Source organism: Pseudomonas azerbaijanoccidentalis (assembly GCF_019145495.1).
Classification (GTDB): domain Bacteria; phylum Pseudomonadota; class Gammaproteobacteria; order Pseudomonadales; family Pseudomonadaceae; genus Aquipseudomonas; species Aquipseudomonas azerbaijanoccidentalis.
The window spans coordinates 115344-229162 of sequence record NZ_JAHSTU010000011.1 but is presented as its reverse complement, the minus strand read 5'-3'; the positions used below and the strand labels follow the sequence as shown (position 1 = coordinate 229162).

105 protein-coding genes and 1 pseudogene (2 of these 106 cut by a window edge) are annotated in these 113819 nt (G+C 59.7%); 59 read left to right on the top strand and 47 right to left on the bottom strand.

Features of this window, described 5'->3' with window-relative positions:
* Positions 1-272, bottom strand: the start of a protein-coding gene (locus KVG88_RS28415) for a LysE family translocator (RefSeq protein WP_150703718.1). It extends 343 nt beyond the left edge of the window; only the first 272 of its 615 coding nucleotides appear in the window; the start codon lies at positions 270-272; the stop codon falls past the left edge of the window.
* 101 nt (positions 273-373) lie between these two features.
* Entirely contained in the window at positions 374-643 is a 270-nt protein-coding gene (locus KVG88_RS28410) for a hypothetical protein (RefSeq protein ID WP_150703719.1), read from the bottom strand.
* Between the two features lie 398 nt (positions 644-1041).
* Here KVG88_RS28410 and msuE point away from each other — a divergent pair, with 398 nt between their 5' ends.
* From msuE to KVG88_RS28390, 4 genes are all read left to right on the top strand, one after another.
* Positions 1042-1605 (top strand): FMN reductase, encoded by a 564-nt coding sequence (gene msuE, locus KVG88_RS28405; protein WP_150703720.1) that lies wholly within the window; start codon positions 1042-1044, stop codon positions 1603-1605.
* Between the two features lie 10 nt (positions 1606-1615).
* Positions 1616-2761 carry an FMNH2-dependent alkanesulfonate monooxygenase gene (gene ssuD, locus KVG88_RS28400; protein ID WP_217873359.1) on the top strand — a complete coding sequence of 382 codons (1146 nt, stop codon included), beginning with the start codon at positions 1616-1618 and terminating at the stop codon, positions 2759-2761.
* Positions 2762-2880: 119 nt separating this feature from the next.
* Positions 2881-4068, top strand: coding sequence for an acyl-CoA dehydrogenase family protein (locus tag KVG88_RS28395; protein WP_150703722.1), 1188 nt, complete (start codon positions 2881-2883; stop codon positions 4066-4068).
* A gap of 24 nt (positions 4069-4092) precedes the next feature.
* Positions 4093-5196, top strand: a complete 1104-nt coding sequence (locus KVG88_RS28390; RefSeq protein ID WP_217873358.1) for a sigma-54 interaction domain-containing protein — start codon at positions 4093-4095, stop codon at positions 5194-5196.
* Positions 5197-5336: 140 nt separating this feature from the next.
* On the opposite strand, the gene KVG88_RS28385 is transcribed toward KVG88_RS28390, so the two are convergent.
* The 3 genes from KVG88_RS28385 to KVG88_RS28375 all read right to left on the bottom strand — a co-directional run bounded on the left by KVG88_RS28385 (position 5337) and on the right by KVG88_RS28375 (position 8077).
* The gene (locus KVG88_RS28385) at positions 5337-6107 is read right to left on the bottom strand and encodes a MetQ/NlpA family ABC transporter substrate-binding protein (protein ID WP_217873357.1); all 771 of its coding nucleotides are present in this window, start codon (positions 6105-6107) and stop codon (positions 5337-5339) included.
* A 78-nt stretch (positions 6108-6185) separates the two neighbouring features.
* The gene (locus tag KVG88_RS28380) at positions 6186-6851 is read right to left on the bottom strand and encodes a methionine ABC transporter permease (RefSeq protein ID WP_150703725.1); all 666 of its coding nucleotides are present in this window, start codon (positions 6849-6851) and stop codon (positions 6186-6188) included.
* A 2-nt stretch (positions 6852-6853) separates the two neighbouring features.
* Positions 6854-8077, bottom strand: coding sequence for an SfnB family sulfur acquisition oxidoreductase (locus KVG88_RS28375; protein WP_217873356.1), 1224 nt, complete (start codon positions 8075-8077; stop codon positions 6854-6856).
* Between the two features lie 319 nt (positions 8078-8396).
* On the opposite strand from KVG88_RS28375, the gene KVG88_RS28370 reads away from it, so the two are divergent.
* The 10 genes and pseudogenes from KVG88_RS28370 (at position 8397) to KVG88_RS28325 (ending at position 16391) form a co-directional block, all read left to right on the top strand.
* The gene (locus tag KVG88_RS28370; RefSeq protein WP_217873355.1) at positions 8397-8855 is read left to right on the top strand and encodes a VOC family protein; all 459 of its coding nucleotides are present in this window, start codon (positions 8397-8399) and stop codon (positions 8853-8855) included.
* 159 nt (positions 8856-9014) lie between these two features.
* Positions 9015-9890: an alpha/beta fold hydrolase gene (locus KVG88_RS28365; protein WP_217873354.1), complete on the top strand. Its 876-nt coding sequence runs from the start codon at positions 9015-9017 to the stop codon at positions 9888-9890.
* Positions 9891-10151: 261 nt separating this feature from the next.
* On the top strand, positions 10152-11351 hold the full coding sequence (locus KVG88_RS28360) for a PepSY-associated TM helix domain-containing protein (RefSeq protein ID WP_150703729.1): 1200 nt from the start codon (positions 10152-10154) through the stop codon (positions 11349-11351).
* Positions 11348-11890, top strand: a complete 543-nt coding sequence (locus KVG88_RS28355; protein ID WP_150703730.1) for a PA2404 family protein — start codon at positions 11348-11350, stop codon at positions 11888-11890. Before KVG88_RS28360 ends, KVG88_RS28355 begins: the two co-directional genes overlap by 4 nt.
* Positions 11887-12216 carry a hypothetical protein gene (locus KVG88_RS28350; RefSeq protein WP_150703731.1) on the top strand — a complete coding sequence of 110 codons (330 nt, stop codon included), beginning with the start codon at positions 11887-11889 and terminating at the stop codon, positions 12214-12216. The genes KVG88_RS28355 and KVG88_RS28350 overlap by 4 nt, the downstream gene beginning before the upstream one ends.
* Positions 12213-12785, top strand: coding sequence for a DUF6162 family protein (locus KVG88_RS28345; protein ID WP_217873353.1), 573 nt, complete (start codon positions 12213-12215; stop codon positions 12783-12785). The genes KVG88_RS28350 and KVG88_RS28345 overlap by 4 nt, the downstream gene beginning before the upstream one ends.
* Positions 12786-12820: 35 nt before the next feature.
* On the top strand, positions 12821-13747 hold the full coding sequence (locus KVG88_RS28340; protein WP_150703733.1) for a metal ABC transporter substrate-binding protein: 927 nt from the start codon (positions 12821-12823) through the stop codon (positions 13745-13747).
* 106 nt (positions 13748-13853) lie between these two features.
* A pseudogene (locus KVG88_RS28335) lies at positions 13854-14592 on the top strand (metal ABC transporter ATP-binding protein).
* Positions 14592-15491 (top strand): metal ABC transporter permease, encoded by a 900-nt coding sequence (locus KVG88_RS28330; RefSeq protein WP_033041974.1) that lies wholly within the window; start codon positions 14592-14594, stop codon positions 15489-15491. Before KVG88_RS28335 ends, KVG88_RS28330 begins: the two are co-directional and overlap by 1 nt.
* Positions 15492-16391: a metal ABC transporter substrate-binding protein gene (locus KVG88_RS28325; protein ID WP_150703735.1), complete on the top strand. Its 900-nt coding sequence runs from the start codon at positions 15492-15494 to the stop codon at positions 16389-16391. It begins immediately after the preceding gene.
* Between the two features lie 258 nt (positions 16392-16649).
* Here the strand turns inward: KVG88_RS28325 and KVG88_RS28320 are convergent, their stop codons facing one another.
* From KVG88_RS28320 to KVG88_RS28300, 5 genes are all read right to left on the bottom strand, one after another.
* Positions 16650-16874 (bottom strand): MbtH family protein, encoded by a 225-nt coding sequence (locus tag KVG88_RS28320; protein WP_150703736.1) that lies wholly within the window; start codon positions 16872-16874, stop codon positions 16650-16652.
* Between the two features lie 81 nt (positions 16875-16955).
* Positions 16956-18362, bottom strand: coding sequence for an aspartate aminotransferase family protein (locus KVG88_RS28315; protein ID WP_217873352.1), 1407 nt, complete (start codon positions 18360-18362; stop codon positions 16956-16958).
* Between the two features lie 57 nt (positions 18363-18419).
* The gene (locus tag KVG88_RS28310; RefSeq protein ID WP_217873351.1) at positions 18420-18902 is read right to left on the bottom strand and encodes a GNAT family N-acetyltransferase; all 483 of its coding nucleotides are present in this window, start codon (positions 18900-18902) and stop codon (positions 18420-18422) included.
* Between the two features lie 192 nt (positions 18903-19094).
* The gene (locus tag KVG88_RS28305; protein ID WP_217873350.1) at positions 19095-20420 is read right to left on the bottom strand and encodes an ATP-binding protein; all 1326 of its coding nucleotides are present in this window, start codon (positions 20418-20420) and stop codon (positions 19095-19097) included.
* A complete protein-coding gene (locus KVG88_RS28300) occupies positions 20417-21097 on the bottom strand; it encodes a response regulator (protein ID WP_217873349.1) in 681 nt (226 codons plus the stop codon). Before KVG88_RS28300 ends, KVG88_RS28305 begins: the two co-directional genes overlap by 4 nt.
* Positions 21098-21390: 293 nt before the next feature.
* Here KVG88_RS28300 and KVG88_RS28295 point away from each other — a divergent pair, with 293 nt between their 5' ends.
* The 4 genes from KVG88_RS28295 (at position 21391) to dsbG (ending at position 25641) form a co-directional block, all read left to right on the top strand.
* Complete coding sequence (locus tag KVG88_RS28295; protein ID WP_217873348.1) at positions 21391-22131, top strand: hypothetical protein; 741 nt, start codon at positions 21391-21393, stop codon at positions 22129-22131.
* Between the two features lie 176 nt (positions 22132-22307).
* Entirely contained in the window at positions 22308-24044 is a 1737-nt protein-coding gene (gene dsbD, locus KVG88_RS28290; protein WP_217873347.1) for a protein-disulfide reductase DsbD, read from the top strand.
* Positions 24044-24898, top strand: a complete 855-nt coding sequence (locus tag KVG88_RS28285; RefSeq protein WP_217873346.1) for a TlpA disulfide reductase family protein — start codon at positions 24044-24046, stop codon at positions 24896-24898. The genes dsbD and KVG88_RS28285 overlap by 1 nt, the downstream gene beginning before the upstream one ends.
* Positions 24874-25641 carry a thiol:disulfide interchange protein DsbG gene (dsbG, locus tag KVG88_RS28280; protein WP_150703743.1) on the top strand — a complete coding sequence of 256 codons (768 nt, stop codon included), beginning with the start codon at positions 24874-24876 and terminating at the stop codon, positions 25639-25641. Before KVG88_RS28285 ends, dsbG begins: the two co-directional genes overlap by 25 nt.
* A gap of 93 nt (positions 25642-25734) precedes the next feature.
* Here the strand turns inward: dsbG and KVG88_RS28275 are convergent, their stop codons facing one another.
* Positions 25735-26553, bottom strand: a complete 819-nt coding sequence (locus tag KVG88_RS28275; RefSeq protein WP_150703744.1) for an alpha/beta fold hydrolase — start codon at positions 26551-26553, stop codon at positions 25735-25737.
* 207 nt (positions 26554-26760) lie between these two features.
* Entirely contained in the window at positions 26761-39759 is a 12999-nt protein-coding gene (locus tag KVG88_RS28270; RefSeq protein ID WP_217873345.1) for a non-ribosomal peptide synthetase, read from the bottom strand.
* Between the two features lie 386 nt (positions 39760-40145).
* On the opposite strand from KVG88_RS28270, the gene KVG88_RS28265 reads away from it, so the two are divergent.
* A complete protein-coding gene (locus tag KVG88_RS28265; RefSeq protein WP_150703746.1) occupies positions 40146-40694 on the top strand; it encodes an RNA polymerase factor sigma-70 in 549 nt (182 codons plus the stop codon).
* Positions 40695-40803: 109 nt separating this feature from the next.
* On the opposite strand, the gene KVG88_RS28260 is transcribed toward KVG88_RS28265, so the two are convergent.
* From KVG88_RS28260 to KVG88_RS28250, 3 genes are all read right to left on the bottom strand, one after another.
* Positions 40804-41814: a GNAT family N-acetyltransferase gene (locus KVG88_RS28260; protein ID WP_217873344.1), complete on the bottom strand. Its 1011-nt coding sequence runs from the start codon at positions 41812-41814 to the stop codon at positions 40804-40806.
* 75 nt (positions 41815-41889) lie between these two features.
* Positions 41890-42699 carry a substrate-binding periplasmic protein gene (locus KVG88_RS28255; protein WP_217873343.1) on the bottom strand — a complete coding sequence of 270 codons (810 nt, stop codon included), beginning with the start codon at positions 42697-42699 and terminating at the stop codon, positions 41890-41892.
* A gap of 93 nt (positions 42700-42792) precedes the next feature.
* Positions 42793-43416 carry a TetR/AcrR family transcriptional regulator gene (locus KVG88_RS28250; RefSeq protein WP_217873342.1) on the bottom strand — a complete coding sequence of 208 codons (624 nt, stop codon included), beginning with the start codon at positions 43414-43416 and terminating at the stop codon, positions 42793-42795.
* A gap of 163 nt (positions 43417-43579) precedes the next feature.
* Here KVG88_RS28250 and KVG88_RS28245 point away from each other — a divergent pair, with 163 nt between their 5' ends.
* From KVG88_RS28245 to ppnP, 8 genes are all read left to right on the top strand, one after another.
* Complete coding sequence (locus KVG88_RS28245) at positions 43580-45382, top strand: acyclic terpene utilization AtuA family protein (RefSeq protein WP_217873341.1); 1803 nt, start codon at positions 43580-43582, stop codon at positions 45380-45382.
* Between the two features lie 12 nt (positions 45383-45394).
* Positions 45395-46264: an SDR family oxidoreductase gene (locus KVG88_RS28240; protein ID WP_217873340.1), complete on the top strand. Its 870-nt coding sequence runs from the start codon at positions 45395-45397 to the stop codon at positions 46262-46264.
* A gap of 3 nt (positions 46265-46267) precedes the next feature.
* Complete coding sequence (gene atuC, locus KVG88_RS28235) at positions 46268-47884, top strand: geranyl-CoA carboxylase subunit beta (RefSeq protein WP_217873339.1); 1617 nt, start codon at positions 46268-46270, stop codon at positions 47882-47884.
* Between the two features lie 25 nt (positions 47885-47909).
* The gene (atuD, locus tag KVG88_RS28230; protein ID WP_217873338.1) at positions 47910-49067 is read left to right on the top strand and encodes a citronellyl-CoA dehydrogenase; all 1158 of its coding nucleotides are present in this window, start codon (positions 47910-47912) and stop codon (positions 49065-49067) included.
* Positions 49064-49861: an enoyl-CoA hydratase/isomerase family protein gene (locus tag KVG88_RS28225; protein ID WP_150703754.1), complete on the top strand. Its 798-nt coding sequence runs from the start codon at positions 49064-49066 to the stop codon at positions 49859-49861. The genes atuD and KVG88_RS28225 overlap by 4 nt, the downstream gene beginning before the upstream one ends.
* A gap of 108 nt (positions 49862-49969) precedes the next feature.
* Positions 49970-51931, top strand: a complete 1962-nt coding sequence (locus KVG88_RS28220; RefSeq protein ID WP_217873337.1) for an acetyl/propionyl/methylcrotonyl-CoA carboxylase subunit alpha — start codon at positions 49970-49972, stop codon at positions 51929-51931.
* A gap of 71 nt (positions 51932-52002) precedes the next feature.
* A complete protein-coding gene (locus KVG88_RS28215) occupies positions 52003-52545 on the top strand; it encodes a 3'-5' exonuclease (protein ID WP_217873336.1) in 543 nt (180 codons plus the stop codon).
* 69 nt (positions 52546-52614) lie between these two features.
* Positions 52615-52899, top strand: coding sequence for a pyrimidine/purine nucleoside phosphorylase (gene ppnP, locus KVG88_RS28210; protein WP_003183665.1), 285 nt, complete (start codon positions 52615-52617; stop codon positions 52897-52899).
* Between the two features lie 72 nt (positions 52900-52971).
* On the opposite strand, the gene KVG88_RS28205 is transcribed toward ppnP, so the two are convergent.
* On the bottom strand, positions 52972-53778 hold the full coding sequence (locus KVG88_RS28205) for an MOSC domain-containing protein (RefSeq protein WP_217873335.1): 807 nt from the start codon (positions 53776-53778) through the stop codon (positions 52972-52974).
* Between the two features lie 158 nt (positions 53779-53936).
* Positions 53937-54872 carry a chemotaxis protein CheV gene (locus KVG88_RS28200; protein WP_150703758.1) on the bottom strand — a complete coding sequence of 312 codons (936 nt, stop codon included), beginning with the start codon at positions 54870-54872 and terminating at the stop codon, positions 53937-53939.
* A 461-nt stretch (positions 54873-55333) separates the two neighbouring features.
* Between KVG88_RS28200 and KVG88_RS28195 the strand changes: the two genes are divergently transcribed.
* The 3 genes from KVG88_RS28195 (at position 55334) to KVG88_RS28185 (ending at position 57858) form a co-directional block, all read left to right on the top strand.
* The gene (locus tag KVG88_RS28195) at positions 55334-55804 is read left to right on the top strand and encodes a hypothetical protein (RefSeq protein WP_150703759.1); all 471 of its coding nucleotides are present in this window, start codon (positions 55334-55336) and stop codon (positions 55802-55804) included.
* Between the two features lie 507 nt (positions 55805-56311).
* Complete coding sequence (locus tag KVG88_RS28190; RefSeq protein ID WP_217873370.1) at positions 56312-57205, top strand: sensor histidine kinase; 894 nt, start codon at positions 56312-56314, stop codon at positions 57203-57205.
* Positions 57202-57858, top strand: coding sequence for a response regulator (locus KVG88_RS28185; RefSeq protein ID WP_150703760.1), 657 nt, complete (start codon positions 57202-57204; stop codon positions 57856-57858). The genes KVG88_RS28190 and KVG88_RS28185 overlap by 4 nt, the downstream gene beginning before the upstream one ends.
* Here the strand turns inward: KVG88_RS28185 and yegS are convergent.
* The gene (gene yegS, locus KVG88_RS28180) at positions 57842-58759 is read right to left on the bottom strand and encodes a lipid kinase YegS (protein WP_150703761.1); all 918 of its coding nucleotides are present in this window, start codon (positions 58757-58759) and stop codon (positions 57842-57844) included. The two genes, KVG88_RS28185 and yegS, sit on opposite strands and share 17 nt — an antisense overlap.
* Positions 58760-58983: 224 nt before the next feature.
* On the opposite strand from yegS, the gene KVG88_RS28175 reads away from it, so the two are divergent.
* Positions 58984-59295 carry a hypothetical protein gene (locus tag KVG88_RS28175; RefSeq protein ID WP_150703806.1) on the top strand — a complete coding sequence of 104 codons (312 nt, stop codon included), beginning with the start codon at positions 58984-58986 and terminating at the stop codon, positions 59293-59295.
* A 68-nt stretch (positions 59296-59363) separates the two neighbouring features.
* Here KVG88_RS28175 and KVG88_RS28170 read toward each other — a convergent pair whose 3' ends face one another.
* Positions 59364-60590, bottom strand: a complete 1227-nt coding sequence (locus KVG88_RS28170) for a molybdopterin molybdotransferase MoeA (protein WP_217873334.1) — start codon at positions 60588-60590, stop codon at positions 59364-59366.
* Positions 60574-61113 carry a molybdenum cofactor biosynthesis protein B gene (gene moaB, locus KVG88_RS28165; RefSeq protein WP_217873333.1) on the bottom strand — a complete coding sequence of 180 codons (540 nt, stop codon included), beginning with the start codon at positions 61111-61113 and terminating at the stop codon, positions 60574-60576. Before moaB ends, KVG88_RS28170 begins: the two co-directional genes overlap by 17 nt.
* Positions 61114-61194: 81 nt before the next feature.
* On the opposite strand from moaB, the gene mobA reads away from it, so the two are divergent.
* Together mobA and KVG88_RS28155 are read left to right on the top strand one after the other, a co-directional pair.
* Positions 61195-61797 carry a molybdenum cofactor guanylyltransferase MobA gene (mobA, locus tag KVG88_RS28160; protein ID WP_217873332.1) on the top strand — a complete coding sequence of 201 codons (603 nt, stop codon included), beginning with the start codon at positions 61195-61197 and terminating at the stop codon, positions 61795-61797.
* A 78-nt stretch (positions 61798-61875) separates the two neighbouring features.
* On the top strand, positions 61876-62097 hold the full coding sequence (locus KVG88_RS28155) for a YgdI/YgdR family lipoprotein (RefSeq protein ID WP_046816110.1): 222 nt from the start codon (positions 61876-61878) through the stop codon (positions 62095-62097).
* A gap of 78 nt (positions 62098-62175) precedes the next feature.
* Here the strand turns inward: KVG88_RS28155 and KVG88_RS28150 are convergent, their stop codons facing one another.
* From KVG88_RS28150 to KVG88_RS28135, 4 genes are all read right to left on the bottom strand, one after another.
* On the bottom strand, positions 62176-62454 hold the full coding sequence (locus KVG88_RS28150) for a PA2433 domain-containing protein (RefSeq protein WP_075948089.1): 279 nt from the start codon (positions 62452-62454) through the stop codon (positions 62176-62178).
* Between the two features lie 139 nt (positions 62455-62593).
* Positions 62594-63484: a pseudouridine synthase gene (locus tag KVG88_RS28145; RefSeq protein ID WP_217873331.1), complete on the bottom strand. Its 891-nt coding sequence runs from the start codon at positions 63482-63484 to the stop codon at positions 62594-62596.
* 71 nt (positions 63485-63555) lie between these two features.
* On the bottom strand, positions 63556-63873 hold the full coding sequence (locus tag KVG88_RS28140) for a transcriptional regulator (protein ID WP_150703766.1): 318 nt from the start codon (positions 63871-63873) through the stop codon (positions 63556-63558).
* Positions 63874-64042: 169 nt separating this feature from the next.
* A complete protein-coding gene (locus KVG88_RS28135) occupies positions 64043-64279 on the bottom strand; it encodes a glutaredoxin family protein (RefSeq protein ID WP_034151325.1) in 237 nt (78 codons plus the stop codon).
* A gap of 207 nt (positions 64280-64486) precedes the next feature.
* Here KVG88_RS28135 and KVG88_RS28130 point away from each other — a divergent pair, with 207 nt between their 5' ends.
* A complete protein-coding gene (locus tag KVG88_RS28130) occupies positions 64487-66199 on the top strand; it encodes a cation:proton antiporter (protein ID WP_217873330.1) in 1713 nt (570 codons plus the stop codon).
* 1 nt (position 66200) lies between these two features.
* Here KVG88_RS28130 and KVG88_RS28125 read toward each other — a convergent pair whose 3' ends face one another.
* Positions 66201-67409, bottom strand: a complete 1209-nt coding sequence (locus tag KVG88_RS28125; protein WP_217873329.1) for an ammonium transporter — start codon at positions 67407-67409, stop codon at positions 66201-66203.
* A gap of 325 nt (positions 67410-67734) precedes the next feature.
* Between KVG88_RS28125 and KVG88_RS28120 the strand changes: the two genes are divergently transcribed.
* From KVG88_RS28120 to KVG88_RS28080, 9 genes are all read left to right on the top strand, one after another.
* Entirely contained in the window at positions 67735-68049 is a 315-nt protein-coding gene (locus KVG88_RS28120; RefSeq protein ID WP_008055105.1) for an ElaB/YgaM/YqjD family protein, read from the top strand.
* A gap of 1 nt (position 68050) precedes the next feature.
* On the top strand, positions 68051-68440 hold the full coding sequence (locus KVG88_RS28115; RefSeq protein ID WP_150703769.1) for a phage holin family protein: 390 nt from the start codon (positions 68051-68053) through the stop codon (positions 68438-68440).
* Entirely contained in the window at positions 68437-68781 is a 345-nt protein-coding gene (locus tag KVG88_RS28110; RefSeq protein ID WP_150703770.1) for a hypothetical protein, read from the top strand. The genes KVG88_RS28115 and KVG88_RS28110 overlap by 4 nt, the downstream gene beginning before the upstream one ends.
* A gap of 126 nt (positions 68782-68907) precedes the next feature.
* Complete coding sequence (locus tag KVG88_RS28105) at positions 68908-70071, top strand: EAL domain-containing protein (protein ID WP_150703771.1); 1164 nt, start codon at positions 68908-68910, stop codon at positions 70069-70071.
* Between the two features lie 77 nt (positions 70072-70148).
* Positions 70149-71477, top strand: coding sequence for a deoxyguanosinetriphosphate triphosphohydrolase (locus KVG88_RS28100; RefSeq protein WP_150703772.1), 1329 nt, complete (start codon positions 70149-70151; stop codon positions 71475-71477).
* 179 nt (positions 71478-71656) lie between these two features.
* A complete protein-coding gene (locus KVG88_RS28095) occupies positions 71657-72055 on the top strand; it encodes a response regulator (protein WP_217873328.1) in 399 nt (132 codons plus the stop codon).
* Between the two features lie 228 nt (positions 72056-72283).
* Positions 72284-72910: a response regulator transcription factor gene (locus KVG88_RS28090; protein WP_217873369.1), complete on the top strand. Its 627-nt coding sequence runs from the start codon at positions 72284-72286 to the stop codon at positions 72908-72910.
* Positions 72911-72918: 8 nt separating this feature from the next.
* Positions 72919-76560, top strand: a complete 3642-nt coding sequence (locus KVG88_RS28085) for a transporter substrate-binding domain-containing protein (protein WP_217873327.1) — start codon at positions 72919-72921, stop codon at positions 76558-76560.
* Between the two features lie 48 nt (positions 76561-76608).
* On the top strand, positions 76609-79554 hold the full coding sequence (locus tag KVG88_RS28080) for an HD domain-containing phosphohydrolase (protein ID WP_217873326.1): 2946 nt from the start codon (positions 76609-76611) through the stop codon (positions 79552-79554).
* On the opposite strand, the gene KVG88_RS28075 is transcribed toward KVG88_RS28080, so the two are convergent.
* Together KVG88_RS28075 and KVG88_RS28070 are read right to left on the bottom strand one after the other, a co-directional pair.
* Positions 79555-80037, bottom strand: coding sequence for a GAF domain-containing protein (locus KVG88_RS28075; protein WP_150703776.1), 483 nt, complete (start codon positions 80035-80037; stop codon positions 79555-79557).
* Positions 80034-80924 (bottom strand): ATP-binding protein, encoded by an 891-nt coding sequence (locus KVG88_RS28070; protein WP_150703777.1) that lies wholly within the window; start codon positions 80922-80924, stop codon positions 80034-80036. Before KVG88_RS28070 ends, KVG88_RS28075 begins: the two co-directional genes overlap by 4 nt.
* Before the next feature lie 123 nt (positions 80925-81047).
* On the opposite strand from KVG88_RS28070, the gene KVG88_RS28065 reads away from it, so the two are divergent.
* The gene (locus KVG88_RS28065; protein ID WP_217873325.1) at positions 81048-83411 is read left to right on the top strand and encodes a hybrid sensor histidine kinase/response regulator; all 2364 of its coding nucleotides are present in this window, start codon (positions 81048-81050) and stop codon (positions 83409-83411) included.
* Here KVG88_RS28065 and KVG88_RS28060 read toward each other — a convergent pair.
* The 3 genes from KVG88_RS28060 to msrB form a co-directional block, all read right to left on the bottom strand.
* Entirely contained in the window at positions 83395-83856 is a 462-nt protein-coding gene (locus KVG88_RS28060) for a MarR family winged helix-turn-helix transcriptional regulator (protein WP_217873324.1), read from the bottom strand. The two genes, KVG88_RS28065 and KVG88_RS28060, sit on opposite strands and share 17 nt — an antisense overlap.
* A complete protein-coding gene (locus KVG88_RS28055; protein WP_150703780.1) occupies positions 83853-84338 on the bottom strand; it encodes a glutathione peroxidase in 486 nt (161 codons plus the stop codon). Before KVG88_RS28055 ends, KVG88_RS28060 begins: the two co-directional genes overlap by 4 nt.
* 177 nt (positions 84339-84515) lie before the next feature.
* The gene (gene msrB / locus KVG88_RS28050; protein ID WP_150703781.1) at positions 84516-84911 is read right to left on the bottom strand and encodes a peptide-methionine (R)-S-oxide reductase MsrB; all 396 of its coding nucleotides are present in this window, start codon (positions 84909-84911) and stop codon (positions 84516-84518) included.
* Between the two features lie 226 nt (positions 84912-85137).
* Here msrB and KVG88_RS28045 point away from each other — a divergent pair, with 226 nt between their 5' ends.
* On the top strand, positions 85138-86349 hold the full coding sequence (locus tag KVG88_RS28045) for a pyridoxal phosphate-dependent aminotransferase (protein WP_007983502.1): 1212 nt from the start codon (positions 85138-85140) through the stop codon (positions 86347-86349).
* A 319-nt stretch (positions 86350-86668) separates the two neighbouring features.
* Positions 86669-87559, top strand: a complete 891-nt coding sequence (gene htpX, locus KVG88_RS28040) for a protease HtpX (RefSeq protein ID WP_095061105.1) — start codon at positions 86669-86671, stop codon at positions 87557-87559.
* 70 nt (positions 87560-87629) lie between these two features.
* Here htpX and KVG88_RS28035 read toward each other — a convergent pair whose 3' ends face one another.
* Complete coding sequence (locus KVG88_RS28035) at positions 87630-88286, bottom strand: thiopurine S-methyltransferase (RefSeq protein WP_150703782.1); 657 nt, start codon at positions 88284-88286, stop codon at positions 87630-87632.
* Positions 88287-88389: 103 nt separating this feature from the next.
* On the opposite strand from KVG88_RS28035, the gene KVG88_RS28030 reads away from it, so the two are divergent.
* A complete protein-coding gene (locus tag KVG88_RS28030) occupies positions 88390-89157 on the top strand; it encodes a DODA-type extradiol aromatic ring-opening family dioxygenase (protein ID WP_217873323.1) in 768 nt (255 codons plus the stop codon).
* Between the two features lie 157 nt (positions 89158-89314).
* Here the strand turns inward: KVG88_RS28030 and KVG88_RS28025 are convergent, their stop codons facing one another.
* On the bottom strand, positions 89315-90988 hold the full coding sequence (locus KVG88_RS28025) for a DEAD/DEAH box helicase (protein ID WP_075948176.1): 1674 nt from the start codon (positions 90986-90988) through the stop codon (positions 89315-89317).
* A 420-nt stretch (positions 90989-91408) separates the two neighbouring features.
* Between KVG88_RS28025 and KVG88_RS28020 the strand changes: the two genes are divergently transcribed.
* Positions 91409-92200 carry a crotonase/enoyl-CoA hydratase family protein gene (locus KVG88_RS28020; RefSeq protein ID WP_150703784.1) on the top strand — a complete coding sequence of 264 codons (792 nt, stop codon included), beginning with the start codon at positions 91409-91411 and terminating at the stop codon, positions 92198-92200.
* A gap of 96 nt (positions 92201-92296) precedes the next feature.
* Here KVG88_RS28020 and KVG88_RS28015 read toward each other — a convergent pair whose 3' ends face one another.
* Entirely contained in the window at positions 92297-93052 is a 756-nt protein-coding gene (locus tag KVG88_RS28015) for a spermidine synthase (RefSeq protein ID WP_150703785.1), read from the bottom strand.
* Positions 93053-93216: 164 nt separating this feature from the next.
* Between KVG88_RS28015 and KVG88_RS28010 the strand changes: the two genes are divergently transcribed.
* Positions 93217-94563: a class II 3-deoxy-7-phosphoheptulonate synthase gene (locus KVG88_RS28010; protein ID WP_217873322.1), complete on the top strand. Its 1347-nt coding sequence runs from the start codon at positions 93217-93219 to the stop codon at positions 94561-94563.
* Positions 94564-94652: 89 nt separating this feature from the next.
* On the opposite strand, the gene KVG88_RS28005 is transcribed toward KVG88_RS28010, so the two are convergent.
* Together KVG88_RS28005 and KVG88_RS28000 are read right to left on the bottom strand one after the other, a co-directional pair.
* Positions 94653-95882: a winged helix-turn-helix domain-containing protein gene (locus tag KVG88_RS28005; RefSeq protein ID WP_217873321.1), complete on the bottom strand. Its 1230-nt coding sequence runs from the start codon at positions 95880-95882 to the stop codon at positions 94653-94655.
* A 64-nt stretch (positions 95883-95946) separates the two neighbouring features.
* On the bottom strand, positions 95947-96162 hold the full coding sequence (locus KVG88_RS28000) for a DUF1127 domain-containing protein (protein ID WP_150703788.1): 216 nt from the start codon (positions 96160-96162) through the stop codon (positions 95947-95949).
* A 95-nt stretch (positions 96163-96257) separates the two neighbouring features.
* On the opposite strand from KVG88_RS28000, the gene KVG88_RS27995 reads away from it, so the two are divergent.
* Positions 96258-97112, top strand: a complete 855-nt coding sequence (locus KVG88_RS27995) for a LysR substrate-binding domain-containing protein (protein ID WP_056856392.1) — start codon at positions 96258-96260, stop codon at positions 97110-97112.
* On the opposite strand, the gene KVG88_RS27990 is transcribed toward KVG88_RS27995, so the two are convergent.
* A complete protein-coding gene (locus KVG88_RS27990) occupies positions 97102-97851 on the bottom strand; it encodes a sulfite exporter TauE/SafE family protein (protein WP_217873320.1) in 750 nt (249 codons plus the stop codon). The two genes, KVG88_RS27995 and KVG88_RS27990, sit on opposite strands and share 11 nt — an antisense overlap.
* A 111-nt stretch (positions 97852-97962) precedes the next feature.
* On the opposite strand from KVG88_RS27990, the gene KVG88_RS27985 reads away from it, so the two are divergent.
* The 4 genes from KVG88_RS27985 to KVG88_RS27970 all read left to right on the top strand — a co-directional run bounded on the left by KVG88_RS27985 (position 97963) and on the right by KVG88_RS27970 (position 101207).
* Positions 97963-98919, top strand: a complete 957-nt coding sequence (locus tag KVG88_RS27985) for a LysR family transcriptional regulator (RefSeq protein ID WP_217873319.1) — start codon at positions 97963-97965, stop codon at positions 98917-98919.
* 70 nt (positions 98920-98989) lie between these two features.
* A complete protein-coding gene (locus tag KVG88_RS27980; RefSeq protein WP_217873318.1) occupies positions 98990-99454 on the top strand; it encodes a MarR family winged helix-turn-helix transcriptional regulator in 465 nt (154 codons plus the stop codon).
* 287 nt (positions 99455-99741) lie between these two features.
* Entirely contained in the window at positions 99742-100161 is a 420-nt protein-coding gene (locus KVG88_RS27975; RefSeq protein ID WP_150703792.1) for an organic hydroperoxide resistance protein, read from the top strand.
* 35 nt (positions 100162-100196) lie between these two features.
* Positions 100197-101207 carry an alpha/beta hydrolase gene (locus tag KVG88_RS27970; protein WP_217873317.1) on the top strand — a complete coding sequence of 337 codons (1011 nt, stop codon included), beginning with the start codon at positions 100197-100199 and terminating at the stop codon, positions 101205-101207.
* A 165-nt stretch (positions 101208-101372) separates the two neighbouring features.
* On the opposite strand, the gene KVG88_RS27965 is transcribed toward KVG88_RS27970, so the two are convergent.
* Positions 101373-101942, bottom strand: a complete 570-nt coding sequence (locus KVG88_RS27965; RefSeq protein ID WP_007943632.1) for an elongation factor P — start codon at positions 101940-101942, stop codon at positions 101373-101375.
* Between the two features lie 48 nt (positions 101943-101990).
* The gene (gene earP / locus KVG88_RS27960; RefSeq protein ID WP_217873316.1) at positions 101991-103148 is read right to left on the bottom strand and encodes an elongation factor P maturation arginine rhamnosyltransferase EarP; all 1158 of its coding nucleotides are present in this window, start codon (positions 103146-103148) and stop codon (positions 101991-101993) included.
* Positions 103149-103271: 123 nt separating this feature from the next.
* On the opposite strand from earP, the gene KVG88_RS27955 reads away from it, so the two are divergent.
* Positions 103272-103682 (top strand): hypothetical protein, encoded by a 411-nt coding sequence (locus KVG88_RS27955; protein ID WP_217873315.1) that lies wholly within the window; start codon positions 103272-103274, stop codon positions 103680-103682.
* Between the two features lie 2 nt (positions 103683-103684).
* Complete coding sequence (locus KVG88_RS27950; protein ID WP_150703796.1) at positions 103685-104167, top strand: GreA/GreB family elongation factor; 483 nt, start codon at positions 103685-103687, stop codon at positions 104165-104167.
* A 6-nt stretch (positions 104168-104173) separates the two neighbouring features.
* On the opposite strand, the gene cysB is transcribed toward KVG88_RS27950, so the two are convergent.
* The 5 genes from cysB to KVG88_RS27925 all read right to left on the bottom strand — a co-directional run bounded on the left by cysB (position 104174) and on the right by KVG88_RS27925 (position 108128).
* The gene (gene cysB / locus KVG88_RS27945; RefSeq protein ID WP_008049066.1) at positions 104174-105148 is read right to left on the bottom strand and encodes an HTH-type transcriptional regulator CysB; all 975 of its coding nucleotides are present in this window, start codon (positions 105146-105148) and stop codon (positions 104174-104176) included.
* 113 nt (positions 105149-105261) lie between these two features.
* Positions 105262-105765, bottom strand: a complete 504-nt coding sequence (locus KVG88_RS27940; RefSeq protein WP_150703797.1) for a universal stress protein — start codon at positions 105763-105765, stop codon at positions 105262-105264.
* 94 nt (positions 105766-105859) lie between these two features.
* On the bottom strand, positions 105860-106765 hold the full coding sequence (locus KVG88_RS27935) for a 5'-nucleotidase (protein WP_217873314.1): 906 nt from the start codon (positions 106763-106765) through the stop codon (positions 105860-105862).
* 26 nt (positions 106766-106791) lie between these two features.
* Positions 106792-107745, bottom strand: a complete 954-nt coding sequence (locus tag KVG88_RS27930; protein ID WP_217873313.1) for a putative 2-dehydropantoate 2-reductase — start codon at positions 107743-107745, stop codon at positions 106792-106794.
* Complete coding sequence (locus KVG88_RS27925; RefSeq protein WP_217873312.1) at positions 107742-108128, bottom strand: thioredoxin family protein; 387 nt, start codon at positions 108126-108128, stop codon at positions 107742-107744. Before KVG88_RS27925 ends, KVG88_RS27930 begins: the two co-directional genes overlap by 4 nt.
* Between KVG88_RS27925 and KVG88_RS27920 the strand changes: the two genes are divergently transcribed.
* Both KVG88_RS27920 and KVG88_RS27915 read left to right on the top strand, forming a co-directional pair.
* Positions 108127-108570 carry a PilZ domain-containing protein gene (locus tag KVG88_RS27920; protein WP_150703801.1) on the top strand — a complete coding sequence of 148 codons (444 nt, stop codon included), beginning with the start codon at positions 108127-108129 and terminating at the stop codon, positions 108568-108570. The two genes, KVG88_RS27925 and KVG88_RS27920, sit on opposite strands and share 2 nt — an antisense overlap.
* 128 nt (positions 108571-108698) lie before the next feature.
* Entirely contained in the window at positions 108699-109775 is a 1077-nt protein-coding gene (locus KVG88_RS27915) for a 3-deoxy-7-phosphoheptulonate synthase (RefSeq protein ID WP_150703802.1), read from the top strand.
* Between the two features lie 73 nt (positions 109776-109848).
* Here KVG88_RS27915 and KVG88_RS27910 read toward each other — a convergent pair whose 3' ends face one another.
* Positions 109849-110136 carry a GNAT family N-acetyltransferase gene (locus KVG88_RS27910; RefSeq protein WP_150703803.1) on the bottom strand — a complete coding sequence of 96 codons (288 nt, stop codon included), beginning with the start codon at positions 110134-110136 and terminating at the stop codon, positions 109849-109851.
* A gap of 638 nt (positions 110137-110774) precedes the next feature.
* Here KVG88_RS27910 and oprI point away from each other — a divergent pair.
* Positions 110775-111026: an outer membrane lipoprotei OprI gene (gene oprI, locus KVG88_RS27905; protein ID WP_003183784.1), complete on the top strand. Its 252-nt coding sequence runs from the start codon at positions 110775-110777 to the stop codon at positions 111024-111026.
* A 123-nt stretch (positions 111027-111149) separates the two neighbouring features.
* Here the strand turns inward: oprI and KVG88_RS27900 are convergent, their stop codons facing one another.
* From KVG88_RS27900 to KVG88_RS27890, 3 genes are all read right to left on the bottom strand, one after another.
* Positions 111150-112121 carry a L,D-transpeptidase family protein gene (locus KVG88_RS27900; RefSeq protein WP_150703804.1) on the bottom strand — a complete coding sequence of 324 codons (972 nt, stop codon included), beginning with the start codon at positions 112119-112121 and terminating at the stop codon, positions 111150-111152.
* 1012 nt (positions 112122-113133) lie between these two features.
* Positions 113134-113427 carry a hypothetical protein gene (locus tag KVG88_RS27895; RefSeq protein WP_003226812.1) on the bottom strand — a complete coding sequence of 98 codons (294 nt, stop codon included), beginning with the start codon at positions 113425-113427 and terminating at the stop codon, positions 113134-113136.
* A gap of 56 nt (positions 113428-113483) precedes the next feature.
* Positions 113484-113819, bottom strand: partial view of an arylesterase gene (locus KVG88_RS27890; RefSeq protein WP_217873311.1) — the 3' portion only. 270 nt of this gene lie beyond the right edge of the window; only the last 336 of its 606 coding nucleotides appear in the window; its start codon lies beyond the right edge, outside the window; it ends in the stop codon at positions 113484-113486.

Genomic DNA, 113819 nt, shown 5'->3' with positions numbered 1-113819 from the left:
TTCCACGCCAGGTACAACAAGTACGCCGCTCCGACGTAACGCAGCACGGTGTAGAGCACAGGGTAAGTCTGGAATACCGCGCCCAGCCCAAAACCGACCGCCACCACCAGCACGAAGAAGCCGCAGGTAATGCCAAGCATATGAGGGATGGTGCGGTTAAAGCCGAAGTTCACCCCCGATGCCAACAACATGGTGTTGTTCGGGCCGGGCGTGATCGAGGTAACGAGCGCAAACAGGGCGAAGCCCAGCAGCAGATCTAAAGAGAGTGTCATGGGTGGCAGTCCATCAGGGTCAGTCAGGTAATGACCCTATCGCACACCCTCAGCGAAACCCATGGACAGTTACGCGAAAGTTGGACCCGTACAGTTTCTGCTCAGCTCTGACGACCGTGCAGCTGTACAGCTCGCTCGGCGTTCATTTCGCCCTGTTTGTCGAAACCAAACGTCTTTTGCGGCTGGCCGAGCAATTCAGCTTTTTTCGCGTGGTACTCGTCGAAAGACAAGCCACGACGGTTCAACGCTTCCATCGCCAGTTCGCGAGTTTCTTCGGCGGTATAGGGCCGCAATTCAGGGGAAACGTGGCTGGCACATCCGGCAAGTACGGAGACCGCGAGCAGCAAGAAAGTGGCGAGTAGAGGTTTCATGTTCGGCGTCCTGGCATCTGGGTTCGGGGCAATGAACACAGGCTACTCGCGCCATTGGATCAGCAGAAATCAACACTCTCGATAGTCGCTATCGAGTTTTCCTAATGCCTGACTTATCTGCCACACATATTCGATAAAGATATATTAATATTAAATTAATGTCTTTTACGGAATAACAAACAGCCTTTATAACTCCTGCATCGCCTCAGGCACTGTTGCCCACGCAACTGTTCGCCAAGCAACAGACGATCAACAAACACCCCCTGAAAATCAACAGCGCGGATCGATCAATACGCTGCAAGCCCCGTAATCCAAGGCTTCGAGGGATTGGTACAGCTCTTGCTCAACCGGGTGACTACTCACTGCTCGCTGAGCAACTGTTTAAAAAGGAACTGATCATGACGCGTCCATTGAAAGTCGTTGCCGTTTCCGGCGGTACCTGGCGGCCATCCCGCACACTGGTACTGACCCAAGCGATTTTGGCGCAGCTGGCTGAGCAACTGCCCATCGAAAGCAAGCTGATCGAACTGGGCGATATTGCCCGGCCACTGGGCGCGGCGCTGTCCCGTCAAGAATTGAGCGCGGATATCGAAGCCGAACTGCAAGCCATCGAGAACGCCGACTTGCTAATCGTGGCCGCGCCGGTTTATCGCGGTTCCTATCCGGGCCTGCTCAAGCATTTGTTCGACCTGATCGATTTGAACGCGCTGATCAACACGCCAGTGCTGCTGGCCGCCACCGGTGGCAGCGAGCGTCATGCGTTGGTGCTCGATCACCAATTGCGGCCGCTGTTCAGTTTCTTCCAGGCCCTGACCTTGCCGATTGGGGTCTACGCCACCGAAGCCGATTTTTCCAATTACCAAATAACCAGTGAACTTCTAAAGGCCCGCATTCAACTGGCTGCAGAACGCGCCGCGCCGTTGTTCGGCGTGCACCCCAACAATCTGCTGAAAATCGCTTAAGGATTTGTTCATGGATGTTTTCTGGTTTCTGCCAACCCACGGCGACGGTCATTACCTGGGCACTACACAGGGCGCACGCCCGGTGACGCTCAATTACCTGAAACAGGTAGCCCAGGCCGCCGACAGCCTGGGTTATCACGGCGTGTTGATTCCTACCGGGCGTTCCTGCGAAGACTCGTGGGTGATCGCTTCGGCACTGGTGCCGTTGACCGAGCGCTTGCGTTATCTGGTGGCGATCCGCCCGGGGATTATTTCGCCGACCGTGTCGGCGCGCATGGCGGCGACGCTGGATCGCTTGTCCAACGGCCGCTTGCTGATCAACGTCGTGACGGGTGGCGATCCGGATGAAAACCGCGGCGACGGCAGCTTCCTCAATCACAGCGAACGCTACGAAGTCACCGACGAATTCCTGAAAATCTGGCGCCGTGTGTTGCAAGGTGAAGCGGTCGATTTCGAAGGCAAACACCTGAGGGTGCAAAACGCCAAGGCGTTGTACCCGCCAGTGCAAAAACCGTATCCACCGCTGTACTTCGGCGGTTCATCCGACGCCGCCCATGATTTGGCCGCCGAACAGGTGGATGTCTACCTGACCTGGGGCGAGCCACCGGCTGCCGTGGCGCAAAAAATCGCCGATGTGCGCGAGCGCGCGGCACGCAACGGACGCACGGTGAAGTTCGGGATTCGCCTGCACGTGATCGTGCGCGAAACCGCCGAAGAGGCCTGGAAAGCGGCAGACAAATTGATCGAACACATCAGCGACGAAACCATCACCGCTGCGCAGCAATCATTTTCACGTTTTGATTCTGAAGGCCAGCGGCGCATGGCGGCCCTGCATGACGGACGTCGCGACAATCTGGAAATTGCGCCCAACCTGTGGGCCGGCGTCGGCCTGGTGCGGGGCGGTGCCGGGACGGCGTTGGTGGGCGATCCACAGCAAGTGGCGGCGCGCATCAAGGAGTACGCGGACCTGGGGATCGAGAGTTTCATTTTCTCCGGTTATCCACATCTTGAAGAAGCCTATCGCTTCGCCGAACTGGTGTTCCCGTTGCTGCCCGAGCCGTATGCCAGCCTTGCCGGGCGCGGTGTCACCAATCTGACTGGGCCGTTTGGCGAAATGATTGCCAATGACGTGCTTCCGGCTCACGCCAAACCCTGATTCACCCTTGGTCCTGTAGGAGTTGCGTGAAGGCTGCGATTTTTTGGTTTTAAAGATCAAGATCAAAAGATCGCAGCCTTCGGCAGCTCCTACAGGGTCAGCTCAATAAGGAAAACCGCGTGACTGCCAAGCCGCTAAGCGCCCTGATATCCCCGCTGCAAACCGCCCGTCAATTGGCGGCGGAGTTTGCCTTGACTGCCGTCGAGCGCGACGAACGTGGTGGCACACCCAAGGCCGAGCGTGACGCCCTGCGCCACAGCGGCCTGCTCGCCTTGAGCATTCCCGCCCAGTTCGGTGGCCTTGGTGCCAGTTGGAGTGAAACCCTGACCGTGGTGCGCGAGTTCGCCAAGGTCGACAGTTCGATTGCCCACGTGTTCGGCTTCCATCACCTGATGCTCGCCACCGTGCGTCTGTTTGCCCGGTCCGAGCAATGGCAGCCGTGGTTTGAACAGACCGCGCGCAAGAACTGGTTCTGGGGCAACGCGCTCAATCCGCTGGACACCCGCACCGTGGTGAAAAACCTCGGTGGCTGGCGTGAGTTTTCCGGCAAGAAAAGTTTCTGCTCCGGTGCCAGCGATTCCGAAATGCTGATCGCCTCGGCGGTGGACGAAAGCGCCGGCGGCAAGCTGTTGATCGCCGCCATTCCCAGCGGCCGCAGCGGCATCACCCTGCACAATGACTGGAACAACATGGGCCAGCGCCAGACCGACAGCGGCAGCGCCACGTTCGAACGGGTGCGGGTCGAAGAGTCGGAACTGCTGCTCGATCCCGGTCCGTTGAGTACGCCGTTCGCCTGCCTGCGCCCGTTGATCGCCCAGCTCACGTTCACCCACATGTTCCTCGGCATCGCCGAAGGTGCCTTCGAGGAAGCGCGGCAATACACGCTGACCGAAACCCGGCCGTGGCATAAATCCACCGCTCAGGACGTGTCCCAGGATCCTTATGTGCTCGGCCATTACGGCGAATTCTGGGTGGCACTCGAAGGCGTTCGCCTGCTGGTGGAGCGTGCCGCCAGCCTGCTCGACAAGGCCTGGGCCAAAGGCCCGAACCTCAGCGCCGAAGAGCGCGGACACCTGGCCACCGCCATCGCCACAGCCAAAGTCGCGGCAACGCGCAATGGCCTGGAATTGTGCAGCCGCCTGTTTGAAGTGACCGGCGCGCGCTCGACCCACGCCTCACTGCGGCTGGACCGCCACTGGCGCAACCTGCGTACCCAGACACTGCACGACCCGGTGGATTACAAACTTCAAGAACTGGGTGACTGGGCGCTGAACAAGGCCCTGCCGATTCCGACTTTCTATTCATAACCTGCCCTACATGGAGCGTGCCTCATGCAACTGCTGACCTTACCGCCCTCGCCCGCTCTGGCCACGTCGATCCGCGCCACGGCCCAGGTGTTCGAAGACCCGAAATCCCAGGCCCTGCTCGCGCATCTGCAACAGGTCGCGCCGAGTGAAGCCAGTGTGCTGATCATTGGCGAAACCGGCACCGGCAAAGAATTGGTGGCGCGGCATATCCACAACCTCAGCGCCCGTCGTAACCGGCCGTTCGTGGCGGTGAACTGCGGTGCGTTCTCCGAGTCGCTGGTCGAGGCCGAGCTGTTCGGCCATGAGAAAGGCGCGTTCACCGGCGCGTTGAGTGCCAAGGCCGGCTGGTTTGAAGAGGCTGACGGCGGCACCTTGTTCCTCGATGAAATCGGCGATTTGCCGATGGCGATCCAGGTCAAGCTGCTGCGAGTCTTGCAGGAGCGCGAAGTGGTGCGCCTGGGTTCGCGCAAGAGCATTCCCATCGATGTGCGGGTGCTCGCGGCGACCAACGTACAACTGGAGAAAGCCATCAATGCCGGGCATTTTCGCGAAGACCTGTATTACCGGCTGGACGTGGTCAGCCTCGAACTGAGCCCGTTGCGCGACCGGCCCGGCGATATCCTGCCGCTGACCCGTCACTTCATCGACGCCTACAGTCAGCGCCTGGGTTACGGCAGCATCAACATCAGCAAAGAAGCCGAACTGAAACTGCGCAGTTACAGTTGGCCGGGCAACATCCGCGAACTGGAAAACGTCATTCACCACACCCTGTTGATTTGCCGCAACGGCGTAATCGAACGCGATGACCTGCGCCTGTCGAACATGCGTATCGAGCGTCAGGACGACCAGCACGTCCAGGCCGATGACTCCCCCGAGGCGCTGCTCGACCGGGCCTTTCAAAAACTGTTCGAGCAACAGGCCGGTGCGCTGCACGAGAAAGTCGAAGACACGTTGCTGCGCGCGGCTTACCGCTTCAGCCATTACAACCAGGTACACACCGCCGCGCTGCTGGGGTTGAGCCGTAATGTCACGCGCACACGCCTGATCAAGATCGGCGAACTGGCGGTGAACAAGCGCCGGCCAACGGAAAACGTCCAGGGCGGACGCCTGATGCAGCTGTCGATTTAACCCATCGAGCCTGACTCGAAATAGGTGGCGCGGCTATCGCTGGCAAGCCAGCTCCCACAGGATTGTGCGTTTTCCAAGACTCACACAAAACCTGTGGGAGCCTGGCTGCCAGCGATGGCGTCCTCAAGATCAATCCGGAATCAGAACCCCGGCGCAATCTGCCCTTTGTAGCGGGTCAAGATGAACTGGCGCACTTCATCGGAATTCAACGCCTTGGCCAGTTTCTGCAAACCCGGGTCGTTGATGTTGTCCGGCCGCGCGACCAGGAACTCGATGTACAGACTTTTGCCCTTCTCGACGATCAACGCACTGTTGGTGTCGATCCCGGCTTCCAGCGCGTAGTTGGCGAACACAAACGCCAGGTCGACCTGACTCACCGAGCGCGCCAGCAGCGCACCTTCCAGTTCACGGATTTTCAGGTGTTTCGGGTTTCCGACAATGTCACGCTGGGTTGCCAGGGTGTTGCTCGGGTCCCTGAGTTTGATCAGCCCGGCTTCGTGCAGTAGCACCAGCGCGCGACCGGTGTTCACCGGGTCGTTGGGGATCGACACCGTGGCGCCATCTTTCAACTCGGAGATGTTTTTGATCTTGGTCGAGTAGGCCCCGAACGGCTCGATGTGCACGCCGACTACCGGCACCAGATCGGTGTGGCGGGTCTTGTTGTAGTCATCGAGAAACGGCCGGTACTGGTAGTAATTGGCGTCGAGGTTCTTTAGCGCAAGCTGCTGGTTTGGCTGGATGAAGTCGGTGAACACCTTGATGTCCAGGTCCACGCCTTCCTTGGCCAGGGTCGGTTTGACGAATTCGAGGATTTCCGCGTGCGGCACCGGGGTGGCGCCAACGGTGAGTTTTTCATTGGCGTGAACGCTCAACGAAATCAGTGCAGCCAGAACGGCCAAAGTCTTTTTCATGGGTTGCTCCAAGGCAGATCAAATGGCCGTCGTGGGGCGGACGTGGGGCCGGAGTTTTTGGTTTTTTCGATTGAGTTTTCAGCGGTGGCTGTATCGTGCCACCAGTCGGTCGCCGCTCATTTGCAGGGCCTGGACCAGGATCAACAACAACACCACCGTCACCACCATCACGTCGGTCTGAAACCGCTGATAGCCGTAGCGGATCGCCAGGTCGCCCAGTCCGCCACCGCCGATCACCCCGGCCATCGCCGTGTAATCGACCAGCACAATCGCGGTCACCGTCACCGCCGCCAGCAATCCTCCCCGGGCTTCTGGCAACAAGGTGTAGCGGATGATTTGCCAGGTATTGGCGCCCATGGCCTGGGTCGCTTCCACCACACCGCGATCGACTTCACGCAACGCGGTTTCCACCAGCCGCGCGAAAAACGGCGTGCAACCCACCACCAGCGGTGGAATGGTGCCCGGCACACCGAGCGAGGTGCCCACCAGCAGCGTGGTCAGGGGAATCAGTACGATCAGCAAAATGATGAAAGGCAGCGAGCGCAGCATGTTCACCAGCACCGACAACACCCGGTAAACCCCGACGGCTTCATGCAACTGACGCTTGCCGGTGAGGAACAGCACCACCCCCAGCGGCAATCCCAGCAGCACGGTAAAACCGAGGGCCGCGCCGAGCATGCTCAGCGTGTCGAGGCAGGCCTGGCCGATATCAGCCCAATAAATATTCTTGAACCATTCGGCCATGATCACGACCAGTCATGACGCGGCGGTTTGACGCCGTTGAGCAGCCAGTTGCCGACTACGTGGTATTTCCAGCGCACCGGATCGTGGAGCGTGTGGACCCGAGCGTTGCGCCAGTGACGATCGAAGTTGTGCTTCCTCAACGTGGAGCGGGTGCCGCCGAGTTCGAACAGTTTGTTGGTCGCTTCGATGGCGATTTCGGTGGTCAGCACCTTGGCCTTCGCCACGGCGAGGGACGCGCGGGCGACGTTATCCTCATCAGGTGCCGGACGCGCCGCATCCAGTGCGCGACCGGCCCGTTCCAGCAACGCTTCGGCGGCTTCCAGTCGAATCTCCAGGCCACCGACCTGAATGATGGTCAGCGGGTCTTCACTGGCCTTTTCCACACCGGCATCGATCCACGGTCGGGCCGATTGCTGAACGAACGCAATGGTGTCGCGCAGGGCCGCGCGGGCAATGCCGGCGTCAATGGCGGCCGTGGTCAACTGCGCGAATGGGCCGGCCAGGGTCGGGCTTTCATAAGAGCGATACGTCGGGAACAGGTTGAACGCCGCAACGTGCAGATCTTCGGCCAGAACAGTGCCGCTGGACGTGGTGCGCTGACCAATGCTGTCCCAGTCGTCGACGATCACCAGCCCTTGGGTGCCGCGTTCGACAAAGGCCAACTGGCCCTTCTGCTCTTCATCCACCGCCAGCACGGCCAGCCAATGGGCATACAGCGAGCCAGTGCAGTAACCCTTGCGACCGTTGATCACATAGCCGTCGCCATAACGACGGAGGGTGGTCTGGATGTCCTGCACGTTCTTGCCGCTGGTCTCCGACAGGGCGTTGGCAAAACGGTGACCTTGCAAGGCCAGCTCAAAGAAATGCGCCTGTTGCTCCGGCGTGCCTTGCAGACGGATGTCTTCCAACAGGCAGTAGTGGTTTTGCGGGATTTGCCCCAAGGACGGGTCGGCCGCGGAAATGATCGCGATGACCTGCGCCAGCACCGCCGAAGAAACCTGTGCACCGCCGAACGCTTTGGGCACGGTGATGCCCCACAGGCCGCTGTTGGAAAACAGATCGACGATCTCGGCAGGCACGTGGCGCGTGCGGTCGCGTTCGGCGTCCTGCTCCAACAGGCTCGCGGCGACACGCTCGGCCACGAGCAAGGCTTCAGTTTCGTCAGCGATCCGGTGGGCGGCCGGCGGATTGATCGGATAAACGGCAGATTCGGACAAGGCAGGCATACAAGACTCTCGGTATCGGTAATACCTGAGGTATTGCAGCTTCTGTGCCTGACTGCGCGGGCCATTGTTTATGGGCGTTTGAGGCCGATTTCGAGGGACTCACGATAATAGATCCGGACAGTCTGCTGCTTCACTGTTGATGGCTGAACAGTGTTATCGATAGTCGAACGCCCTGTAGGAGCTGCCGAAGGCTGCGATCTTTTGTGAACTTGAAGATTGCTGAAGATCAAAATCAAAAGATCGCAGCCTTCGGCAGCTCCTACACTTATTGGTCCTGCTTGAAAGCAGTGAATTCCCAACAAGAACAGGGAGAACCATCATGAGCGTTAAACCGATTCCCGAGGGTTATCACAGCATCACGCCGTACCTGGGCATTGCAAAAGCCGCTGAAGCCATCGAGTTCTACAAGAAAGCCTTCGGTGCCATCGAAGTCATGCGTCTGTCCATGCCGGACGGCGGTATCGGTCACGCCGAGCTGCGCATTGGCGACTGCCCGATCATGCTCGGCACGCCTTGCGATCAAGGGCCGTTGAGCAATCCGGACAGCTCGCCTTCGGTGGGCCTGCATTTGTATGTGACCGATGTGGACAAGTCCTATCAACAGGCGATTGACGCCGGTGGCATTGCGGTGTCGGAGGTCAAGGATCAGTTTTATGGCGACCGTTCCGGGACGTTGAAGGACCCCTATGGACATCTGTGGTTTTTGGCGACGCGTAAAGAGGATCTGACTCAGGAGCAGATTGAGCAGCGGGCGAAGGAGATGTTTCAGCAGGGTTGAGATCTTCAGGGGTTGATAGACCGCCATCGCGAGCAGGCTCGCTTTTACAGTGATGGCGGTTTATCAGACACACTTCATGAACAATCCCACCACACTTCACGCCTTGCCCTCACGCCGCAACACTTTCAGGATGCAGCTAATCAGAACAAGGAGGCACTCATGTTTGCCGGATTCCTGAAAGACCAGCGCTGCGTCAACGGTGTGGACATTGCCTATCGCATCGGCGGCAGCGGTCCAGGCCTGTTGTTGCTGCACGGCCACCCGCAGACCCACGTCATCTGGCACAAGGTCGCCGAACAACTGGCCGAGCATTTCACCGTGATCGCCGCCGACCTGCGCGGTTACGGCGACAGCGCCAGACCGCCAGCCGATGAGCTGCACAGCCACTACTCCAAACGGGAAATGGCCAAGGACAGCGTCGAGTTGATGCAGGCCTTGGGGTTCGAACAGTTCTCGGTGCTGGCCCACGACCGTGGCGCTCGCGTCGCCCATCGCCTGGCCCTGGATCACCCGGGCGCCGTGCAGCGCATGGTGTTACTCGATATCGCCCCGACCCTGGCGATGTACACGCAAACCACTGAAGCCTTTGCCCGTGCGTACTGGCACTGGTTCTTCCTGATTCGCCCAGCACCGTTGCCGGAAACCCTGATCGAGGCCGACCCCGAAGCGTATCTGCGCAGCGTGATGGGCAGCCGCAGTGCCGGGCTCAAGCCATTCACCGAGCAAGCCTTCGGTGAATACCTGCGCTGCCTGCAATTGCCGGGCGCCGCCCGTGGCATCTGCGAAGATTATCGCGCCAGTGCCAGTATCGACCTGGAGCATGATCGTGCCGACATTGAGGCCGGTCATCAATTGGCGCTGCCGCTGCTGGTGCTATGGGGCGCGGAAGGCACGGTCGGACGGTGCTTCGAGCCGCTCAAGGAATGGCAAAAAGTAGCCTCCGATGTCCGTGGCAAGCCGTTGCCCGCCGGCCATTACATCGCCGAAGAAGCGCCCGAACAGCTGCTCACCGAAGTGCTCGACTTCCTGCGCTGAGCTTGGCCACCGCCCTGACCGCCATCAACCTCCCGCGCACGTCGCAATGACCCGCGCGGGATTGTCATGCCAGCAAAAAACCACAGGACGCGAAACACGAAACATTTTCTTTCATATCGCCCTTCGGGATTTCGGGTGCTCATCCGTCCTATATAGATGCAGTCCTGTCGCGTAGGCAAAAGCCACGACCGGGCCTTTCATGGACCTCATCGCTGCGAAGCCCGTAGTAGAGGCCTTTCATCGATACAAGACGCCCTAATCATGTCGAAGAAATCCCGTTCAAAACTTTGGTTTCTGGTCCATAGCTGGCTGGCGCTGCCGATCTGGTTTTTTGTCCTGATCGTCTGCGTCACCGGCACACTGGCCGTGGTGAGCCAGGAAATCGTCTGGCTGGCCAACCCGCAAATGCGCGCCAGCCAGCCTTCCGACGATGCGCCGCGGCTCAATTACGACCAAGTCGTCAGCGCGATCAAAAAGGCTGAGCCCGACCTCATCATCGACAGCATCAGCCGCCCCGATGAATCGCACTTTGCGCTGGACGTCAGTGTCACCTATCCCGACGGACGTGCGTTGACGGTTTACGTCAACCCGTACACCGGCGCCATTCAAGGCCCCGCTCCGCAATTCAACTTCCAGGCATTCACCCGCGCGCTGCATGGCTGGTGGCTGGTGCCGTTCACCAATGGCTACAGCTGGGGCTGGTACCTGGTGTCGTTCCTCAGCCTGCCGCTGCTGGCTTCGTTGATCACCGGGCTGGTGGTGTACAAGCGCTTCTGGAAAGGCTTTTTGCGCCCGACCCTGCGCATTCGTCACGGTGCTCGGATTTTCTGGGGCGATTTCCACCGTCTGAGCGGTATCTGGTCGATCTGGTTCATCGCGGTGATTTCCGTCACCAGCACCTGGTTTTTGATCGAAGCGTTCATGTTCGATAACCAGATTTCCATCTCCACCGCGCCGGTGGCGGCGGTGGTACCCCGTGAAAACGTGCCGCTCACCGCCGATGGTTCGGCGGCGCCGATGATCAGCCTCGAAGCGGCGATCCGCCAGGCCAAGGAGCGTATCCCCGGTCTTGACGAAAGTTTTGTCAGCATGCCGGCCAACGCCTACAGCTACCTGTCGGTGGGGGGGCGCAGCTGGTATCCGCTGATGTTCCAGACCGCCGATATCAACCCGTACACCGGTGATGTCGCCGCCACCCGCCTGCTGTCGGACCGCTCGGGCCTGGAGTTCGTGACCGAGTCCATGCGCCCGTTGCACACCGGTGATTTCGGCGGTCTCTGGATCAAGCTGATCTGGTTCTTCTTCGGCCTGCTGCTGAGCATGATGGTACTCAGCGGCCTGCTGATCTGGACCAAGCGCACCGCCCTGGCCACGGCCAATGCGCTCAAGCGCAACAACAAACGCCCACGCAACGAGGCAGTTGCGGCTGGCAGCCGTGAAAGCACGGAGGTCAGCCAATGAGCCTGTTCACTGCAGAAAAACCCGCGTCAAAACTGAGCCGTTTCTGGCACAAGTGGCGTTTCCACATCAACGTTCTGCTGTTGCTGGTGCCGCTGGGCTTCATGCCCAAGTATTTCGCCGACGCCGCGCTGTTCCGTGGCGACACGGGCCTCGGTGAGCGGGAAATCGGTGAAGTCCAGGTCGGCCCGTGGAGCCTGCGTCTGGCCGAGCTGCGCAATGAAGCCCCCCGCCCCGATGGCCCGGCCGGCCACATGAAAAGCTTCAACGCCGCGCTGTGCGACAGCTGTCGCGAGCAGGTCAAGGCGACTTACCTGCGCATCGGTAAACCCCGCAGCCTGCGCGCCGCCGGGGTGATTTTCTTCGGCACGCCGTACCGCATGGGCGCCATGTTGCCGATCCCGGAAAAAACCAAAGCCGACGCCGAACTGTGGATCACCATGGAAGGCTGGGACGGCTCCATGCATCAGGCATCCATTCCTCTGAGCCAGGCCTCCCCCGCCACTCTCGCCTGGCTGAGCACTCAAGGAGGCAAACCATGATCAACGTTATCCGCCCTCTCAGCGCCGCATTGCTATTGCTCGGCGCCGGTTTCAGCACCAGCGCCCTGGCCCACAACCCGATGTGCGAATGCAAGGCGATCGACGCCGAGCAGATCAAGTGCACGGGCGGTTTCTCCGACGGCAGCGGCGCACCGGGAGTGACCCTGGATGTGATCGGCTACGACGAAACCATTCTGGTGCCGGGCAAGCTCGGTGCCGACTCGACCCTGACCTTCAAGAAGCCCGGCGCCGAGTTTTATGTGTTGTTCGACGCAGGCCCTGGCCACGTGGTCGAAATCGACCAAGCGGACATCGAAACTCCATGAGCACGCCAACCACGCAAGTCGTCCGCCCGGCCGGTGCCGGTCATGAAACCCTCTACGTGTTGCTGTTGTGCCTGATCATTCTGGCGGTGGCCGGTTCGGTGGTCGCGTGGCGCGGCGAGTCTCAGGAAGTGAGCAGCGTCAACACTCATCAACTGGACGCCCGCCGCGACCTCAGCGCTTCCGAGCAAGGCATCTACGCCGATCTGCGCGTAACGCTGGACGAAATTCACTTGCTGCGCCAGGAACAGCAAACCCTGCCGACACCTGAAACCCTCGCCGATGAGGGTTTTGCGCCGTTCGCCCAGGACGCCAGCTCCGTCAGCCGTGGCGGCCATGCCTGGCAATTGCTCGACGCCAAGGCTTACTTCGGCCAGAGCCAGACCGCCAGCGTGGCCGGCTCGTTCCTGATGCGTTTGACCGCCGAAGATGATGCCCCGGACATCTGGCTCAACCGCGCCACCGATCTCAAGGCCCCTGCCGACCTCAGCGACGCCGCGCTCGAAAGCGCCGGCTGGCAGCAGATCGTCGCGCAATTCGATGCCGGCGTAACCCGCCAGCACCGGCACTGAACCCTCGCCTTCACCCGAGAGAAGACCGCTTTCCCATGCCAATTTCATCTCTACGTTCTGTTCTGCGCCTGACACTGGTCGGCCTGCTGGCCTGCCTGCTGACTCCCCTGGCCAGCGCCGACGAGGCCAAGCGCCTGCGCATCGGCATCACCCTGCACCCGTATTACAGCTATGTGGCCAACATCGTCGGCGACAAGGCCGAGGTGGTGCCGCTGATTCCGGCAGGCTTCAACCCTCACGCCTACGAGCCTCGGGCCGAAGACATCAAGCGCATCAGCGGGCTCGACGTGATCGTGCTCAACGGCGTGGGCCATGATGACTTTGCCGACCGCATGATCGCCGCCAGCGAAACCCCGAATGTGCCAGTGATCGAAGCCAACGAAAACGTACCGTTGCTGGCCGCCACCGGTGTTGCCGCACGCGGCGCCGGCAAAGTGGTGAACCCGCACACCTTCCTGTCGATCAGCGCATCGATTGCCCAGGTCAACAACATTGCCCGGGAGCTGGGCAAGCTCGACCCGACCAACGCCAAGACCTACACCGATAATGCCCGCGCCTACGGCAAACGCCTGCGCAAGATGCGCGCCGACGCCCTGGCCAAACTGACCCAGGCACCCAATGCCGAACTGCGGGTGGCCACGGTCCACGCCGCTTACGATTACCTGCTGCGCGAATTCGGCCTGGAAGTGACCGCCGTGGTCGAACCGGCCCATGGCATTGAACCGAGCCCGAGCCAGTTGAAAAAGACCATCGACCAACTGCGTGAACTGGACGTGAAAGTGATCTTCTCGGAGATGGATTTCCCGTCCACGTACGTCGACACCATCCAGCGTGAATCCGGGGTGAAGCTGTATCCGCTGTCGCACATTTCCTACGGCGAATACACCGCCGACAAGTACGAAAAGGAAATGACCGGCAACCTCAACACCGTGGTGCGGGCGATTCAGGAGTCGGGTAAATGACCTCGAAAGAAACGCTCATCGCCCAAGACGCCGAACACCCTGTGGGAGCCAGCCTGCTGGCGAAGGCGTCCGGTCAGTCGGCATCATCATTTAATGACAAAACGCAATCGCGAGCAGGCTCTCTCCTACAGGGTGCGGGGCCGACCCTGGATTTTTCGGAGGTCAGCCTGACGCTGGGTCGCACGACAATCCTCGACAAGGTCACCTTTCAGGTTCAACCCGGCAGCGTGCATGCACTGGTCGGCCCCAACGGTGGCGGCAAGAGTTCGCTGATCAAGACCTTGCTGGGGCAAATGCCGCATCAGGGCCGCCTGAGCCTGCAATGGCCGGGCGAACCGGGGACGATCGGCTACGTGCCGCAAGCCCTGGAATTCGACCGTGGTTTACCAATGACCGTCGACGATTTCATGGCCGCCATGTGCCAGCGACGTCCGGCATTTCTCGGCTTGAGCAAGCACTATGCGGCAGCGATTGGCGAGGCCCTGGAGCGGGTCGGCATGCAGGACAAACGCAAGCGGCGCATGGGCGCGCTGTCCGGGGGCGAGCGTCAGCGCGTGTTGTTGGCCCAAGGGTTGATTCCGGCGCCGCAATTGCTGGTGTTAGACGAACCGATGTCGGCGCTGGATGAAGCCGGGATTCAGGTGTTCGAGCGCTTGCTCGGCGACTGGCGCGCGGCGGGCATCACGGTGTTGTGGATCGAGCACGATCTGGAAGCCGTCGGGAGACTGGCCGATCACGTCACCGGCCTCAATCGCCGGGTGCTGTTCGACGCCACGCCGAAACTGGCGCTGACGCCGGATCGTCTGCTGACCCTGTTTTCGACCCATCCACGGAGCGCTGCCTGATGAGTTACGAAGCCTTTCGTTTGATGGTCCAAGGCTGGGCCTCGTCCGGGTACCTGCCTGAAGCGCTGGCCTATGGTTTTGTGGTCAACGCGCTGCTCGCCGGTTTGTTGATCGGCCCGGTGCTGGGCGGTCTGGGCACGTTGGTGGTGGTCAAGCGCTTTGCGTTTTTCTCCGAAGCGGTGGGCCACGCGGCGCTGACCGGCGTCGCCATCGGCATCCTGCTCGGCGAACCCTACACCGGGCCTTACGGCAGTCTGTTCGGTTACTGCCTGCTGTTCGGCATCCTGCTCAACTACCTGCGTAACCGTACTGGCCTGGCGCCGGACACCTTGATCGGCGTGTTCCTCTCGGTGTCGCTGGCGCTGGGCGCGAGTCTGCTGCTGATTCTGGCGGGCAAGATCAACGTGCACATTCTGGAAAACGTGCTGTTCGGTTCAGTACTGACCGTCAACGGCAATGACCTGCTGGTGCTGGCCATCGTCGGTTCGCTGGTGATGGCCCTGGCCCTGCCGTTGTACAACCGCATCATGCTTGCCAGTTTCAACCCACAACTGGCGGCAGTACGCGGCGTGGCCGTGAAGTCGCTGGATTACCTGTTCGTGATTCTGGTGACGCTGATTACCGTTGCCGCGGTGAAAGTCATCGGCGCGATCCTGGTCGGTGCGCTGCTGGTGATCCCGGCTGCGGCGGCACGCTTGCTCAGTCAATCGTTGAAGGGCTTTTTCTGGTGCTCGGTGCTGATCGCCACGGTCAGCACGCTGTGCGGGATTCTCGCGCCGATCGTCTTCGACCTGCCGATCCCGTCCGGTGCCGCGATCATTCTGGTGGCCGGTATCGCCTTCGCCCTGGCCGCCATCGCGCGCGGCGTTGTCCCCAGCCTGAAAGGGAACCTTGGATAAATGACTTTTTCTCTACGCCAATTGACCCTCGCGGTCGCCCTTTGCGGGCTGGCCACAACGTCCTTCGCCGCCGACAACGGCAAACCGCTACGCGTGCTGGCCTCGTTGCCGATCACCTACGGTTTGGGCGAAGTCCTGCTCAAAGGTACCGATGTCAAACTCGAGCGCGCCGCACCCGACAACCTACCCGGCAGCCGGCAGACCGCTTACTTCACCGGCCGTGGCGCTCCGGCACTGGCCAAACTGGCGACCGATGCCGACGCGGTGATTGGTCTGCGTTCGTTGTGGGCGGATGATCCGCTGTACCCGATTTCCCGACGCAGCAACATCCGCATCGTCGAAGTCGACGCCGCCCGCCCGGTGGACGGCGCGCTGCCTGGCATCGCCGTGCAGCCCGACAACAAGGTCGAGGGGTTGAACAGCCAGCCGTGGCTGGCGAGCAATAACATGGGACGCATGGCGGACGTGATGGCGGCGGATCTGGTGCGTCTGGCGCCTAACGCCAAGCCTGCGATCGAGGCCAACCTGGCGGCGCTGAAACAGCGTTTGCTCAAGCTCAGTGCTGACAGCGAGGCACGCCTGGCAGCCGCCGATAACCTCAGCGTGATGAGCCTGAGCGATCACTTCGGCTATCTGATTGGCGGTCTGAATCTTGAGCTGGTTGGTCAGGATGCAAGGCCGGATGCCGAGTGGACGCCTGAGGCGCTAAAGGCATTGGCTGCGACGCTGAAAGATAATGACGTGGCAGTGGTGTTGCACCATCGCCAGCCTTCGGACGCGCTTAAAGCGGTTATCAGCGAAGCCGGGAGTCGATTGGTGGTGTTGAGTGTCGACGCAGCTGATCCAGTGGCCGAACTGGAGGGGGATGTGGATTTGGTGATCAAGGGGTTGAGTGGTTGACCTCAGGCCCCTGTGGGAACCAGCCTGCTGGCGATAACGGTCTGACGCTGATCTGAATCCACGGATGTATCACGCTTCAATGTAGGAGGTGCCGAAGGCTCGGGCCGCGTTCGGACGATCTTTTGATCTTGCTTCCAAGAACAAATCAAAAGATCGCAGCCTCGTTGCACTCGACAGCTCCTACAGGGATCTTCGCTGACCAGCCACAAAAAACCCGCTGACCGTCACCAGTCCAGCGGGCTTTTTTTGCTCACATGCTTAGTGAGCGACGGCCTGCTCATCCATCTTCTGGCGCAAGCTCAGCGGACGCATGTCCGTCCAGGTTTCCTCGATGTACGCCAGGCATTCCTTTTTCAGCCCGCTTTTGCCCACGGTGCGCCAACCTTCCGGCACGGCCTTGTAGTCAGGCCAGATCGAGTATTGCTCTTCGTGGTTGACCACGACCTGAAAGAGGATGTCCTCGCGGTCGAATACTGATGTCATGCTGTTTCTCCATCACGGTAGGGAGGGCTGCACGCTGCGTGCAGCCGCTATGTAGAAGGAACGTTCCGGCGCCCGAAAAATTTAAAGCCCGGTGGATGCAGCGGCCAACGCCCGGCCGAAAATCTCGGCGACGCGGTCGATTTCTGCGGCGGTGATCACCAGTGGCGGCAGGAAGCGCACCACCGCGCCGTGGCGGCCACCCAGTTCCAGGATCAAGCCACGCTTGAGGCATTCGCGCTGCACCAGCGGCGCCAAACGCGCAAAGGCCGGCGGATGGCCCAGTGCGTCCAGCGCACCCGCTGGGTCCACCAGTTCGACACCGAGCATCAAGCCACGACCGCGAATGTCGCCCAGCTGCGGAAAGTCGCGCTGCAAGATGCGCAAGTGTTCGCTCAAGCGCTCGCCCATGGCGGCAGCGTGTTCGCACACCTTGTGCTCGACCAGATAACGCATCACCGCAGAACCCGCAGCCATGGCCATCTGATTGCCACGGAACGTGCCGGCATGGGCGCCCGGCAGCCAGGTGTCGAGCCAATCGCGGTAGACCACCACCGCCAGTGGCAGGCTACCGCCGATGGCCTTGGACATCACCACCACGTCTGGAATGATTCCGGCATGCTCGAAGGCAAACATCTTGCCGGTGCGGGCAAAACCGCTCTGGATCTCGTCGACGATCAGCGCCACGCCAGCCTTTTCGGTAATCCGGCGCAAACCGCGCAACCAGTCCAGATCAGCCGGGATCACCCCGCCCTCGCCCTGCACCACTTCGACGATCACGGCGGCCGGCAATTGCACGCCGGCCTCCGGATCATTCAACAGGGTTTCGAGGTAATTGAGGTTGGCCTTGATCCCCTGCGCACCGCCCAGCCCGAACGGGCAACGGTATTCGTACGGGTACGGCATGAACTGAACGCCATTGCTAAGCAAGGCGCCCAAGGGTTTTTTCGGCCCCAGGCTGCCCATCAGGCTCAGCGCCCCCTGGCTCATGCCGTGGTAACCGCCCTGGAACGACAGCACGGTGCTGCGACCGGTGGCCGTACGGACCAGTTTCAGCGCAGCTTCCACGGCGTCGGTGCCGGTCGGGCCGCAGAACTGGATCTTCGCTTCGGCCGCCAGCTCGGGAGGCAACAGCCCGAACAGGTCTTGAACAAACTGGTCCTTGACCGGCGTGGTCAGGTCCAGGGTGTGCAAGGGCAACTCGTCAGCCAGCACTTGCTGAATGGCCTCGATCACCACCGGATGGTTATGCCCCAACGCCAGGGTGCCGGCGCCGGCCAGGCAATCGATGAACGTGCGACCTTCGACGTCTTCGACATGGATGCCCTTGGCGCGTTTCAGTGCCAGGGGAATGCGTCGAGGGTAGCTACGGGCGTTGGACTCCTGCTGGCTCTGACGGGCCAGCAACGGCGATTCATTGAACTGATACAGCGTCTCGGTCGGGGCGACCCGGGCCGGCTGATCTTCGATAAGGCTGGTAGCGACTGACATCTCTCGACCCCTCAATAAGGTTTTCCTGTTCTGGAAACGCATCAGGGGCTCGGGGATTTAGACCTCAGGCAAGGCTTTGTGCATGGGGATGGCAGCGAGGCCCGCTACCGTCAACGTTTCGGCGTGCGTCTGGTAACCCAGTCGCCGATAAAAGGCTTCGCCGGTACGCGTGCTGTTGAGCCGTGCATGGCGCAACCCGTGACCCACCAACCAGCCTTCGAGATCGCGCACCAGCGCTTGACCGGCGCCACGACGAAACCACTCCGGCAGTACATAGCAGAACGCAACCTGGCCATCGTTCGAAGCCATCGCCACGCCGACCGGTTTGTCCTGCAACAGGGCGACATTGAGGTACAGGCGCTGATCCGTCAGCCAACGCTGGATGTGTTCGTGGGTTTGATTCTGAGTCCAGGCCGCAACGGTTTGTGGATGGTTGCGATGGTCAAGCGCGCAGCCGACGCGGATGGAACGCTCAATGATGCGGCTGATGATGCCGGCGTCTGCCGGGGTGGCGTTGCAGGTGTGTACGGATGCTTCCATGACGCGGTCACCTCAATCCATGAGTGTGAGGAACGATAGTCGTGGGAGGTCGGGGCGGCCAATGGAGAACAGTTACCATTGATGAGCGACATGGCTTCATGTAGGAGCTGCCGATGGCTGCGATCTTTTGATCTTAAAAACAAAATCAAAGATCGCAGCCTTCGGCAGCTCCTACAGGGGTTTGCGAGTCGGTCAGACCGGTTGCAACGGCATGGTCAGTTCAACCCTTAGCCCATCCTGTCGGCTGTCGAAATGCAGCGTGCAACCACAGCGCTGGACGATGGCCTGGACAATCGCCAGGCCGAGGCCGCAACCGGTGCTCTGGCCGTTGCGCCAGAAGCGTTGGGTCAGGTGTTGCAGGTCGTCTTCAGCAATCCCCGGCCCGTGGTCGCGAACCACAAATTGCACACGGTTGCCGGTGGTTTGCAGGCTCAACTCCACCTCGCCGTCACCGGGCGTGTGGCGCAAAGCGTTGTCCAGCAGGTTGCGCAGCGCGGCAATCGACAGCACCGCCGGCATTTGCACCGGCGCCGGGGAGACGCTGGCCGGCAGTTGGAATTTGATGCGCTGGCGATCACCGCCGGCAGCATCCTGAATCGCCAGTTTCGCCACTTGCTCGGCGCTGCATTGCACACCATCGTCGAACGACAAACTGCCCTCGACCCGGGCCAGCAACAACAATTGCTCAAGCGTACGGTGCAGGCGGTCTGCGCCCTCCTCCGCACGGGCCAGGGACTGGTCCCGGGCCGCGCCATCGGTCATGCGCGCCACTTGCAGGTGGGTCTTGATCGCGGTCAGCGGGCTGCGCAACTCGTGCGCTGCATCTCCGGTCAGCCGACGCTCGCGCTCAATGGTCTTGCCGATTCGCTGGAACAACTGGTTTTGCGTATCCAGCAACGGCTGCAATTCACTCGGCAACGGCTGCACCTGCAACGGCTCCAGAGAATCGGCACTGCGCCGCATCAAGGCATCGCGCATGCGATTGAGCGGCGCCAACCCCTGGCCGATGCCCAGCCATAGCAGGCACAGGCAACCGAGCAACGCCACACCCACTGGCACCGAAGCGGCCAGCAGGATCGACATGTTCAACGCCTCACGCTCGATCTGCCGATCCGCCGTGGTAATGCGCAGATCGCCTCGGGCCAGGGTGAAACTGCGCCACGGCGCGCCGTCGATCATCTGGTCGTGGAAGCCCATTTTCTCGGCCTCCAGCGTTTGCCCCGGATCGCTGTGACTGCGGGCGAGGATTTCGCCGCGCAACGAGCTGACCTGACACGCCATACCGCCGGGAATGTTCAGCTGCTCGGCACTGAAATGCGTGCCCTCGCCCTTGCTCGGCACCGGCGGCAATTGCTCCATCAGCCCGGCGACCATCCGCGCCGAAGCCACCAGACGCTGGTCGAGCGAGAACATCATCTGATTACGCAGGTCACTGAGCATCCAGGCCGCGGCCAGCGCCCAGATCAGCGCAAACGCGGCGCCGAGCGTCAGGCTCAGGCGTAAACGCAAACTCATCACTTCGATTGATCTCCGCCATCCGCCGGCCCCAGGCGATAACCCAGGCCGCGCACCGTTTCAACAATGCCTTTGCCCAGTTTGCTGCGCAGGTGATGGATATGGACGTTGAGGGCGTTGCTTTCCAGTTCGTCATTGAAACCGTAGACGCTGTCTTTGAGCTGCTCGGTGGACAGCACCCGGCCACGGTTGTGCAGCAAGGCTTGCAACAGCGATTGTTCGCGACGCGAGAGGTCCACTGGCTGGCCGGCGAGCGTGGTTTCACGACTGCTCGGGTCGTAAGTCAGAGCCCCGTGCTCGATCAGGTTGACGCTGCGCCCGGCCACTCGTCGCAACAACGTGTGCAAACGTGCGGCAAGCTCGCGCAAGTCGAAAGGCTTGAGCAGGTAGTCGTCGGCACCGGCCTGCAGCCCATCGACACGGTCGGTGACCGAGTCCCGGGCGGTGAGGATCAGCACCGGCAGTTCCAGACCATTGTGGCGCAACTGCTGCAACAACTTGAGGCCGTCTTCGTCGGGCAAACCGAGGTCGAGCACCATGACGTCGAACTCCGCCACCTTGAGCATCGCCCGGGCCGCCGACGCGGCGGCCACGTGCTCCACGGTCAGGCCTTGTGCGGTCAGGCCGGCGACGATGCCGCTGGCGATCAACTCATCGTCTTCGCAAACCAGTACGTGCATGGGCGCTCCAAGAGTAAAAACCCGAGTCAAACACCTGTGGATTAAGGCGCAATTATGGCAAGGAGACAGACGGACGAACAGCGCCGAAAAGCCCCAGCACATCCGCCGCGCCCGAAAGCGCGTTTGCAGGAAAACGCAACGTCAATATTCCCAACTAGCTTAGAAACAAATAGCCAATAAAAACACCTACAAATCAAACAAGTAAAAACGCTAATCTCGCATCAACTTCGAAACCCGAAAACAGTACAACTCGAAGTAACTCACTAATTTAATTCTCTGAAAGGATTCAGTTCATGCCAGAACTTAAAAACTTCGTAGCCGTCGATTGGCGCTCCGGAAAAGACCGTTGCTATTTCTTTTTCAAGGACAGCAACACGTATACCCGATTTGATATGAGTGACAACAAAGTCCCGAATGGTTATCCAACCCTTGTCAATACCACCAGCTGGGGCAGCTTTCACTCCCATGTCAAGAACTTGCGTTTTGGTTTCACCACCACCGACCTCCTGAGTGAAAACCAATGGAGCGTCGACGACGACTACTTATGGCTTTTTTACTATGACAACTTCATCCCTATGGTATGTAAATACGACCAGGATGAAGACAAGGTAATACGGAGCTATCCTGTTGCGGATTCGGAATGGCGTAAAATCTTGCCGTACTTTGATCGTATTGTCGCAGGTACGTGGTGGCGTACATATGCTCCCGGAATAACGGGCAAGTTTCGATTCCTCCTGAGTGATGGTAACTCACTGATGCTCGACTGGAACTTACCACAACGCATGCCAAATTCTAATGAGGGCATACATACCTTGAAGTGGGAGGCCATTACCAACAAAACCTGGCCTGGACTTGAGCCCTATAAGGATCGAATCATTACAGCCGTACAAAATGATGGGACATTAGCCGACAGTCGCTACTACATCTTCCTGACTGGCAATCAATACATCCGTTACAACATCCAAGAGAACCGGGCAGAAACCGGCCCAGTCGATGTCAACGATGAAACATGGCCCGGGCTGTTGAGAGACTGACCCCTGAGCCGACGTCCGATGTCGATGACAAGTCATGGCATGGATTGCTGAAAAACTGACTTTGCAGCAAGGCCCGCTTGTTCCAAGTGGGTCTTACTGGATGCCTCGAGCGGTTAATCACGGGTTAATCGCCGCCCTCCACAGTGCCCCCACTTGTGAAGGGATAAGGCTTGCCCATGCGTCAATTGTTTGTATTTTTCGCTCTCCTGGTGTCAGGTCTGGTTCATGCGGGGACCAATCCATTCGAGACCAAACCCGAGTTTATGCCCGTCGACAAGGCGTTCGTTTTCACTTCCGAACGCCTGGAATCCGGTGAAACCCAGCTCTTCTGGCAGATTGCCGACGGTTATTACCTTTATCAGAAACGGCTGAAGTTCGACGGCCTGCCTGCCGATCAGCAGCCTGCGTTGCCGCCGGGCGAAGCTCACAGCGACGAGTTTTTCGGTGAACAGCAGGTTTATCGCCAAGGCCTTGAGTTGAAGATTCCGGCCGGCGCCAGTGGTCAGGTCAAGGTGAGTTATCAAGGCTGTGCCGATGCAGGGTTGTGTTATCCGCCGCAAACCCGGGTCGTGGACCTGGGCAACGCCAACGCCCTGAACACTACCAATGAAGCCCCGGATCAGGCCCTGGCCAGTAATCTGCAACAACGCGCACTGGGCTGGAGCCTGCTCGTATTCTTCGGCCTGGGTCTGCTGCTGGCCTTCACCCCGTGTTCATTGCCGATGCTGCCGATTCTGGCCGGGTTGATCGTTGGCAGCGGTGCTTCACCCAAGCGCGGTTTGGCCCTGGCCGGCAGCTATGTGGTGAGCATGGCGCTGGTGTATGCGGCGATGGGTGTGTTGGCGGCGTCGCTTGGGGCGAACCTGCAAGCCTGGTTGCAAAATCCTTGGTTGCTGGGCAGTTTCGCGGCGATTTTCGTGCTGTTGGCGTTGCCGATGTTCGGCTTTTTCGAGCTGCAATTGCCGGTGGCGGTGCGTGACCGCCTGGAAAACGTCTCGCGCAACCAACGTGGCGGCAGCCTGATCGGTGCGGGTCTGCTGGGCGCGCTCTCCGGCCTGTTGGTCGGGCCGTGCATGACCGCTCCGCTGGCGGGTGCCTTGCTCTACATTGCGCAGAGCGGCAATGCCTTGCACGGTGGCTTGATTCTGTTTGCCATGGGCATCGGCATCGGTGTGCCGCTGCTGTTGCTGGTGACCGTCGGTAATCGCTTCATGCCCAAGCCTGGCGCCTGGATGAATCTGGTCAAAGGCATTTTTGGCTTCCTGTTCCTCGCCACGGCGTTGCTGATGTTGCGCCCGGTGCTGGACCAAACCCTTTGGGTCGGTTTGTGCGGAGCGTTGCTGCTCGTTGCGGCCTACAGCGCCTGGAAGCAATCGGACGGTTTCGGTCGCGTGGCGCATCTGTTCGGCGCCACTTCGTTGTTGCTGGGCCTGTGGGGCAGTCTGCTGGTGGTCGGCGCGGCGGGCGGCAGTGATGACCTGTTCAAGCCGTTGCAGGTTTACCGCGCCTCGAACACAGCGGTTGCGGCTGTGCCGGTCGGTCATGACGCCTTCACCACCGTCAAGGATCCGCAAGCCCTGCAACGCGAGCTCGATGCAGCGCAGGCGCAGGGCCAGTGGGTGTTGCTGGATTACTACGCCGACTGGTGCGTGTCGTGCAAGGTCATGGAAAAGCAGGTGTTCGGTAAAGCCAAAGTGCTCGAAGCGTTGAGCGACGTGCGCTTGCTCCGACTCGACGTCACCGCCGACAATGCCGCCAGCCGCGAATTGCTGGGCCGTTACAAAGTGCCAGGACCACCGAGTTTGTTGTGGATCGGTGCCGACGGCGTTGAACGTCGCAGCCAGCGCATCACCGGCGAGGTCGATGCCGATACTTTCCTGCAACGCTGGACCACCACCCGAGATGCCCGTTAATGCTGACATTTACCCTCGGCACCTTTGCCATCGCCCTTAACCACCTGCTGCTGATCAGTGCATTGGCGCTGGCGACGTTTGTCGGCTGGCGGGTGGCCAAACGTGGTGGTGATAACCCCGAGTCGGTACTGTTCAGCCTGTTTCTGATCGGCATGCTCGCGGCACGAATCGCTTTTGTCGCGATGTACTGGACCCACTATCGCAACGATCCCTGGCAAATAATCGATCTGCGGGACGGCGGTTTCCTCGCTTGGCCCGGCGTGATTGCGCTGATGCTCGCCAGCGTTTACCGGGGCTGGCGTCGACCGGGGCTGCGCCGACCGCTGGGCTTTGGTGTGGCCAGCGGCCTGGCGTTCTGGTTGCTGGCAACGTTCTCCTTGAGCATTTATGAACAAGGCACGCGCCTGCCGGAAATCACCCTGCGCAATGCCGCCGGTGAAACCGTGCAACTGGCTGACTACAAGGGTGGTCCGCTGGTGATCAACTTGTGGGCCACCTGGTGTCCGCCATGTCGCCGGGAAATGCCGGTGCTGGAGAGCGCCCAACAACAACGCCCTGACCTGACCTTCCTGTTCGTCAATCAGGCCGAAAGCATGCAAAGCGTCGCGACGTTTCTGGAAACCCAGGGCCTGAGCCTGTCCAACGTACTGTTCGACGGCAGCGGTCGTTTGGGTCAGGCCGTCGGTTCCATGGCTTTGCCGACTACGCTGTTCTATAGCCCCGACGGTCGTTTACTGGGCAGCCATTTGGGCGAACTGTCACAAGCCAGCCTGGCCCGCGCCCTGGAAAATTTCGACAACGTACCTGCCACCTCTTCAAGGAAACTGCCATGCCCCGCCTCCGCCACCTGCTGACCCTGAGCCTGGGTGCCGCCCTGCTGCACCTGCCATCGGTGCAGGCCGAAGAGCTGCCCGAAGCGATCAAGAAGATTGAAGCCAAAGGCGCGAAGATTGTCGGTCAGTTCGATGCGCCGGATGGCTTGCGCGGGTATGCCGCGCAATACCAGAACCGTGGCATGGCGCTGTACCTGACGCCGGACGGCAAGCACGTGCTGCTGGGTAATCTGTACGACGCCGAAGGCAATGACCTGAGCAGCGCGCCGTTGCAAAAACTGGTGTATGCGCCGATGTCCAAGGAAGTCTGGGCCAAGATGGAAGCGAGCAACTGGATTGCCGACGGCAACAAGGATGCGCCGCGTATCGTCTACATGTTCAGCGACCCCAATTGCCCGTACTGCAACATGTTCTGGGAACAGGCGCGTCCATGGGTCAAGGCCGGCAAGGTGCAGTTGCGCCACATCATGGTCGGCATCATCCGCGAGGACAGCCCCGGCAAATCCGCTGCACTGCTCGCCGCCAAAGACCCGCAAAAGGCCCTGCAAGACCACGAAGCGGCCGGCAAGGGCAGCTCGCTCAAGGCCTTGAAGGAAGTGCCGCCGGCGATTCAGGCGAAATTGGCAGCCAACATGCAGTTGATGGAGGACCTGGAGCTGCAAGCTACCCCGGCGATTTTCTATATGGACAGCAAGGGTGAACTGCAACAGCAGCAAGGCGCGCCGTCGCCGGACAAGTTGGCGAAGATTCTCGGGCCGAAATAAACAAGATCAAAAGATCGCAGCCTGCGGCAGCTCCTACAGGGTTCACCCGATCCCGAAGGCTCGGGCTGCGTTCGGACGATCTTTTTCCCCGAACTACGCTGGATTGCGCTCAGCCAAAAATGCCAGCAACGCTTGAGTGACAAACCCCGGATTTTCCAGATTGGAAATATGCCCCGCCTCCGGCACCAGAACATACGGGCAACCAATCAACCCGGCCATTTCCTGCGTTTCACTCGGTGGCCGCGGTTTGTCCTGATCGCCGCACATCACCAGCGTGGTCGCGGCATTCAATTCCCCCAGACGCGGCAACAGATCATCACGACCAAAGGTAATCCGCCCCATCGGCACGATGCTTTCGCGCAAGCGCTCCGGTGGTAGTGCAGCCAGTTTGGCGCGGAAATCCTGATACAGCGCTGACTGTGGGTCGATGCCCGGTCGGAAGAAAATCGGCACCACGATATCGAGCAGTTGCGGCGCGATCACGCCGGTTTCTTCAATCATCTTGAACAGCGAAAAGTAGTACTGGCGGGTCGGTTCCGGTTCGACACCGACGTAGGTGTCCATCAGCACCAGCCCGTTGAGCCGTTGCGGCGCCGACAACGCCAGGCGCACGCCCCACATGCCACCGACCGACAGCCCGACCAATGTGACGCGGTCGATATCCAGATGATCGAGCAGCGCCAAGGCCTGGCGCGCCACATCGTCCAGCGACGTCGTACCTTCAGGCAACCGTCCGGACTCACCGTGGCCCCACAGGTCCAGGGCAATCACGCGATATTGCTGCGACAACGCGGCCATCTGCGGCGCCCACATCGCCTGGTCCCACAGGTAACTGCCGGCCAACAAGACGGCCGGGCCGCTGCCTTGGTCAATGTAGTGCAGGGGTTGTCCGTCAATCGTTACGAAGGGCATCGAATGTCTCCGCTGGTGAAAATGGAGCAGGAAGACTGAGCGGCTGACGCGTCGCAGTCAATCACACTAATGTATGCGTCTGTACAACCGCCATCGCTGGCAAGCCAGCTCCCACAGGGATCAATGTTGTTCACACTTTATGTGTCCACCACTGCATCTTGTGGGAGCTGGCTTGCCAGCGATGAGGCCAGCTCGGACGCTAGAGAATCAAAGCCCCTCCAGCTCCGCCATCAAGTCATTCAAGCGATCCACCTTCTCCTCGGTGATATCACTGGCCGCCAACCCGCCAATGTACCCGGCCAGTTCTTCCACCGTGCTGCACTCGAACATCGCCCGCAGCGGCACATCCCGTTGCAGGGTTTTCTGCACCCGCGAGGCAATCTGCGTGGCCAGCAGCGAATGCCCGCCCAGCTCGAAGAAGTTGTCGCGCACACCGACCTTCTCCACCTTCAGCACTTCGGCCCAGATGGCGGTCAGGGTCTGCTCCAGTTCGTTGCGTGGCGCTGCATAGTCCTGACTCTGCAACTGGCCGATCTCCAGCGCCGGCAGGGCCTTGCGGTCCAGTTTGCCGTTGGCGTTGAGCGGCATTGTGTCGAGCCATAGCCAGTGCAGCGGCACCATGTACTCCGGTAGTTCGGCACGCAGGCGTTGCTTGATGCGCTCCAGGCGTTCGGCTGGGTTGAGCGCTGAATCCGCTGCCACCAGGTAGCCGACCAGGTGTTTACCGTTCGCACCTTCCTGCACACCCACCGCCGCATCGCGAACTTCCGGTTGCTCATGCAGACGCGCTTCGATTTCACCCAGCTCGATGCGGTAACCGCGAATTTTCACCTGATGGTCGATGCGTCCGACGTATTCCAACACACCGTCGCTGCGACGCCGCGCCAGGTCACCGGTGCGATACAGACGATCGCCCGGTGCGCCAAACGGGTTGGGCACAAACACCTGGGCGGTGCGCAACGGATCGCTGACGTAACCGCGCCCGACCCCGGTACCGGCCACGCACAACTCGCCCACCGCACCCAGCGGCACCAGTTCCAGCGCGCCATCGAGCAGGTACAAACGGTTGTTGTCGGTCGGCGTACCAATCGGCAGATAGCTGCCGCGAGTAGACGCCATGTCGACGCGGAAGAACGCCACGTCATCCGAGCATTCCGCCGGACCATAGGCATTCACCAAGCCGATATCTGGATAACGCAGCAACCACTGGTGCGCCAGTTCCGGCGGCATCGCCTCCCCCGTCGGCAACATCCAGCGCAGGCCGTCGAGGCTCATGCGTTCCTGGGCGAGCATGCCCTGGATCAGCGACGGCACGCTTTCCAGCACGGTGATGCCCTGGCTCTGCACATGCGCCAACAAACCTTGCGGATCATGGGCGATGGTGTTCGGCACGATATCGACCCGCGCGCCGAACAACGGTGCGGCGAGGAACTGCCAGACCGAGATGTCGAAGCTTTGCGAAGCGGTCTGCGCGATCACGTCATCCTCGCTCAGGTTCAGGTACGGCACCTTGCTCAATTGGTTATTGAGCATGCCGCGCTGTTCGACCATCACCCCCTTGGGCAAGCCGGTGGAACCGGAGGTGTAGATCACGTAGGCAAGGTTGTCCGGGCCGCTGTAGATGCCCGGATTGAGCACCGAAACATCACTGGCCTGCACCTCTTCCCAGACCAACAGCTTGGGTCGATTGGCACAACCGAACGCCTCCAGCAACGCCACGGCTTGTTCATGACACGCCTCGGTGCAGACCAGCAACGGCGTACGGCTCAGATCAATGATGCGGCTCAGGCGCTGGCTTGGCAGGCCCGGGTCCAACGGCAGATAACCGGCCCCGGCCTTGAAGCTGCCGATGATCATGCCGAGCAAATCAAGATTACGTTCGGCCAACAACGCGACCGGTTGATCAAGCCCGACACCGGCAGCCATCAGCGCATGGCCGAGTCGGTTACTGCGCTGATTCAGTTCGGCGTAACTGTGTTGCTCAGCCAGACAACTGGCGGCGATGCGCTGCGGATGTTCGGCGACCTGTGCCTCGAACAAACTGACGTAGCTCTGCTCCAGCGGATAGTCATGCTCGCTCTGGTTGCAACCTTGGATCAGGAAATTCTGTTCCTCGGCACCCAGCAACGGCAAGTCAGCCATGTCACCGTGGAACCCTGCGACCAACGCCAGCAACAAACGCTTGAACTCACCGAGCATGCGCTCGACGGTGTTTTCATCGAAGTAACGCTGGTCGTACGACAGGTGCAAACCCAGGTCATCGCCCGGATAGCACACGGCCGTCAGCGGGAAGTTGGTGTGCGTGCGGCCCGAATCGGAGGTCGCGTTGAGGCTCTGCGCGTGGTCCAGCACCGAGGTTTCCACCGGGGCATTTTCGAACACGAACAGGCTGTCGAACAGCGGCTGGCCCTTCGGCAACTCGCTCTGCTCCTGGATATTCACCAGCGGCAGGTATTCGTACTCACGCAGTTGCATGTTGTTGTCGAGCAAGCCGCTGAGCCAGTGGCGCACGCTGCAACGCTGATCGTCTTGCGGCATTTTCACCCGCAGCGCGACGCTGTTGATGAACAATCCAACAGTGCGTTGCATCTGCGGCATGTCCACCGGACGCCCGGCCACCGTCACGCCAAACAACACGTCACGATCACCGCTCAAACGCCGCAGCACCAAGGCCCACGCGGCTTGGGCGAAAGTGTTGATGGTCAGCTGATGGGCCTGGGCCAGTTCACGCAGTTGCGCACCGTCGCGAGCGTCGAGTCGCGTATAGCGGTCGCCGACGATCATGCCGCCGCTGTCGCCCGCGTGCTCGCGCAGGAATGGACGGTCGCTCGGGATCGGCGTGGTCCGTTCGAAGCCTTGCAGGTTGGTTTTCCACCACTGTCGCGCTTCGGCCAGACTCTGGCGTTGCAGCCAGCCAATGTAGTCGCGATAACGCGGCGGCACGGCCAGTTGCGCGTCACGGCCTTCGCCGAGGGCGCTGTAGATTTCGAAGAAATCGTTCATCAACAGCGAACGGCACCAGGCATCGATGAGGATGTGGTGGTTGCTCATCATGAACCAGTAGCGCGCCGCACCCACGCGAATCAGGCGTAAATGGAACGGTGCATGATTGAGCAGATCGAACCCGGCTTCACGCTCGGTCTTGAGCAAGGTTTGCAGCTTCGGTTCCTGCTCGGCATCGGCGATACCGCTCCAGTCGAGGTACTCGATCGGCGTGCTGCCCGGCTTGTGGATAACCTGCAGCATGTCTTCGCCGACGTTCCAGCAGAACGATGCGCGCAAGGCTTCGTGGCGGGCGATCACCGCTTGCCAGGCCTGGGCGAAACGCTGCGGGTCGAGCTCACTGTTGATGCGATAGCGATCCTGCATGTAGTACAGGCCGGTGCCGGGTTCCAGCAAGGTGTGCAGGAGCATGCCTTCCTGCATCGGGGTCAGCGGGTAAACGTCCTCGATGATCGCAGGCGGAATCGGCAGCGCATCCAGTTGCGCCTGGTTGAGTCGGGCCAACGGGAAGTCCGAGGGCGTCAGGCCCACGGCATCGTCACGCACGCAATGGGCGATCAGGCTCTGCAACTCGCCAAGGTACGCGTCCGCCAGATCGTTGATGGTGTGTGGATCGTAGCGCTCGGCGCTGAAGGTCCAGCGCAGGACCAGTTCCCCGCCGTAGACCTGGCTGTCGACACTCAACTCATTAGGCAGCGGCGCATTGGCATCGTGGGCCGCGCCGATGGCTTCATCCAGCGGATGGAACAGGGCATCGGCAGCAAAACTCTGGTCGAACTGACCGAGGTAGTTGAAAGTAATCGGCGCCACCGGCAACTGGGCCATGCTCTGGCGACTCGGGTCATCGGCCAGATAACGCAGCACGCCATAGCCCAGACCTTTGTGCGGCACGGCGCGCAGTTGTTCCTTGATCGCCTTGATCGAAGCGCCCTGCCCGGCGGCTTCTTCAATGTTCGACGGGGTCAGGCGCAGCGGGTATGCGCTGGTGAACCAGCCGACGGTGCGGGTCAGGTCGATCTCGTCGAACAGCGCTTCACGGCCATGGCCTTCCAGTTGAATCAACACTGAGGCGTGACCGCTCCAGCGGCACAGCACGCGGGCCAATGCGGTCAGCAACAGATCGTTTACTTGAGTGCGATAAGCGCTCGGCGCCTGTTGCAGCAACTGCCGGGTACGCTCGCTGTCGAGGCGCACGCTGACGGTTTGCGCATGGCGATTGTGCCGACCGCCCTCGGGGCGATCACACGGCAAATCGACGCTCGGCCCGGCCAATTGCGCCTGCCACCAGCTCAGCTCTTCACGCAGGGATTCGCTGCCGGCATACGCTTGCAAGCGTGCCGCCCAGTCCTTGAAGGCGCTGGTTTTCGCCGGCAACTTCACCGACTGCTGCGCATCGAGTTGGCGATATACGGTTTGCAGATCGTCGAGCAGCACGCGCCAGGAAACGCCATCGACCACCAAGTGGTGAATCGCGATGAACAAGCGTTGCTGGCCCTCCGGACCATCGACCAGCAGCGCACGCATCAATGGTCCCTCTGCGAGGTCGAGGCTGCGCTGGGCATCGGCGAACAGCGCCGCGCACTTGTCCATCGACGCAACGCGCACCTGCCACAACACCGGCGCATCGGAAATCGCCTGATGTACGGCGTGCCATTGGCCCGCCACGTTACTGAAGCGCAGGCGCAATGCATCGTGTTGCTCGATCACCGCCAGCAGCGCTTGCTCCAGACGATGGGGTTCCAGCGGCGCAGTCGGTTGCAGCAACAGCGCCTGGTTCCAGTGTTGGCGTTGTGGAATCTCGGTGTCGAAGAACCAGTGCTGGATCGGCGTCAGTTGCGACTCACCGCTGAGCAAGCCTTGCTCGGCGGTGATCTGCTCGGTGCGGGTTGCCACGGTGGCGAGGGCCTGCACGGTCTGGTGCTGGAACAGGTCGCGTGGGCTGAAATGAATGCTTTGCTGCCGCGCACGGCTGACCACCTGGATCGACAGGATCGAGTCACCGCCCAGTTCGAAGAAGTTGTCGTTCAGACCCACCTGCTCGACGTTGAGCACTTCGCACCAGATCTGCGCCAGTGTGAGTTCAAGCTCGTTGCTCGGCGCCACGTACTGCTGACGATTCAGTTCTGGGTCCGGCGCCGGCAGTGCGCGGCGGTCGAGTTTGCCGTTGGCGGTCAGCGGCATGCTGGCCAGCAGGATCAGGTGCGTGGGCACCATGTAGTCCGGCAGTTGCGACTTCAGATGCGCCTTGAGGGCTTCGCGCAACTCAGCCTGTTGCGCTTCGCCAAGCGCTGCGACGTCGCTCACCAGATAGCCAACCAATTGTTTGCCGCTAGGTGCATCGAGCGCCAACACCACGGCCTCACGGATCGATTGGTGCTCCAGCAGACGGGTTTCAATTTCCCCGAGTTCGATGCGGAAACCACGGATTTTCACTTGATGGTCAATACGCCCGAGGTATTCCACCAGACCATCGGCGCGCTGTCGCACCAGGTCGCCAGTGCGGTAGATGCGTCCGCCCTTGTCCGAAAACGGATCGGCGACAAAGCGTTCCGCCGTCATCCCCGGACGCTGGTGATAACCCTGCGCCAGGCCCGCGCCACCGACGTACAACTCACCGGTCGCGCCTTGCGGAACCAGCGCCAGATCGGCGTCGAGAATGTACGCCACGCGATCGCCGATCACGCTGCCGATCGGCACGCTGCCCAGGCCTTCTTCCAACACTTCAGGCGCCAGACTGGCCAGCGGCATGACCACGGTTTCGGTCGGGCCGTAAGCGTTGAAGAACAGACTCGGTTTGAACGCTGCGCGAATCCGCGACAGGTGCTCACCAGTCAGCGCTTCGCCGCCGGTGATGATCATGCGCACCGGCAGAATCTCGTTTCGAGTCGCCAGCCATTGCGCCAACTGGCTGCCATAGCTCGGGGTGAAACCGAGGACGTTGATCTGATGGGTGCGGATCAGACCGCAAATTTCTTCGGCATCCCATTGGCCCTGCGCACGCAGCACCACTTGCGCACCGCTCAACAAAGGCACCAGCAAACGCTCGGTGGCGGCGTCAAAGTTGATTGAATAAAAATGCAGTTCGCAATCGTCCGGGCGCATGCCAAAGCGCTCGATCACAGCGCGGCAGTGCATGGCGATTTCGCCGTGGGACACCACCACGCCTTTCGGTTTACCGGTGGAACCCGAGGTGTAGATCAGGTACGCCTGATGTTGTGGCAGGCTGATAAACGGCAGCTCGGTGGCCGGGTAATTGGCCAGCGCGGCCGCGTCTTCTTCCACACACCAGCGGCCGACATTGGACGGCAATTCATCAAGGGCTTTGAACATTGCCGCGTCGCTCAAGAGCAAGCCAACGCCACTGTCTTCGATCATGTAATGCAAACGGTCGAGCGGGTACTCCGGGTCCAGCGGCACATAGGCGCCACCGGCCTTGAGGATGGCCAGCAAGCCGACGACCATTTCCAGCGAACGCTCAAGCGCCAGGCCCACGCGCACCTGCGGCCCGACACCGCGTTCGCGCAGCATCCACGCGAGGCGATTGGCGCGGCTGTCGAGTTCGGCATAGCTCAGGGTTTGCCCGGCGAAGGTCAGCGCCGGCGCATCGGGACGCGCCAGTGCCTGCTCGCTGAACAGGTGATGGATGCACTGGTCCAGACGATGCTCGCCCGGCTCCACGCCGAGGCTGTCGAGCAGGTTTATTTGTTCCTCGGCGGCCAGCAACGGCAGTTCACTGAGACGCTGTTGCGGATCGGCAATCAGTGCCTCCAGCAGGTTGCGCCAATGTGCGGCCATGCGCGCAATGCGCGGTTCGTCGAACAGATCGGTGCTGTAGGTCAGGCAGCAACCGAGGCGATGGTCGAGGTCGGTGACTTCCAGGTTGAGGTCGAACTTGGTCGCCCGGGCATCGTTGGCCAGGTACTCGACGGTCATGCCGGCCAGAGTTCGGCTCTGCTGAAACTCCCAGCGCTGCACATTGCACATCACCTGGAACAACGGGTTGTAAGCGGCACTGCGCGGTGGTTGCAAGGCTTCCACCAGGTGATCGAACGGCAGGTCCTGATGGGACTGGCCTTCGATGACCGTGTGGAGAACCTGCTCGAACAACTCGCCCACGGACATCTGCCCGTCGAGCTGGCAACGCAAGACCTGAGTGTTGAGGAATGCGCCGATCAACCCTTCGCTTTCCGGGCGAATCCGGTTGGCCACCGGCGCGCCGATGCGCAGGTCAGTCTGGCCGCTGTAGCGATACAAAAGCGTGGCCAGCGCGGCGGTCATGGTCATGAACAGGGTCAGGCCATTTTGCGCGTTGAAGGCACGGACCCGTGCCGCGAGGTCATCGCTCAAGTCGAAACGGTACAACTCGCCCTGATGGCTTTGCACCGGTGGGCGTGGACGATCGGCCGGCAACTCCAGCAACGGATGTTCGCGGCCCAGTTGCGCGGTCCAGTAGTCGAGTTGTCGCTGACGTTCGCCGGATTCCAGCCACTGACGCTGCCACACGCTGTAATCCAGGTATTGCACCGGCAGCGGCGCCAACGGCGATTCACGGTCATCAACGAAGGCTTCGTACAGCGCACTCAGTTCACGGGCGAAAATATCCATCGCCCAACCTTCGGTGACGATGTGGTGCAAGGTCAGCACGAAGTAGTGTTCCTGCTCGGCTGTCTTGACCAGACACGCACGCAACAGCGGCCCGGTTTCCAGATCGAACGGCTTGTGTGCTTCATCATCAGCCAGTTGCTGCACTTGCCACTCGCGGCCGTCGGCTCCCAGTGCGGTGAAGTCCTTCCAGTCCATGCGCACGCCGGTTTCGGCATGCACTTGTTGACGCGCCACGCCGTCGACACTCGGGAACGTGGTGCGCAGGGTTTCATGGCGCAGGATCAGCGCTTGCAATGCGGCTTCGAATCGCCCGACATCCAGCGCTCCGCGCAACCGCGCCATACCGCCGACGTTGTAGGCCGGGCTGTCCGGTTCCATCTGCCAGAGGAACCACATGCGCTGCTGGGAATAGGACAGGGGCACCGGTTGGCTGCGGTCGACTTTGTTGATCGGCGGTTGTTTGTTGGTGCTGCCGCTGGCCTGAATCAGGCGCACCTGTTCGGCAAACGCGCCCAGCTCACTGTTCTCGAACAGCGCTCGCAGCGGCAACTCGACGTCGCAGGCCTGACGGGTGCGGGAAATGATTTGCGTGGCCAGCAGCGAGTGGCCGCCCAGGGCAAAAAAATCGTCGTGCAGGCCGACTTGCGCCAGGCCCAGCACGTCGCGCCAGATGCCGGCGATCTGTTGCTCCAGTTCAGTCACGGGCTCGACGTGTTCGCGAACCTGCCACTGCGGTTCCGGCAAGGCGCGGCGGTCGAGTTTGCCACTCGGGCTGAGGGGCATTTCGTCCAGGCGCATCAGTTGTGCCGGGACCATGTATTCAGGCAGTTCAGCCGCCAAGGCGTTTTTCAGGCGTGCGGTTTGCGCGTCGATGGGTTCGGCGCAATCGCTGCTGGTGTAGTAACCGATCAGTTGTCCACCGGCCGACGTTTCGCGCACCAGCACCACGGCTTGGGCGACGCCTTCCTGGGCCAGCAGGCGCGCTTCGATTTCTTCCGGTTCGACACGGAAGCCACGCAGCTTGACCTGCTGATCGAGGCGCCCGAGGTATTCGATCACGCCATCGGCAGTCCAGCGCGCACGGTCGCCAGTGCGGTACAAACGCGCGCCCTGCTCGCCCAGGGGATCAACGACAAAACGTTCGGCGGTCAGGCCCGGACGGCCGAGATAGCCACGGGCCAGACCGATACCGCTGATGCACAACTCCCCCGGCACACCGGCCGGTACGGGGTTGAGATCGCTGTCGAGAACCCGGCAAATCACATTGCCCAATGGCCGGCCAATCGGCGAGCGCTCGCCATCGGCACGGCTGCAGTGCCAATGGGTGACGTTGATCGCGGTTTCAGTCGGGCCGTAGCGGTTGTGCAGTTGCGCCGCTGGCAGTTGCTCCAGCACGCGGTTGCGCAGTTCGGCGGGCAAGGCTTCGCCACCGGAGAACACCCGACGCAGGCTGGTGCATTCAGCCGAGAGCGGTTCGTCGATGAACAACGCAAGCAGCGGCGGCACGAAGTGCAACGTAGTCACGCCATATTGCTGCACCAATTGCGCGATGCGGTGCGGATCACGGTGTTCACCGGGGCCGGCAATCAGCAGGCGTGCGCCGGTAATCAGCGGCCAGAAGCATTCCCACACCGACACGTCGAAACTAATCGGCGCCTTTTGCATCAGCACGTCAGTGTCGTTCAGGCGATAGGTGTTCTGCATCCATTGCAGGCGCTCGGCGAGGGCCGCGTGGGTGTTGCCGACCCCTTTCGGTTGCCCGGTGGAGCCGGAGGTGTAAATCACGTAGGCGAGGTTGTCGCCGTGCAGGTGCAAGCCCGGCGCATGGCTCGGCCAGTTTTCCAGATGCAAGGCGTCCATGGCGATCACGCAGACGCCTTCAGTCGCCGGCAGGCGCTCGAGCAAATGGGTTTGCGTCAGCAGCAAATCGACGCCGCTGTCGCTGAGCATGTAGGCCAGACGCTCGGCCGGGTAATCCGGATCGAGTGGCACGTAGGCGCCGCCGGCCTTGATGATCGCCAACAGGCCGATCAACAGTTGCGGCGAGCGCTCGCAGGCGATGGCCACACAGACGTCCGGCCCGACACCTTTGTCGCGCAGATAATGGGCCAGGCGATTGGCCTGGGTGTGCAGCTCGGCAAAGTCCATTTGGCCGCCGTCCCACAACAGCGCGGTGTGCTCCGGGGTGTGGCGCGCCTGTTCGTTGAGCAGTTCGGGCAGCCATTGGCTGGCTGGGGAGCACGGTGCAACGGACCAGTCGGCTTGCTGATCGTGTTCAGCGACGGTCAGCAGATGCAGGTCGCCGAGGGCGGTTTGCGGTTGCTCACAAATGGCGCGCAACAGGTTACTGAAATGTTCGGACAGCCGTTCGATGGTCGCCGTATCGAATAACTCGCTGGCGTAGTCGAAGGACAGGCTCAGGCGACCGTTACGGTCTTCTTCGCTGTGCAATTGCAAATCGAACTTGGCTTCGCGGCTGTGCCAAGGCAGCTCTTCGGCCAGCAACCCCGGCAGGCGTTTCAACGCACCGAGGTCCCGTTGCTGATGGTTGAACATGACCTGAAACAGGCCTTGTTCCCGGGTCTGGGGGAAGGCTTCGAGCAGTTGTTCGAACGGCAGGTCCTGATGCGCTTGGGCGCCTAACGCCGCATCACGGGTTTGCGCCAGCAACTGAGTGAACAGCTGCCGCGAATCCAGCTCGGCACGCAGCACCTGGGTGTTGATGAAGAAGCCGATCAGGCCCTGGGTTTCCAGGCGCGGGCGGTTGGCGTTGGGGACGCCGATGCGAATGTCACGCTGACCACTGTAGCGGTGCAGCAACGTCTGGAACGCTGCCAGCAACAGCATGAAGGAAGTCGATTCATGGGCCTGGGCGGTCTGGCGAATCGTCTCGCTGAGAGAGGCGTCCAGACGCACGGTGTGGCGCGCGGCGCTGTGCAGTTGTTGTGCCGGGCGCGGATGATCGGTGGCCAGGTTCAGGGTCGGATGTTCGTCGCCCAACTGGTTTCTCCAGTAGGCCAACTGACGTTCGCCCTCGCCTTGCGCCAGCCATTGGCGCTGCCAGCTGCCGTAGTCGGCGTACTGGATTGGCAGGGGCGCGAGCGTGGCTTGCTGCCCTTGGCAGGCCGCCGCGTATAACCGCGAGAATTCGTCGATCAACACGTTCAGCGACCAACCGTCGGCGATGATGTGGTGCATCGTCACCAACAGTTGATGCTCTTCGTCGTCAAGACGCACCAGCGTCACCCAGAACAGCGGCCCCTTCTCCAGATCGAACTGAGTCCGCGCTTCGTCCTCGCGAATTTGCTGTGCGCGGGCCTCACGCTCGGCGGCCGGCAGATCGCTGATGTCGATCAATTGCAAGTTGAACTCGGCAGCCGCTACCACCTGTTGCAGCGCCACGCCGTCACGTTCGAAGAACCGCGTGCGCAGGGATTCATGGCGCTCGATCAACTGTTGGAAACTGGCGCGCAAGGCGTCTTCATTCAGTTCGCCGCGCAAACGCAAGGCACCGGGAATGTTGTAGGCGCTGCTTTGCGGGTCGAGTTGCCAGGTGATCCACAGGCGGTTCTGCGCCAAAGACTGCGGCATCGGTTGATGGCGCGAGAGCACAGTGATCTCACCTTGGGCCAGGCCACCGTCCTGCTGCAGTCTGGCGACCGCATCTGCAAACGCGCCGAGGGTTGGCGCCTCGAACAGCAGCCGCAGATTCAGTTCCAGCGCCAGCTCTTCACGCAGACGCGCCACCACCTGAGTGGCCGCAATGGAGTTGCCGCCGAGCAGGAAGAAGTGATCGTCGGCGCCCACCTCGGTGAGCTGCAGTTGCTCGCACCAGATCCGCGCGATCTGGTTTTGCAGCGCCGAGCCGGATTCGGCATTGCCCATGCTTTCGCTGGTTGCCGACGGGAACACCGCGTAACTGTCGAGGCTGCCATCGGCCAGACGATTGCGGCACGCCGAGCGCTGCAATTTGCCGCTGGAAGTCTTGGGCAGTGCGCCCGGATTGAGCAGCACCACCACGCTCGGTGCTTGCTGACAAGCTTCGGCGACGGCTTGGCGAATGGCTTTGATCAGCGCTTCGGGCGGCAGGATTTTCTGCACGCTGCGGCTGATTTCCGCAGCGATGCCGATGCCTTCCTGACCGTCCACATTGACCGCGAACGCAGCGACGCGCCCTTTGCGCACCACCTCGACTTCACGCTCGACGGTCTGCTCGATGTCCTGTGGATAAAGGTTATGGCCGCGCACGATCAGCATGTCTTTCAGGCGCCCGGTGATGAACAGCTCACCGTTGCGCATAAAGCCCAGGTCACCGGTGCGCAGCCAGGTGCGGCCCGCGTGCTGGACGAAGGTCTTGGCGGACGCTTCGGGATTGCGCCAATAGCCAAGGGCAATGCTCGGGCCAGCCGCCCAGACTTCGCCGACGCTATCGTCGGCCAGTTCAGCGAGCGACGTCGGGTCGACGATCAGCACGGCATGCTCCGGCTGACTGATGCCGCAACTCATGATCGCGCTGCCCTCACCCGCCTCGGCGCGGTTTTGCGTCAGCGCTTGGTCATCCACGCGCAGATTGCCGATGCCCTGGCCGCGCGGCGTACCAGCGACGAACAATGTGGCTTCAGCCAAACCATAAGACGCCATGAAGCTGTCTTGCGTGAAACCGCAGGCGGCGAATTTCTCGGCGAAGCGTTCCAGGGTGTCGAGACGGATCGGCTCGGAGCCGGAATACGCCACGCGCCAGCCGCTCAGGTCGAGGCGTTCCAGCGCCGAATCACTGACCCGCTCGCTGCACAGGCGATAGGCAAAGTCCGGCCCGCCGCTGATGGTGCCACCGTATTCGCTGATCGCCTCCAGCCAGCGCAGCGGCCGTCCGAGGAAGTACGCCGGCGACATCAACACACACGGCACGCCGCTGAAAATCGGTTGCAACAAGCCACCGATCAGGCCCATGTCGTGATACAGCGGTAGCCAGCTGACGATCACGTCGTCCGGATTGAGGTCGATGCCGAAGCCGTGACGGATCAGCAGTTCATTGGCCACCAGATTACCGTGGCTGACTTGAACGCCTTTGGGCAATGCCGTGGAACCGGAGGTGTATTGCAGGAAGGCGATGTGATCGTCTTGCAGATCCGCCGCGACCCAACGCTCGGCCAATGCGTTGTCGAGGGTATCGACACACAACAGCGGCGGCGCCCCTTCGATTTGCAACAAGGCATCGCGCAGACCGGCGCTGGTCAGCAACAGCCGCGGCTGCGCATCGCTGATGATCGACAGCAAACGCTCCTGGTGATGACGTTTGGCCGACTCCGGCGGATAGGCCGGCACGGCAATCACACCGGCATACAGACAACCGAAGAACGCCGCGACGTAATCCGGGCCACTGGGAAACAGCAACACCGCGCGGTCGCCAAAATCAGCCTCGGCTTGCAACGCGCCGGCAATCGTTCGCGCGCGTTGGTCCAGCTCGCGATAGGTGAGCACCACAGACTGGTCCTGGGTTTCGGCGAGAAAACGCAAGGCCACTCGATCCGGCGTCAGGGCCGCGCGGCGCTGAAGGGCTTGGACCAGTGTGCTGGGGAGTTCGAACGCGTCGGTCATGAGGTTTCCTGCCTGAATTCGGCTTGCAAGTGGAATCGGTTTTCTGACGTCGCGCCCCATTCGAGGGCGCGCAGGGCGCGGTCTTCGCCGACCGTGCAAGGCATTGGCAATGCGGTTGTGTCCGGGGGCTGCAGCCCGGAGCCATTCACCAATGAGAACGGATGGCGTCTTGAAATAATTAGTCGCCAGGCTTGAGCGCCAGCCAGCCCGGGTGCCGCAAGGGGGTGAGTCAGCGTGTCGCAGTTCTCACTCTGCACCTTCAAGGAGCATTAGTTCTCTTTCTCAATTGACAATCATTATCATTCAACATAATTTGTCGCTCGATGTGTAGGGCGGCGCCGGACTTCTTGTCGTCCCACTAACCTTTTGGCAGCAGGGTGATTTCCATGACGGAACAAGTCTCCACAAGCAGGTGCGATTCGCCGCTACTTCAGGCATTCGTCGACAATCGACTGATTCTGGTCAAGATTGCAGCCCGCATCACCGGCTGCCGATCACGCGCTGAAGACGTGGTGCAGGACGCTTTCTTCCGGCTGCAATCCGCGCCGCAGATCACGTCTTCGTTCAAGGCTCAGCTGAGTTATCTGTTCCAGATCGTGCGCAACCTGGCGATTGATCACTACCGCAAGCAGGCACTGGAGCAGAAGTACTCCGGGCCGGAAGAGGAAGGCTTGAACGTGGTGATCCAGGGGGCTTCGCCAGAAACCTCGCACATCAATTTCTCGACCCTGGAAAACATCGCCGACGCGCTGACCGAGCTGCCGAGCCGAACCCGTTATGCCTTCGAGATGTACCGCTTGCACGGCGTGCCACAGAAAGACATCGCCAAGGAACTCGGGGTCTCGCCGACCCTGGTGAACTTCATGATTCGCGATGCGCTGGTGCACTGCCGCAAGGTGTCGGGCACTCGAGCGGACACCATGGCCCGCCGCTGAACCCTTGTCGTCAGTGTAAAAAGATCGCAGCCTTCGGCAGCTCCTTCAGGGATACGCAATCTCATGTAGGAGCTGCCGAAGGCTGCGATCTTTTCGGCTCACTGCCACATCAAGACAACTCGCACCGATCAAAAAACCGCTCACGCCCCAGCGCCATCAACGCGGCACGCTTGTGCGGGAAGTCGAACTCTTTCTCGCAGTGGAATCGCTGGCCTTGCATGTACCCGATCATCTTCGCGTTGTCGGCCCGCGGCTCGGCGACTACCCGTTGGGTGCGCGGATCGTCCAGAAACAGATAATGCACCAGCGCCGATAACCAGCTCGCCACCTTGTGCGGGCCACGGTGATTTTCTTCGCCCACCAGCATGTGGATGCCACGGTCATAATCGCCGGCGTCGTAGAACGGCGCGATGCGGTCTTCCTTGGCCCAATAGGCTTCGTAATAGGCAAACGGTTGATCGTCGAAACAGCCGATCAACGTCACGGTGTGGGGGTCGGCTTCGAGTTTGCTCAGGTACTCGCGATGCTGTTCGAGGCTGCCCTCTTCCTGCCAGAAACTCGCGACCCGCGCACTGTTCTGCCAGCGATTGAAACGCGCCAGGTCCAGCTCGATGTCCACCGTGCGCAGGGAAATCCACATCCCCAGGCGCGCATCAAACCGCCGGTAAACCTCGCCCTGCGGCTTGATCGGTCGCAACGGATGACGCTTGCCGCCACTGATGACCATTTGCTGCGGATAGCGGCTCGATGCCTGCGTCAGCCACGGCTGTGGCAACTGCCAGAACAGCGTGCGCTCGCAACGGTATTGACCGGCCGTTTGCGTGGGGATCAGCAAACCGCTGAGCAATGCCTCGGTCGGGGTTTCATCGAGTTGCCAGGTCAGGCGCTGGCAGGTCGCATCACGGGCGAACAGCCAGTAACCGGCAGCCCACAGAGCCGCGTCGTCGGGGCGAGCGCTGCCTTCCTCTGGTTGCACTTTCAGTTCAGGGTCACGACTGAGCGACAGCTGGATCAGCGATTGACCGTCAAGGCTGAGGCTCAGGCGGTTTTCGGTTTCATCGGCTACAAGACGACGGCCTGAAGGCAGCGTCAGGGCAGTCAGGTCATTCAGATTGGGCATGGGTCGGGCTCACGATAATCGTCGACAGTTCAACGATGTGACGTGAGCCGAAGCAAGAAATTTAGGCGGCGTCGATCAGGGCGTAGCCGGAACCGGCACGATCGCAATCTTGTACGGCTCGAAAATCTTCAGCATCTGGCCGTTGTCCCGCAAGCCCTGCAGCAATCTGCCGAACGCTTCGCCGCTGATCGGGGCCGCCGGGCGCAGGATGGCGTAGTGGTGATAAACCTGATCGATGCGATCGGACACCAGCAATTCATTGGCGACATTCAGATTGCGCAGAAAATAGTCGTTGAGGTACGAGCGCGTGACCAGCGCGATGTCAGCACGACCGCGCAACACCATCAACAGGTTGCTGTCATGGGAATAGGTCAGCGTGGCGTTGTAGTTTTTGATGAGGTATTGGGGCTCGGCATTGAAGTTGGCAAACTCGTAGTGGTAACCGCTGAACAGCGCCAGACGCTTGCCCTTCAGGTCGGCAAAATAGTCTTGCTGGCGAGTTGCGCGCCCTTCGAGCTGACGTTGCGCAACGAAAATTTCGGCGTCTTCCAGGCCCATGTCGACATCGGTGTGGGGAATGTCTTTCCAGCCCCAGGCGGGGTTTTCGAAGATCGCCATGTCGATCCGACCCTGCTTGAAGTCACCAAAGCGTCGTGGAATAGAGGTGGGCACCAACACGAATTGATAGTCGCTTTGCAGGGCGTTCAACGCCTCGACCAATTGCGGGAGCAGGCCGGTGTCGGCGCCGGATTCCGGGCGTACGGTGTACGGAGGGAAATGCGCGGCACCGATTCGCACCAGCTGCGCAGCCTGGGTCGGCAGCATCCATAACGCCACAAGCGCCGTCAGCAAAAGCCGCGAAGCTGTCCGAATTGGCGAAGACATCAAGACAAGCCACTCCCCAAAATACTGCATCAATGCATTCAAGCTAGGCGGTTTCGCCCAGTTAGCCAGTTTCCAGCCAACCAATAAACCAAATCATTTTTCCTCCAGCACCAGAATCAACGCCTCGTCGGCCAGTTGATCCAGGGTCATGCTGCCACCGGCACGAAACCAGGTGGTGGTCCAGGACAGCGCCCCGGTCAGAAAACGTCGGGTGATGAACACATCGCCGCGGATAAACCCGGCGCTCTTGGCTTCACCCAACACTTGCAGCCAGATGTCTTCATAGATGTCGCGCAGCGCCAGCACCTTGGCCTGGCCATCCTCGGACAGCGAGCGCCATTCGTAGACCAGCACCGCCATGGCTTCGCCACTGCCGCCCATGATCGACTGCAGTTCACACCGAATCAGCGCCAGCACGCGCTCACGCACACTGCCGGCCTCGGCAATGGCCGCACGCATCAATGCGGTGTTGTAGCGAATGGTCTCTTCCATCACCGCGCGCAGGATTTCATCCTTGCTTTTGAAGTGATGAAAAATGCTGCCCGACTGAATGCCCACGGCGCCGGCCAGGTCGCGCACGGTGGTGCGCTCGTAGCCTTTATTGCGAAACAGGTGGGCCGCCACTTGCAGCAACTTGCCACGGGCACTGTCCGGATCGGTCAACTGGCCGCTGTCGACCAATTCGCGCATGACCCTCAGGGCTTTTTGCTCATCCACCCGATCTCTCCTACAGTCGTGATCACCGCTAAAACAGCGGGGTTGCGCGGGCAATTTAAGCTGACGGCCACAACCAAGCAAGCGCTCGGGCAGAAGATATTTTCCGCCATTTACAAACCAAGCGCTTGCTTGGTAGTCTCGATTCACTCTGTGGGAGGTGGTTATGGAATTGACTGCGCCAGGAACAATTCGCATTGGGTGCGCCAGCGCCTTCTGGGGTGACACCTCGACCGCCGCCGCGCAACTGGTGGAAGGCGGGCGTCTGGACTATCTGGTTTTCGACTATCTGGCCGAAATTACCCTGTCGATCATGGCCGGCGCACGGATGAAGGATCCCCAGGCCGGCTATGCCAGCGACTTCATCGAAGTCCTCAGCCCCCTGCTCACGCAACTCGCCGAACAAAAAATCCGCGTCATCAGCAATGCTGGCGGGGTCAACCCGCAAGCCTGTGCCGCCGCCCTGCAAGCGGCCTGCGACAAGGCCGGCCTTTCCTTGAAGATCGCCGTACTGCTGGGCGATGACCTGCAACCGCAATTCAAATCATTGAGCACCCTGGGCATTCATGAAATGTTCAGCGGCACACCGTTGCCACCGATGTGCGTTTCGACCAACGCCTACCTCGGCGCGCCTGGCATCGTCGAGGCCTTGCGGCTAGGGGCGGACATCGTGATCACCGGGCGCGTGGTCGACAGCGCGGTGGTCAGCGCCGCGCTGGTGCATGAGTTCGGCTGGTCGTGGCACGACTACGATAAATTGGCCCAAGCGGCGCTGGCCGGGCACATCATCGAGTGCGGCGCCCAATGCACGGGTGGCAATTTCACCGACTGGCGCGACGTGCCCGACTACGAACACATCGGTTTTCCCATCGTCGAAGTCAGCGCCGACGGCCAGTTCATCGTCAGCAAACCCGATGGCTCCGGCGGCCTGATCACGCCCCTGACGGTGGGTGAACAGATGCTGTATGAAATCGGCGATCCGCGGGCGTATCTGCTGCCCGATGTGGTGTGCGATTTCACTCAGGTCAAACTGCATCAGCGGGGCAAAAACGCAGTCCAGGTGCATGGCGCAAAAGGGTTGCCGCCGACCGATCAGTACAAGGTCAGCGCGACCTACCCGGACGGCTTTCGCTGCACCGCCAGCTGCCTGATCGCCGGTATCGATGCGGTGGACAAGGCCCGGCGAGTCAGTGCAGCGATCATCAACAAGACCTCGGAAATTTTTACTCAGCGCGGCTGGCCCCCCTACAGTGACGTGAACATCGAACTGCTCGGCAGCGAGGCCACCTACGGTCCCCACGGTCAACGCCACGACACCCGTGAAGTGGTGATCAAGCTCGCGGTGCGCCACCCGAACAAACAGGCGTTGATCGTGTTCTCCCGGGAAATCGCCCAAGCCGCCACCGGCATGGCACCGGGGCTGACCGGAATTGTTGGCGGTCGACCCACGGTCTATCCGCTGATCCGGCTGTTCTCGTTCCTGATCGACAAAACCGCCTGCTCGCTGGAGATTGATCTCATGGGCCAGCGCCACCCGTGCGCCCTGCCCGCCCTGGATGTGCTCGACAGCGCGGCGTTGCCCGCACCCATTGCGCCACCGAAGCCCACGGGGCTGGCGGACGCCAGTGTTGCGCTGGTCAAACTGGCGGTGGCGCGCTCGGGCGATAAGGGTAATCACAGCAACATTGGCATCATGGCCCGCGATCCCGAGTACCTGCCGTGGATCGCTGAGGCGTTGACGCCGGAAGTGATGGTTGACTGGATGAGCCATGTCCTCGACCCGGTGCACGGTCGCGTCGAGCGTTGGTATTTGCCCGCCAGCCACAGCCTGAATTTTTTGCTGGAAAACGCCCTCGGCGGGGGCGGTGTCGCCAGCTTGCGGATCGATCCGCAAGGCAAGGCGTTCGCCCAGCAGCTGCTGGAAATCCAGATTCCGGTGCCGCAGCGCATCAAAGACCAGGTCAACTAGAGGAATGCCGTCATGGCCTACGATTCGATCTTCAGAACTGATCTGTTTGCCGGCCAGACCATCATCGTTACCGGTGGCGGCAGTGGCATCGGGCGCTGCACCGCACATGAGCTGGCGGCCCTCGGTGCCCATGTGATTCTGGTCGGGCGCAAGGCCGACAAGCTCAAAGCAGTTGCCAGCGAGATTATCGATGACGGCGGCAAAGCCGACTGGAGCACCTGCGACATTCGCGACGAAGAAGCGGTAACGCATCTGGTCAGCGAACTGATCCGCAAACACGGCCCGATTCACGGTCTGGTCAACAATGCCGGCGGCCAGTACCCGTCGCCGCTGGCCTCGATCAATCAGAAAGGATTCGAAACCGTGATGCGCACCAACCTGGTGGGCGGTTTCCTGATGGCCCGGGAAGTGTTCAACCAATCCATGAGCAAACACGGCGGCGCCATCGTCAACATGCTCGCCGACATGTGGGGCGGCATGCCGGGCATGGGCCACTCGGGGGCGGCGCGTTCGGGCATGGACAACCTGACCAAGACGGCGGCGTTCGAATGGGGTTATGCCGGGGTGCGGGTCAACGCGGTGGCGCCGGGCTGGATTGCCTCCAGCGGCATGGACACCTACGAAGGCGCGTTCAAAGCGGTGATTCCGACCTTGCGCGAACACGTGCCGCTCAAGCGTATCGGCACCGAATCGGAAGTCAGCGCGGCGATCGTTTTTTTGCTCAGCCCGGCTGCGGCGTTCGTCAGCGGCAGCACCTTGCGCATCGACGGCGCCGCCAGCCTTGGCGGTCGGGCATGGCCGATTCACAAGGCTACGAACAGTGAGTCGTATAACGGCTTTCACCGCGCCTACATTCCTGATGTCCTCAAGGATAAGGAATAACCCATGCCGGTGATTCAGTCGCAACTCGACCCCCACAGCGAGCAGTTCGCCCAGAACCATGCGGCGATGCTGAGCGCCATCGAGCAGGTCCGCACGCTCGAACAAAACCTGCTGAACAAGGCCGCAGAAGCCAAACCGAAATTCGACAAGCGCGGACAATTGCTGCCCCGTGAGCGACTCAATCTGCTGCTGGACCCCGGCGCGCCGTTTCTTGAGCTGGCGAGCCTGGCCGGCTACAAGCTGCACGATGACAAGGACGGCAGTTCCGCGGGTGGCGGCTTGATTGCCGGCATCGGCTACGTGTCCGGCGTGCGGGTGCTGGTGGTGGCCAACAACAGCGCGATCAAGGGCGGGACCATTTCCCCCAGCGGCTTGAAAAAATCCCTGCGCCTGCAACAGATCGCCATGGAAAACAAATTGCCGGTGATCACCCTGGCCGAAAGCGGCGGCGCCAACCTCAACTACGCGGCGGAGATTTTCGTCGAAGGTGCGCGCAGCTTCGCCAATCAGGCGCGGATGTCGGCCATGGGCCTGCCGCAAATCACCGTGGTACATGGCTCAGCCACGGCGGGCGGTGCCTATCAGCCAGGGCTGTCGGACTACGTGGTGGTGGTGCGCGGCAAGGCCAAACTGTTTCTCGCCGGGCCACCGCTGCTCAAAGCCGCGACCGGTGAAGTCGCGACCGACGAAGAACTGGGTGGCGCCGAGATGCACGCGCAAACGGCCGGCACCGCCGAATACCTGGCGGAAAACGATGCCGACGGAGTGCGTCAGGTGCGCGAAATCGTCGGCATGCTGCCCTGGAACGAACAACTGCAATGCCGGCCCGAACTGCGCTGGGCAGAGCCGCTCTACCCCATCGACGAATTGCTGGGGCTGATCCCGGACGACCCGAAAAAACCCTACGACGTGCGCGAAATCATCGCCCGCATCGCCGACGGCTCGAATTTCCTTGAATTCAAAGCCGAGTTCGATCAGCAGACCCTTTGCGGCCAACTGAAAATCCAGGGCCGCGCCTGCGGTTTCATCGGCAACAACGGCCCGATCACGCCCAAGGGTGCGAGCAAGGCCGCGCAGTTCATCCAGCTCTGCGACCAGAGCCAGACGCCGCTGCTGTTTTTCCACAACACCACAGGTTTCATGGTCGGCACCGAATCGGAGCAACAAGGCGTGATCAAACACGGCGCCAAAATGATTCAGGCCGTGGCCAATGCCCGGGTGCCGAAACTGACTATCGTCGTTGGTGGTTCCTACGGCGCCGGCAACTACGCGATGTGCGGGCGCGGCCTCGACCCGCGTTTCATTTTCGCCTGGCCCAACAGCCGCACCGCGGTGATGGGCGGCGCACAGGCAGGCAAAGTGCTGCGCATCGTCACCGAGGCCAAACAGGCCAAGGATGGCCTGGTGCCCGACCCGAAAATGCTCGACATGCTCGAACAGGTCACCGCGCAGAAACTCGACAGCCAGTCCACGGCGCTCTACGGCAGTGCCAACCTGTGGGACGACGGTTTGATCGACCCGCGCGATACCCGGACCTTGCTCGGTTACTTGCTGGACATCTGCCATGAGGCTGAAGTCCGGCCGCTGCAAACCAACAGTTTTGGTGTAGCCCGCTTCTAAGGGCGATCAGAGGAGAACAATAAAAATGATCTTCACCCAGGAACACGAAGCCCTGCGCCGCACCGTCCGCCAATTCGTCGAACACGAGATCAATCCTCACGTCGAGGAATGGGAAAAGGCCGGGCGCTTTCCGATCCACGAGATTTTCCGCAAGGCCGGCGACCTCGGTCTGCTGGGCATTTCCAAGCCGGAAAAATTCGGCGGCATGGGCCTCGACTACAGCTATTCGATTGTCGCTGCCGAAGAGTTCGGCACCATTCATTGCGGCGGCATTCCGATGTCCATCGGTGTGCAGACTGACATGTGCACCCCGGCCCTCGCCCGTTTCGGCTCCGATGAACTGCGTGACGAGTTCCTGCGCCCGGCCATCAGCGGCGAGCAGGTCGGCTGCATTGGCGTCTCTGAAGTTGGCGCCGGTTCCGATGTGGCCGGGTTGAAAACCACGGCGCGCAAGGACGGCGACGACTACGTGATCAACGGCAGCAAGATGTGGATCACCAACTCGCCGAGTGCTGATTTTATCTGCCTGCTGGCCAACACCTCGGACGATAAACCGCACATCAACAAGTCGCTGATCATGGTGCCGATGAACACGCCGGGCATCAGCCTCAGCTCGCACCTGGACAAGCTCGGCATGCGCAGTTCGGAAACCGCCCAGGTGTTCTTCGACAACGTGCGCGTACCGCAACGCAACCGCATCGGCCATGAAGGCGCGGGGTTCATGATGCAGATGCTGCAGTTCCAGGAGGAACGCCTGTTCGGTGCGGCGAACATGATCAAAGGCCTGGAGTACTGCGTCGACAGCACCATCGAATACTGCAAGGAACGCAAAACGTTCGGCAACGCGTTGATCGACAACCAGGTCATTCACTTTCGGCTGGCCGAACTGCAAACCGAAATCGAATGCCTCCGGGCGCTGGTGTATCAGGCCACCGAGCAATACATCAAAGGCCAGGACGTCACGCGCCTGGCGTCCATGGCCAAGCTCAAGGCCGGTCGATTGGGCCGCGAAGTCAGCGACAGTTGCCTGCAATATTGGGGCGGCATGGGCTTCATGTGGGACAACCCGGTAGCCCGCGCTTATCGCGATGTGCGGCTGGTATCGATTGGCGGTGGGGCCGACGAAATCATGCTGGGGATCATCTGCAAACTGATGGGCATTTTGCCGGGGAAAAAGAAATGAGCACGCTGCCGGTTTGCGAGACGTTGCTGCTGGAACTGCACAACGGCGTGCTGCACATCACCCTCAATCGCCCGCAAAGCCGCAACGCGATGAGCTTGCAGATGGTCGCCGAACTGCGCGCGGTGCTGGCGGCGATTCACCATGATCGTGCCATTCGGGCGCTGGTGATCGGCGGTGCCGGCGGGCATTTCTGCGCGGGCGGCGACATCAAGGACATGGCCAACGCCCGCGCTCAGGGTTCGAGCGCACACCGTGATTTGAACCGGGTGTTCGGTGCATTGCTGCAAGAGGTGCAACACGCGCCGCAAGTAGTGATCACGGTGCTGCAAGGGGCCGTGCTCGGCGGTGGCTTGGGCCTGGCCTGTGTCAGTGACATCGCCATGGCCGATCACTCGGCGCAATTCGGTCTGCCGGAAACCAGCCTTGGCCTGCTGCCGGCGCAGATCGCACCGTTCGTGGTGCAGCGCATCGGCCTGACCCAGACCCGGCGACTGGCACTGACAGCGGCGCGCTTCGACGGCACACAGGCGCGGCGCATGGGGCTGGTGCATTTTGTCGAACACGATCCGCAAGCGCTGGCCGAGCGTCTCGATGAAGTGTTGGACCATGTACTTTGCTGCGCACCGGAAGCCAATGCGGCGACCAAAAAACTGCTGCTGGCCAGTGCCGGGCAACCTTCGGATGAGTTGCTTGATCAAGCGGCGCAATGGTTCAGCGAAGCGGTGACTGGCGCTGAAGGGGTCGAGGGGACGATGGCCTTTGTGCAGAAGCGTAAACCGGGGTGGGCCTCTTAAAAGCATCGCTGGCAAGCCAGCTCCCACAGGGATTGCGATAAACCTGTGGGAGCTGGCTTGCCAGCGATGAGGCCATCAAATTCACCGCAATAACGCAGGGAACAGAACATGCCCGGATTCCACAAAATCCTCATCGCTAACCGCGGTGAAATCGCCTGCCGCATCCAGCGCACCGCCCAGGCGTTGGGCTACCGCACCGTCGCCGTGTACAGCGACGCCGATGCCGATGCCCTGCACGTGCAAATGGCCGACGAAGCCGTCAACATCGGCCCGGCCCCGGTGCAACAGTCATACCTGAACATTCCGGCAATCGTCGATGCCGCCCGGCGCACCGGCGCCGATGCGATCCATCCCGGTTACGGTTTCCTCTCGGAAAACGCCGGCTTCGCCCTCGCCTGCCAGCAAGCGGGCATCACCTTCATCGGCCCCAGCCCCGAAGCCATCGAATTGATGGGCAGCAAACGCCTGTCGAAAGTCGCCATGATCGACGCGGGTGTGCCCTGCATCAAGGGCTATCAGGGCGCCGAACAGGATGACGCGACCCTGAGCCGCGAAGCCGAACGCATCGGCTATCCATTGATGATCAAGGCCAGTGCCGGTGGCGGTGGGCGCGGCATGCGCCTGGTGCATGACGCCGAGAATTTACTTGAGCAGATCCGCACCGCGCGCTCGGAAGCGTTGAACGGGTTCGGCTGCGACGAACTGATTCTGGAACAGGCGTTGATCGAGCCACGGCATGTCGAAGTGCAGTTGTTCGGCGACCAGCACGGCAACCTGATCTACCTCGGTGAGCGAGACTGTTCGATTCAGCGTCGTCACCAGAAAGTCATCGAAGAGGCCCCTTGCCCGGTGATGACCAACGAGTTGCGCCAGGCCATGGGTGAAGCGGCACTCAAGGCCGGGCGGGCGGTGAATTACGTTGGCGCCGGCACCGTGGAATTCCTGCTCGATGCACGCGGGCAGTTTTACTTTCTGGAAATGAATACTCGCCTGCAAGTGGAGCACCCGGTGACGGAACTGATCACCGGCCTCGACCTGGTGGCCTGGCAACTGAACATCGCGGATGGCCAGACGTTGCCCTTGCGTCAGGAGCAAGTGCAGCTCACCGGTCATGCGCTGGAGGTGCGTTTGTATGCGGAAGATCCCGCGCAAGGCTTCCTGCCGCAAACCGGCAGAATCGCCGGGTGGGAACCCGCTTCGCAGGACGGGGTGCGGATCGACCACGGCTTGATCGAAGGTCAACACATCAGCCCCTTCTATGACCCGATGCTGGGCAAGATCATCGCGCATGGCGCGACTCGCGAAGAAGCCCGGCGCAAGTTGCTGCGGGCGGTGCAGGACAGCGTCCTGCTGGGCGTGCAAAGCAATCAGCGCTTACTCGCCAGCCTGTTGCAACACCCGGCCTTCATTCGCGGTGAATTCAGCACCGGATTCATCACAGAACATTTTGCCGAGCATCCGTGCCTGCGTGCGCATGCACCCAGCGCCGAGCAATTGGCGATCGCAACCGCCCTGCTTTATCAGGCCTCGGCTCAGGTGCACCCTGCCCCCTTGGCCGGGTGGCGTAACAACGCCAGTGTGCCGCTGCACTATCGCCTCGGACTGGACGATCAGGAATGGTCGGTGGTCCTGAACGCGGTGCCGGCTGAGGCGTACCGGATTGATGTCGGCGACCGCAGCCTTGAGTTGAAGGTTATCCACAGCGATGGACACTGGGCCACCCTGGAAATCGACGGCATCCGCCAGCGCCATGCCTACCGACAGGAACGCGGGCAACTGTGCCTGTTCACTCGCCCGGGCAGCCTGACGCTTGAAGACCGAACCCAGGCGTTGGTCAGCAGCCAGGCCAACGTCAGCACCGGCACCCTCAAGGCGCCGATGGATGGCGCAATTGTTGACGTGCTGGTCAGCGAAGGCAGCTCCGTGAGCAAAGGTCAGTTACTGGTGGTGCTGGAGGCCATGAAAATGGAGCATCCGCTGAAATCAGGCATCGACGGCGTGCTCAAACGCTTGCAGGTGCGGGTCGGTGATCAGGTGAAAAACCGTCAGATTCTGCTGGAGGTCGAATAAGCCGCTAGGCGGATCCGTCGGGTTTGGCTACGCTCAAAACCTATCAGGACGCGGATACCAGGAACCCTGCGATGCCTCATTGGCTGGTCATTGATCTGGAAGCCACCACCGACGAAGGTGGTTGGCCAATAACAGAGATGGAAATCATCGAAATCGGTGCCACCCTGGTGGATCGCAAGGGCCGGGAACTGGACCACTTCCAGCGGTTCGTCCGTCCCTTGCGGCGGCCGTTGCTGACACCGTTTTGCCGGGAACTGACGCACATCACCCAGGCCAACATCGATGCCGCGCAACCCCTTGGCGATGTTTGGCCATTGTTCGAACGCTGGTTGGGTCAACATCACAGCCGCCTTGAAGGCTGGGCCAGTTGGGGCGATTACGATCGCAAGCAACTGCTCCAGGAATGGCAGCGCCTGCAACTCGACAGCGTGCTGAGCCGGGTTCAGCACATGAATCTCAAGCAACGCTTTGCCAAGGCCCGGCGCCTGGAGCGCCCGCTGGGGCTTAATGGCGCCTTGCAACTGGCCGGTTTGCAGTTCAACGGCCAGCAGCACCGGGCGTTGGAAGATGCGCGCAATACCGCACGACTGTTACCACTGGTTCTGCCGCTTTAGACAGGTGACGCCAACAAAGGCCTTGTGCATACTGGCCGGCCCTTTTTAGCCCTTTCCGAGGAATCGCCCATGTTTAAAGTCAACGAGTACTTCGACGGCACCGTCAAGTCGATCGCCTTTGGCACCGCTGAAGGTCCGGCGACCATCGGCGTCATGGCACCGGGCGAATACGAATTCGGCACTGCCCAGCGTGAAATCATGCACGTGGTGTCCGGCGCCCTGACCGTCAAGCTGCCCGACAGCACCGACTGGGAAACCTTCGCCGCCGGCAGCCAGTTCAACGTGCCTGCCAACAGCAAGTTCCAGCTGAAAGTGGCCGTCGACACCGCTTACCTGTGCGAATACCGCGGCTAAACCCGCGGATTTTCACAGCACAAAAAAATGCCCGTGTTTTTGGACACGGGCATTTTTCATTGTGCGGGGCAATTATTCGAGGATTTCTACCGGCATCCCCACTTCCAGCCGACCGTTGCTGTCATTGACCAGGTTCTGGCCGAACATCGCACCGTCCTCAGTGGAGCGGTACTTCTGCAAGCTGGCAAAGGGTTCGCGATCGTGGCTACGTTCACCGGTTTGCGGGTCGATCGTGGTCAAAATGCAGCGTGAACACGACTTGACCACGCGGAACTCGACATCGCCGATGCGTATGCGTTTCCAGCCATCCTCGGCATACGCTTCACTGCCATCGATCACCAGGTTGGGTCGAAAGCGCAACATTTCCATTGGCCGACCGACTTTCTGCGAAATATCTTCGAGTGAAGCCTGGCCGATCAACAACAGCGGGAAGCCATCGGCGAAGGCAACCTGATCATCGTCCTTGCCGAAGCCCGATTGAGTAGTCCGCGCGCGGTCCAGTGGTACTTGCACCAGACGCGTAGGTTTGCCGATGAACGCACTGACCCAGGCGCCTGCCGCGTCACCAGCATCGGGCACACGCAAGGTGTCGCGCCAGATGGTCACTCCGCGCAGCTCGGCATCGTGGCCGGGTAATGCGATATCGATCGATGCGTGACCCGGCGCACTGAGCGTCAAACCGCCCTCGGCATTCCACAAAGCCGACAGCCGACTCATCTGCGCCACGGCGCGCTGGGTCAGGAAACGCCCACTGGCCTCGTCCACCAGCATCCAGCGTCGATCACCGTCCAGCCCCAGCTTGTCGAGATCAATCTGTTGCAGGATCTCGCCCTTGCCGGATTTCAACGGATAACGATAAAGCGCGCTCAAACGCAGCATGACCAGCTCCCTGTGGGCAAAAGCGTCACCCTATACGAGCTTGATCACTGAATCAAAGCTGAAGATGAGGGTGTGATCCTTGCAGGAGCAAGCTTGCTGGCGATGGCGTCCCCTGGATCGCTATCGCCGGCAAACCAGCGCCTGCAAATGGGTCATGTTCAGGCGGGTACCGCGTCGAGCATCAGGCGCTGGCGCACCACGTCGACGAGTTTGTCCGGCTGGAATTTGGAGAGGAAGTTATCGCAGCCGACCTTCTTGACCATCGAGTCGTTGAAGCTGCCGGACAGCGAGGTGTGCAGCACCACATACAGGCCACGCAAGCGTGGGTCGTTGCGGATTTCAGTGGTCAGGCGATAGCCGTCCATCTCCGGCATTTCCGCATCGGTGAAGACCATCAGCAACTTGTCGGTCATGTTCACGCCCGTATCGGCCCAGGCCTTGAGCATGTTCAGCGCCTTCAAGCCGTCGCTGGCGATGTGCATTTTCACGCCCAGCTGGCCCAGCGTGTCGCGCAACTGCGCCAGCGCTACATTGGAGTCATCCACCAGCAACACTTCACGACCCCGGGCGCGCTCCAGCACCGGATCTTCGAGTTTGTCGCGGGACACCTTGGCGTTGTACGGAACGATTTCGGCCAGGACTTTTTCCACGTCGATGATTTCAACCAATTGATCGTCGACCTTGCTGATGGCCGTCAGGTAATGCTGGCGACCGGCGCTGGTCGGTGGTGGCAGGATCGCCTCCCAGTTCATGTTGACGATGCGGTCCACGCCACCCACCAGGAATGCCTGCACCGAGCGGTTGTACTCCGTGACGATGATCGTGCTGCCGGGACCGGGCACCAACGGACGCATGCCAATCGCCTGGGACAGGTCGATCACTGGCAGGGTCTGGCCGCGCAGGTTGACCACACCGCACACAAACGGATGACGCTGAGGCATCAAGGTCAACTTCGGCAGTTGCAGGACTTCCTGCACTTTAAATACGTTGATGGCGAACAACTGCCGCCCGGCAAGCCGGAACATCAGAATTTCCAGGCGATTCTCACCCACCAATTGCGTACGTTGGTCTACTGTATCGAGAATGCCGGCCATCAATCACTCCTGGGCTTGTTCTGGTGAATTCACTGATAGAGGGTTATCGGCTGTTTTTGCCGGACCTTGACCCTCTGCAAAATGCCGCGCTCAAACATTGATGTCACATTAACATCATGCTTTACTGGCGCTGTCTTTTCATCTGCTACTTTCCTGCGCCGCGACAATCGTTTGCGCGTTAGGTTCCGCTGCGTAAGGGATTCCCCTAGCAACAATCAGGTGCAACCTGATATTCGCGATATCCAATAGCCATTAATGTGACGCCATTCTCATTGCATGAATGGAGTCAGGCTTTTGTGTGCGATCGCAGGTAAGTGGCCATCTACCCTTTCGGCTTATCCAGCCAGCCTTGCAGCCGGCCAGAACGCGATCTCACGACGAACCGCTAACGTCGAGACGACCATCGTCCTCGTCGACACACACGACATCCCCTCATTTGACATGACGTTGTGGAGATAAGCATGCCGAACAATCGCACAGAGTGGGCGAAGCGGGTCCCGGAGTTTCTCGTTGAAGCCGAAACACTGCTGGCTAAAACCGAGGAATGCCTGAGCCATCTGCAACTGATCAGCAATGACAAAGACGCCATCGACTGCATGCTCAGCACCCTGCTCAAGCTCGCCAGCAAGGCGGATGCGCTGGCGCTGGCCGCCGTTTCAGAGTTCTCGTTGCACATCCATGGCCTGCTCAACCATGCCCAACATCACATGGACCTGCACGACGAAGCCCTGGGCGCACTCAAAGACTGCCTGACGCTGATTGCCTGGCAGTTGGAGTTGATTGATCAGAAGACCGGCCAGCTCAGCCTCGACGAAAGCGAACAGACGACCCTGATCGAAGCCTTCGCCTTCCAGGTCGGTCAACAGCAGTTCCAGCCTCCGGTCAATTCCCGGCCGTTCACACTCGTTTCCTATATGGAGCGCCAGGCTTAAATTCGATGAGTTGAGCCGCGCTCCATCATTGACGGTCATGGTTGCGCATTAACTTGAGCGTGCTCAGGTCGTTATTGAACATTACATATCCATTAACGACACACTTGAACAATCAGCTATTTCTTTCAACATTTTTCCTGCCTGCCCGAACCAGGGTTTTACCTGGTGTTAACGGGGCAAACACCCGATGATCAAGGGTATCTGCGCAACGCAAGCGACCACACTTTTTCCATTGTGGAACTACCGTCCAGCATGCGTATTTCCTGACTCCATGGACATATATCACGAGCGCGACCAACGGTATGTTAGGTGCTATTATGCCGCCCATTAGTTGACGTCAATAAATGGCAATGTGATTGTCGCCGACTTCAGCGATCAAGTTTCAGGCTGGATTTCTCATTCAGAAAGTAAGCACCGTTGAAGCCGATGCACAACACTACAAAACAGAGATCCGTCAGCCAGGATGACCGGTCTGCCCGCAGCGAACCTCCATTGGCTCCATCCGCTATGTATGCCTGCCTCAAGTCGATCACCATGTGGCCACCCTCACGAGAAAACGCTCGCCGGTTCACGCTATTGCTGTGTGCCTGCTCGACGTTCGGCAGCCTGCTCATTTATGGCCTGTCCACTCACCTGCCCCTGGGCCTGTTGATTCTGGATGTCGCGGCCCTAGGCTGTGTCTGGGTGCAATATCGGCTGTCCCGCAAGTCGATCAAGTTTCAACCGCAGGAGCTGGCCGACCGCTTGCTGCAAGTCCAGGAAAACGAGCGTCACCGACTCAGCCGTGAACTGCATGACGACATCGGTCAGTTGCTCACCGCTGCGAAACTGCAAAGTGACTGGCTCAAGCGCCGCATGCCCGAAGAGCTTCAGGGACAATGTGCGGTCCTTTGCGACACGCTGGAAGAGACCCTCGCCAAAGTGCGCGACGTATCGGCCATTCTTAATCCCCGGCAATTGACCAGCCTGGGGCTTGAAGCCAGTCTGCGTGCGCACTTGCTCAAGACGCTGGCCAACTCCCCGGTGCACTGGAGCCTGGAGTGCCACCAGCGCCTGACCGGTATTCCGGAAGAAATGGCCGTCGCGGCCTTTCGGATTACCCAGGAAGCAACCACCAACATTCTGCGCCATGCCGAGGCCAAGAACCTGCTGGTCTGCCTCAAGCGATTGCCCCAGGGCCTGAGCCTGTTGATCAGTGACGATGGTCAGGGTTTCGCACCCGCCATTGATCCGGGTCGTGAGGGCCAACGCGGAATGGCCGGCATGTCGGAACGGATCACCCAATTAGGCGGAACGTTGACCGTTACCAGCGAACCGGGCAAAGGCACCCAAATCGAAGCTCTCTTCCCCTGGGCGCCCCGCGCGCTGGAACGGGCCAGTACGAATAAGGCTATGCATTGATTTGTAACTTACTTCTGGTGGATGACCACTCGCTGATCAGGGCTGGCGTGCGCGCCCTGGTGCTGGACCTTCCTGGCTATGCCGTCATTGGCGAGGCCAATGACGGCTCACAGTTGCTCGAAATGGTCGAGCACCTGTCCCCGGATATCGTGCTGCTGGATATTTCCATGAAGCAGACCGGTGGCCTTGAAGCCTTGCAGCAACTCAAACGGATCCGTCCGCAGAGCAAAGTGCTGATCCTGTCGATGCACACCGACCCGGCGCTGATCATGCAGGCGCTGGAATCCGGTGCCCACGGCTATCTGCTCAAGGACACCACTGCGACCGAGCTGGAGCACGCGCTGGAAGCCTTGCGTAACAATGAGCGCTACCTCAGCCCGGCCATCGCTCACACCGTGATCAACCAGGCGCTGACCCGAACCCAGAAAAACCCGGAGCCTGCGGACTCGCATAACCTGACGGCCCGCCAGCTGGAAATCCTGCGGTTGATCGTTCGCGGAAAATCCACCCGGGAAATTGCCAATGGCCTGGGCTTGAGCGTCAAGACCGTCGAAACCCACCGCTCGCAGATCATGAAACGCCTGCAGATTTATGATGTGGCAGGCCTGGTGCTGTTTGCCGTGCGCGAGCAGATCATCAGTCTGGACGACTGACCGCGTCATTTGCGCTCAACAGCGGTGAATCTTTCGGTAGATGCACACGCAGCGCCCCCGGTCGCGCCGAGAAGCGCAGACTGTCACCCTCCAGCGGTTCGCCATCGAGGTTGATGTACAAACCTTCAGCCACCTTGATCTCAACCCACGGAAGGCGGGCCCGCACGAACATGCTGTCGATGCCGAACCCATCGGCGAGCAAGTTTTTCAAGGTTTCCACTACTTCCTGGGGCGCCGGCAAGATGCTGATATCGAGCAAGCCATCATCCGCCAGGGCCTGCGGACATAGCACATGCCCACCGCCCGCCTGCCGGCCATTGCCGATGCCCAGCGCCAACAGCTCACCGCTCCAGTGAAAATCCGGACCCTGCAATTCGCCATAGGCGGCGTGAAGCTCGCTGAACCGTGACAGGCCAGTGAACAGATACGCCGCGCCACCGAGCACCTTTTTAAGATCCTCGGACGTATTGGCGGTGACCTGACTGCCAAATCCCCCGGTGGCCATGTTCAGAAACACCTGCCCGCCGACCTCTCCCAGATCAATGGCACTCGGCGCGACGTCCAAAAGGTCCAGGGCCTGAGCGGGCTCCAGTGGAACGCCGGCGGCGCGGGCAAAATCGTTGGCGGTGCCCAGCGGCATCAGCGCCAGGCTCGCCCGCGTCGAATGCGCAGCCATGGCCTCGGCAATATCGCGCAACGTGCCGTCACCCCCGCCCGCCACGATCTGCTGGTAGCCTGCGGCCAGCGCCTCATCCACCAGGCGCTGTGCGTCGCCTGCCTCCCAGGTCAGCCGAACAGCGAGCTCCCAGCCTTGTTCACGCTTGCTTTGAACGGCAGTGCGCACGTCCTCGTTGAGCGCCTGCTTGCCATGCAGAATCAACAGCGCCTTGCGTTCGCTCATGGTGTCACTCCCGGAATTGAATGGCGTACGAGAGATGTTGACCTCGCCACCCCACCTAAAAGTCGCTTGCGGCTGAATTTTTTCTGACTGCCGACCTTGCAGTCCTACACGTCGGGACTTTTCTTACAAAACCTGAGGAATCGGCTCAATTGACCCACAACCGTGATTGGTCCACTTTGGTGTCCACGGATTTTAATCATCAGCAGGACACACAAGGACGTGCCATGCAAAACCATGACATCAGAATGCCAGTGATGCCGGTCATACCGTTCGCTGAAAAACGCGCCAATCTTCAGGCTGATTTCGCAAGCAGCAAAAAAACCAAGGGAGAAGTTGATATGGAACCTCGCGTCGTTGAGATGGAGACACACCTCAAATACATTCGTAAGGACATGGAAGAAGTGCGCAGTGACGTCAAGTCCATCAAACACAGGCTCGCCTATTCTGCTGGTGGTACGGCCGTGGTGCTGGGGCTCCTGGGCTGGATCGCCAACAGCCGTTTCGATCAGCTCGTTACACTGCTTCTGGCTCATTAAGTCGGGCAGCCAAAAACGCAAAACCCGGTTTGATTAACCGGGCTTGCGAGACGTAGCCGCTGTAGGAATCAAACCAGTACTTCACTCAACGGAATGAAGCTGACGCTATCGCCTGCAACCAGCGTGCGACCTTCCATCACCTCAACCAGTCCATCAGCCCAGGCGGCACTGCGCAGCACGCCAGAACTCTGATTTTTGTAGATAATCGCCCGGCCGCTCTCAAGACGACCGCGCAAGTATTCGCGTCGGCTGCCGGCGATTGGCCAATCAAAACCAGCTTGCACTTGCACTTTCAGCGGCTCGACATCCTTGACGCCCAGACGCCGCAACAGATACGGCCTGGCCAGCAAAGCAAAGGTCACCAGGGTCGACGCAGGGTTACCCGGCAGGCCGATGACCGGAACGCCACGGAAATGCCCGAATGTCAGTGGCTTGCCCGGTTTGATGGCGAGCTTCCACAAACTCAACTCGCCTTCCTCCCGCAAGGCAATGCCCAGAAAATCAGCCTCACCCACCGATACGCCGCCGGTCGAGAGAATCAGATCGACATTTTTCAGCTCGCCGAGTCGCGCACGCGTGGTGACCAGATCGTCAGGAAGAATACCGGCGTCGATCACTTCGCAACCCAAGCGCTGCAACCAACTGCAGAGCAATACCCGGTTGCTGTTATAGATCTGCCCCGGGCCAAGCGCCTGTCCCGGCTCAATCAATTCATCGCCAGTGGACAGAACCGCAACGCGAATCTTGCGAACCACATCCAGTTCGGCGCAACCCAACGACGCGGCCAAACCTTGCTCGATGGGTCCCAGGCGCGTGCCCGCCGGCAAAATCAGTTCTCCGACCGTCGTTTCCTGCCCTTGGGGTCGAATGTTTTGCCCCAGGGTCATGGCTTCGGTAAACGCGACCCGCTCGTCTGCCTGGACTTGGGCATTTTCCTGCATTTCGACACAGTCAGCCCCGGCAGGCACGGGGGCCCCTGTGAAGATCCGTGCACAGGTCCCAGGCAGCAATGGGGCGGGGGCCTGACCGGCAAAAATCTTCTGGCTGACAACCAGCGGCTCGCCGGTCCAGTCAGCCATGCGCAAGGCATAGCCGTCCATGGCGCTGTTGGGCCACGGCGGGAGATCAAGTGTCGACAGCAGATCATCCGCCAGCACACGCCCTTGAACCTGAGCCAATGGCAAGCGCTCACGCTCCGGAATGCTTGTGGCGTCGGCCATCTCCAGCAAACGCGCCAGTGCTGTCTCGACCGGCATCAGACTGCCGGTCTTGCCCGGCTTACCCACGGGATTCACAAGCAGCAGCCTGTTTCAAATGGGTGACGAAGTTGCATGGGCGATGGCGAGAATCCAACTGCTCGCCAAGAATGCCATCCCAACCGGTACGCACCGCGTTGGTCGAACCTGGCAAGCAGCAGACCAGCGTGCCATTCGCCAGACCAGCCAAGGCGCGGGACTGGACTGTTGAGGTGCCGATGTCCGCGACGGAAATCTGCCGGAACAGTTCGCCGAAACCATCCACTTGTTTGTCGAGCAGGCAACTCACCGCTTCCGGGGTACTGTCGCGGCCGGTAAAACCTGTGCCGCCCGTAATCAGCACGACCTGCACGACATCGTCGGCAATCCAGTTGGCGACTTGCGCACGAATTTTGTAGAGATCATCTTTGAGCAGTACACGGGAAGCCAGGTTATGGCCGGCCGCCGTCAAACGGTCAACGAAGACTTGGCCTGAGGTATCGGTTTCCAGGGTACGGGTGTCGCTGACCGTCAAAACCGCAATGTTCAGCGGTGCGAAAGGTACATCAGCCTTGGCTTTCATAGGCTCGTCCAGTTGTAGGAGAATCAGCCCGGTGTTATATCACAGCGCCCCCTTTTTTCGCCGCCCCCATGGAGAACTGCCATGACGTCGATTTCACACTTGCCGCCCTGCTCCATTCTGCTCCTGGCAGGCGGGCGGGGCCAACGGATGGGCGGTCAGGATAAAGGGTTACTGGAGTGGCACGGCGAGCCGCTGATTGCGCATTTGCATCGCAAGACCCGCCCCCTGAGCGATGACCTGATCATTTCCTGCAATCGCAATCAGGAAAAGTACGCCGCCTACGCCGACCAGTTGGTGCATGACGATGAAGGTGACTTTCCAGGGCCTCTGGCCGGGATTCGTGCTGGCCTGAAAGCAGCGCGGCATACGCATCTGTTGGTATTGCCTTGTGACGTGCCACGCATCGATGCTGCCCTGCTTGCCAACATGCGCGAAACCGCCAGCCGGCATCCAGACAAACCCTTGATGTTGTGGCATGACGAGCACTGGGAACCGTTGCTATGCGTTATCCCTGTGGCACTTCGCGCGGACTTTGAGACTGCCTGGCACGAGGGTGAACGCAGCCCGGGGCGAGTGATGCGCAAGCTGGGCGCGATTGCCTTGCAGTGCCCCGACAATGACCCGCGTCTGGCCAACCTGAACACGCCGGAACTGTTAAGCACGCACAACACTGTGTCAGACTGACACTACCCAAGGAACTTGCAGGCGCTGTTTACGTCTCAAGCTCAGTAACCAAAAGAATTCATTTTCGGAGACACACCCATGACTCAACGGACCCTCGCCACTTTCATGCTCGCACTGGGCCTCGCTACCCTCGCCGGCTGCGCATCGCCTACAGTGATCACCTTGAATGACGGTCGCGAAATCCAGGCCGTCGACACGCCAAACTACGATGACGAATCGGGCTTCTACGAATTCGAACAGCTGGATGGCAAGCAGACCCGCATCAACAAGGATCAGGTTCGCACCGTCAAGGAGCTGTAATCCTAGAGGTATCGCCGGATACAAAAATGCCCCGATCAGTCGGGGCATTTTTTTTGTTTGCTGTTTAAGTACGAGAGGCTACGGATTCGGCTCGCTGTTCAGTTTATCCGCCCGAGTCAGCGCCTGCGTGGCCTCGGTGATGCACTTTTTGTCATCATTGGCTGCCCGGGCCGCTTCAGCACTTGCCTGCATCCGCTTGATTTCCATCGTGGTGTTTTCGGACGTCGCTGGCAGGCTGGTGACTTTGTCCTTGAGTTCCTGGAGCTTGATGGTGCAAAGATCGCTGTCCGCAGCAAAAGCGGGAGAGGCCAACATTGCAGCGCAAATGAACATTCCAGCAAAAACGGTACGTTTCATGAGTATCTCCTGGCTTGGAAAGTCTCGGCACTGCCTGGGAGACGCAATGGCGGTACCGAGATCATTGAACGCCACATTCGTGGTGCCTGTTCAAATGACTGTAAACCCGCGTGGAAATTCGATTTTTTCCGAACCGCGATCACCATTGCAGAGTGATTGCGCTCTCGAACTCTCGTTCCTTCCCGGTCACCGGATCGACAAACTTCAACCCTTGCGCCAGCAGTTTCAAAGGATTGGCGTAGTCGTCTTCCGCGTCCTTGATGACCTCGGGATAAAACGGGTCGTTGCAGATACTCGCGCCCAAGGCTGTCATGTGCACACGTAACTGATGCTTCTTGCCCGTCACGGGATAGAGGCCGTAACGCCACAGATCGCCATTTTTCTCCCTGACCTCCACTGCCGTCTCGGTGTTGCTGGCGCCCGGCCCCTCCTGCATGCGGAAGAATGGCTCGCCATCAATGAGTCGGCTTTTATGGATCAGCGGAAAATTCAGGTCAGGTAATGCCCTGGCAATGGCCTCGTAGCGCTTTTCAATCTGCCGGGTTGGAAACAGGGATTGATACGCCGAGCGACTTTGTGGGTTGGCGGAAAACAGCACCAGGCCAGCGGTATGCCGGTCAATGCGATGCAGCGGCACCAGGTGCGGATTATCCAGACGGCGGATCAGCCGTCTCAGCAATGTCTGCTCCACGTACTCACCGGCCGGTGTCACCGGGAGAAAATGTGGCTTATCTGCCACCACCAGATGTTCATCCGCATACAGAATCGTCTCCGTCACCAGGATAGGTTTTTCGTCCGGCACTTCGCGAAAATAGTGAATCCGCAAACCTTCCTTGTACGGCAGATCCAGGGCGATAGGTGCACCCTGCCCGTCGAGAACGCGGCCACGGGCAACTCTATCCAGCCATTGATCACGGCTGATGGCGCTGAAGTGTTCACACAGACAATCGAGTACGGTCTGCCACGGGCCTGGAGGCAAGTAGAGCGTGCTGGCCTGGCTGTGTGCGGCTGAAAAAGATGAAGTGGACATACGAACGTTCTAACCCTCTGTGCAGGGCGACATTATCCAACAGCAGCGGGGTCGAACCTAGCAGAGAATATTCAGGCCGGAATCTGCTTACTCGCCGCGGCCTCGGTGTACTCCTTGAGCCAGCGCAACACATCGACGGCTTCCCAGCGTGCTGGATCATACAGCGCATACAACAAGCCCTGATAACCGACGACGTCCAGTTGACGGTGATAGCCGGCGCGCTGAAACAAGGCTTCGATTTCAGCAAAGCAGGTATTGAAATGGACTTTGTTGAACGGTGTTTTCCCTTCCGTCACCAAACCGTCCAGACGCAATTCGAGGACTGCCTCGCTTACCACGTCCACCGACATCCGGTTAACGCTGCTTTTCAACTGCTCGACATTGACCACGATTCATCCCTCTCACGCCTGAACCTGCACGTTCGAACCGGGTAACCGGCGACCGCAAGGCTGCATTGCGAATAACTGTATGCGCATACAGTATCCGAATACGATCCTTTTAGCCAAGAGGATCCATCGTAAAGTTCGACAGGCGGGAACATCGTTGCCGTGAAAACCGTTACCGCAGGAATGCCACTACCTCATCGGCACTGAACGGCCAGCCCAGCTCGGCCCCTGTATCAACCCGTCGCAATACCGGGATGCGCAAGCTGTAGGCCTCGAACCAGGTTTCATCCTCAGCGATATCCACCAGTTCCACCAACAGGCCACGCTCGACAAACTCCATCAGCATGGCTTCGGCGACTTCACAGAGGTGACACCCCAAGGTGCCGAACAACTGACATTCAGGAAGCATGAGGGCTCAACCAAAAAAATTAAGTAATCATTCTAGGCCTGCCCTGAAAAACCGTCGAGCCATTGAGTTTCCTGGCCTATAGCCCGCGACCACGAGGATGGCTGCAAAACCCTGACGCACATCAGTCGCCTTCACCGGCATTTACCCGATGCTGATGTTCTGTTTGCCCTCTACGCTTGAAAAGCCCTGCCCGCCTCTGGAGCTCTCGTGTTCGCCAACCTGTTGATCATCCTCGCCTCCTCCCTAGTGGTCATTGCGCTGTTCCAGCGGCTGCGATTGCCGCCCGTGCTGGGTTACCTGTGCGTTGGGTTGATGATCGGACCGACCGCATTCAACTGGGTGAATGAAAGTGAAGAACTGCCGGACCTCGCCGAACTGGGGGTGGTTTTCCTGCTGTTTTCCCTGGGGCTGGAGTTTTCGCTATCGAAAATGCTCGCCCTGCGCCGGGTGGTGTTTGGTCTGGGTAGCCTGCAGGTGCTGGGCTCCGGGATTGTTCTGGGCGGTTTGCTGATGCTATTTGGGATGCCAGTCGCGCCCGCATTGTTGCTGGGTGCCGGATTATCGCTTTCGTCGACCGCGATCGTCAGCAAGGAGCTGGGCAGTCTCGGTGAGATTTTCAGCAGCCACGGCCAGAATGCGATCGCTGTGTTGCTGTTCCAGGACGTCGTGGCTGTACTGCTGTTGACCCTGGTGCCGGTGTTCGCCGGCAATAGCGAACAGGCCTGGTTTTGGGCGCTGCCGCTGACACTGGGCAAGACTGCCGCGTTGTTTTTCGGTCTGATGTTGGCCAGCCGTTGGCTTCTGCCGAGGCTGTTCCATGAGGTGGCCGCAGCGCGTTCCGCCGAACTGTTTGTGTTACTGGCTTTGGTGATCGTGCTGATGACAGCTTCACTGACGCACATGCTCGGCCTCTCCCCCGCGCTGGGGGCTTTCCTGGCCGGTATGCTGTTAGGCGAAAGTCATTACCGGCATCAGATCGAGGCCGATATACGCCCGTTCCGCGACATTCTGCTCGGCTTGTTTTTTGTCAGCATCGGCATGTTGATCGACGTGCAACTGTTTGCCAGCCATGGCGTGCTGATTCTGGCGATGACCCTGGGATTGCTGATGATCAAGGGTTGTGTGGTTGCGCTGCTGGTCAAGCGACGCGGCAGCGACAGTGAAACCGCGTGGCGCAGCGGCCTGGCACTGGCCCAGGGCGGCGAGTTCTGCTTTGCCCTGATGGCGCAGATGCAGCTAAACCAGTTGATGCCCGCCAGCCTCGGTGGGCTGCTGCTGGCTGCGACATTCTGTTCGATGCTGATGACGCCCTTACTGCTGCGAGCCGCGCCACACATTGCCATGCGCCTGCATCGCAAGCCCAACGAAGAGGCGAAGCTCGAAGAGATCAGCGCCCTCAATGCCAGACTGAGCAACCATGTGGTGATTTGCGGGTACGGCCGTGTCGGCCAAACCATCGGCCGTTTTCTCAGCCATGAGCAACAACCTTACATTGCTCTTGATAACGATCCGGTGCGCGTTCAGGAAGCAGCCGTCAATGAAAGCTGTGTGCATTACGGCGACTCACGCCGAGGCGAACTGCTCGTCGCCGTTGGGCTTGAGCGCGCGAGACTGCTGGTGATCGCGGTGGACAATTCCGATATCGCTTTGCAGATCCTCAAAGAAGCACGCCGATACAACCTGGACGTGCCGATCCTGGTACGGACCCGCGACGACAGCCAATTGAGCGAACTGAAGGCCGCCGGCGCCAGCGAAGTGGTGCCGGAACTACTCGAGTCCAGCTTGATGCTGGCCTCTCATGCATTGATCCTGCTGGGCCTGCCCGGTCCGCACGTGCAAGACCGGGTCGATCAGGTGCGGCGTGATCGTTATCGCCTGCTGCACGGGTTTTATCCTGGAGCGGCGGACGATGAACGCTGAGTCAATCCTGACTGACAGCGCCGATCTTGTGCACCGACAAATCCGCGCCGTAATACTCTTCTTCCTGACTCAGGCGCAAACCGTGAAACGCCTTGATGGCGCCATACACCGCAAAGCCGCCGGCCAATGCCACGACCACGCCCAGCGCAGTACCGATCAACTGGCTGATCAGGCTCACGCCGCCCAAACCGCCCAGCGCGGTCTGGCCAAAGATCCCGCAGGCAATGCCACCCCACACACCACACAGGCCATGCAACGGCCAGACACCCAACACATCGTCGATATGCCATTTACCTTGCGCGGCGGTAAAGCACCAGACGAACAGCGCCCCGGCGATAGCGCCCGTCAACAGCGCGCCCACCGGATGCATCAAGTCGGAGCCTGCACAAATCGCCACCAATCCGGCCAATGGGCCGTTGTGCAAAAAGCCGGGGTCGTTACGGCCGACAATCAAGGCCGCCACCGTGCCCCCGACCATGGCCATCAACGAATTGACCGCCACCAGCCCGCTGACCCCTTGCAAGGTTTGCGCACTCATCACGTTGAAGCCGAACCAGCCGACAATGAGAATCCACGAGCCCAACGCCAGGAAGGGAATGCTCGATGGCGCGAACGCGACCAACCGCCCTTCGCGATACCGCCCATTGCGCGGTCCGAGCAACAACACCGCGGCCAGTGCCAGCCAGCCACCCATGGCATGGACCACTACGGAGCCGGCGAAGTCATGGAAACCGGCGCCAAAGCGCGCCAGCAACCAGGCTTGAAAACCAAAGTTGCCGTTCCAGATCATGCCTTCGAAGAAGGGGTAAATGAACGCCACAATCAGTGCGGTTGCGCACAGCTGCGGAACGAAGCGCGCACGCTCGGCGATGCCTCCGGAAATGATCGCCGGGATCGCCGCAGCGAAGGTCAGCAAAAAGAAAAATTTCACCAGACCGTAACCGTGATCGGCATTGATGACCGCCGCCGGTTGCATAAAGGTGACGCCGTAGGAAATCCAATAGCCTATAAAGAAGTAAGCCAGGGTTGAAATCGCGAAGTCGCTGAGGATTTTCGACAATGCGTTGACCTGGTTTTTTTGCCGGACCGTTCCGACTTCCAGGAAGGCAAAACCGGCGTGCATGGCCAGAACCATGACCGCGCCGATCAGAATGAATAAGGTATTGGAGCTATGGACCAGGCTGTCCACAGCACTTTGAATATTTTCCATGGATTTGGCAGACCTTAAGGCTGAAAAAAGCACCAAAGCAGTTCACGCGGGCAATCCATGCACCAAGTTGCGACCTCTTGAACCAAGCAGGTCGCTCCCGATGAACCGCTTTGGAGCACAGGGTTCGTCCAGGCCGATCGGAACCGGACAATGACGCGGGTTTCGATTGTTTGAGTTAAGGTTTTACGGAAATCATGCCCAGCAACAGCGCAACCGCGCAGGCTGGCGCACCACGACACAGCAAAAGTTGTACCAGTCATTTGTACTGAACCTTCGCGCAAGGCTCATACTCGAACGTTTCAGAAGCCACTTATGGAGATCACCAATGGCCAGCATCAAGGCAAAGACTGCTCAAGAAATCCTGATGAGCGATTTTCAGACACTGGTCAGCGACACCGAACGGTTGCTGGAACACACCGCGTCCCTGGCCGGTGATCAGGCTGACGAGTTGCGAGACCAGATCCACGACAGTCTGCTGCGTGCACGCGAAACCTTGAAACTGACCGAAGATTCCCTGCGCGAGCGCGGCAAGGCAGCCGTCACCGCGACAGAGGATTATGTCCAGGCCAACCCTTGGCAATCGGTCGGGATTGCGGCCGGTGTGGGTTTCCTGATTGGTCTGCTGGCGACGCGGCGCTGATATGGCGATCGGTGAATCCGGTTCGTCCGAGACTGGCCCAAACTCCTCACCGCGGCGTCTGGGTGCCGCCTTCCTTGGCTTGCTGCACAGTCATGTCGAACTGTTCGGCATCGAACTGCAGGAGCAAAAGGCGCGCACGGTAAGCCTGCTGCTGTTTGCAGGCTTGGCGTTGGTGTTTGCCTTGCTGTTGCTGGTGGGGCTGTCGACGCTGGTGCTGATCCTGTTCTGGGACACCTATCGCCTGGCGGCCATCATCGGGCTTTGCGTGTTCTATACACTCGCGGCAATCTTCTGCGGCATGCGCTTGAGAGCGGCGATTTTCGATGAATCCTCGCCCTTCCATGGCACCCTGGAAGAACTGGCCAATGATCGGGAGCGCCTGCTGCCATGAGCCTGCCTGAACTCCCAGCCAACAGTTCGCGCACCGAAATGCGCAAAGCGTTGATCCGCCTGCGCATGGAAATGCATCGCCAGGAAATTCGCCACGAGTCCGCGCAACTGCTGCAACCCCTGCAGCGTGTTCGCGGCATGACGCAAAACCTGCAAGACGGTTTCGGCATCAAGCATGCCCCGCTGTGGGGCGTGGCCGCCGTGACACTGCTCGGTTTTCTGACCGGCAAGGGTGCAAAACATGGCGGCGGCATCAGCAGCCTGACGCGCCTGGTCCGGCTCGGCACCACGCTGGGGCCTCTGATCAAGTTGATCATGCAGGGCTCCTCGCGCAAACACTAAACGGCCACTAGCTGGCTGCATTCTTGCAACAACCGCGGGATGAACCTCTTTATCGAGGGGTTCAATCCTGCGTGCCTACCCGGTACCCAGGCCAATCCCAAAAACAAGATCTACTAAGGAGGCCTTGTGATCGACGGGCAACCGCTCGCCTGCTTTCAGCCGTTCATCGATACCGCGACCGGCCGAATCGCCGGCGTCGAAGCACTGGGTCGTCTGCGTCAGGCCGACGGCCAACTGGCGTCCGTGGGACCGTTGTTCGCCGACCCCAGAAGCAACGCCGTCGCCCTTCGGCGTCTCGACCGCCAGTTGCGCGACAACGCTTTGAGCCGGTTGCATGAGGCGCCCTCCGACTGGTTTCTGAGCCTGAACATGTCGCCTCGCTGGATCAGTCGCCTGCGCCCGGAGCAACCGCTTCCGAGCCTCAAGCAACTGGACAGGCACGATGTCGACCCACGGCGAATAGTCTTCGAGATCACCGAACTGGGTGGTGATATCCAGCGCCTTGCGCAAGTAGTGGCGCGTTACCGGCAGGCTGGAGCGCGAATTGCCATCGATGATTTCGGTGCCGGTTACTCTCAACTCGACCGCGTTCTGGCGCTGCAACCGGACATCCTCAAACTCGACATGCGCCTGTTCCAGGCTGCTGCACTGGGCGGACCGAGCAGCGACGTGGTCAAGGCCCTGGCGCAAATGGCCGAGAAAACCGGTTGCTGGATTATTGCCGAGGGTGTGGAAACCGACGCTCAACTCAACTTTGCCCTCGAATGCGGATCACGCTACGTTCAGGGTTTTCTGTTCGCCGGGGCGCAAGAGCAATTCTTTGCCACCGAGGCCTTCGTCAAACAATTTGCGCAACTGCGTCAACGCTATGTTCAGCAGAAACTGACGGAACGCGGTCGGCTGATGGTCATGCGTCAACAACTCAGTGAACTGATGGCAATTCTGCAAAATTGGGCGCAGGCCCGCGCCCCTCTAAGCGCCTTGCCGCAACTGGATGCTTTCCCCTGGTTGTTACGCTTCTATCAATGCGATCGCCACGGTACGCAACTGACGCCGAACCTGGAGTGGCGCAACAACGGCTGGGTCGCCGACAACCGTTACCTGGGCCACAACTGGTCCTGGCGTCCCTACTTCTATCACTTGCTTGCAGAGGGTTGGGACGAGCGCCGACTGACCCTGTCCAACACCTATCGCGACGCCACCAGCAATCAGTACTGCCTGACGGCGGGACAGTTTTTCGACAATGGCGAACGCTTGCTACTTATCGATATCGATGCCGTCGGACTGTAGAACGGTTCACGCTACTTGCAGGTCGTGGTGCGAACCGGGAAGCTAGGCCATCAGTCACCTGACGGAGAGAACCAGCCTTGGATTGGCATACCCTGCTTACCCGCGAACGCTTTGGAAAACCGCTGCACAGCCCGCAAGAGCTCGGCCGCAGCCCTTTTCACAAAGACCATGACCGGATCATTTTCTCAGGCGCGTTCCGTCGCCTCGGACGCAAGACCCAAGTGCATCCGGTGTCCAGCAACGACCATATCCATACGCGCCTGACGCACTCGCTGGAAGTCAGTTGCGTCGGCCGATCGCTGGGTATGCGCGTCGGCGAAACGATCCGTAGCGCCCTGCCCGACTGGTGCGAACCCAGCGATCTGGGAATGGTGGTGCAATCGGCCTGCCTGGCTCATGACATCGGCAACCCGCCGTTCGGACATTCGGGTGAAGATGCGATTCGCCACTGGTTCCAGCAGGCTGCCGGCCGCGGCTGGCTGGATGCGATGAGCGAAGCCGAGCGCAATGACTTTCTCAATTTCGAGGGCAATGCCCAAGGCTTTCGGGTCCTGACTCAGCTGGAATACCACCAGTTCGACGGAGGCACGCGGCTGACCTATGCCACCCTCGGCACTTATCTGAAATACCCATGGACGGCCAAACATGCCGATTCGCTGGGTTACAAGAAACACAAGTTCGGTTGCTACCAGAGCGAACTGCCGCTGCTGGAACAGATCGCCCAGAAGCTCGGCCTGCCTCAACTGGAGGAACAACGCTGGGCACGCCACCCGCTGGTGTACCTGATGGAAGCGGCCGACGACATCTGCTATGCCTTGATCGATCTGGAAGACGGCCTGGAAATGGAGTTGCTGGAATACGCCGAAGTCGAGTCCCTTTTGCTGGACCTGGTGGGTGACGATCTGCCGGAAACCTATCGCCAGCTTGGCCCCAAGGATTCACGTCGACGCAAACTGGCGATCCTGCGCGGTAAAGCCATCGAGCACCTGACCAACGCCGCCGCCCGCGCCTTTGTCGAGCAGCAGGATTCATTGCTGGCCGGTACGCTGCCCGGGGATCTGGTGGAGCACATGCACGGCCCCGCCAAGCGTTGTGTCTTGAATGCCAAAGACATGGCGCGCAAAAAAATCTTCCAGGACAAACGCAAGACCCTCCACGAAATCGGCGCCTACACGACGCTCGAAATCTTGCTCAACGCGTTCTGCGGTGCCGCACTGGAGCAGCATAACGGTCGAACACCGTCGTTCAAGAGTCGGCGGATTCTCGATTTGCTGGGCAACAACGCGCCTGATCCCAACGGCCCTTTGCACACTTCGTTTCTTCGAATGATCGACTTCATCGCCGGCATGACCGACAGCTATGCCAGCGATATGGCGCTGGAAATGACCGGCCGCTCAAGCCACTGAGTGAAATCGGATGATCAGCCATTACGTCGCCTGTAATGGCCGATCAGCCCCGAAACACCCAAGTGCATTCAACGCCCGCTGAATATCCCTACAACGGATGTCGAGTGAACTGATCGATTGTCCGATGCTGACGCGAAACAATCACGATTACTTTGTTCTACAAAATAAGCGTGAATACCATGATCAAAGGCAATCTGCGCATCTTGCTGGTCGAAGACCATCCCTTTCAGCTCAGGGCAACTCAATACTTGCTGGAAAGTTTCGGCTTCACCCAATTGATCACAACCGATTGTGCCCAAGGCGCACTACGGGAAATGCTTCGCGCTGAACAACCGTTCGATCTTCTTTTGTGCGACCAGTGCCTGCCCGATATGGACGGGATTGATCTGGTAGAACTCGCCAGTCAATGTGGGATGATAAAAAAAGCTATTCTTCTAAGTAGTTTGACACCAGAAGAACTGGATGGAATTGAAAGCTCGGCAAACTCCCATAAACTTCCACTGCTCGGACATTTGATAAAACCTCTGAAACAAGCTGAATTCATACAACTATTGACCTCAACACCACGGCAAGTTTAGCCATAAAAAAACAAAACAATAAAACACCACTAACCGCACAATAAAAACGGCAACACGAAATAAACAACTTCCCCATTTCCTCATGAAAACCTAGTTGATGCGTAAGCCCATTCTTTATCGCTTGTAGGATTATTCCTATATTGCTGCTACAGCGACACCTGTTCGTACGTGACCTCAATTATCTGAGCTAAGGTGCGCGCTTTATTTGAGCTCGCATGGGATTTGATTATGAACTCCGTTTTTATCGTCGACGATCACCCTGTCATCCGACTTGCCGTTCGTATGCTGCTTGAACACGAAGGTTTTAAAGTCGTTGGTGAAACGGATAACGGGGTCGATGCCATGCAGATGGTTCGTGAGTGCATGCCTGACCTGGTGATTCTGGACATCAGTATTCCCAAACTCGACGGTCTGGAAGTGCTTGCCCGTTTCAACGCCATGAGCACCCCGCTGAAAACATTGGTATTAACTGCACAATGCCCGACACTTTTCGGTATTCGCTGTATGCAATCAGGTGCTTCCGGGTATGTTTGCAAACAGGAAGAACTCAGCGAACTGGTCAGCGCAATAAAAGCGGTATTGTCAGGTTACAACTATTTCCCAAGCGAAGCGTTGAACCCCGTACGGGGCGATGATGCACGTTGGGCCGAACTGGAATTGTTCAAGTCCGTCAACGACCGGGAACTGATGGTGTTGCAACTATTTGCACAGTGTCGCACCAACAAGGAAATTGCCAAAGGCATGTTCCTGAGCAACAAGACAGTCAGCACCTACAAAAAACGCCTGATGCAAAAGCTCAAAGCCAAATCCCTGGTCGAACTCATCGAAATGGCCAAACGCAACGCCTTGGTGTGAGAAATACGATGCCCTGTCGCTTGAAGGACTGCCTGATACTCCTGATCACAGGCCTGTGCCTGAGCACTTCATTGTTTGCGGCGCAGGGCGGTGAAACCTATGCCTTGCTGAGTCGCTCAACAGCCGGGCGCCTGGAACTCCAGCTGGATGCCTCACAACAACAATGGCTCAAGGACAAACGCGAACTGGTACTGGGTACGTCAGCTCCGGATTATCCGCCCTTCGACCTGACACTCAGCGGCTGTGACTATGAAGGTTTCACGGCCGATTACGCTGGCATCCTTGGCACCTCCACCGGTTTGCCTGTCCGGGTCCAGCGCTTCGCTTCCAGAGGGGCTGCCATCGAGGCACTGGAGAATGGCAAGGTTGACCTTCTCGGGACGGCCAACGGGTTTGAGGCACACAACACCGAAATTGCCCTGTCCGAACCCTATGCCGTGGATCAGCCGGTTCTGGTGACACGTGAAGGTGAAACACGGTCGTTGACCGATGGCCTCGCCGGCATGCGGTTGAGCATGGTCTATCACTACCTGCCACTGGAGGAAGTCAAAGCCCTGTACCCCAAGGCAATCATCACGTCCTATCCCTCCTACCAGAATGCAATCAACGCAGTAGCCTTCGACCAGGCCGACGTGTTTCTTGGCGATACCATTTCCACTCACTACATGATCAACAAGGGCTACCTCAACAATATCCGCATGGCCAACTTCGGCAAGCACGAAGCCCACGGCTTCAGTTTCGCGGTGAACAAAAATAATCCGCAATTGCTCGGCATCATCAACGCCATGCTGATGGCGATCCCTACTAGCGTTCGGGAAAACATCGCCAAGCGCTGGAGCGCCGGCAGCGACATTTTGCTCACCGATCACAAACTCGAACTCAGTTACAGCGAGGAACGCTGGCTCGCGCAACATCCTGTGGTAAGAGTGGTGGTCAATGAAGCGTTCGCGCCACTGACGTTCTTCGACAGCGCCGGCAACTTTCGGGGGGTGGCCGCGGATTTGCTGGAACTGATCCGTTTGCGCACCGGGCTGCGTTTTGAGGTCCAGCGCAGTCGCAGCGACAGCGAGATGATCCAGCGCATCAAAGACAACCAGGCCGACCTGATCGCCGCCCTGCTCCCCAGCGCGCAACGCGACGCCCTGCTCCACTTCAGCCGCCCGTACCTGCAAAATTCCTATGTCCTGCTGACGCGCCGGGCCGCGGACAGCCCGATCAATCTTGAGCAGCTTCAAGGCAAACGCCTGGCCATCGCCCAGGGTAATCCGCTGATGGAGTACCTGCGCAACGAGTTTCCGCAGATAAAACTCATAGAAACCGCCGATACATTCAGTGCCGTAGAGATGCTGGCCGAAGGGCTGGCCGAGGGTGCAGTCAACTCACTGGTGATTGCCAACTACTTCATTTCATCGCGGCTGTTCGAGCCTGCGCTGCAGATCAGTACCACCATCGGCACCGAGCAGGCCGCCTTTTCCCTGGCGACCGGCCGGGAGGCAAAGGAACTCAACGACATTCTCAACAAGGCATTGCTGAGCATCGCTCCGGAAGAGCTGGGCATCATCAACAGCCGCTGGCGGGGCTATTCTGAATCCACGCACAACACCTGGCGCACCTGGCATCGGCTGTTCTATCAAATCGTCATCGGCGCCGGGGTGTTGCTGATGATTTCCGTGGCCTGGAACGCTTACATGCGCCGCCAGATCAATCAACGCAAAGCGGCTGAGCGAGCGTTGAACGATCAGTTCGAATTCATGCGTTCACTGGTCAACGGCACACCTCACCCGATATACGTGCGCGACCGCGAGGGTGTGCTGCAAAGCTGCAATGACAGTTACCTGCAAGCCTTCAGTGCCCGCCGCGAAGACGTGATTGGCAAAAGCGTGATCCAGGGTTCGATGAGCAATGCATTCGAAGCGCGGGAGTACCAAGCGGATTACCAGCGCGTCGTGATCGAAGGCAAACCGCTGATCCTTGACCGCGCGCTGCACATCGGTGGTCGCCGATTGACCATCTACCATTGGATTCTTCCGTACCGGGACTCAAGCGGTGATGTGCAAGGCATCATTGGTGGCTGGATCGACATCAGCGAACGGCGCCAACTGTTCGACGACCTGCGTTGCGCAAAAGAACGCGCCGATGAAGCGAACCGGGCCAAGAGCACATTTCTGGCCACCATGAGCCACGAGATCCGCACGCCCATGAATGCGGTGATCGGCATGCTCGAATTGACGCTCAAGCGTATCGAACACAACCACCCGGATCGCCCGGCAATCGATGTGGCGTACCACTCGGCCAAAGACTTGCTGGAGTTGATCGGCGATATTCTCGACATCGCACGCATCGAATCCGGGCACCTGAGCCTGAGCCCGGAACGGGTCAACCCTGAAGAGATCGTGGCGTCGGTGGTCCGAATCTTTGATGGGCTTGCCCGGCAGAAAGACCTGGATCTGCTACTTCTGTTCGACCCGGTTGATCCGGCAATCGATGTTCTGCTCGATCCGCTGCGCTTCAAACAGGTGCTGTCCAACTTGGTCAGCAACGCCATCAAGTTCACCGAGCAAGGCCAGGTCAGGATTGTCGTTAGCCTGCAGCCAGACACCGAGCCCGACCAGGTGCACATGATGGTGCAGGTTGAAGACAGTGGCATAGGGATCAGTGAAGAGGATCAGCAGCGCCTGTTTGAACCATTCGCTCAGGCCGAAGCCACCGGGCAGTCAGGCAGAGGCGGTGCCGGGCTGGGACTGGTGATCAGCCGCAGCCTGTGCGAAAGGATGGGCGGCAGCCTGCAATTGAGCAGCCAGCCCGGGATCGGAACTCAAGTACGAATGTCGCTGCACCTGCCGACGCTGCCACGCGGGTCGCAGGTGGAAAAAACAGAAGCGCCGCTCGATACCGCCCGCGCCCCGTTGAATGTTCTTGTGGTCGACGATCACGCCGCCAACCGCCTGCTCATGTGCCAGCAGCTGGAGTTTCTGGGCCATCGTTTCTGTGTTGCGGCAGATGGCCAGGCTGGATTCGAGGCGTGGAAAACCGACACCTTCGATCTGGTGATTGCCGATTGCAACATGCCGGTCATGAACGGGTACGAGTTGACTCGCGCCATTCGCCGACACGAACTAGGCATGCAACTGAGCCCGTGCACCGTGCTGGGCTTTACCGCCAACGCACAACCCGAAGAAGTGCAGCGCTGCAAGCAGGCCGGGATGGATGATTGTCTGTTCAAACCCCTGACGCTGACCGCCCTGAGCCAATGGGTCAATGGTGTGGCGCCTGCTTTAACAGCACCGGCCTTCAGCCTGGAAGCATTGCACCAGTTAACCGGAGCAAACCCGATCCTGAATCAGCGTTTGCTGGCCGAGTTGCTTAACAGCAACCGTCTGGATCGTCAGGAATTACTGACGCTTTGCGGCTCAACCGATCCACAGTCATTTCTTGATATCGCCCATAAAATCAAAGGCGCCGCACGAATTGTCCAGGCTTGCCGACTGATCGACAGCTGCGAGGCGCTCGAAGCTGCATGCCGCGACACGTTCCAGCCCGAAAAAGTGGCTGATTGTTGCACCGCCCTGGAGCACGCCATGCTCGAACTGGACCAGGCATTGCTGGTGCAAATCGACAAAAAGGACCAAAGCAGAATGACAGAGGCTTAACTATGCTTGGACGCTCAGCAGTGTGTTAACCATCATGGAGTGACCCGCATGCCCAACCCACTGCGCTCGGATCAACGTCGGTTCCCGCTGCACGTGCATATCAGCGTGATGTTCACCTTGCTGCTGTTGCTGACCGGGGTGGTGCTGGGCATTTTCAACTATCGACAGACCACCCAGATCATCCTGTCGAGCAGTGAGAAGCTGTTCAATCGAATCGAACAGGATGTGCGTCTGGACCTGCACGCCACCTACGAACCGATTCGCCACCTGCTGAGCCTGCTGGTGCACACGCCCGCGGTCCAGGCGCCAGATCTGCAACAGCGTCTGGCATTGCTTCCCCCTTTCAGCCAGTCCCTCAAGGACAATCCCGACCTCGCCTCGCTGTACCTGGGTTATGGCAACGGTGATTTTTTCATGGTTCGGCCGTTGCGCACCGCGCCTCTGAAAACCCTGCTCAAAGCCCCGGATACAGCGGCTTATCAGGTATGGAGTATCGAGCGTGGCGCCAGCGGCCAGATTCATTCCCAATCGTTGTTTTTCGATCAGAACCTGATGTTGATCAGTCGCCACGACAATCCCGGCGATACTTACGATCCGCGCAGCCGCGCGTGGTTTTCCAGTGCGAGCCACGACAACGATCAGATCACCACCGAGCCCTACGTCTTTTTCTCCACCCACAATGTCGGCACCACGCTCGCTCGGCGCAGTGGCGCGAATGTGGTGATGGGCGCCGACCTGACCCTGGCCGCACTCAGTGCAACCCTGGCCAAGCATGTGGTGACGCCGGGCACCGACATCGTGCTGTTCGACGCCGAGGGCAATGCGATTGCCTATCCCGACAGCAGTCGCCTGATCATCGACGATCAGACCGCCCGCCTGATCAAGGCCGCCGACCTGAGCCCCAGTCTTGGCGCCCTGCTCGACAACCCGGCGCAGGGCAATCGCCTGGATGCCGCCGGCCGCCAGTGGATCGTGGCCCGCAGCAGCATGCAGGAAGGTGGCCCCCAAGGGCTGCAACTGGCGATGCTGGTGCCGGAAGATGAATTGCTCGCCGACGCTTACCGCATGCGCTGGCAGGGTGCGCTGATTACCCTGGCCATCTTGTTGCTGTGCGTTCCGCTTGGCTGGCTGACGTCGAGAATCCTGGTCAAGCCGCTGCGTGCATTGGTGCAAGAGGCCGACGCGATACGCAGTTTCGATTTCAACTTTCCGCTGTCCCGGCGCTCACCGGTGCTGGAGGTCGATCAACTGAGCGTATCGATGGCGCGTATGAAAGACACCCTGGCGAGCTTCTTCCAGATCACCGATAGCTTGAGCGCCGAAACGCGTTTCGCACCGCTGCTGGAGCGGGTGTTGTTTGAAACGGTAAAAATCGGCCAGGCCCAGGCCGGGCTGATTTACCTGCGCGAAGGTGACGGTGACCGCATGGAGCCCCATGGCCTGGTCATCAACGATGTTGCTCAGCCCCTGTCGTCGTTCGACATCCAGGCGCACGCGCTGCAAGGCGCGCAAAGCCCGGCATGGTTGCAGCAGCTGTCTGGCGCCGACAACGTGGTGACCAACCTCGGTTTCGAACAGGCAGGTGACCTGCAGAAAGTGCTGCTGGCGATGGCCTGCCCCCGAGTGCACCTGATCGGCATCCGCCTGCACAATCGGCATAACGAAACCGTCGGCTTGTTGGTGTTTTTGCTGGTCGATAGCGGCGATCGCAGTGATCTGGAAAAACTTCGTCCGGATCGCATCGCGTTTTTGCAGGCCGTGTCCGGCGCGGCCGCGGTGAGTATCGAAAGTCAGCGCCTGCAAGCCAAACAAAAGCAGTTGCTGGACGCGTTCATCAAACTGCTGGCCGGCGCGATTGACGCTAAAAGCCCTTATACCGGTGGGCATTGCCAGCGCGTACCGGCGTTGACGCTGATGCTCGCCCAGGCTGCTGCAGCCAGTCAGGACCCGGACTTCATCGGCTACAAACCCACGGATGATGAATGGGAGGCGCTGCACGTCGCCGCGTGGCTGCACGATTGCGGCAAGATCACTACCCCGGAATACGTCGTCGACAAAGCCACGAAACTGGAAACGCTGAACGACCGCATCCACGAGATCCGCACCCGAGTCGAAGTGCTCAAGCGCGATGTTTGGGTCCGTTACTGGCAGGCCATTGCCCAGGGTGGCGACGAGCAAATCCTGGCGCCACGGCGCGATACAGATCTGGCGGTGCTCGATGAAGACTTTGCGTTCATCGCTCGTTGCAATCTCGGTGGCGAAGCCATGGCCGAATCCGATCTGCAACACCTGCGCAGCATCGGCCAACGCACCTGGACTCGAACCCTGGATGACCGGCTGGGCGTTTCATGGGAGGAGAACCGGCGTCAGACCCGCACCCCGGCGGCGACGCTACCGGTCAGGGAAACGCTGCTGGCCGACAAACCCGAGCACCTGTTCGAACGCCCCGCCGCTGAATTGATTGCGCCGGACAACCCCTTGGGTTTCAAGCTCGACGTACCGACCTACAAGTACAACCGCGGCGAACTCTACAACCTGAGCATTACCCGCGGCACGCTGACGAACGAAGAGCGTTACATCATCAACCATCACATGGTGCAGACCATCCTGATGCTCAACCACCTGCCCTTCCCGGAACACCTGCGCAGCGTTCCGGAAATTGCCGGTGGTCATCACGAAAAAATGGACGGCACCGGTTACCCGAAACGTCTGAAACGCGAGGAGATGAGCCTGCCGGCGCGAATGATGGCGATTGCCGATATTTTCGAAGCCCTGACCGCGGCCGACCGGCCCTACAAGAAAGCCAAGTCCTTGAGCGAAGCGCTGGGCATCATGGCTTTCATGTGCCGCGACGCCCACATCGACCCGCCATTGTTCGCACTGTTCATCAACGCGCGCATCTATCTGCTTTACGCCGAGCGTTTCCTCGACCCGCAACAGATTGATGCGGTAGACCCGTCGGGCTTGCTGATCAAGGCGGGCCTCAAGGTGTGATCAGCAATCGGTCAGACGCAAGAAGATTGCCGCGAGCTGTTCGATTCCCGCCTGATCCTGCGCAGTGAAACGCGCCAGTTTCGGGCTGTCCAGATCAAGCACGCCGATCAGTCGGCCTTCCTTGACCAGGGGCACGACCAGTTCACTGTTTGATGCACTGTCACAGGCGATATGCCCTGGGAAAGCGTGCACATCTTCGACCAGTTGCGTCTGCAAAGTCGCGGCGGCGGCTCCGCAAACGCCACGGCCGAACGGAATGCGCACACAGGCGATCTGCCCCTGAAACGGCCCCAGCACCAGCTCTTCGTTGCGATTGAGATAAAAACCGGCCCAATTCAGATCATCAAGCTGATTGAACAGGAACGCCGAAAATTGCGCGGCGTTGGCGATGAAATCGCGCTCGTCAGCCAGCAGCGACTCCAGTTGCGCGTGCAGCATGCCGTAGCCTTCAAGGCCTTGGCCGCTCTGTTGTAAATCGATCATGCGTTGTGCTCCAACAGTTTCAGCCCGACCCAATAGCGGGCAAATTGATACGCGCAACGTCCGTTGCGATTGCCGCGCCCCGTGGCCCAACGCACGGCGAGGATGTCCAGCTCCTCGTCCCGTTGCCACTTGAGGCCGGCCTTGTCGGCCAGTTGACCGATCCAGTGTTCGACGACGTTGAGATAGTGCTCCTGGGTAAACGGATAAAACGACAGCCAAAGGCCGAAGCGGTCCGACAGCGCGATCTTGTCTTCCACCGCTTCGCTCGGGTGCAGTTCGCCATCGACGCGTTTCCAGTTTTCGTTATCGCTTTCTTTCTCCGGCACCAAGTGACGACGGTTCGAAGTGGCGTACAGCAAAACATTGTCCGGCGCTTGTTCGAGCGAACCGTCGAGCACGCTCTTGAGCACGCGGTAATCACCCTCGCCGGACTCGAACGACAAGTCATCGCAGAACAGCACAAAGCGTTGTGGCAATTTGGCGATCTGCTCCACCACGCGTGGCAAGTCCGCCAGGTGATCGCGTTCGATCTCGATCAGGCGCAAGCCGCCCTTGGCGTGCTCAGCCAGCAATGCCCGCACCAGCGACGATTTGCCGGTCCCGCGTGAACCCCAGAGCAAGGCGTGGTTAGCCGGCATGCCATCAAGGAATTGCCGGGTGTTGCGCCCCAGTTGTTCCAGTTGCCGGTCAACGCCGATCAGGTCGGACAGGCGCATGTCGAGGCTGACTTCCAGCGGCAACAGAAAACCGCTGCGGCCTTCGCGCTGCCAGCGCGCAGCCAGGCAATGGGTCCAGTCAATGGCTTGCCGAGGCGCTGGCAGCAACGGTTCGATTCGCGCCAGAACGGCATCGGCGCGTTCAAGAAAAGCATTCAATCGGGAGTCCACGTCTTTTCCTCGGGCACGTTCACAGTAATGATGGCGATACAGCGCCGACACATAGCGTTCGATGAGCGATTACACCTCTGTACAAGGGCTCGCGAGAACATCGGTATCCATGCATGATCGACTATGCTTGAGCAGCGAAGGGAAACGGAAGTGGTTCAACACCCCATGGATATCAAATTCACCAACCGGCTTTCTTACAAGCAAGCCCGGCTTACCGTGCTGGTCGGTTTCATTCTGGGCATGCTGCTCAGCCTGCTGCAAATAGGCATCGATTATGCCAGTGAAGACGCCTCCATCAACCGTGAAATACTGTCTTTGCTGGAAATCAGCCACAACCCCGCTTCGCGTATCGCCTACAACATCGACGCCGAGCTCGCTCAGGAGCTGACCCTGGGCCTGCTGCGTTCGCCGGCAGTCATCGGCGCCAGGCTGACCGACAACAACGGTAACGTGCTGGCCGACGTCAAGCGCCCCGGCCTGCAAAGCGGCTATCGCGTGATCAGCGACCTGCTGTTCGGCGCGGACCGGCAGTTCGAGGACCGCCTCTATCTGGATCACTTGCCCAACGAATCCCTCGGCACGTTGCAACTGGACGTCGACACCTACTCCTTCGGTTACCGGTTTCTGCGTCGCGCCGAAGTGACGTTGCTCAACGGCTTCGCCCGCAGCCTGATCCTCAGCGGCATATTGCTCACGCTGTTTTATGTCATGTTGACCAAACCCTTGGTGCGGATCATCCATGAACTCAGTGGCCGAGATTCGAGCAGCGGCGAACCCACGCCCCTGGAATGTCCGACAGGGCATGCCAACGATGAAATCGGCGTACTGGTGAAGGTCGCTAACCAACAATTTGAAAACGTCACCACCGAAATCCAGCAGCGACGCAATGCCGAAAACCGCCTGACCGATTATCTCAGCCAACTGGAAAACATCGTCTCGGCCCGCACCGCGGAGCTTAAGGCGATCAACGCCCGGCTCAGCCAATCCAATCAAGAACTGGAGCTGGCCCGCAGCACGGCGCTGGACATGGCCGAAGCGCGTTCGGTGTTTCTGGCCAACATGAGCCACGAAATCCGTACGCCACTCAATGGCCTGCTGGGCATGATCGCGCTATCGCTGGACGGGCCGTTGAACGCTGAACAGCAGCAACAGCTGTCCATTGCCCACGACTCGGGCAAAGTGCTGGTGGAACTGCTCAACGATATTCTCGACTTGTCGAAGTTCGATGCCGGCCAGCTTGAACTCGAACACATCCCGTTCGACCTTGGCGCGCTGGTGGAAGACACCGCCAACCTGCTGTCGCAAAACGCAGCTCCGAGTGTCGAGCTGACTTGCCTGATCGATCCGCACTTTCCGGCACTGGTGCTCGGCGATCCGACCCGCGTCCGGCAGATCGTCAGTAACCTGCTGTCCAACGCCCTTAAGTTCACCCGATTCGGGCGGGTCGACGTTCGCTTGTCGAGCCTCGGCGACGGGGTGAGAATCGAGGTCTGTGACACCGGCATCGGTATCCCCCAGGATGCCCAGGTAAAAATCTTCCAGCCGTTCACCCAAGCCGGCGCCGGGATTACCCGGCAGTTCGGTGGGACCGGGTTGGGACTGGCCCTGACCTACAACCTCTGCGAAGCGATGCAGGGGCGCCTGACCATCAGCTCGGAAGCGGGTTTCGGCAGCCAGTTTTGCGCCGAACTGCCCCTGCCCCGCCACACCCGCGCCCTGGTTCCCACACCAATGGGCGGCAAGGTCATCGCCATCACCGCTGCCAGCAGTGGTCTGGCGGAAATGCTCGGCAGCGTCTTGCCGAGTTGGGGGCTGGAGTATCAGCAACGCTCCATCGACGATCCCTTGCTCGGCTTGAATCCCGACGTGCTGATTACCGATTGCCCCGAATGCCTGTTCAACCTGCGCCCGACGCTCACCGCGCCGATTCTGCTGGTCACCGCTTACGGCAGTTTCATGCCCAGCGAACAAGCCAACGCCCTGGCCCCCTTGCAGCAACAAGCGCGGCCCCTGGCACGCAATGCGCTGCACCAGACCTTGCGACGTATCCTGCAACCGGAAATCAGCACCGTCAGCGACACACCCGTCGACCCCCTCAGCCCGCAGCGCCGCGCCCGCGTGCTGTTGGTCGAAGACAACCCGGTCAATCAGCTGGTGGCCAAAGGCATGCTGGGCAAGCTCGGTTGCGAGGTGACGGTCGCGGCTCACGGGGTTGAGGCGCTGGATCAACTGGAAAAAGATGAATTCGATCTGGTGTTGATGGACTGCAACATGCCGGTGATGGACGGCTATGAGGCCAGTCGGCAGATCCGTCGCAGCGGTCGCTGGCCGCAACTGCCGATTGTCGCCCTGACCGCCAACGCGATGTCTGAAGAACGCGAGCGCTGCCGCGCGGCGGGCATGAGCGACTACCTGGCCAAACCCTTCCGCCGCGAAGAACTGGCGGCGCTGCTGGACCTGTGGGTACCCGCTACGACAGTGCCTTGATCTGTCCCAACAAGTGGTCCAGGCCATCACGCAAGTCATTCAGGCGATTGAGGTCAACGCCGCTGTCGCACAACAACCGAGCCTTGAGCGGCCCGACTTGATCGCGCAAGGCCAGGCCAGCGGCCGACAAGCTCAAGTGCACCTCGCGCTCATCCCGCGCCGAGCGTTGGCGCTGAACCAGCTGCAGCTGCTCCAGTCGTTTGAGCAATGGCGTCAGCGTGCCGGAATCCAGCGCCAGACGTTCGCCCAATGCCTTGACGGTCGGCTGCTCCGGCGCTAACTCCTGCCACTCCCACAACACCAGCATGGCCAGGTATTGCGGGTAGGTCAGGCCCAATTGATCGAGCATTGGCTTGTAGGCGCGGATCACTGCGCGCGAAGCGGCGTACAGCTTGAAGCACAACTGACTGTCGAGATTCAGAGAATCGACTGACAGGCTGTTCATTTGAGCAGGGCTTCGATCTCGCGGCTCAGGTCCTGCGGCTTGGTAGCAGGGGCGAAGCGCTTGACCAACTGGCCGTCCTTGCCGATCAGGAATTTGGTGAAATTCCACTTGATGCCTTGGGAACCGAGCAGGCCCGGGGCACGTTTTTTCAACTGCACGAACAGCGGATGAGCACCCGCGCCATTGACTTCAATCTTTTTGAACAGCGGGAAGCTGACACCGAAGTTCAACTCGCAAAATTCGCTGATCGCGCCTTCGTTCCCTGGCTCCTGCTTGCCGAATTGATTGCAGGGAAAGCCCAGCACGACCAGGCCTTGATCCTTGTAGGTCTGCCACAGCTCTTCGAGGCCTTTGTACTGCGGGGTGAAACCGCATTTGCTGGCCGTATTGACCACCAACACGGCTTTGCCGGCGAAATCGGCCAGGGTCTTTTGCTCGCCCTTGATGGTGGTGCAAGGGATGCTCAGCAGATTGTCGCTCATGGTTCAGGTTTCCGATTGGAAGGACGAAGCACAAAAATAGCGAGCAATTGAATTGTGTGCAATTTAAATAATCATGACGCTGACCAACTGTAGGAGCTGCCGAAGGCTGCGATCTTTTGATTTTTTGAAATCAAGATCAAAAGATCGCAGCCTTCGGCAGCTCCTACGGGGCTCGCATTACGAGCGTGGCACCAGGTCCAGGCACACCGAGTTGATGCAATAGCGCAGGCCGGTGGGTGGCGGGCCATCCGGGAACACGTGGCCCAGATGCGCGTCGCATTTGGCGCAGACCACTTCGGTGCGGATCATGCCGTGGCTGACGTCACGAATTTCGGTCATGGCGCTGTCGCCGATCGGCGCATAGAAGCTTGGCCAGCCGCAGCCGGAATCGAATTTGGTTTTGGAATCGAACAACGGTTCGTTGCAGCAAATGCAGTGATAGATCCCGTCGACCTTGCTGTCGTTGTATTTGCCGGAGAACGGTCGTTCGGTGCCCTTGAGGCGGCACACGTTGTACTGCTCTGGATCGAGCATGGCCTTCCATTCTTCCAGGGTTTTTTCCAACTTTTCCATCATCACACCTCGGCGGCTGAAAAAGCCCGATCTGTACCTTTTCCACGGATCGGGCGGCACGTATGATTGCGCCTCGTCAAACGCCAGTCTGGCAGCCAGACCACGCGCATTCAAACAGATTTATGGGTGCTGCCTCTCAAGGCGTCAGGCCTGTGTGATTACGCAGGATTCCCAGTACGGTTGTTCATACGCCGCCTGGATCGTTCATTTTCGGGAACACATCGCCATGCAGGTCAGCAAATCGAACAAGCTCGCCAACGTCTGCTACGACATTCGCGGCCCAGTGCTCAAGCACGCCAAACGCCTGGAAGAGGAAGGCCATCGCATCCTCAAGCTGAACATCGGCAACCCGGCGCCTTTTGGTTTCGAAGCGCCGGATGAAATTCTCCAGGACGTGATCCGCAACCTGCCGACCGCCCAGGGTTATAGCGATTCCAAAGGCCTGTTCAGTGCGCGCAAGGCCGTGATGCAGTACTACCAGCAAAAGCAGGTGGAAGGCGTCGGCATTGAAGACATCTATCTGGGCAACGGCGTTTCCGAACTGATCGTGATGTCGATGCAGGCCCTGCTCAACAACGGCGACGAAGTGCTGGTGCCGGCGCCGGACTATCCGCTGTGGACTGCCGCCGTGAGCCTGTCGGGCGGCAACCCGGTGCATTACCTGTGCGACGAGCAAGCCAACTGGTGGCCGGACCTGGCCGACATCAAGGCCAAGATCACCCCGAACACCAAGGCCCTGGTGATCATCAACCCGAACAACCCGACCGGCGCGGTGTATTCGAAGGAAGTGTTGCTGGGCATGCTGGAACTGGCCCGCCAGCACAATCTGGTGGTGTTCTCTGACGAAATCTACGACAAAATCCTCTACGACGATGCCGTGCACATCTGCACCGCCTCCCTCGCACCGGATTTGCTGTGCCTGACCTTCAACGGTCTGTCCAAGTCCTATCGCGTGGCCGGTTTCCGTTCCGGCTGGATTGCCATTTCCGGCCCGAAACACCACGCGCAGAGCTACATCGAAGGCATCGACATGCTGGCCAACATGCGCCTGTGTGCCAACGTGCCGAGCCAGCACGCAATCCAGACCGCGCTGGGTGGCTATCAGAGCATCAATGACCTGGTGCTGCCGCCAGGCCGCTTGCTGGAACAGCGCAACCGCACCTGGGAACTGCTCAACGACATCCCGGGCGTCAGCTGCGTCAAGCCAATGGGCGCGCTGTATGCGTTCCCGCGCATCGACCCGAAAGTCTGCCCGATCCACAACGACGAAAAATTCGTCCTCGACCTGCTGCTTTCCGAGAAGCTGCTGGTAGTTCAAGGCACCGCCTTCAACTGGCCGTGGCCGGATCACTTCCGCGTCGTGACCCTGCCACGGGTCGATGACCTGGACATGGCCATCGGCCGCATCGGCAATTTCCTGAAATCCTATCGTCAGTAATCGGGCTGTTCACCGTGCGACGGCGCTTAAAGCGTCGCACGGTGATTCATTCAGCAACACATGTTTGCGCCCTGTCGAAAATTGCCCCCCTTACCTCTCACCAATACTACGCTGCCTGTCCGCACCCAACGCCGACGGGGGCAATGAGATCTGCCGACCTACAAACACTTCCTGCATCTACATCGGAAATGCCCTGCAAGCAGCTAAGCTTTTACCGTAGGACACAGTTTGAAATAGTCACCCGGTTGAATACCCCGGTGCAGCACCTTATATACCCCGCAGTACGCTACATCTTTAGCATAAGGAGATTTCTACAACCATGATGCGCATCCTGCTGTTTTTGGCCACTAACCTGGCGGTCGTGCTGATTGCCAGCATCACCCTGAGCCTTTTCGGCTTCAACGGGTTCATGGCGGCCAACGGGGTTGATCTCAACCTCAATCAGCTGCTGATTTTCTGTGCGGTCTTTGGTTTCGCCGGTTCGCTGTTCTCGCTGTTCATCTCCAAGTGGATGGCGAAGATGAGCACCAGCACCCAGATCATCACCCAGCCACGCACGCGTCACGAGCAATGGCTGCTGCAAACCGTCGAGCAACTGTCCCGCGAAGCCGGGATCAAGATGCCCGAAGTCGGGATCTTCCCGGCCTACGAGGCGAATGCGTTCGCCACCGGCTGGAACAAGAACGACGCACTGGTCGCGGTCAGTCAGGGCTTGCTCGAGCGTTTTTCGCCGGATGAAGTGAAAGCCGTTCTGGCCCACGAAATCGGCCACGTGGCCAATGGCGACATGGTCACCCTGGCGTTGATTCAGGGCGTGGTGAACACCTTCGTGATGTTCTTCGCCCGGATCATCGGCAACTTTGTCGACAAGGTGATCTTCAAGAATGAAGAGGGCCAAGGCATTGCCTACTACGTGGCAACCATCTTTGCCGAACTGGTCCTGGGCATTCTGGCCAGCTCCATCGTCATGTGGTTCTCGCGCAAACGCGAATTCCGCGCTGACGAAGCCGGTGCCAACCTGGCCGGCACTGCCGCGATGATCGGCGCCCTGCAGCGCCTGCGTGCGGAACAAGGCCTGCCGGTGCATATGCCTGACACCTTGAACGCCTTCGGCATCAACGGTGGCATCAAGCAAGGGTTCGCTCGCATGTTCATGAGCCACCCGCCGCTGGAAGAGCGTATCGACGCGCTGGCTCGTCGTCGGGGCTGATAGTTCTGCGGCAACAAAAAACGGGGCGATCTAATCGCCCCGTTTTTTTTGCCTTGAAGATTTTTAGCTTTTAACGGCCCATCAGGCGATAGACCCGCTCTTCAAGCCGAGTAACACCCGCCTCTATGAATTTCCCGCTCTCGCTCAAAATGTCCTGATCCTCCAGGATCTTCAGCGCCCACGAAGCCCCAAACAACCGCTGCACCTCATCATCGACCACGGCAAACGGCGGGCCAGACATTTGAGCCTGGTCGTAGTCCAGCGTAATCAGCAACCCCTGGAATTCCTTCGGCAGGATCCGCTTCAAATGGGCGGCATAGCGCTCGCGCATTTCCGGCGGCAGCGCAATCAGCGCGGCGCGGTCATAAAGTGCCGCGCAATCGGCAACATCGCCTGGGGTCAGTTCGAAAAAATCACCACACCACAGTTCAATGGAACCTGCGCGATAAACCTTGAACGGTCCCTGTTCGCTGACGGCCGGGTCAAAACCATGTTCGCTGAAAAACTCTTCAATGGCTTTTTCCGACAGTTCAACGCCCAGAACCTCGTGGTCTTGATGGGCGAGCCACAACAGATCAAGGCTCTTGCCGCACAACGGCACCAACACGCGTGCGCCTTCTTCAACGCTCAATCCTGGCCAGAATCGCTTCAGATACGGGTTCACTTGCGGCAAATGAAAGCCGATCTGATTCGACGCCCACTTCTTGTGCCAAAACTCCGGCTGCATAAATAACCCCGAAAATTCGATCAAAACACCCTAAAACTTATATTAGATTTAGATCAATGATCTGATTGAAGATGGCGCTATCTTAACCCTCAGGAGCTTATACATGTTCCCCAGCCTGTACATATCCCATGGCTCCCCGATGCTTGCCCTGGAACCCGGCGCCAGTGGGCCAGCCCTCGCGCGTCTGGCGGCTGAAATGGCCAAGCCCAAAGCTATCGTGATTGTTTCTGCACATTGGGAAAGCAACGAGCTGCTGGTCAGCGGTAATCCGCAACCTGACACCTGGCATGATTTCGGCGGTTTTCCCAAAGCCCTGTTCGAGGTGCAATACCCCGCGCCCGGCAATCCCCAGTTGGCCGCTGAAGTGGTGGAGCTGCTGAAGGCCAGCAACCTCCCCGCCCGCATCGACCCTGACCGCCCCTTCGACCATGGCGTCTGGGTGCCTTTGTCGTTGATGTACCCGCAGGCAGACATTCCGGTCGTGCAGGTTTCACTGCCAACCCGTGGCGGCCCTGCGTTGCAGACCCGTGTCGGTCATGCCTTGGCCAGCCTGCGCGAGCACGGTGTGCTGCTGATCGGCTCCGGCAGCATTACCCACAACCTGCGGGAGCTGGACTGGCATGCCGGCCCGGAAAGCGTCGAACCGTGGGCGCAGGCGTTCCGCGATTGGATGATCGAGAAACTGGCCACCGACGATGAAGCCGCTCTGCATGACTATCGCGCGCAGGCACCGAACGCCGTACGCAACCACCCCAGCGATGAGCACCTGTTGCCGCTGTACTTTGCCCGCAGCGCCGGAGGCGCATTCAGCGTTGCCCATAAAGGGTTCACCCTGGGTGCGCTGGGCATGGACATTTACCGATTCGGCTGAGTTGAAGATCAAAAGATCGCAGCCTGCGGCAGCTCCTACATGGAATCGCATTTCTCTGTAGGAGCTGCCGCAGGCTGCGATCTCTTTTTTACAGGCAAAAAAAATCCCCGAACCAGTCGGGGATTTTTTATGTTCGATCAATCAGCCCGAGAGCGGATCAATCTTCGCGATAGCGACGCAGCTTCAACTGCTTACCGGCAACGCGAGTGTCCTTCAGCTTGGTCAGCAACTTCTCCAGACCATCTTCCGGCAGCTCGACGAGGCTGAAGCTGTCACGCACCTGGATGCGACCGATCGCTTCACGCGCCAGGCCACCTTCGTTGAGGATGGCGCCCAGCAGGTTTTTGGCAGCGATACCGTCACGCGCACCCAGCGCGGTACGGCAACGAGCACGGCCTTCGCCCAGTGGCATCGGAGCACGACGCTCGCGGTCACCACGCTCAGGACGATCACCGGAACGCTCTGGACGATCGCCACGCGGTGCGTTGTTCGGCACCAGTGGACGCTCTTTCTCGATAGCGGCCAGGTTCAGCGCTTGACCGTTGGTAGCCTTGCGCAGCAGGGCTGCGGCCAGGGCACGCGGGCTGCAACCGATGTCGGCGGTCAGGCGATCGAGCAGATCACCGTGGGTCGATTCGGCATCAGCCACCAGCGGCGACAGGCTGTTGGTCAGTTTCTTGATGCGCGCATCCAGAACGGCTTGAGCGTCCGGCAGACGAACTTCAGCCACTTTCTGACCGGTTACACGCTCGATCACTTGCAGCATGCGGCGCTCACGTGGAGTCACCAGCAGCAGTGCACGACCTTCGCGACCGGCACGGCCGGTACGGCCGATACGGTGAACGTAGGACTCCGGGTCGTACGGCATGTCAACGTTGAATACGTGAGTGATGCGCGGAACGTCCAGGCCACGAGCAGCAACGTCGGTCGCCACAACGATGTCCAGACGGCCATCCTTGAGGGAGTCGATTACGCGCTCACGCTGGTTCTGGGCGATGTCACCGTTCAGCGCAGCGGCTTTGTAGCCTTTGGCTTCCAGGGCACTGGCCAGGTCCAGGGTCGCTTGCTTGGTGCGCACGAACATGATCAGGGCGTCGAAATCTTCCACTTCCAGCAAGCTGAGAACGGCCGAAGTCTTCTGGTCAGCGTGAACCAACAGGTGAGCCTGTTCGATCGCGGTAACGGTCTGGGTCTTGGTCTGGATCTTCACGTGTTGCGGATCGCGCAGGTGGCGTTCGGCAATGGCACGGATCGACTGCGGCAAGGTGGCCGAGAACAATACGGTCTGACGGGTGGCTGGCAGAGCCTTGAAGATAACTTCCAGGTCGTCCATGAAGCCCAGCTTGAGCATTTCGTCGGCTTCGTCGAGAACCAGATGGTTCACGGTCGCCAGTACTTTTTCGTCACGACGCAGGTGGTCGCACAGACGGCCCGGCGTGGCGACAACGATCTGTGCGCCATTACGGATTGCTTTCAATTGTGGGCCCATCGGCGCGCCGCCGTAGACAGCCACAACAGTTACGCCCGGCATTTGCTTGGCGTAGGTTTCGAAAGCGGTTGCAACTTGTAGCGCCAACTCACGAGTTGGTGCCAGGATCAGGGCTTGCGGTTCGCGCTTTGCAGGATCGATGCGATGCAGGATCGGCAGGGCGAACGCAGCGGTTTTACCCGTACCGGTTTGCGCCTGACCAATCATGTCGTGACCGGCCATGATGATCGGGATCGATTGCTGCTGAATAGCCGATGGCTCTTCGTAGCCAGTCGCGGTGACGGCTGCAAGAATATTCGGATTAAGATTAAAAGCGGCGAAGCCGCCGGTTTCCTGGGTCATGGGTCTGCCTCTAAGTGCATCCGCAAAGACCCATGCTCCAAAGCTGCGCGTGCCGTGTTGAGACTCAAGAGTCGCCCTGGCAGCTTTGTCGGCGGGGATTTGCGAAAACGAATGAATGAAAAGAATCGTCAAGGGAGAGTCCGCAGTACGGACGTGCAGCCGAAGCTGACTTCGGGGAATTGCTCTACCTAAACGCGGCCCGGCTAAAGGCCGGCGCGCACTATACCGGAATTTGCCGAAAAAGGGAGCTTTTTTTATCGCAAAACTCCCGCGTACGGCGTTCTGTCACAGGCTTTGCGGATAATCGTGCAAGCGTCTATTTTTCAAAGGCCCGGCCCTGCGGGTGATGGCGCTAAAACGGTTCATCTTGAAGACCCTGACCGCCGGTCTGACACCCCTTCCCGCCCGAGGAAATGCACCATGAAAGAGCTCGACACCCGCCGTGTGAGCCGTGAAAAGCGCGGTCATGTCCTGTTGATCGGCCTGGATCGGGTTGCCAAGCGCAATGCTTTCGACCTCGACCTGCTCAACGAGCTGAGCCTGGCCTATGGTGAGTTCGAAGCCGACAGCGACGCCCGTGTGGCCGTGGTCTTCGGCCATGGCGAGCATTTCACCGCCGGCCTGGATCTGGTCAATGCCAGTGCGGCGCTGACCGAAGGCTGGCAGGCCCCGCCCGGCGGTTGTGATCCGTGGGGTGTATTCGCCGGCCCCAGGGTCAGCAAGCCGGTGATTGTCGCTGCACAGGGTTATTGCCTGACCATCGGCATCGAGTTGATGCTGGCCGCCGATATCAACCTGTGCGCCAGCAATACCCGCTTCGCGCAAATGGAAGTGCAGCGCGGGATCTTCCCCTTCGGCGGCGCCACATTGCGCCTGCATCAGGTCGCCGGTTGGGGCAATGCGATGCGCTGGATGCTGACGGGCGACGAGTTCGATGCCCGGGATGCCCTGCACCTTGGGTTAGTGCAGGAAGTCATGGCCAGTGAAGATTTACTGCCACGGGCGATTGAGTTGGCTGAACGCATTGCCCGACAGGCACCGCTGGGCGTGCAGGCGACGCTGATGTCGGCGCGGCAGGCGCGTTACGAGGGGGAAACGGCAGCGGCGCAGGGTTTGCCGGCGCTGGTGAAGAAACTGTTGACCAGTGAGGATGCGCAGGAGGGGGTTAAGTCGCTGGTGGAGCGGCGGCCCGGGGTGTTCAAAGGCTGCTGAAATCCGTGTAGGAGCTGCCGAAGGCTGCGATCTTTTGATCTTAAAAAATCAAAAGATCGCAGCCTTCGGCAGCTCCTACAGATGCGGTTGTATTCCTTATGTCGCGGGGCGAATGCACTTGATCAATGTCTGCAACGAATACCCCAACCGCGGCGCCAACTCTTCAGCCCGAGCAACAAGGCCTTCCATATCCAGCTCTTGATCGAGATCCGAAGGCACAATCAGAATCACATTGCCCTCCTTTACCGGCAGTTCCCAGTAATGCCGATGATAGAGCCCGCGCAGCAATGCGGCACCCAACGGCTTGCCATCGTCGGTTGCCCACTGATTGATCACCAGCCAGCCACCGGGGTTAAGGCGTTTCTGGCAGTTTTCCAGGAAGGTCCAGGCCAGATGGCCGACACCCGGGCCGACGTCGGTATAAAGGTCGACGAAAATCAGATCCGCAGGCTCGGCGGTGTCGAGCAGCTCCAGCGCATCACCGACCCGAATGTACAACCGCGGATCGTCATCCAGTCCAAGGTATTCGATGGCCAGGCGCGGCACATCCGGGCGCAGCTCGATCGCTTCGACGTCTTCCAGCGGCAGAAACTTGAGGCAGGCCTGGGTCAACGTGCCGGCACCCAGGCCGAGAAATAGCGCGGATTCCGGTTGTTCATGGCACAACGCACCGATCAGCATCGCCCGGGTGTAGTCATACTCAAGCCAGCTCGGGTCAGCCGTGAACACGCAGCTTTGCTCGATGGCATCACCGAATTCGAGAAAACGGTAGTCGGCCACTTCAAGCACGCGAATCACGCCAAACTCGTCCTGCACCTCGGCGAGCAAATGCTCGACGCGCTCCTCAGTCATTTTGTCTCCTGATCGTCACCATGCCTGCAATAGAGGGAGCGGCAACGCAATAACACCGCGAACCCGCTGCGGCAAAGGCGCGATTGTCCGCGAAGCAACGGGAACAGGTCACGCACTAATTGCTGATAACATGGACGCCCGAGCGTAAAACACTAGAGATGACGATGAGCCAACCCTGGAGCCCTGACAGCTGGCGCGCCTTGCCGATCCAGCAGCAACCTCAATATCCCGATGCTGCGCATTTGCAGCAGGTCGAGCAAACGCTGGCCAGCTATCCGCCGCTGGTGTTTGCCGGTGAAGCCCGGGAATTGCGTCGTCAGTTTGCCGAAGTGACCCAGGGCCGCGCGTTTCTGTTGCAGGGCGGCGACTGCGCCGAAAGCTTCGCTGAGTTCTCCGCGGCGAAGATCCGTGACACCTTCAAAGTGTTGTTGCAAATGGCGATTGTCATGACCTTCGCCGCCGGTTGCCCGGTGGTCAAGGTCGGACGCATGGCCGGGCAATTCGCCAAGCCGCGTTCGGCCAACGATGAAACCATCAATGGCGTGACCCTGCCCGCCTACCGTGGCGACATCGTCAACGGTATCGGCTTCGACGAAAAAAGCCGCGTGCCGGACCCGGAACGCCTGCTGCAGTCATATCATCAGTCCACTGCCACCTTGAACCTGCTGCGCGCCTTCGCCCAGGGCGGGTTTGCCGACCTGCATCAGGTACACAAGTGGAACCTCGACTTCATTGCCAATTCGGCGCTGGCGGAAAAATACAGCCACCTGGCCGACCGCATCGATGAAACCCTGGCGTTCATGCGTGCCTGCGGAATGGACAGCTCGCCGCAACTGCGCGAAACCAGCTTCTTCACCGCCCACGAAGCGCTGTTGCTGAACTACGAAGAAGCCTTCGTGCGTCGCGACAGCCTGACCAATGATTATTACGACTGCTCGGCGCACATGCTGTGGATCGGCGACCGCACCCGTCAGCTCGACGGTGCGCATGTCGAATTCCTGCGCGGCGTGAACAACCCGATCGGTGTGAAAGTCGGCCCGAGCATGAACCCGGACGATCTGATCCGCCTGATCGACGTGCTCAACCCGGACAACGACCCCGGCCGTCTGAACCTGATTGCGCGGATGGGCGCGAACAAGGTCGGCGATCACTTGCCGCAGCTGATTCGCGCCGTGCAGCGTGAAGGCAAGCAAGTGCTGTGGAGCTCCGACCCGATGCACGGCAACACCATCAAGGCCAGCAGCGGCTACAAAACCCGCGACTTTGCGCAGATTCTGGGTGAGGTGAAGCAGTTCTTCCAGGTGCACGAAGCGGAAGGTTCGTATGCCGGTGGTATCCATATCGAAATGACCGGGCAAAACGTGACCGAGTGCATTGGCGGCGCGCGGCCGATCACCGAAGACGGCTTGTCGGATCGTTATCACACCCATTGCGACCCACGGATGAATGCCGATCAGTCGCTGGAACTGGCGTTTTTGATTGCTGAGACCCTTAAACAAGTTCGGCGGTAGACGATAACTGTAGGAGCTGCCGAAGGCTGCGATCTTTTGATCTGAAAAGCAAAAGATCGCAGCCTTCGGCAGCTCCGACATAGGCTGTGTTAAGAAATTTCAGATTGTGCCAATGCCACCCGCAACCGATCCGCACTCGCCCGCGGGCAGTTCAACTGAACCTGCGCCAACCCCAACCAATCCGCCATCCGCCGCAGATTCAACGCCAACGCCAGCATCCCCTCCTCGTCCAGCCCCGCTTCTTCCTCATGTACGGCATGCACCGCCAACCGACCCGCCGCTCTTTCAGCGCGCACATCAACCCGCGCGGCAATCCGTTCGTTGTGCAAAAACGGCAGAACGTAATAACCGTAGACTCGCTTGTCCTGCGGCGTGTAAATCTCCAGCCGATAGCGAAAATCGAACAGCCGCTCGGTGCGGCTGCGCTCCCAGACCAGCGAATCGAACGGTGAAAGCAGCGCACTGGACTCGACCTTGCGCGGCACCTTGGGCTCGGGCAGGCAATACGCCGGTTGCTTCCAGCCCTGCACTTCGCAGGTGAGCAACTCGCCCGCTTCAACCAACTCCGCCAGACGCGGACGACTGTCGGCGGGATTCAAGCGGAAGTAGTCGCGCAGGTCCTTCTCGGTGCCCACCCCCAGGGCTGTCGCGGCATGCAGCAGCAGGCCTCGCTGGGCCTCGGCTTCATCGATCAGCGGCTGCGCGAGGATCGCCGAAGGAATGACACGCTCCGGCAAGTCATACAATCGCTCGAACCCGCGCCGCCCCGCCACGGTCACTTCGCCGGCGGCGAACAACCATTCCAGCGCATGCTTTTCCGCGCTCCAGTCCCACCATGGGCCGGCACGCTCCTGACGCGTCGACAGGCTGCCGGCACCCAGCGCACCCAGTTCTTCAACCGAAGCCAATACCCGGCGAATCGTGTCTTGCTGCTCACGACCGAAACGCGCCAGCTGTTGATAAATGTCTTCACCGCGCGTGGCCCGTTGCATGCGCCAGCGCATCAGCGGGTACATCGACAACGGCAGCAATGAAGCCTCGTGGCCCCAGTATTCGAACAACGTGCGACGACGCCCCGAACTCCAGGCAGCCTGGTCGAGCAAGTCAGAAGAATAGGAACCCAGACGGGAAAACAGCGGAAGGTAGTGCGAGCGCACCACGGCGTTGACGGAATCGATTTGCAGGATGCCCAACCGCTCGATCATGCGGTTGAGGGCTGTTGCCTTGATCGTCGCTGGCGGCTGGCGCCCGTTGAACCCTTGGGCGGCCAGTGCCAGACGCCGAGCCTGTTTGAGGGTAAAGGACAACGTTGCGGGCATGAGCATCTCCTTGTCTGCTCGCAACCTACCTCACCGGTAAGTGGTTTGTGTAGCGTGGCAGTCATCATTTATGCATCGGGTCGTTCCAGAACGGCTTGATCGACTCGTGCTCGACGTCCGCCCGACTCATGCCGATGTCCTTCAGTGCTTCATCGCTCAAGCTTGCCAGCAGTTCGCGCTCGCGATGCAGCTCGTACCAGCGGCTGATCTTATGCAGCAGATCGGAAATCAGGTGAACCGAATGATGTTCTGCGCCTTGGAACTCATGTTGACCTTTCATCTTGTTGCCCTCCGTTTGGATGGCTCCAATATCGCGCCGGGTCTAAGATCAATCCAACAAATGTTTCTGATGGCAATCATCTCGGAGATTGATGTATGTCGAGTTACCCGACGATCGATACCGAAGTGCTGCGCACCTTTGTCGCGATTGCCGACCAGGGTGGCTTTACCCGCGCCGGCGAGCTGGTCCATCGCACCCAGTCGGCCGTCAGCATGCAGATGAAACGGCTGGAAGAGGATGTGTTGCAGCGCCAGTTGTTCCAACGCGACGGACGGCAGGTGCGCCTAACCGCTGAAGGCCAGGTGCTGCTCGGTTATGCCCGGCGCATCCTCAAATTGCACAGCGAAGTATTCAACACCCTGCGTGAGCCGGACATGATCGGCACAGTGCGCATCGGTACCCCGGACGACTACGTGATGCGTTTTCTGCCGGGTATTTTGCGCCGGTTTGCCCAGTCCTATCCACTGATCCAGATCGAGGTGCATTGCGAATCATCAAAACAATTGCTGATGCGTCAGGACCTGGACCTGTCCATCGTCACCCGCGAACCGGGCAGTGAAATTGGCCAGTTGTTGCGCAAGGAGCGATTCGTCTGGGCCGAGGCTCAATGCTACAGCGCCCACGAACAAACGCCGCTGCCGTTGGCGATGTTCAACAGTGATTGCTTCTGCCGTTTGTGGGCCTGCAATGCCCTCGACGCTCAGGGCCGGGACTATCGCGTGGCGTACAACAGCGACAGCCTGTCGGCGATCATGGCGGTGGTCAGTGCCGGCCTGGCAGTGACTGCGCAACTGGAAAGCCTGATCACCGCGGACATGCGCATCCTCGGTGAAGCCGAAGACCTGCCGCTGCTGCCCGAGGCCAGCATCATGCTCGTGCGCAACCTGCACAATCCGTCGCCGATCACCGAATGCCTGGCCGAACACATCGTCGAAGGCTTCAAACTTTAAAGGCGAGCATCACTGCACAGAGCACCAGAAAACCGCAGAATAACGCGCGCAGCAGGCGCTCGGGCATAGCGTGGGCGATCTTCACACCCCAACTGATGCTCATCAAGCCACCGATCGCCAGCGGTACGCCAACCATCCAGTCCACCTGATGATGCACGGCATAGGTCACCAGCGTGACGCCTGTGCTTGGCAATGCCAGCGCCAGCGACAAGCCCTGCGCGACCACCTGAGTGGTGCCGAACAGACTGGTCAACACTGGCGTGGCCACCACAGCCCCGCCTACGCCAAACAAACCGCCCATGGTCCCGGATGCTGCACCGAGCACGCCCAGCCAAGGCCACGAGTAATTCATCTGCGCTGACGCCGGTGCAGTGGCGAAGAACATGCGCACCAGGTTGTAAGCCGATAGCGCGATCAGGAAGGCCACAAAGCCGATGCGCATGGTTTGCGCGTCGATGCCTACTGCCCAGATCGAACCGATCCAGGCAAAACAGAAACCCATTGAGGCCAACGGCAACGCATGGCGCACCTCAATCTTGTTGCGCTGGTGATAGCGCCACAGCGCCAGCATCACGTTCGGCACCACCATCACCAGCGCCGTACCTTGGGCGATCTGCTGATCGAGACCGCACAATACGCCGAGCAGTGGGATCGCGATCAAGCCACCACCAATGCCGAAAATTCCGCCGAGAGTGCCCAAAGCAGCGCCGAAGACCAGATACATCAAGAACTCAATCACAGGCGTTTTTCCTCACTCGTCAGGGAGTTCATCCTACGCAGTTGGTTCTGGCGGGGAAACGCACAGCAACGCACAATGGCTGTGCCAAATTCGCACAAGCGCTGGACAGTCATGAACCCCAATCAATTGACCGAACAACTCGGCCTGTTTCTGGATGTACTGGAAACCGGCAGTTTTTCTGCGGCCTCGCGCCGTCATCCCCTGACTCCATCGGCGGTGGCGCGACGCATTGATAGCCTGGAAAACGCCGTCGGAAGTCAGTTGTTCATTCGCAGCACCCACGCGGTCCGCGCGACACCGGCCGGGCTCGCGTTTGCCGAACGGGCGCGACGGATCGTCGCCGAATTGCGTCTGGCGCGGGCCGAAGCGGTGTCCCTGAGCAGTGCGCCGGAAGGCCTGATTCGAGTCGATGCACCAGCCGCATTCGGTCGCCGGCATCTGGCACCGGTCATTGCCGAATTCTTGAAGCTCTATCCGGGCCTTGATGTGCAATTGCACCTGATCGACAGCTTTGTCGACATGCAGGGCTTAAACCTTGGCAAGGTCGATCTGGTACTGCGCGCCGGGCAAATGGCCGACACCCGCCTGGTGGCCACGCCGTTGGCGAGCATGGTACGCATTGCCTGCGCCAGCCCAGACTATCTACAGCAACGCGGTGTGCCTAATGATCCGGCGCAATTGGCTGAGCACGACGGCCTCGACTGGGATGGTCTGGCGCCTCCGTTCGCTTGGCGTTTCGAACGCGCCGGCCAGATGCACTTGCACCGCCCCTCGCGCATTCGCATGAGCGCCAACAATGCCGAAGCGCTGGTTTGCGGCGCCCTGGCCGGGTTGGGTGTCGCGCATTTGCCGACATGGTTGGCCAGCGAATACCTGTTACGCGGGGAGCTGGTGCCGCTGTTCTGCGAGAGCGGCCTGCCCAAACCGGAAAGCGCCGGAATCTATGCCTTGCGCCTGCAGCAACAGCCCAATTCCCGCAGTCGCCTGCTGCTGGAATACCTGAAAACCCGCTTCGGCCCCATCCCGCCGTGGGATCTGGTGCTGCAAACCCATCTGGCGCACCACTAGTCCATAATTACCTGGCGCATTAAAGATTTGACCGCTAGATTCATGACGATCACTGATCGAAGGCTTTGAAATGACCACCGAGCGCAACACCCCGGACAACTGCGATGACCTGCTTCTGGATAACCAGGCCTGCTTCGCCTTGCACTCCACTTCGTTGATGATGACCAAGGTCTACAAACCCTTGCTGCAAGCGTTGGGCCTGACCTATCCGCAGTATCTGGCGATGATGGTGCTGTGGGAGCAGGACGGTTTGACCGTAGGCGAAATCAGCACTCGGTTGCTGACCGATCCCGGCTCGCTCACGCCGCTACTCAAGCGTCTGGAAGCCGAAGGTGTGCTCAGCCGTACCCGCAGCCGAGAAGACGAGCGAGTGGTGATCATTGAACTGACCGAAAAGGGCCGTGCGTTGCGCGATAAGGCTCGCGGTATTCCGCAATGCATCCTCGGCGCCAGCGGCATGACCCTGGAGCGCTTGCAAAAGCTTCAAGCGGAGCTGCAAGAGCTGCGCCGCCACCTGCAAGACAGCCTGATCTGAAGAACGCCATCAATTCCTGTGGGAGCGGGCTTGCCCGCTCCCACAATGACCACTCTGGTCTCTGAAATATTGCCCCCTCCCGAATCTTTTTTTAGCTTCTTCTCCCCCACCCCGCAGCTCTAAATCAAAGCTTCCATTCAAAATCGGTGCACCACAACGCCGTTGAATATCATTTTCTTCAAAAATTTATCTTGCGCGCTAAACATTAGCGCGATACATTCATCTCGCACTTACTTAGCGCGCAAACATTTAGCGCAAATCAATCAAACCCGAACGAGGCTTTCACCATGCAAACTCTCTACACCGCAATCGCAACTTCCACCGGTGGCCGTGACGGTCGTGCGATTTCCAGTGACAACATTCTCGACGTCAAACTCGCTACCCCCAAAGAACTCGGTGGTGCTGGCGGTGCAGCGACCAACCCTGAGCAACTGTTCGCAGCCGGCTACTCCGCTTGCTTCATCGGCGCCCTGAAGTTCGTGGCCAGCCAGACCAAGCGCAGCATCCCCAACGATGCGTCGATCACTGCCCACGTCGGCATTGGCCAGATCCCTGGTGGTTTCGGTCTGGACATCGACCTGCACATCAGCCTGCCAGGCCTTGAACAAGCCGACGCGCAATCTTTGGTCGATGCCGCCCACCAGGTCTGCCCGTACTCCAACGCCACCCGCGGCAACGTTGAAGTGCGCCTGCACGTCACCGTCTAACCACTGAACCACTCAGGCCCGAACAGGAAATGAACATGAACACCTTCAGCAAAGTCTTGACCGGTACCCTTCTCGCTCTGTCCATCAACAGCGCGTTCGCCGGTGATGTGGAACACAACACCCAGGCATTCCTCGATGTGTTGAATGCCGGCACCGGTAAATCGATGGAGCAAATGACGCCTGCCGAAGCCCGCGCCGTACTGGTGGGTGCGCAGGCCGGGGTCAAGCTGACGCTGCCGAAAGCCGATGTCAGCCAGAAGACCATTCAGGTCGACGGCCAACCGCTGAGCCTGACCATCGTCCGGCCGGCCGGGGTCAAGGGTGAGCTGCCGGTGTTCATGTTCTTCCACGGTGGCGGCTGGGTGCTGGGAGACTTCCCGACCCACGAACGACTGGTTCGTGATCTGGTGGTCGGTTCGGGTGCGGCAGCGGTTTTCGTCAACTACACGCCGTCACCCGAAGCGCACTACCCGGTGGCGATCAACCAGGCTTACGCCGCGACCAAATGGGTGGCCGAGCACGGTAAAGAGATCAACGTCGATGGCAAACGCCTGGCCGTGGCCGGTAACAGCGTCGGTGGCAACATGGCAGCTGTGGTTGCCCTGATGGCCAAAGACAAAGGCACACCGGCGATCAAGTTCCAGGTGCTGTTGTGGCCGGTGACTGATGCCAACTTCGAGACCGGTTCCTACAACCAGTATGCCGAAGGGCACTTCCTCACTAAAAACATGATGAAGTGGTTCTGGGACAACTACACCACCGACGCCAAACAGCGTAACGAGATCTATGCCTCACCGCTGCGGGCAACCCCTGCGCAACTCAAGGGGCTGCCACCGGCACTGGTACAAACGGCGGGTGCCGACGTACTGCGCGATGAAGGTGAAGCCTACGCCCGCAAACTCGATGAAGCCGGCGTTTCGGTGACCTCGGTTCGCTACAACGGCATGATCCACGATTACGGTTTGCTCAACGTGGTGAGCCAGGTGCCGGCGGTGCGTTCGGCGATGTTGCAGGCGTCGCAAGAGCTCAAGGAACACCTGAAATAACGCTAAGTGCAGAAGATCGCGGCCTCGTTCCACTCGACAGCTCCTACATGGGTTTTGCATTTCCCTGTAGGAGCTGTCGAGCGAAGCGAGGCTGCGATCTTTTAATGTTTCAGGCACAAAAAAACCCGACTCAATGGTCGGGCTTTTTCATTCCTGAAGCTGTGCTTATTTAGCACGGCCTTTGTAGGAACCGCCTTCGCGGGTATCGATCTCGATCATGTCGCCGATTTCGATGAAGTCAGCAACCGACAGTTCGGTACCGTTCTTCAGTTTGGCAGGCTTCATTACCTTGCCGGAAGTGTCACCGCGAGCGGAACCTTCGGTGTAGTCAACCTGACGCACGATGGTGGTCGGCAGCTCTACGGAAACCAGACGCTCTTCGAAGAAGATCGCTTCGCAAACATCGGTCATGCCTTCTTCAACGAAAGGCAGAACGGCTTCGATGTCTTCAGCGTTCAGCTCGTACATGGTGTAGTCGGTGGTGTCCATGAACGTGTAGGTGTCGCCGCTGATGAAGGACAGGGTCGCTTCTTTGCGGTCGAGGATTACGTCGTCCAGTTTGTCGTCGGCGCTGTAAACGATCTCGGTCTTGTAACCGGTCAGCAGGTTTTTCAGCTTGGTCTTCATGATCGCGCTGTTACGACCCGACTTGGTGAATTCAGCTTTCTGAACCAGCCAAGGATCGTTTTCGAGACGGATCACGGTACCGGGTTTCAGTTCTTTACCAGTTTTCATTGCGAATATCCGAATTTGGATGGGATTTACAAAAATCTAGGCCGCGTATCATATCCAATTTCCATAAAACTGTACCAGCGCCGTGGCAAGATCAGCCTGCAAGGCCTGTTCCAGACACCACGTCTGGGCGTGTTTTTCCAGCTCTGGCCAGTGTTTACGGGTGGAATGCCAGTGGTCGGTGATTTTTTCACCCGCGTTCCACGCGCGCCAAAGACCGCTGATCGCCTCGCGGGCAGGCTCCGATAGCCCCTTCACATACAGCGCAAGGAAGGCTTCAAGCTTGTCCAGGTGGACATCCTCTTCCTGCTGGTAGATGTGCCAAAGCAACGGCCGCGCCGCCCATTGCGCGCGGACAAAGGAGTCTTCGCCACGCACGGCGTTGAAATCACAGCACCACAGCAACTGGTCATACTGGTCCTGACGGACAAACGGCAGCACCTGCACCGTCACGGCCTCGCGCACATGCAGCGCGCCGGCTTTCAGATCGCTGACGCCGAGCCAGCGCTCGACATCCCCGAGAATCCGCCCCTCCGGCACCAGCACATGCGTGGGTGTCGAATCGCTGGCCAGCGCATCCAGCCAACTGGCCAGCCCGGTATTTTCGTAGGCGAACAACGAAATCAGCTGCGCAGCCGGTGCACGGTCGACGCCCAGACTTTGCAGGAAGGCGCGCTGGGCCTCGGGGTCTTGCTGAAACTGCTGGCGCCGTTCGAGCAATCCGCTTTCACGCAACAAGCCGCCCGTGCCTTTCTGGAACCCCGGAAAGAAGAAAAACTTTTGCACGTGCTTGAACTTCACCGACGGCAAACCGTGGCAGCCGATTACCCAATCCTCGGCACTCAGGTAATCGAGGTTCATCCACAGCGGCGGTTTTTCCCGTTCGGCCATGGCATCCATGTAGGCGCTCGGCAATTGGCAGGCGAACGCTGCGATCACCACATCAGCGGCTTCAGCAGGCTGCCAGTCGGCCGCCCAGTGACGCACTTCGACACCCTGTTGCCATTGCTGCGCAATATGGATGTCGATTTCCGGGCACATGCGCTCAAAAGCACGCAGATCATCGACCCACAAACGCACCGCCACCCCGTGCTCGGCCACCAGTTGCCGGGCCAGACGCCAGGTCACACCGATGTCGCCGTAGTTGTCGACCACGGTGCAAAAAATATCCCAGCGCCTGTTTTTTTTCATTTGAGGCATTTCAGGCATTCCAGGCTCCCGTTGGCAAAGGCAGCGATTGTCCGCATAAATTAGCCTGCGCAGAAGAGCCGACGACGATTAATCTTCGTGCGACAATCGCCACTCGCCCGCGACTACCGCCAGGAGGCAGCCATGCCCTACCGTCCCAATCCGCGACGCCCGTTGCCGATCCAGCTCAATGCCGTGCAACTGACCGGCAGTATCGCCCTCGGTTTGTGGCTGGGGTTTCTCGCCATTGCGCTGACCTGCTGGCTCGCATCGCGCCTGTTCTTCAGTGAGCAATTGGCCCCCGTGGCCCAGGCCGTGCAGCAACTGGCTGAACCTCCCGTGGTCGCGCAACCGGTGCCGGACATTCCGCCACAAAGCCCTCTGTTCGAACAATATGAAGAAAACCTGCGCAAGAACGAGCAGGCGCAACGCCTCGATCAGGCGCGCAGCAGTAACCGCAATCTGTCGAACGCCAAATGCCAGTTCTGGCTACAACAGGACAAGACGGCACCGAGCGAAAAAAGCCGCGCCAACGTCCTGCAATTCTGCGATTGATCATGAACAAACAGACTGTCCACCAACTGATTCTCGACAAGCTGCGAGTCGACCTCGACATCGCTGAACGGGCCGCGCAGACCGCTTACGAAACTGCGACCCACGAAGAAAACATCGCCGAAAACAAGTACGACACGCTGGGGCTCGAAGCGTCTTATCTGGCGGCAGGGCAAGCCAGGCGCGTGGAGGAAATTCGCCAGTCACTGACGCTTTGCCAGAACCTGGCACTGCGCCCTTATGACGAGCAACGCGGGATTGAAGTTGGCGCCCTGCTCGGTCTTGAGGACGAAAAGGGTCGCGAACAATGGCTGTTTCTGGCGCCTGATGCGGCGGGCCTGAAAGTCGATCTGGTGGGGCAGTTGATTACCGTCATCACCCCGCGCTCACCGCTGGGCAAAAGCCTGCTGGGCAAGTTCGAAGGTGATGAGGTGGAGATCCTGGTGGCGGGTGCTCGGCAACAGTTTGCTGTCACCGAGGTTGTTTAACCGGGCTTAGTGAACCGGCAGTTCAACGCCGTCGAACAGCTCTTCCAGCTCTTGCTTGTTGTGGCACTGGATGGCTTTGGCCATGACTTCGCGGGTCAGGTGCGGGGCGAACTTCTCAATGAAGTCGCACATGAAACCGCGCAGGAATGTGCCGCGACGGAAACCGATCTTGGTCACGCTGGATTCGAACAGTTCGCTGGCATCGAGCACCACCAGGTCGCTGTCGAGTTTGGTGTCGACGGCCATTTTCGCCACGATACCCACGCCCAGGCCCAGGCGAACGTAAGTCTTGATCACGTCGGCATCGGCGGCGGTGAACACCACTTTCGGGGTCAGGCCGCGATGGCTGAAAGCTTCGTCGAGTTTCGAACGGCCGGTGAAACCGAACACGTACGTCACGATCGGGTATTCAGCCAGGGCTTCGAGGGTCAGCTTCGACAGCTTGGTCAACGGGTGGCCCTGAGGCACGACCACGCAGCGGTTCCAGCGATAGCACGGCATCATCACCAGATCGCCGAACAGCTCCAGCGCTTCGGTGGCGATGGCGAAATCGACGGTGCCGTCGGCGGCCATTTCGGCGATCTGCATCGGCGAACCCTGGTGCATGTGCAGGGCAACGTCCGGGTACTGCTTGATGAAGTTGCTGATCACCGGCGGCAACGCATAACGCGCCTGGGTGTGGGTGGTGGCGATCGACAGGGTGCCTTTTTTCTCGTTGGAGAATTCCTGAGCGATCTGCTTGATGCTTTCCACCTTGCGCAGGATTTCGCCAGCGGTGGTGATGATGCGCTCACCGGCCGGAGTCACGCGGGTCAGGTGCTTGCCACTGCGGGCGAACACTTCGACGCCCAATTCGTCTTCCAGCAGGCGGATCTGTTTGCTGATGCCCGGTTGCGAGGTGTAAAGGCTTTGGGCTGTAGCGGAAACGTTGAGGTCGTGGTGCGCCACTTCCCAGATGTAGCGCAATTGTTGAAGCTTCATATGAATCCCTCAAAGCAGATAGACGCCACGGGCATCAGCGACGGTATATAACTATATTAATGGTTTGAAGAATAAATCTAGAACTTTTTTGTCGAAGTGCCAGTATTCGAGCTCTAGCGATCCCCTTGGCGACGACGTTGCACCAGCGGCACCAGATAAACCGGCACCTTGGCCAGTTGCAACACACGCGCTGCCGTGCGGCCCAACGGCGTTTCCGCGCCAGCACCATGGCTGTGACTACCTACGATCAACAAATCCACAGAGAGTTTCTGCGCCTGGTCGAGAATCACCTGCGACGGATCGCCCTGCAGCACCCGTACCGCCTGAATTCTCTTGAGGTCCAGTTCACCCTCGTCCCCCAGTTCCTCACGAAAGCTGTCCAGCACCCGTTGCTCGATACTGGCAATGACCGTATTCAGACCCTGGCTGTGAAACTCGTTCAACGCCTGCTCGTCGAGGTAACTCTGAAGCACCGATTCGGCAAACAGGCCCATGGGTTCCACCGCGTGCACCACATACAAGTCGGCATTGAATGTCCGAGCCAGTTCCAGGGCGTGCTGCATCACCACGGGGGCGTACAGGCCGAGGTCAGTGGCATACAGCATCGAACGAATCATATGACCTCCTCGAATGCCAACATGGCGGAGATTAATTCAGCTTAGCAGCGCCTTGGCGAGTACGACGTCTGACGTAACGCGTTGAACGGCGGGCTTAAACCTTTTGCTCGTTGCTTATGCCGTGGGGCACATGGCCGGTGGCGACGACTTCACGGGCCAATTCGCAATGGCCGGCCTGATCGTCGAAAAACACGTCGGCGGCAAAGGCTTCGAGAAACGCCGATTTGGTCAGGCCACCGAGGAACAGTGACTCATCCAGGCGAATATCCCATTCACGCAACGTACGGATCACCCGCTCATGGGCCGGTGCCGAACGTGCCGTCACCAGCGCCGTGCGGATCGGGCATGCACCATCCGGGAACTCGCGCTGCAACAGATTGAGGGCCGCGAGGAAACCTTTGAAGGGCCCGCCACGCAACGGCTCACGCGCCGCTTCGCGCTCACTGGCCTGGAACGCTTCCAGACCGCCGGCCTGATAGACGCGCTCCGACTCGTCGGAAAACAGCACAGCATCGCCGTCGAACGCGATGCGCAGTTCATCGCTGGCGGCACGGCTGGCGCCACCGGACAAAATGGTTGCGGCGGCAAAACCGGCGTCCAGCGCGCTGCGCACATCTTCGGCGTGGGTCGACAAAAACAGGTCGCAACCGAAAGCCTTGAGATACGGATAAGGACTGCGCCCACCGACAAATGCTGCGCGGGAGATCGCCAGCCCGTAATGATGGATCGAGTTGAACACCCGCAGACCGGTGTCGGCACTGTTGCGCGACACCAGGATCACCTCGACCCGGGCGCGGCCGAGGCTGGCGTTAAGGTTCAGGAGTTTCTGCACCAAAGGAAACGCATCACCGGGTTCGAGGATTTCGTCTTCGTGCTCGATCTGATATTGCCGATATGCCTCGACGCCACTCGACAGGTAGACCTTGTGACTTTCACTCAGGTCGAACAACGCTCGCGACGAAATCGCCAGCACCAGTTTGTCGTCAATTGCCTTTGGCATCCCCTTCCCCCCCTTGCCGAAACGACTCAAACGTTGCGCCGATCGATAAAACTCAAGCTGCGATACAGCGCTTCGATTCGCGGCAGTTCACATCCCGCCGCTTTTGCCGCAGCCAGCGGCCGGGCGTAAAGGGCTTGCAGCTCCAGCGGTCGCTTATGCAGAAAATCGTGGTACATGCTCGGCCAGTAATCCGGCATTTTCTCGGTCATCATGAACAGATGCTCAGCGTAGCCCGCCGGTACATCGTGACCACAGGCGATGGCGCCCTGCACCACTTCAGCCATCAGCGCCTTGATCATTTCACGGCTGTCGTCATCGGCCATCAACGGTGTAGTGCTCGCGCCGAGCAACACCGACAGACCGTTGTAAGGGATATTCCAGACCAGTTTTTGCCAGCGTGCCTGATGCAGGTTCGCCATGGCCTGGGAATCGATGCCGGCACTACGGAACAACCCGACGCCTTCCTCGACAATCGCTGCCCATGCCGACTCATCGGCAGAGCCACTGTGATAACCCACGTGCACCGCGCCAAGCGCCTGATGGGTGATGACGCCCGGCCCTTCGCGATGAACGCAGATGTAACAGAGGCCACCGAGCAAATGCAGCGAATCAGGAAGAAGCTCGCGCAGGCTGTCTTCGACATCCAGGCCGTTCTGCAACAACAAGACCTTGGCATTCGGCGCGGCGGCTTGCAGGATCGCCGGCGCCAGGTCGGCGTTACTGGTGGTCTTGGCGCCCACCAGCAGCCAGTCGCAAGGCGGCATGTCTTCGGCGCTCGAATAGGCCTGCACCGGATTCAATGTCAGCGCACCGTGCGGCGCACTCTGCACCTGCAACCCGCGCTCGGCTACCGCCGAAAACTCACTGCGCAACAGAAAGTGCACATCGAAACCGGCACGCGCCAGCATCACCCCGTAGAAACCACCGATTGCACCGGTTCCGATAATACCGACCGTCGGTTTGGCAACTGCCCCCATCATGGCAACTCCTCTGCTGTTCGACTCAGCGCCTGACGGATCGCTCGATTGAGTTCGGTCGCGGTCAGGCGCGAATGCAATGCCCCGAAGAACTCGCCGTCGCGCACCACAAACAGCGCCGGCAAGTGAAAGACCTGATAACGCTCGACCACCCCGCCGTTGTTCCCGGCATCGATCCAGCACAGTCGATCGACGGCCAGATCGAGTGCCGGCAATTGTTCGCGGGCAAACCGGCAACTGGAACAGCCGACGCTGGTGAAGATAACCAGCGACACGCCGTTCATCGTCAGCAGCCGTTGGTCGGCGTCGAAATCGGTCAGTTCCGATTCGACCACTATACTGGGGGAAACAATGTCAGATGGCCGACACAGGGAGTCCGTGTTCATGGGACGATTCATTCCTCATCCTGACGATGTGCCTGTGGAGTTAACGCTGCTCAAACCTGAGTGTATTTCGCGGCGCCAGCTGCACACTATCAGCCTCGGGGGCATGGCTTGCAATTATCACCGCGCATGGCGCCACGGTACGGCGCTGGAAGTGCGCATGCCGACACTGAACCCCGACATGCGCTTTCTGGGCTACGTGGCCTGGTGTCTGCGACGCAAGCGCGGCTATCTGGTGGGCATTGCCTTCGTTGACGAGCAAACGCTGTTCAGTGCCCGGATGGGCGAGCAGGTGTGCCAGATCGAACGCTATTGCCGCCAGCACGATGTCCACGATGACCTGCAGGAAGTTCAGGCGCTGGCCCTCGAATGGGTCCAGGAGCACGCCGACGAGTTCTCCAACGAAACGGTTCGCAAGGCATTTGCACTGCCTGTACTGGATTAAAGCACTGCCAGCCCATTGTCTAGCCACGGTGTAACGCGCTAAGGTTCGGCTCCCCGACGCGCTTAATTTGCTGTGCTCCGCCGCGCGGGTTCGCTGGCGGCCGGCACCCGTGACCTGACGAGTAAACGATGGCTGATTTACCGATCAACGACCTAAACGTCGCCTCCAACGAGACACTGATCACCCCCGATCAGCTCAAGCGCGATATTCCCCTGAGCGACGCTGCCTTGCGCACCGTGACCAAGGGCCGCGAAGTCATTCGCAACATTCTCGATGGCACCGACCACCGCCTGTTCGTCGTCATCGGGCCTTGCTCGATCCACGACATCAAGGCCGCGCACGAATACGCCGAGCGCCTGAAGGTTCTCGCCGCGGAAGTGTCCGATACCCTGTATCTGGTCATGCGCGTGTATTTCGAGAAACCACGCACCACCGTTGGCTGGAAAGGCTTGATCAACGATCCGTACCTGGACGACTCGTTCAAGATCCAGGATGGCCTGCACATCGGTCGTCAGCTGTTGCTGGACCTGGCTGAAAAAGGCCTGCCGACTGCCACCGAAGCCCTCGACCCGATCTCCCCGCAATATTTGCAGGACCTGATCAGCTGGTCGGCCATCGGCGCACGCACCACCGAGTCCCAGACTCACCGTGAAATGGCGTCCGGCCTGTCCTCCGCCGTTGGCTTCAAGAACGGCACCGATGGCGGCCTGACCGTGGCGATCAACGCCCTGCAATCGGTTTCCAGCCCGCACCGCTTCCTGGGGATCAACCAGGAAGGTGGCGTGTCGATCGTGACCACCAAGGGCAATGCCTACGGTCACGTCGTACTGCGCGGCGGCAACGGCAAGCCGAACTATGATTCGGTCAGCGTCGCGCTGTGCGAACAAGCGCTGAACAAGGCGAAAATCAAGCCGAACATCATGGTCGACTGCAGCCACGCCAACTCCAACAAAGACCCGGCCCTGCAACCGCTGGTGATGGAGAACGTCGCCAACCAGATCCTCGAAGGCAACCAGTCGATCATCGGCCTGATGGTCGAGAGTCACCTGAACTGGGGCTGCCAGGCGATCCCGAAAGACCTCGCCGACCTGCAATACGGCGTGTCGATCACTGATGCCTGCATCGACTGGACCGCTACTGAGAACACCTTGCGCAGCATGCATGCCAAGCTCAAGGAAGTGCTGCCGAAACGCGCTCGTACCTGATCGCGTTTTTCGCCAGACAAAAAAACGCCGGGCTCAACCCGGCGTTTTTTTTATGCGTTCGTTTTGTTGAAGGTCACTGACTCAGCTTGGCCGCATGCCGCTGGTGACGCTCCATGTAGCGCTCAACGTAGGAGCACGAAGGGATGACGGTGTAGCCCATCTCCTCGGCGTACTGCAGCGCGTGCTCGGTCAGTGCAGCCGCAATACCACGCCCACGCAGTGCGTTAGGCACGAACGTGCGGTAGATATCCAGGGTCTGTTTTCCTAGATCCATATAAGTCAGGTAGGCACGATGACCGTCCACATTGGTCTCGAACTGATGACCAGCCTGGTCATGGTGGATGGACAACGCCTCGCTCATCACTACTCCTCGCGGGTCTTGGATTCCGACCCCTACCTTACCGATGTTTTTCCGGCGAAGGAACATCTACGCCACCCCGTGCCTAATGGACACCGAGAAGAGCTACACCGATCTCGCGCAACCGAGCACGTACAAATAGTAGGCACCATTGGCAGAAATGCTCAAGGTACGCTCGTCATCATGCAGGTTGGCAGGTGCTGCTCCGGGTCACGCAGGACTGGCTCGACCGAAGATCCCCCAGGGTCGAAAGCCTGAACATTGCCGGATGTTGAGACTTAAGACGAGCGCCCGTTGTTAAAGTCACCTGAATAACCAGAAAGATATTGAGAGACGCCGCGCAAAATCCGAACAAAAGTGTAGACGAATCCATCTAGCCAGACTTTAGCCAAGACTGGAAAAAGAGCCGTGGGCGTCGGGAACTTTTCTTCTCCGGCTCGCTCAGCTCGGGCCTTCTAGCTGGATATTTTTTAAACAGTGCAGTTAAAAGTTGCTCGAAAAAGAATCAACGCCTACAATTTTTTTTGCTTCTTGCTTCACGTCAGTTTTACTTACTACAAGTTATGGGTAGTATGTACGCCGGCTATTTCCTCACTCTGAGGAGACAGCTACTTAATAGAAAGTCCTTGAAGGGGAACACGATGAACAACGTTCTGAAATTCTCTGCTCTGGCTCTGGCCGCAGTTCTGGCTACCGGTTGCAGCAGCGCATCGAAAGAAACCGAAGCACGTCTGACCGCTACTGAAGACGCAGCAGCTCGCTCCCAAGCTCGTGCAGACGAAGCTTACCGTAAAGCTGATGAAGCTCTGGCTGCTGCTCAAAAAGCACAACAGACTGCTGACGAAGCTAACGAGCGTGCTCTGCGCATGCTGGAAAAAGCTAGCCGCAAGTAATAGTCCTTCGGGATTGTTATCAAGCCGACCCATTTTTGGGTCGGCTTTTTTATTGCCCGGGATTTAATGCAGGCAATAAAAAACCCGTCGATGCGACCAGCACCGACGGGTTCCTTTCAAGCCTTACTGCAGTGGGTCGAGAGGCGCGCTCGATACCATCGGCGCAGCACCACTCGGTACGCCGATTTCCACCGGCAAGCCATCTTCGGCCGCAACCACATCACGCACTACATCCCAGTTCATGCGCAGGTTGTTGGTGATGTCTTCACGCTTGAGCATCGCGTTGATCACGGCAGTGTGCTTGTCGACCACGGACGGGTTGCCCTTGTCGTCCAGCGGCGTGTGGGCTTCCAGGTAGACCTTGCCGCCGCTCACGCCGAACTTGTAGGAATCGTTGATGATCCGCACCGACGTGCCGACTGGCACCATGCCCGCCATTTCCAGCACGTTGTTGTTGAACATGCGGAAGCAACCGTGGCTGGTGCGCATGCCGATGCCGAACTTCTTGTTCGAACCGTGGATAAGGTAGCCCGGCGTGCCCAAAGTGAACTTGAACGGCCCCAGCGGGTTGTCTGGACCGGCCGGCACCACGTTCGGCAGCGGATCACCGTCAGCGGCGTGCTCGGCCTTGATCGACGCTGGAGGCGTCCAGGTCGGGTTCGGCGTCTTGGCGGTGATGCTGGTGTGGGCGATCGGCGAGCCCCAGCCTTCACGACCGATACCCAGCGGGAAGGTGTAGACCACGTTCCTGCCTTTCGGGAAGTAATAGAGGCGGTATTCGGCCAGGTTGATCACGATGCCTTCACGCGGGCCGGGCGGCAGGATGAAACGGGTCGGCAGCACGATCTCGGTGCCGGCGCCCGGCAACCATGGGTCGACGCCCGGGTTGGCCGCGACCATTTCCGTGTAGCCCAGGTCGTAGGTGGTGCCAAGGTCAGCGAAGGTATCTTCGTACTTGGCCTTGATCACTTGTACCTGGCCGACAATGTCTTCCCCAGGCGGTGGTAGTGGCAGCTCCAATGCTGCAACGGGACCCGTCACACAGAGGGCGGCAAGTGTCAGGCAGCGGGTGACGGCAGGAAAGCGCGGCAACATCCGGAAAATCCTTCGCATGATCAACAGAGGGTATAAGAACGCGATTGTACACCGCTGTCTGTTATTTCGGGGAGATCGCCCGATTACAGGCGATACAAGGCAATTTTCTACTTGGGATCGGCACCCAGCCCCTGCAGCAGCTGTCGAGCGAAGCGAGGCTGCGAGCTTTTGATGGGGAGGCATCCGCGAAATGTTGGTCGGCTGTCAGGGCGTCATCGCCAGCAGGCTGGCTCCCACAGGGTTAGTGGTGTTTGCAGATTTTTTCGACGACCGAAATTACGGTGGGAGCCAGCCTGCTGGCGATGAGGGCGCCCCATTCAACATTGATGTTGGCTGTCAGGGCGCTATCGTCAGCAGACCTCGGGGAGATCGCCCGATTACAGGCGATGCAAGGCAATTTTCTGCTTGGGATCGGCACCCAGCCTCTGTAGCAGCTGTCGAGCGAAGCGAGACTGCGAGCTTTTGATTGGGGTTGCATACGCAAAATGTTGGTCGGCTGTCAGGGCGTCTTCGCCAGCAGGCTGGCTCCCACAGGGTTAGTGGTGTTTGCAGATATTTCGACGACCGAAATTACGGTGGGAGCCAGCCTGCTGGCGATGAGGGCGCCCCATTCAACATTGATGTTGGCTGTCAGGGCGCTATCGTCAGCAGACCTCGGGGAGATCGCCCGATTACAGGCGATGCAAGGCAATTTTCTGCTTGGGATCGGCACCCAGCCTCTGTAGCAGCTGTCGAGCGAAGCGAGGCTGCAGCTTTTGATGGGGAGGCATCCGCGAAATGTTGGTCGGCTGTCAGGGCGTCATCGCTGGCAAGCCAGCTCCCACAGAAGAGCAAAGCGGCGTACACAGAAGCTCTTCACCACTCCACAGGCTGAGTGGAGGCGTTTATCCGGGGGTGGGCGCGTAGCGCCGTGCGGCGAAACCGCACACATCGAGAGGAGGTTGAAGCGAAGCCAACCGTAGGCGATGCCCCCGGATGAATGCCGGAGCGAAGGAACACCGAGGTAAAAAGGCTAAAGCTCAAACCGCAATTCAGGCCAGATCGGCGAAGTCCCACGCTTCTGCGATTCCAGAATAGCCCGACACAACGAACACAACCGCTGATCCTGAAACACCCGCCGATCAACACTCGACCAACGCGGCTGCGCCGGCAACAGACTGCCGCACAAGGTCCGATCAGCCGAACCACCCAACTCCAACTGACGCGTCACAAGATGTACCCGCACTTCCTGGCAGGCGAACAGATCCAGCTGTTCGTCAGGCTCGATCAGTTGATAGGCAAATAGTGACCAGGCAGGACGCGGCATCGGGGGCTCCAAATCGGGGGCGCCACCTTAGCCGAAAGCCTGCCTATAGAAAAGTGTCATAACAGCGGTTTTAGAGTAGGCCAGACATTTTCCAGCAACTTGTCCTGAGCCCCGGCCGCCGGGTGTATGCCATCGGCCTGCATCAGGTCGGGATGACCACCCACGCCCTCGAGAAAAAACGGCACCAGCGGGATTTTCTTCTCGTCGGCCAGGCTGCTGTAAACATCGGCAAAAGCCTTGGTGTAACGCGCACCGTAATTGGGTGGTAATTGCATGCCGAGCAACAGCACCTTGGCGCCACTGGCACGGGAGCTGTCGATCATCGACGCAAGATTTTGTTGCAATTGCGTTGGCAGCAATCCGCGCAGTCCGTCATTGCCGCCCAACTCGAG

What these genes read in the sequence shown, in the direction of transcription:
- KVG88_RS28320 (WP_150703736.1), bottom strand. Translation starts at nt 16,874, where the DNA reads ATGACATCAGTATTCGACCGCGAGGACATCCTCTTTCAGGTCGTGGTC.
- KVG88_RS28055 (WP_150703780.1), bottom strand. Translation starts at nt 84,338, where the DNA reads ATGAGCGACAATCTGCTGAGCATCCCTTGCACCACCATCAAGGGCGAG.
- KVG88_RS28095 (WP_217873328.1), top strand. Translation starts at nt 71,657, where the DNA reads ATGATCAAAGGCAATCTGCGCATCTTGCTGGTCGAAGACCATCCCTTT.
- KVG88_RS28085 (WP_217873327.1), top strand. Translation starts at nt 72,919, where the DNA reads ATGCCCTGTCGCTTGAAGGACTGCCTGATACTCCTGATCACAGGCCTG.
- KVG88_RS28340 (WP_150703733.1), top strand. Translation starts at nt 12,821, where the DNA reads ATGCCAATTTCATCTCTACGTTCTGTTCTGCGCCTGACACTGGTCGGC.
- KVG88_RS28375 (WP_217873356.1), bottom strand. Translation starts at nt 8,077, where the DNA reads ATGCCTGCCTTGTCCGAATCTGCCGTTTATCCGATCAATCCGCCGGCC.
- KVG88_RS28260 (WP_217873344.1), bottom strand. Translation starts at nt 41,814, where the DNA reads ATGCCCAATCTGAATGACCTGACTGCCCTGACGCTGCCTTCAGGCCGT.
- KVG88_RS28145 (WP_217873331.1), bottom strand. Translation starts at nt 63,484, where the DNA reads ATGTCCACTTCATCTTTTTCAGCCGCACACAGCCAGGCCAGCACGCTC.
- KVG88_RS28370 (WP_217873355.1), top strand. Translation starts at nt 8,397, where the DNA reads ATGAGCGTTAAACCGATTCCCGAGGGTTATCACAGCATCACGCCGTAC.
- KVG88_RS28045 (WP_007983502.1), top strand. Translation starts at nt 85,138, where the DNA reads ATGCAGGTCAGCAAATCGAACAAGCTCGCCAACGTCTGCTACGACATT.
- KVG88_RS28245 (WP_217873341.1), top strand. Translation starts at nt 43,580, where the DNA reads ATGGAATTGACTGCGCCAGGAACAATTCGCATTGGGTGCGCCAGCGCC.
- KVG88_RS28025 (WP_075948176.1), bottom strand. Translation starts at nt 90,988, where the DNA reads ATGACCCAGGAAACCGGCGGCTTCGCCGCTTTTAATCTTAATCCGAAT.
- KVG88_RS28115 (WP_150703769.1), top strand. Translation starts at nt 68,051, where the DNA reads ATGGCGATCGGTGAATCCGGTTCGTCCGAGACTGGCCCAAACTCCTCA.
- KVG88_RS27985 (WP_217873319.1), top strand. Translation starts at nt 97,963, where the DNA reads ATGAACCCCAATCAATTGACCGAACAACTCGGCCTGTTTCTGGATGTA.
- KVG88_RS27975 (WP_150703792.1), top strand. Translation starts at nt 99,742, where the DNA reads ATGCAAACTCTCTACACCGCAATCGCAACTTCCACCGGTGGCCGTGAC.
- KVG88_RS27965 (WP_007943632.1), bottom strand. Translation starts at nt 101,942, where the DNA reads ATGAAAACTGGTAAAGAACTGAAACCCGGTACCGTGATCCGTCTCGAA.
- KVG88_RS28345 (WP_217873353.1), top strand. Translation starts at nt 12,213, where the DNA reads ATGAGCACGCCAACCACGCAAGTCGTCCGCCCGGCCGGTGCCGGTCAT.
- KVG88_RS28030 (WP_217873323.1), top strand. Translation starts at nt 88,390, where the DNA reads ATGTTCCCCAGCCTGTACATATCCCATGGCTCCCCGATGCTTGCCCTG.
- KVG88_RS28365 (WP_217873354.1), top strand. Translation starts at nt 9,015, where the DNA reads ATGTTTGCCGGATTCCTGAAAGACCAGCGCTGCGTCAACGGTGTGGAC.
- KVG88_RS27910 (WP_150703803.1), bottom strand. Translation starts at nt 110,136, where the DNA reads ATGAGCGAGGCGTTGTCCATCCACCATGACCAGGCTGGTCATCAGTTC.
- yegS (WP_150703761.1), bottom strand. Translation starts at nt 58,759, where the DNA reads ATGAGCGAACGCAAGGCGCTGTTGATTCTGCATGGCAAGCAGGCGCTC.
- KVG88_RS27935 (WP_217873314.1), bottom strand. Translation starts at nt 106,765, where the DNA reads ATGCCAAAGGCAATTGACGACAAACTGGTGCTGGCGATTTCGTCGCGA.
- cysB (WP_008049066.1), bottom strand. Translation starts at nt 105,148, where the DNA reads ATGAAGCTTCAACAATTGCGCTACATCTGGGAAGTGGCGCACCACGAC.
- earP (WP_217873316.1), bottom strand. Translation starts at nt 103,148, where the DNA reads ATGCCTGAAATGCCTCAAATGAAAAAAAACAGGCGCTGGGATATTTTT.
- KVG88_RS28155 (WP_046816110.1), top strand. Translation starts at nt 61,876, where the DNA reads ATGACTCAACGGACCCTCGCCACTTTCATGCTCGCACTGGGCCTCGCT.
- KVG88_RS27955 (WP_217873315.1), top strand. Translation starts at nt 103,272, where the DNA reads ATGCCCTACCGTCCCAATCCGCGACGCCCGTTGCCGATCCAGCTCAAT.
- KVG88_RS28090 (WP_217873369.1), top strand. Translation starts at nt 72,284, where the DNA reads ATGAACTCCGTTTTTATCGTCGACGATCACCCTGTCATCCGACTTGCC.
- ssuD (WP_217873359.1), top strand. Translation starts at nt 1,616, where the DNA reads ATGGATGTTTTCTGGTTTCTGCCAACCCACGGCGACGGTCATTACCTG.
- msrB (WP_150703781.1), bottom strand. Translation starts at nt 84,911, where the DNA reads ATGGAAAAGTTGGAAAAAACCCTGGAAGAATGGAAGGCCATGCTCGAT.
- KVG88_RS28015 (WP_150703785.1), bottom strand. Translation starts at nt 93,052, where the DNA reads ATGACTGAGGAGCGCGTCGAGCATTTGCTCGCCGAGGTGCAGGACGAG.
- KVG88_RS28000 (WP_150703788.1), bottom strand. Translation starts at nt 96,162, where the DNA reads ATGAAAGGTCAACATGAGTTCCAAGGCGCAGAACATCATTCGGTTCAC.
- KVG88_RS27930 (WP_217873313.1), bottom strand. Translation starts at nt 107,745, where the DNA reads ATGATGGGGGCAGTTGCCAAACCGACGGTCGGTATTATCGGAACCGGT.
- KVG88_RS28255 (WP_217873343.1), bottom strand. Translation starts at nt 42,699, where the DNA reads ATGTCTTCGCCAATTCGGACAGCTTCGCGGCTTTTGCTGACGGCGCTT.
- KVG88_RS28270 (WP_217873345.1), bottom strand. Translation starts at nt 39,759, where the DNA reads ATGACCGACGCGTTCGAACTCCCCAGCACACTGGTCCAAGCCCTTCAG.
- KVG88_RS28330 (WP_033041974.1), top strand. Translation starts at nt 14,592, where the DNA reads ATGAGTTACGAAGCCTTTCGTTTGATGGTCCAAGGCTGGGCCTCGTCC.
- KVG88_RS28035 (WP_150703782.1), bottom strand. Translation starts at nt 88,286, where the DNA reads ATGCAGCCGGAGTTTTGGCACAAGAAGTGGGCGTCGAATCAGATCGGC.
- KVG88_RS27915 (WP_150703802.1), top strand. Translation starts at nt 108,699, where the DNA reads ATGGCTGATTTACCGATCAACGACCTAAACGTCGCCTCCAACGAGACA.
- dsbG (WP_150703743.1), top strand. Translation starts at nt 24,874, where the DNA reads ATGCCCCGCCTCCGCCACCTGCTGACCCTGAGCCTGGGTGCCGCCCTG.
- KVG88_RS28020 (WP_150703784.1), top strand. Translation starts at nt 91,409, where the DNA reads ATGAAAGAGCTCGACACCCGCCGTGTGAGCCGTGAAAAGCGCGGTCAT.
- KVG88_RS28275 (WP_150703744.1), bottom strand. Translation starts at nt 26,553, where the DNA reads ATGCCCTTCGTAACGATTGACGGACAACCCCTGCACTACATTGACCAA.
- KVG88_RS28350 (WP_150703731.1), top strand. Translation starts at nt 11,887, where the DNA reads ATGATCAACGTTATCCGCCCTCTCAGCGCCGCATTGCTATTGCTCGGC.
- dsbD (WP_217873347.1), top strand. Translation starts at nt 22,308, where the DNA reads ATGCGTCAATTGTTTGTATTTTTCGCTCTCCTGGTGTCAGGTCTGGTT.
- KVG88_RS28295 (WP_217873348.1), top strand. Translation starts at nt 21,391, where the DNA reads ATGCCAGAACTTAAAAACTTCGTAGCCGTCGATTGGCGCTCCGGAAAA.
- KVG88_RS28355 (WP_150703730.1), top strand. Translation starts at nt 11,348, where the DNA reads ATGAGCCTGTTCACTGCAGAAAAACCCGCGTCAAAACTGAGCCGTTTC.
- KVG88_RS28385 (WP_217873357.1), bottom strand. Translation starts at nt 6,107, where the DNA reads ATGAAAAAGACTTTGGCCGTTCTGGCTGCACTGATTTCGTTGAGCGTT.
- KVG88_RS28075 (WP_150703776.1), bottom strand. Translation starts at nt 80,037, where the DNA reads ATGATCGATTTACAACAGAGCGGCCAAGGCCTTGAAGGCTACGGCATG.
- KVG88_RS27900 (WP_150703804.1), bottom strand. Translation starts at nt 112,121, where the DNA reads ATGTTGCCGCGCTTTCCTGCCGTCACCCGCTGCCTGACACTTGCCGCC.
- KVG88_RS27970 (WP_217873317.1), top strand. Translation starts at nt 100,197, where the DNA reads ATGAACACCTTCAGCAAAGTCTTGACCGGTACCCTTCTCGCTCTGTCC.
- KVG88_RS27920 (WP_150703801.1), top strand. Translation starts at nt 108,127, where the DNA reads ATGGGACGATTCATTCCTCATCCTGACGATGTGCCTGTGGAGTTAACG.
- KVG88_RS27925 (WP_217873312.1), bottom strand. Translation starts at nt 108,128, where the DNA reads ATGAACACGGACTCCCTGTGTCGGCCATCTGACATTGTTTCCCCCAGT.
- KVG88_RS28175 (WP_150703806.1), top strand. Translation starts at nt 58,984, where the DNA reads ATGCAAAACCATGACATCAGAATGCCAGTGATGCCGGTCATACCGTTC.
- KVG88_RS28065 (WP_217873325.1), top strand. Translation starts at nt 81,048, where the DNA reads ATGCTTGAGCAGCGAAGGGAAACGGAAGTGGTTCAACACCCCATGGAT.
- KVG88_RS28200 (WP_150703758.1), bottom strand. Translation starts at nt 54,872, where the DNA reads ATGGCCGGCATTCTCGATACAGTAGACCAACGTACGCAATTGGTGGGT.
- atuC (WP_217873339.1), top strand. Translation starts at nt 46,268, where the DNA reads ATGCCGGTGATTCAGTCGCAACTCGACCCCCACAGCGAGCAGTTCGCC.
- KVG88_RS28080 (WP_217873326.1), top strand. Translation starts at nt 76,609, where the DNA reads ATGCCCAACCCACTGCGCTCGGATCAACGTCGGTTCCCGCTGCACGTG.
- ppnP (WP_003183665.1), top strand. Translation starts at nt 52,615, where the DNA reads ATGTTTAAAGTCAACGAGTACTTCGACGGCACCGTCAAGTCGATCGCC.
- KVG88_RS28125 (WP_217873329.1), bottom strand. Translation starts at nt 67,409, where the DNA reads ATGGAAAATATTCAAAGTGCTGTGGACAGCCTGGTCCATAGCTCCAAT.
- KVG88_RS28150 (WP_075948089.1), bottom strand. Translation starts at nt 62,454, where the DNA reads ATGAAACGTACCGTTTTTGCTGGAATGTTCATTTGCGCTGCAATGTTG.
- KVG88_RS28195 (WP_150703759.1), top strand. Translation starts at nt 55,334, where the DNA reads ATGCCGAACAATCGCACAGAGTGGGCGAAGCGGGTCCCGGAGTTTCTC.
- KVG88_RS28310 (WP_217873351.1), bottom strand. Translation starts at nt 18,902, where the DNA reads ATGGAAGCATCCGTACACACCTGCAACGCCACCCCGGCAGACGCCGGC.
- msuE (WP_150703720.1), top strand. Translation starts at nt 1,042, where the DNA reads ATGACGCGTCCATTGAAAGTCGTTGCCGTTTCCGGCGGTACCTGGCGG.
- KVG88_RS28380 (WP_150703725.1), bottom strand. Translation starts at nt 6,851, where the DNA reads ATGGCCGAATGGTTCAAGAATATTTATTGGGCTGATATCGGCCAGGCC.
- KVG88_RS28135 (WP_034151325.1), bottom strand. Translation starts at nt 64,279, where the DNA reads ATGCTTCCTGAATGTCAGTTGTTCGGCACCTTGGGGTGTCACCTCTGT.
- KVG88_RS28390 (WP_217873358.1), top strand. Translation starts at nt 4,093, where the DNA reads ATGCAACTGCTGACCTTACCGCCCTCGCCCGCTCTGGCCACGTCGATC.
- KVG88_RS28060 (WP_217873324.1), bottom strand. Translation starts at nt 83,856, where the DNA reads ATGAACAGCCTGTCAGTCGATTCTCTGAATCTCGACAGTCAGTTGTGC.
- KVG88_RS28110 (WP_150703770.1), top strand. Translation starts at nt 68,437, where the DNA reads ATGAGCCTGCCTGAACTCCCAGCCAACAGTTCGCGCACCGAAATGCGC.
- KVG88_RS27895 (WP_003226812.1), bottom strand. Translation starts at nt 113,427, where the DNA reads ATGCCGCGTCCTGCCTGGTCACTATTTGCCTATCAACTGATCGAGCCT.
- KVG88_RS28285 (WP_217873346.1), top strand. Translation starts at nt 24,044, where the DNA reads ATGCTGACATTTACCCTCGGCACCTTTGCCATCGCCCTTAACCACCTG.
- KVG88_RS28325 (WP_150703735.1), top strand. Translation starts at nt 15,492, where the DNA reads ATGACTTTTTCTCTACGCCAATTGACCCTCGCGGTCGCCCTTTGCGGG.
- KVG88_RS28120 (WP_008055105.1), top strand. Translation starts at nt 67,735, where the DNA reads ATGGCCAGCATCAAGGCAAAGACTGCTCAAGAAATCCTGATGAGCGAT.
- KVG88_RS28240 (WP_217873340.1), top strand. Translation starts at nt 45,395, where the DNA reads ATGGCCTACGATTCGATCTTCAGAACTGATCTGTTTGCCGGCCAGACC.
- atuD (WP_217873338.1), top strand. Translation starts at nt 47,910, where the DNA reads ATGATCTTCACCCAGGAACACGAAGCCCTGCGCCGCACCGTCCGCCAA.
- KVG88_RS28220 (WP_217873337.1), top strand. Translation starts at nt 49,970, where the DNA reads ATGCCCGGATTCCACAAAATCCTCATCGCTAACCGCGGTGAAATCGCC.
- KVG88_RS27980 (WP_217873318.1), top strand. Translation starts at nt 98,990, where the DNA reads ATGACCACCGAGCGCAACACCCCGGACAACTGCGATGACCTGCTTCTG.
- KVG88_RS28265 (WP_150703746.1), top strand. Translation starts at nt 40,146, where the DNA reads ATGACGGAACAAGTCTCCACAAGCAGGTGCGATTCGCCGCTACTTCAG.
- KVG88_RS28205 (WP_217873335.1), bottom strand. Translation starts at nt 53,778, where the DNA reads ATGCTGCGTTTGAGCGCGCTTTATCGTTATCCGTTGAAATCCGGCAAG.
- htpX (WP_095061105.1), top strand. Translation starts at nt 86,669, where the DNA reads ATGATGCGCATCCTGCTGTTTTTGGCCACTAACCTGGCGGTCGTGCTG.
- KVG88_RS28300 (WP_217873349.1), bottom strand. Translation starts at nt 21,097, where the DNA reads ATGCACGTACTGGTTTGCGAAGACGATGAGTTGATCGCCAGCGGCATC.
- KVG88_RS28190 (WP_217873370.1), top strand. Translation starts at nt 56,312, where the DNA reads ATGTATGCCTGCCTCAAGTCGATCACCATGTGGCCACCCTCACGAGAA.
- KVG88_RS28010 (WP_217873322.1), top strand. Translation starts at nt 93,217, where the DNA reads ATGAGCCAACCCTGGAGCCCTGACAGCTGGCGCGCCTTGCCGATCCAG.
- mobA (WP_217873332.1), top strand. Translation starts at nt 61,195, where the DNA reads ATGACGTCGATTTCACACTTGCCGCCCTGCTCCATTCTGCTCCTGGCA.
- moaB (WP_217873333.1), bottom strand. Translation starts at nt 61,113, where the DNA reads ATGAAAGCCAAGGCTGATGTACCTTTCGCACCGCTGAACATTGCGGTT.
- KVG88_RS28315 (WP_217873352.1), bottom strand. Translation starts at nt 18,362, where the DNA reads ATGTCAGTCGCTACCAGCCTTATCGAAGATCAGCCGGCCCGGGTCGCC.
- KVG88_RS28410 (WP_150703719.1), bottom strand. Translation starts at nt 643, where the DNA reads ATGAAACCTCTACTCGCCACTTTCTTGCTGCTCGCGGTCTCCGTACTT.
- KVG88_RS28225 (WP_150703754.1), top strand. Translation starts at nt 49,064, where the DNA reads ATGAGCACGCTGCCGGTTTGCGAGACGTTGCTGCTGGAACTGCACAAC.
- oprI (WP_003183784.1), top strand. Translation starts at nt 110,775, where the DNA reads ATGAACAACGTTCTGAAATTCTCTGCTCTGGCTCTGGCCGCAGTTCTG.
- KVG88_RS27940 (WP_150703797.1), bottom strand. Translation starts at nt 105,765, where the DNA reads ATGATTCGTTCGATGCTGTATGCCACTGACCTCGGCCTGTACGCCCCC.
- KVG88_RS28215 (WP_217873336.1), top strand. Translation starts at nt 52,003, where the DNA reads ATGCCTCATTGGCTGGTCATTGATCTGGAAGCCACCACCGACGAAGGT.
- KVG88_RS28360 (WP_150703729.1), top strand. Translation starts at nt 10,152, where the DNA reads ATGTCGAAGAAATCCCGTTCAAAACTTTGGTTTCTGGTCCATAGCTGG.
- KVG88_RS28005 (WP_217873321.1), bottom strand. Translation starts at nt 95,882, where the DNA reads ATGCCCGCAACGTTGTCCTTTACCCTCAAACAGGCTCGGCGTCTGGCA.
- KVG88_RS27950 (WP_150703796.1), top strand. Translation starts at nt 103,685, where the DNA reads ATGAACAAACAGACTGTCCACCAACTGATTCTCGACAAGCTGCGAGTC.
- KVG88_RS27995 (WP_056856392.1), top strand. Translation starts at nt 96,258, where the DNA reads ATGTCGAGTTACCCGACGATCGATACCGAAGTGCTGCGCACCTTTGTC.